Origin of the sequence: Streptomyces griseus (genome assembly GCF_001715295.1) — a bacterium.
GTDB lineage: Bacteria > Actinomycetota > Actinomycetes > Streptomycetales > Streptomycetaceae > Streptomyces > Streptomyces griseus_G.
This window is the reverse complement of the sequence record NZ_MDKB01000004.1, coordinates 570,749-682,438: the sequence shown is the minus strand read 5'-3', so window position 1 is coordinate 682,438 and position 111,690 is coordinate 570,749. Positions and strand designations below refer to the sequence as shown.

Annotated in this window: 111 protein-coding genes and 8 pseudogenes (1 of these 119 running past the window's edge); 49 read left to right on the top strand and 70 right to left on the bottom strand. The window is 70.2% G+C overall.

From position 1 onward, the window contains the following. From BA175_RS24740 to BA175_RS24730, 3 genes are all read right to left on the bottom strand, one after another. Positions 1–1,123: the 5' portion of an MFS transporter gene (locus tag BA175_RS24740; protein ID WP_069173678.1), read on the bottom strand. The gene continues 458 nt to the left of window position 1, outside the view; the window shows 1,123 of its 1,581 coding nt (coding positions 1–1,123); the start codon lies at positions 1,121–1,123; its stop codon lies off the left edge, out of view. Positions 1,124–1,390: 267 nt separating this feature from the next. Further along, complete coding sequence (locus BA175_RS24735) at positions 1,391–2,041, bottom strand: DNA glycosylase AlkZ-like family protein (protein ID WP_069173677.1); 651 nt, start codon at positions 2,039–2,041, stop codon at positions 1,391–1,393. 26 nt (positions 2,042–2,067) lie between these two features. Next, complete coding sequence (locus BA175_RS24730; protein WP_069173676.1) at positions 2,068–2,802, bottom strand: alpha/beta fold hydrolase; 735 nt, start codon at positions 2,800–2,802, stop codon at positions 2,068–2,070. A gap of 80 nt (positions 2,803–2,882) precedes the next feature. Here BA175_RS24730 and BA175_RS32240 point away from each other — a divergent pair, with 80 nt between their 5' ends. Further along, entirely contained in the window at positions 2,883–3,107 is a 225-nt protein-coding gene (locus BA175_RS32240) for a hypothetical protein (RefSeq protein WP_069173675.1), read from the top strand. Here the strand turns inward: BA175_RS32240 and BA175_RS30150 are convergent. Next, a complete protein-coding gene (locus BA175_RS30150) occupies positions 3,065–3,448 on the bottom strand; it encodes a hypothetical protein (protein ID WP_079159770.1) in 384 nt (127 codons plus the stop codon). The genes BA175_RS32240 and BA175_RS30150 overlap by 43 nt on opposite strands. Positions 3,449–3,618: 170 nt before the next feature. After that, positions 3,619–4,635, bottom strand: coding sequence for an ArsR/SmtB family transcription factor (locus BA175_RS24720; RefSeq protein WP_069173674.1), 1,017 nt, complete (start codon positions 4,633–4,635; stop codon positions 3,619–3,621). Positions 4,636–4,887: 252 nt separating this feature from the next. Here BA175_RS24720 and BA175_RS24715 point away from each other — a divergent pair, with 252 nt between their 5' ends. Continuing rightward, on the top strand, positions 4,888–5,067 hold the full coding sequence (locus BA175_RS24715; RefSeq protein WP_069173673.1) for a hypothetical protein: 180 nt from the start codon (positions 4,888–4,890) through the stop codon (positions 5,065–5,067). Between the two features lie 589 nt (positions 5,068–5,656). On the opposite strand, the gene BA175_RS24710 is transcribed toward BA175_RS24715, so the two are convergent. Together BA175_RS24710 and BA175_RS24705 are read right to left on the bottom strand one after the other, a co-directional pair. Further along, on the bottom strand, positions 5,657–6,697 hold the full coding sequence (locus BA175_RS24710; RefSeq protein WP_079159769.1) for a ParB/RepB/Spo0J family partition protein: 1,041 nt from the start codon (positions 6,695–6,697) through the stop codon (positions 5,657–5,659). Continuing rightward, entirely contained in the window at positions 6,694–7,932 is a 1,239-nt protein-coding gene (locus tag BA175_RS24705) for a ParA family protein (protein ID WP_069173672.1), read from the bottom strand. The genes BA175_RS24710 and BA175_RS24705 overlap by 4 nt, the downstream gene beginning before the upstream one ends. A 1,371-nt stretch (positions 7,933–9,303) precedes the next feature. On the opposite strand from BA175_RS24705, the gene BA175_RS24700 reads away from it, so the two are divergent. Further along, the gene (locus tag BA175_RS24700; RefSeq protein ID WP_069173671.1) at positions 9,304–9,735 is read left to right on the top strand and encodes a DUF6003 family protein; all 432 of its coding nucleotides are present in this window, start codon (positions 9,304–9,306) and stop codon (positions 9,733–9,735) included. Between the two features lie 272 nt (positions 9,736–10,007). Here the strand turns inward: BA175_RS24700 and BA175_RS24695 are convergent, their stop codons facing one another. The 3 genes and pseudogenes from BA175_RS24695 to BA175_RS30735 all read right to left on the bottom strand — a co-directional run. Beyond that, on the bottom strand, positions 10,008–10,382 hold the full coding sequence (locus tag BA175_RS24695; protein ID WP_069173670.1) for an STAS domain-containing protein: 375 nt from the start codon (positions 10,380–10,382) through the stop codon (positions 10,008–10,010). After that, positions 10,379–11,659 (bottom strand): PP2C family protein-serine/threonine phosphatase, encoded by a 1,281-nt coding sequence (locus tag BA175_RS24690; protein WP_069173669.1) that lies wholly within the window; start codon positions 11,657–11,659, stop codon positions 10,379–10,381. The genes BA175_RS24695 and BA175_RS24690 overlap by 4 nt, the downstream gene beginning before the upstream one ends. After that, positions 11,659–11,775: pseudogene (locus BA175_RS30735) on the bottom strand (alpha/beta fold hydrolase); the annotation flags it as partial. The pseudogene BA175_RS30735 and the gene BA175_RS24690, both read right to left, overlap by 1 nt. 204 nt (positions 11,776–11,979) lie before the next feature. Here BA175_RS30735 and BA175_RS30950 point away from each other — a divergent pair. Beyond that, positions 11,980–12,489: an ATP-binding protein gene (locus tag BA175_RS30950; protein ID WP_139131413.1), complete on the top strand. Its 510-nt coding sequence runs from the start codon at positions 11,980–11,982 to the stop codon at positions 12,487–12,489. On the opposite strand, the gene BA175_RS24680 is transcribed toward BA175_RS30950, so the two are convergent. Next, a complete protein-coding gene (locus tag BA175_RS24680; protein WP_069173667.1) occupies positions 12,455–12,979 on the bottom strand; it encodes a hypothetical protein in 525 nt (174 codons plus the stop codon). The two genes, BA175_RS30950 and BA175_RS24680, sit on opposite strands and share 35 nt — an antisense overlap. 648 nt (positions 12,980–13,627) lie before the next feature. Here BA175_RS24680 and BA175_RS24675 point away from each other — a divergent pair. The 3 genes from BA175_RS24675 (at position 13,628) to BA175_RS24665 (ending at position 16,065) form a co-directional block, all read left to right on the top strand. After that, positions 13,628–13,963, top strand: a complete 336-nt coding sequence (locus BA175_RS24675; RefSeq protein ID WP_069173666.1) for a PadR family transcriptional regulator — start codon at positions 13,628–13,630, stop codon at positions 13,961–13,963. 65 nt (positions 13,964–14,028) lie between these two features. After that, a complete protein-coding gene (locus tag BA175_RS24670) occupies positions 14,029–14,847 on the top strand; it encodes a hypothetical protein (RefSeq protein WP_069173665.1) in 819 nt (272 codons plus the stop codon). Positions 14,848–15,120: 273 nt separating this feature from the next. Continuing rightward, positions 15,121–16,065: a DUF4184 family protein gene (locus BA175_RS24665; RefSeq protein WP_217493234.1), complete on the top strand. Its 945-nt coding sequence runs from the start codon at positions 15,121–15,123 to the stop codon at positions 16,063–16,065. A 484-nt stretch (positions 16,066–16,549) separates the two neighbouring features. Here the strand turns inward: BA175_RS24665 and BA175_RS24655 are convergent, their stop codons facing one another. Next, entirely contained in the window at positions 16,550–17,455 is a 906-nt protein-coding gene (locus tag BA175_RS24655) for an NADP-dependent oxidoreductase (protein WP_069173663.1), read from the bottom strand. 262 nt (positions 17,456–17,717) lie between these two features. On the opposite strand from BA175_RS24655, the gene BA175_RS24650 reads away from it, so the two are divergent. After that, the gene (locus tag BA175_RS24650) at positions 17,718–18,095 is read left to right on the top strand and encodes a winged helix-turn-helix transcriptional regulator (protein WP_069173662.1); all 378 of its coding nucleotides are present in this window, start codon (positions 17,718–17,720) and stop codon (positions 18,093–18,095) included. A gap of 325 nt (positions 18,096–18,420) precedes the next feature. Here BA175_RS24650 and BA175_RS24645 read toward each other — a convergent pair whose 3' ends face one another. Both BA175_RS24645 and BA175_RS24640 read right to left on the bottom strand, forming a co-directional pair. Continuing rightward, the gene (locus tag BA175_RS24645) at positions 18,421–19,239 is read right to left on the bottom strand and encodes a helix-turn-helix domain-containing protein (RefSeq protein ID WP_069173661.1); all 819 of its coding nucleotides are present in this window, start codon (positions 19,237–19,239) and stop codon (positions 18,421–18,423) included. Continuing rightward, positions 19,236–20,120, bottom strand: coding sequence for a helix-turn-helix domain-containing protein (locus tag BA175_RS24640; RefSeq protein WP_069173660.1), 885 nt, complete (start codon positions 20,118–20,120; stop codon positions 19,236–19,238). The genes BA175_RS24645 and BA175_RS24640 overlap by 4 nt, the downstream gene beginning before the upstream one ends. A 331-nt stretch (positions 20,121–20,451) precedes the next feature. Here BA175_RS24640 and BA175_RS24635 point away from each other — a divergent pair, with 331 nt between their 5' ends. The 4 genes from BA175_RS24635 to BA175_RS24620 all read left to right on the top strand — a co-directional run bounded on the left by BA175_RS24635 (position 20,452) and on the right by BA175_RS24620 (position 24,386). Beyond that, positions 20,452–20,799: a hypothetical protein gene (locus tag BA175_RS24635; RefSeq protein ID WP_069173659.1), complete on the top strand. Its 348-nt coding sequence runs from the start codon at positions 20,452–20,454 to the stop codon at positions 20,797–20,799. A gap of 20 nt (positions 20,800–20,819) precedes the next feature. Further along, positions 20,820–21,257 (top strand): hypothetical protein, encoded by a 438-nt coding sequence (locus BA175_RS24630; protein WP_069173658.1) that lies wholly within the window; start codon positions 20,820–20,822, stop codon positions 21,255–21,257. Positions 21,258–21,984: 727 nt separating this feature from the next. After that, a complete protein-coding gene (locus tag BA175_RS24625; RefSeq protein WP_069173657.1) occupies positions 21,985–23,133 on the top strand; it encodes a PLP-dependent cysteine synthase family protein in 1,149 nt (382 codons plus the stop codon). After that, positions 23,130–24,386: an MFS transporter gene (locus BA175_RS24620; protein WP_069173656.1), complete on the top strand. Its 1,257-nt coding sequence runs from the start codon at positions 23,130–23,132 to the stop codon at positions 24,384–24,386. Before BA175_RS24625 ends, BA175_RS24620 begins: the two co-directional genes overlap by 4 nt. Before the next feature lie 203 nt (positions 24,387–24,589). Here BA175_RS24620 and BA175_RS24615 read toward each other — a convergent pair. Beyond that, positions 24,590–24,807: pseudogene (locus BA175_RS24615) on the bottom strand (monooxygenase); the annotation flags it as partial. A 139-nt stretch (positions 24,808–24,946) separates the two neighbouring features. After that, complete coding sequence (locus BA175_RS24610; RefSeq protein ID WP_069173654.1) at positions 24,947–25,690, bottom strand: SDR family oxidoreductase; 744 nt, start codon at positions 25,688–25,690, stop codon at positions 24,947–24,949. 96 nt (positions 25,691–25,786) lie between these two features. On the opposite strand from BA175_RS24610, the gene BA175_RS24605 reads away from it, so the two are divergent. Then, entirely contained in the window at positions 25,787–26,347 is a 561-nt protein-coding gene (locus BA175_RS24605) for a TetR/AcrR family transcriptional regulator (RefSeq protein ID WP_069173653.1), read from the top strand. Positions 26,348–26,660: 313 nt separating this feature from the next. Here BA175_RS24605 and BA175_RS24600 read toward each other — a convergent pair whose 3' ends face one another. Both BA175_RS24600 and BA175_RS24595 read right to left on the bottom strand, forming a co-directional pair. Further along, on the bottom strand, positions 26,661–27,029 hold the full coding sequence (locus tag BA175_RS24600) for a VOC family protein (RefSeq protein ID WP_069173652.1): 369 nt from the start codon (positions 27,027–27,029) through the stop codon (positions 26,661–26,663). 32 nt (positions 27,030–27,061) lie between these two features. Next, a complete protein-coding gene (locus BA175_RS24595; RefSeq protein WP_069173651.1) occupies positions 27,062–27,835 on the bottom strand; it encodes an SDR family oxidoreductase in 774 nt (257 codons plus the stop codon). Between the two features lie 81 nt (positions 27,836–27,916). On the opposite strand from BA175_RS24595, the gene BA175_RS24590 reads away from it, so the two are divergent. Continuing rightward, positions 27,917–28,495 carry a TetR/AcrR family transcriptional regulator gene (locus BA175_RS24590; protein ID WP_069173650.1) on the top strand — a complete coding sequence of 193 codons (579 nt, stop codon included), beginning with the start codon at positions 27,917–27,919 and terminating at the stop codon, positions 28,493–28,495. A 46-nt stretch (positions 28,496–28,541) separates the two neighbouring features. Here the strand turns inward: BA175_RS24590 and BA175_RS30725 are convergent, their stop codons facing one another. Next, a complete protein-coding gene (locus tag BA175_RS30725; protein WP_107407632.1) occupies positions 28,542–28,751 on the bottom strand; it encodes a hypothetical protein in 210 nt (69 codons plus the stop codon). 247 nt (positions 28,752–28,998) lie between these two features. Here BA175_RS30725 and BA175_RS24580 point away from each other — a divergent pair, with 247 nt between their 5' ends. Then, positions 28,999–29,235: a hypothetical protein gene (locus BA175_RS24580; RefSeq protein WP_254667965.1), complete on the top strand. Its 237-nt coding sequence runs from the start codon at positions 28,999–29,001 to the stop codon at positions 29,233–29,235. Between the two features lie 639 nt (positions 29,236–29,874). On the opposite strand, the gene BA175_RS24575 is transcribed toward BA175_RS24580, so the two are convergent. The 3 genes from BA175_RS24575 to BA175_RS24565 form a co-directional block, all read right to left on the bottom strand. Next, positions 29,875–30,177: a hypothetical protein gene (locus tag BA175_RS24575; RefSeq protein WP_069173648.1), complete on the bottom strand. Its 303-nt coding sequence runs from the start codon at positions 30,175–30,177 to the stop codon at positions 29,875–29,877. A gap of 405 nt (positions 30,178–30,582) precedes the next feature. After that, a complete protein-coding gene (locus tag BA175_RS24570) occupies positions 30,583–31,296 on the bottom strand; it encodes a class I SAM-dependent methyltransferase (RefSeq protein WP_069173647.1) in 714 nt (237 codons plus the stop codon). 472 nt (positions 31,297–31,768) lie between these two features. Beyond that, positions 31,769–32,689, bottom strand: a complete 921-nt coding sequence (locus BA175_RS24565) for an SDR family NAD(P)-dependent oxidoreductase (protein ID WP_069173646.1) — start codon at positions 32,687–32,689, stop codon at positions 31,769–31,771. 51 nt (positions 32,690–32,740) lie between these two features. On the opposite strand from BA175_RS24565, the gene BA175_RS24560 reads away from it, so the two are divergent. Further along, positions 32,741–33,388 (top strand): TetR/AcrR family transcriptional regulator, encoded by a 648-nt coding sequence (locus BA175_RS24560; protein ID WP_069173756.1) that lies wholly within the window; start codon positions 32,741–32,743, stop codon positions 33,386–33,388. A gap of 645 nt (positions 33,389–34,033) precedes the next feature. Here BA175_RS24560 and BA175_RS24555 read toward each other — a convergent pair. Beyond that, positions 34,034–34,714 carry a hypothetical protein gene (locus BA175_RS24555; protein WP_069173645.1) on the bottom strand — a complete coding sequence of 227 codons (681 nt, stop codon included), beginning with the start codon at positions 34,712–34,714 and terminating at the stop codon, positions 34,034–34,036. Between the two features lie 173 nt (positions 34,715–34,887). On the opposite strand from BA175_RS24555, the gene BA175_RS24550 reads away from it, so the two are divergent. After that, on the top strand, positions 34,888–35,637 hold the full coding sequence (locus BA175_RS24550) for a transposase family protein (RefSeq protein WP_069173644.1): 750 nt from the start codon (positions 34,888–34,890) through the stop codon (positions 35,635–35,637). A gap of 6 nt (positions 35,638–35,643) precedes the next feature. On the opposite strand, the gene BA175_RS24545 is transcribed toward BA175_RS24550, so the two are convergent. Next, positions 35,644–36,360: an SDR family oxidoreductase gene (locus BA175_RS24545; protein WP_069173755.1), complete on the bottom strand. Its 717-nt coding sequence runs from the start codon at positions 36,358–36,360 to the stop codon at positions 35,644–35,646. A gap of 116 nt (positions 36,361–36,476) precedes the next feature. On the opposite strand from BA175_RS24545, the gene BA175_RS24540 reads away from it, so the two are divergent. Together BA175_RS24540 and BA175_RS24535 are read left to right on the top strand one after the other, a co-directional pair. Beyond that, complete coding sequence (locus tag BA175_RS24540) at positions 36,477–36,875, top strand: MerR family transcriptional regulator (protein WP_069173643.1); 399 nt, start codon at positions 36,477–36,479, stop codon at positions 36,873–36,875. A 150-nt stretch (positions 36,876–37,025) separates the two neighbouring features. Continuing rightward, a complete protein-coding gene (locus tag BA175_RS24535; RefSeq protein WP_069173642.1) occupies positions 37,026–37,430 on the top strand; it encodes a DUF6086 family protein in 405 nt (134 codons plus the stop codon). 169 nt (positions 37,431–37,599) lie between these two features. On the opposite strand, the gene BA175_RS24530 is transcribed toward BA175_RS24535, so the two are convergent. Continuing rightward, positions 37,600–38,022 carry a VOC family protein gene (locus tag BA175_RS24530; RefSeq protein WP_069173641.1) on the bottom strand — a complete coding sequence of 141 codons (423 nt, stop codon included), beginning with the start codon at positions 38,020–38,022 and terminating at the stop codon, positions 37,600–37,602. Between the two features lie 150 nt (positions 38,023–38,172). Between BA175_RS24530 and BA175_RS24525 the strand changes: the two genes are divergently transcribed. Continuing rightward, on the top strand, positions 38,173–39,174 hold the full coding sequence (locus BA175_RS24525; protein WP_069173640.1) for a helix-turn-helix transcriptional regulator: 1,002 nt from the start codon (positions 38,173–38,175) through the stop codon (positions 39,172–39,174). Positions 39,175–39,460: 286 nt separating this feature from the next. On the opposite strand, the gene BA175_RS24520 is transcribed toward BA175_RS24525, so the two are convergent. Continuing rightward, positions 39,461–40,429 carry a GlxA family transcriptional regulator gene (locus tag BA175_RS24520; RefSeq protein ID WP_069173754.1) on the bottom strand — a complete coding sequence of 323 codons (969 nt, stop codon included), beginning with the start codon at positions 40,427–40,429 and terminating at the stop codon, positions 39,461–39,463. Positions 40,430–40,528: 99 nt separating this feature from the next. On the opposite strand from BA175_RS24520, the gene BA175_RS24515 reads away from it, so the two are divergent. Continuing rightward, a complete protein-coding gene (locus BA175_RS24515) occupies positions 40,529–41,218 on the top strand; it encodes a DJ-1/PfpI family protein (protein WP_069173639.1) in 690 nt (229 codons plus the stop codon). A 165-nt stretch (positions 41,219–41,383) separates the two neighbouring features. Here BA175_RS24515 and BA175_RS24510 read toward each other — a convergent pair whose 3' ends face one another. From BA175_RS24510 to BA175_RS24495, 4 genes are all read right to left on the bottom strand, one after another. After that, complete coding sequence (locus tag BA175_RS24510; RefSeq protein ID WP_139131412.1) at positions 41,384–41,692, bottom strand: hypothetical protein; 309 nt, start codon at positions 41,690–41,692, stop codon at positions 41,384–41,386. A 126-nt stretch (positions 41,693–41,818) separates the two neighbouring features. Next, positions 41,819–42,742, bottom strand: coding sequence for a phosphatase PAP2 family protein (locus BA175_RS24505; protein WP_069173637.1), 924 nt, complete (start codon positions 42,740–42,742; stop codon positions 41,819–41,821). Positions 42,743–42,835: 93 nt separating this feature from the next. Next, positions 42,836–43,792: a hypothetical protein gene (locus BA175_RS24500; RefSeq protein WP_069173636.1), complete on the bottom strand. Its 957-nt coding sequence runs from the start codon at positions 43,790–43,792 to the stop codon at positions 42,836–42,838. Then, positions 43,789–44,130: a PadR family transcriptional regulator gene (locus BA175_RS24495; RefSeq protein WP_069173635.1), complete on the bottom strand. Its 342-nt coding sequence runs from the start codon at positions 44,128–44,130 to the stop codon at positions 43,789–43,791. The genes BA175_RS24500 and BA175_RS24495 overlap by 4 nt, the downstream gene beginning before the upstream one ends. 548 nt (positions 44,131–44,678) lie before the next feature. Here BA175_RS24495 and BA175_RS24490 point away from each other — a divergent pair. The 3 genes from BA175_RS24490 to BA175_RS24480 all read left to right on the top strand — a co-directional run bounded on the left by BA175_RS24490 (position 44,679) and on the right by BA175_RS24480 (position 48,027). After that, complete coding sequence (locus BA175_RS24490) at positions 44,679–45,860, top strand: sensor histidine kinase (RefSeq protein ID WP_069173634.1); 1,182 nt, start codon at positions 44,679–44,681, stop codon at positions 45,858–45,860. Then, positions 45,847–46,518, top strand: a complete 672-nt coding sequence (locus BA175_RS24485; protein ID WP_069173633.1) for a response regulator transcription factor — start codon at positions 45,847–45,849, stop codon at positions 46,516–46,518. Before BA175_RS24490 ends, BA175_RS24485 begins: the two co-directional genes overlap by 14 nt. Before the next feature lie 270 nt (positions 46,519–46,788). Beyond that, complete coding sequence (locus tag BA175_RS24480) at positions 46,789–48,027, top strand: serine hydrolase domain-containing protein (protein WP_069173632.1); 1,239 nt, start codon at positions 46,789–46,791, stop codon at positions 48,025–48,027. A gap of 371 nt (positions 48,028–48,398) precedes the next feature. Here the strand turns inward: BA175_RS24480 and BA175_RS24475 are convergent, their stop codons facing one another. From BA175_RS24475 to BA175_RS24465, 3 genes are all read right to left on the bottom strand, one after another. Next, positions 48,399–48,974, bottom strand: a complete 576-nt coding sequence (locus BA175_RS24475; RefSeq protein ID WP_069173631.1) for a TetR/AcrR family transcriptional regulator — start codon at positions 48,972–48,974, stop codon at positions 48,399–48,401. Positions 48,975–49,237: 263 nt separating this feature from the next. Continuing rightward, positions 49,238–50,629 (bottom strand): amidase, encoded by a 1,392-nt coding sequence (locus BA175_RS24470; protein ID WP_069173630.1) that lies wholly within the window; start codon positions 50,627–50,629, stop codon positions 49,238–49,240. After that, positions 50,616–50,825 carry a hypothetical protein gene (locus BA175_RS24465; protein WP_069173629.1) on the bottom strand — a complete coding sequence of 70 codons (210 nt, stop codon included), beginning with the start codon at positions 50,823–50,825 and terminating at the stop codon, positions 50,616–50,618. The genes BA175_RS24470 and BA175_RS24465 overlap by 14 nt, the downstream gene beginning before the upstream one ends. A gap of 125 nt (positions 50,826–50,950) precedes the next feature. Here BA175_RS24465 and BA175_RS24460 point away from each other — a divergent pair, with 125 nt between their 5' ends. The 4 genes from BA175_RS24460 to BA175_RS24445 all read left to right on the top strand — a co-directional run bounded on the left by BA175_RS24460 (position 50,951) and on the right by BA175_RS24445 (position 55,413). Then, positions 50,951–52,222 carry an MFS transporter gene (locus tag BA175_RS24460; protein ID WP_069173628.1) on the top strand — a complete coding sequence of 424 codons (1,272 nt, stop codon included), beginning with the start codon at positions 50,951–50,953 and terminating at the stop codon, positions 52,220–52,222. A gap of 22 nt (positions 52,223–52,244) precedes the next feature. Then, complete coding sequence (locus BA175_RS24455) at positions 52,245–53,144, top strand: MBL fold metallo-hydrolase (RefSeq protein ID WP_069173627.1); 900 nt, start codon at positions 52,245–52,247, stop codon at positions 53,142–53,144. 590 nt (positions 53,145–53,734) lie between these two features. Beyond that, positions 53,735–54,328: an RNA polymerase sigma factor gene (locus BA175_RS24450; RefSeq protein WP_069173626.1), complete on the top strand. Its 594-nt coding sequence runs from the start codon at positions 53,735–53,737 to the stop codon at positions 54,326–54,328. Then, complete coding sequence (locus tag BA175_RS24445) at positions 54,325–55,413, top strand: CU044_5270 family protein (RefSeq protein WP_069173625.1); 1,089 nt, start codon at positions 54,325–54,327, stop codon at positions 55,411–55,413. The genes BA175_RS24450 and BA175_RS24445 overlap by 4 nt, the downstream gene beginning before the upstream one ends. Positions 55,414–55,462: 49 nt before the next feature. On the opposite strand, the pseudogene BA175_RS24440 reads toward BA175_RS24445, so the two are convergent. Further along, positions 55,463–55,606, bottom strand: a pseudogene (locus tag BA175_RS24440) (IS5/IS1182 family transposase); the annotation flags it as partial. Positions 55,607–56,143: 537 nt separating this feature from the next. On the opposite strand from BA175_RS24440, the gene ureA reads away from it, so the two are divergent. From ureA to BA175_RS24410, 6 genes are all read left to right on the top strand, one after another. Beyond that, the gene (gene ureA / locus BA175_RS24435; protein ID WP_069173753.1) at positions 56,144–56,530 is read left to right on the top strand and encodes an urease subunit gamma; all 387 of its coding nucleotides are present in this window, start codon (positions 56,144–56,146) and stop codon (positions 56,528–56,530) included. Positions 56,531–56,735: 205 nt separating this feature from the next. Continuing rightward, positions 56,736–57,140 (top strand): urease subunit beta, encoded by a 405-nt coding sequence (locus BA175_RS24430; RefSeq protein WP_069173623.1) that lies wholly within the window; start codon positions 56,736–56,738, stop codon positions 57,138–57,140. Positions 57,141–57,173: 33 nt separating this feature from the next. Beyond that, a complete protein-coding gene (gene ureC, locus BA175_RS24425; RefSeq protein WP_069173622.1) occupies positions 57,174–59,048 on the top strand; it encodes an urease subunit alpha in 1,875 nt (624 codons plus the stop codon). A 7-nt stretch (positions 59,049–59,055) separates the two neighbouring features. Beyond that, complete coding sequence (locus BA175_RS24420; protein ID WP_069173621.1) at positions 59,056–59,709, top strand: urease accessory protein UreF; 654 nt, start codon at positions 59,056–59,058, stop codon at positions 59,707–59,709. Positions 59,710–59,734: 25 nt separating this feature from the next. Beyond that, positions 59,735–60,460, top strand: coding sequence for an urease accessory protein UreG (gene ureG / locus BA175_RS24415; RefSeq protein WP_217493240.1), 726 nt, complete (start codon positions 59,735–59,737; stop codon positions 60,458–60,460). After that, positions 60,457–61,305 carry an urease accessory protein UreD gene (locus BA175_RS24410; RefSeq protein ID WP_254667961.1) on the top strand — a complete coding sequence of 283 codons (849 nt, stop codon included), beginning with the start codon at positions 60,457–60,459 and terminating at the stop codon, positions 61,303–61,305. Before ureG ends, BA175_RS24410 begins: the two co-directional genes overlap by 4 nt. A gap of 90 nt (positions 61,306–61,395) precedes the next feature. On the opposite strand, the gene BA175_RS24405 is transcribed toward BA175_RS24410, so the two are convergent. Both BA175_RS24405 and BA175_RS24400 read right to left on the bottom strand, forming a co-directional pair. After that, on the bottom strand, positions 61,396–62,181 hold the full coding sequence (locus BA175_RS24405; RefSeq protein ID WP_079159765.1) for an SDR family oxidoreductase: 786 nt from the start codon (positions 62,179–62,181) through the stop codon (positions 61,396–61,398). A 36-nt stretch (positions 62,182–62,217) separates the two neighbouring features. Continuing rightward, positions 62,218–62,580, bottom strand: coding sequence for a nuclear transport factor 2 family protein (locus BA175_RS24400; protein WP_069173618.1), 363 nt, complete (start codon positions 62,578–62,580; stop codon positions 62,218–62,220). A 78-nt stretch (positions 62,581–62,658) separates the two neighbouring features. On the opposite strand from BA175_RS24400, the gene BA175_RS24395 reads away from it, so the two are divergent. The 3 genes and pseudogenes from BA175_RS24395 (at position 62,659) to BA175_RS24385 (ending at position 65,196) form a co-directional block, all read left to right on the top strand. Continuing rightward, positions 62,659–63,453: a MerR family transcriptional regulator gene (locus BA175_RS24395; protein ID WP_069173617.1), complete on the top strand. Its 795-nt coding sequence runs from the start codon at positions 62,659–62,661 to the stop codon at positions 63,451–63,453. A gap of 129 nt (positions 63,454–63,582) precedes the next feature. Then, positions 63,583–64,144 (top strand): annotated as a pseudogene (locus tag BA175_RS24390) (transposase); the annotation flags it as partial. A 305-nt stretch (positions 64,145–64,449) separates the two neighbouring features. Further along, positions 64,450–65,196 (top strand): hypothetical protein, encoded by a 747-nt coding sequence (locus BA175_RS24385; protein WP_069173616.1) that lies wholly within the window; start codon positions 64,450–64,452, stop codon positions 65,194–65,196. A 37-nt stretch (positions 65,197–65,233) separates the two neighbouring features. On the opposite strand, the gene BA175_RS31455 is transcribed toward BA175_RS24385, so the two are convergent. From BA175_RS31455 to BA175_RS30120, 4 genes are all read right to left on the bottom strand, one after another. Further along, a complete protein-coding gene (locus tag BA175_RS31455; protein WP_217493233.1) occupies positions 65,234–66,697 on the bottom strand; it encodes a hypothetical protein in 1,464 nt (487 codons plus the stop codon). Between the two features lie 1,046 nt (positions 66,698–67,743). After that, a complete protein-coding gene (locus BA175_RS24370; RefSeq protein WP_069173613.1) occupies positions 67,744–68,445 on the bottom strand; it encodes a hypothetical protein in 702 nt (233 codons plus the stop codon). 1,109 nt (positions 68,446–69,554) lie between these two features. Further along, positions 69,555–70,049: a GNAT family N-acetyltransferase gene (locus BA175_RS24365; RefSeq protein ID WP_069173612.1), complete on the bottom strand. Its 495-nt coding sequence runs from the start codon at positions 70,047–70,049 to the stop codon at positions 69,555–69,557. Positions 70,050–70,146: 97 nt separating this feature from the next. Continuing rightward, a protein-coding gene (locus tag BA175_RS30120) for an IS5 family transposase (RefSeq protein ID WP_438947378.1) occupies positions 70,147–70,937 on the bottom strand; the annotation gives its coding sequence in 2 pieces (ribosomal slippage) (positions 70,147–70,620 and positions 70,623–70,937; 789 coding nt in all). Between the two features lie 290 nt (positions 70,938–71,227). Here BA175_RS30120 and BA175_RS30945 point away from each other — a divergent pair. Together BA175_RS30945 and BA175_RS30940 are read left to right on the top strand one after the other, a co-directional pair. Continuing rightward, positions 71,228–72,079, top strand: a complete 852-nt coding sequence (locus tag BA175_RS30945; protein ID WP_139131411.1) for a hypothetical protein — start codon at positions 71,228–71,230, stop codon at positions 72,077–72,079. A gap of 276 nt (positions 72,080–72,355) precedes the next feature. Continuing rightward, complete coding sequence (locus tag BA175_RS30940; protein ID WP_139131410.1) at positions 72,356–72,940, top strand: hypothetical protein; 585 nt, start codon at positions 72,356–72,358, stop codon at positions 72,938–72,940. Positions 72,941–73,182: 242 nt separating this feature from the next. On the opposite strand, the gene BA175_RS24350 is transcribed toward BA175_RS30940, so the two are convergent. The 7 genes and pseudogenes from BA175_RS24350 to BA175_RS31960 form a co-directional block, all read right to left on the bottom strand. Next, positions 73,183–74,424: a low temperature requirement protein A gene (locus BA175_RS24350; RefSeq protein ID WP_069173610.1), complete on the bottom strand. Its 1,242-nt coding sequence runs from the start codon at positions 74,422–74,424 to the stop codon at positions 73,183–73,185. Continuing rightward, positions 74,421–74,714, bottom strand: a complete 294-nt coding sequence (locus BA175_RS24345) for a hypothetical protein (RefSeq protein ID WP_217493232.1) — start codon at positions 74,712–74,714, stop codon at positions 74,421–74,423. The genes BA175_RS24350 and BA175_RS24345 overlap by 4 nt, the downstream gene beginning before the upstream one ends. Before the next feature lie 210 nt (positions 74,715–74,924). Beyond that, positions 74,925–75,128: a hypothetical protein gene (locus tag BA175_RS30705; RefSeq protein ID WP_069173609.1), complete on the bottom strand. Its 204-nt coding sequence runs from the start codon at positions 75,126–75,128 to the stop codon at positions 74,925–74,927. A gap of 180 nt (positions 75,129–75,308) precedes the next feature. After that, the gene (locus BA175_RS24335) at positions 75,309–76,766 is read right to left on the bottom strand and encodes an aldehyde dehydrogenase family protein (protein ID WP_175420910.1); all 1,458 of its coding nucleotides are present in this window, start codon (positions 76,764–76,766) and stop codon (positions 75,309–75,311) included. Positions 76,767–77,351: 585 nt separating this feature from the next. Beyond that, a pseudogene (locus BA175_RS30110) lies at positions 77,352–77,465 on the bottom strand (DNA-binding response regulator); the annotation flags it as partial. Between the two features lie 103 nt (positions 77,466–77,568). Further along, positions 77,569–78,324, bottom strand: a complete 756-nt coding sequence (locus BA175_RS31965; protein WP_069173606.1) for a hypothetical protein — start codon at positions 78,322–78,324, stop codon at positions 77,569–77,571. Further along, positions 78,249–78,875: a histidine kinase gene (locus tag BA175_RS31960; protein ID WP_069173605.1), complete on the bottom strand. Its 627-nt coding sequence runs from the start codon at positions 78,873–78,875 to the stop codon at positions 78,249–78,251. Before BA175_RS31960 ends, BA175_RS31965 begins: the two co-directional genes overlap by 76 nt. A gap of 110 nt (positions 78,876–78,985) precedes the next feature. Between BA175_RS31960 and BA175_RS24315 the strand changes: the two genes are divergently transcribed. Then, a complete protein-coding gene (locus BA175_RS24315) occupies positions 78,986–79,690 on the top strand; it encodes a hypothetical protein (protein WP_079159763.1) in 705 nt (234 codons plus the stop codon). Between the two features lie 262 nt (positions 79,691–79,952). Here BA175_RS24315 and BA175_RS24310 read toward each other — a convergent pair whose 3' ends face one another. From BA175_RS24310 to BA175_RS24275, 9 genes are all read right to left on the bottom strand, one after another. Continuing rightward, on the bottom strand, positions 79,953–80,516 hold the full coding sequence (locus BA175_RS24310; protein ID WP_069173604.1) for a hypothetical protein: 564 nt from the start codon (positions 80,514–80,516) through the stop codon (positions 79,953–79,955). Positions 80,517–80,753: 237 nt separating this feature from the next. After that, positions 80,754–80,912 carry an amidase family protein gene (locus tag BA175_RS31955; protein ID WP_438947377.1) on the bottom strand — a complete coding sequence of 53 codons (159 nt, stop codon included), beginning with the start codon at positions 80,910–80,912 and terminating at the stop codon, positions 80,754–80,756. A 121-nt stretch (positions 80,913–81,033) separates the two neighbouring features. Further along, positions 81,034–81,501, bottom strand: a complete 468-nt coding sequence (locus tag BA175_RS24305; protein ID WP_069173603.1) for a cupin domain-containing protein — start codon at positions 81,499–81,501, stop codon at positions 81,034–81,036. A 517-nt stretch (positions 81,502–82,018) separates the two neighbouring features. Next, positions 82,019–82,549 (bottom strand): SRPBCC family protein, encoded by a 531-nt coding sequence (locus BA175_RS24300; protein ID WP_069173602.1) that lies wholly within the window; start codon positions 82,547–82,549, stop codon positions 82,019–82,021. Between the two features lie 3 nt (positions 82,550–82,552). After that, a complete protein-coding gene (locus tag BA175_RS24295) occupies positions 82,553–83,617 on the bottom strand; it encodes an alkene reductase (protein WP_069173601.1) in 1,065 nt (354 codons plus the stop codon). Positions 83,618–83,859: 242 nt separating this feature from the next. Next, entirely contained in the window at positions 83,860–84,834 is a 975-nt protein-coding gene (locus BA175_RS24290) for an alpha/beta hydrolase (RefSeq protein WP_254667960.1), read from the bottom strand. Between the two features lie 264 nt (positions 84,835–85,098). Then, entirely contained in the window at positions 85,099–86,040 is a 942-nt protein-coding gene (locus tag BA175_RS24285) for an NADP-dependent oxidoreductase (RefSeq protein WP_069173599.1), read from the bottom strand. 276 nt (positions 86,041–86,316) lie between these two features. Further along, a complete protein-coding gene (locus BA175_RS24280) occupies positions 86,317–87,138 on the bottom strand; it encodes a helix-turn-helix transcriptional regulator (protein WP_069173598.1) in 822 nt (273 codons plus the stop codon). Positions 87,139–87,366: 228 nt separating this feature from the next. Beyond that, positions 87,367–88,527 (bottom strand): pentapeptide repeat-containing protein, encoded by a 1,161-nt coding sequence (locus BA175_RS24275; protein WP_254667959.1) that lies wholly within the window; start codon positions 88,525–88,527, stop codon positions 87,367–87,369. A 251-nt stretch (positions 88,528–88,778) separates the two neighbouring features. Here BA175_RS24275 and BA175_RS24270 point away from each other — a divergent pair, with 251 nt between their 5' ends. Then, on the top strand, positions 88,779–90,029 hold the full coding sequence (locus BA175_RS24270; protein WP_069173597.1) for a PP2C family protein-serine/threonine phosphatase: 1,251 nt from the start codon (positions 88,779–88,781) through the stop codon (positions 90,027–90,029). Positions 90,030–90,375: 346 nt separating this feature from the next. Here BA175_RS24270 and BA175_RS24265 read toward each other — a convergent pair whose 3' ends face one another. Continuing rightward, positions 90,376–90,996, bottom strand: coding sequence for a TetR/AcrR family transcriptional regulator (locus tag BA175_RS24265; RefSeq protein ID WP_069173596.1), 621 nt, complete (start codon positions 90,994–90,996; stop codon positions 90,376–90,378). 117 nt (positions 90,997–91,113) lie between these two features. Between BA175_RS24265 and BA175_RS24260 the strand changes: the two are divergent. Then, positions 91,114–92,512 (top strand): annotated as a pseudogene (locus BA175_RS24260) (amidase). A gap of 186 nt (positions 92,513–92,698) precedes the next feature. On the opposite strand, the gene BA175_RS24255 reads toward BA175_RS24260, so the two are convergent. Next, positions 92,699–93,571 (bottom strand): class I SAM-dependent methyltransferase, encoded by an 873-nt coding sequence (locus BA175_RS24255; protein WP_069173595.1) that lies wholly within the window; start codon positions 93,569–93,571, stop codon positions 92,699–92,701. 122 nt (positions 93,572–93,693) lie between these two features. Then, the gene (locus BA175_RS24250; RefSeq protein ID WP_069173594.1) at positions 93,694–94,290 is read right to left on the bottom strand and encodes a helix-turn-helix domain-containing protein; all 597 of its coding nucleotides are present in this window, start codon (positions 94,288–94,290) and stop codon (positions 93,694–93,696) included. 151 nt (positions 94,291–94,441) lie between these two features. Between BA175_RS24250 and BA175_RS24245 the strand changes: the two genes are divergently transcribed. Both BA175_RS24245 and BA175_RS24240 read left to right on the top strand, forming a co-directional pair. After that, positions 94,442–94,930: a MarR family winged helix-turn-helix transcriptional regulator gene (locus BA175_RS24245; protein ID WP_069173593.1), complete on the top strand. Its 489-nt coding sequence runs from the start codon at positions 94,442–94,444 to the stop codon at positions 94,928–94,930. After that, complete coding sequence (locus tag BA175_RS24240) at positions 94,927–96,228, top strand: MFS transporter (protein ID WP_069173592.1); 1,302 nt, start codon at positions 94,927–94,929, stop codon at positions 96,226–96,228. The genes BA175_RS24245 and BA175_RS24240 overlap by 4 nt, the downstream gene beginning before the upstream one ends. 189 nt (positions 96,229–96,417) lie before the next feature. On the opposite strand, the gene BA175_RS31950 is transcribed toward BA175_RS24240, so the two are convergent. The 3 genes from BA175_RS31950 to BA175_RS24225 all read right to left on the bottom strand — a co-directional run bounded on the left by BA175_RS31950 (position 96,418) and on the right by BA175_RS24225 (position 97,604). Next, positions 96,418–96,672: a response regulator transcription factor gene (locus BA175_RS31950; protein ID WP_438947371.1), complete on the bottom strand. Its 255-nt coding sequence runs from the start codon at positions 96,670–96,672 to the stop codon at positions 96,418–96,420. A 297-nt stretch (positions 96,673–96,969) separates the two neighbouring features. Then, on the bottom strand, positions 96,970–97,338 hold the full coding sequence (locus tag BA175_RS24230; RefSeq protein ID WP_069173746.1) for a hypothetical protein: 369 nt from the start codon (positions 97,336–97,338) through the stop codon (positions 96,970–96,972). A gap of 8 nt (positions 97,339–97,346) precedes the next feature. Further along, positions 97,347–97,604 carry a hypothetical protein gene (locus BA175_RS24225; protein WP_069173747.1) on the bottom strand — a complete coding sequence of 86 codons (258 nt, stop codon included), beginning with the start codon at positions 97,602–97,604 and terminating at the stop codon, positions 97,347–97,349. A 1,293-nt stretch (positions 97,605–98,897) separates the two neighbouring features. Here BA175_RS24225 and BA175_RS24220 point away from each other — a divergent pair. Continuing rightward, positions 98,898–101,666 carry a cation-translocating P-type ATPase gene (locus BA175_RS24220; protein ID WP_217493230.1) on the top strand — a complete coding sequence of 923 codons (2,769 nt, stop codon included), beginning with the start codon at positions 98,898–98,900 and terminating at the stop codon, positions 101,664–101,666. 266 nt (positions 101,667–101,932) lie between these two features. Here the strand turns inward: BA175_RS24220 and BA175_RS24215 are convergent, their stop codons facing one another. Then, the gene (locus tag BA175_RS24215) at positions 101,933–102,988 is read right to left on the bottom strand and encodes a lysylphosphatidylglycerol synthase transmembrane domain-containing protein (protein ID WP_079159761.1); all 1,056 of its coding nucleotides are present in this window, start codon (positions 102,986–102,988) and stop codon (positions 101,933–101,935) included. Positions 102,989–103,646: 658 nt separating this feature from the next. Next, entirely contained in the window at positions 103,647–104,489 is an 843-nt protein-coding gene (locus tag BA175_RS24205; protein ID WP_069173589.1) for a helix-turn-helix transcriptional regulator, read from the bottom strand. A gap of 197 nt (positions 104,490–104,686) precedes the next feature. Here BA175_RS24205 and BA175_RS24200 point away from each other — a divergent pair, with 197 nt between their 5' ends. Next, the gene (locus BA175_RS24200; protein ID WP_069173743.1) at positions 104,687–104,929 is read left to right on the top strand and encodes an Atu4866 domain-containing protein; all 243 of its coding nucleotides are present in this window, start codon (positions 104,687–104,689) and stop codon (positions 104,927–104,929) included. A gap of 521 nt (positions 104,930–105,450) precedes the next feature. Here BA175_RS24200 and BA175_RS24195 read toward each other — a convergent pair. Further along, complete coding sequence (locus BA175_RS24195) at positions 105,451–106,365, bottom strand: alpha/beta hydrolase (protein ID WP_069173588.1); 915 nt, start codon at positions 106,363–106,365, stop codon at positions 105,451–105,453. A 106-nt stretch (positions 106,366–106,471) separates the two neighbouring features. Here BA175_RS24195 and BA175_RS24190 point away from each other — a divergent pair, with 106 nt between their 5' ends. Further along, positions 106,472–106,906 carry a MarR family winged helix-turn-helix transcriptional regulator gene (locus tag BA175_RS24190; RefSeq protein ID WP_069173587.1) on the top strand — a complete coding sequence of 145 codons (435 nt, stop codon included), beginning with the start codon at positions 106,472–106,474 and terminating at the stop codon, positions 106,904–106,906. A 75-nt stretch (positions 106,907–106,981) separates the two neighbouring features. Here the strand turns inward: BA175_RS24190 and BA175_RS24185 are convergent. Continuing rightward, a pseudogene (locus BA175_RS24185) lies at positions 106,982–107,898 on the bottom strand (helix-turn-helix domain-containing protein); the annotation flags it as partial. A gap of 83 nt (positions 107,899–107,981) precedes the next feature. Then, positions 107,982–108,458, bottom strand: coding sequence for a MarR family winged helix-turn-helix transcriptional regulator (locus BA175_RS24180; RefSeq protein ID WP_069173742.1), 477 nt, complete (start codon positions 108,456–108,458; stop codon positions 107,982–107,984). 87 nt (positions 108,459–108,545) lie between these two features. Here BA175_RS24180 and BA175_RS24175 point away from each other — a divergent pair, with 87 nt between their 5' ends. Then, on the top strand, positions 108,546–109,436 hold the full coding sequence (locus BA175_RS24175; protein WP_069173586.1) for an alpha/beta fold hydrolase: 891 nt from the start codon (positions 108,546–108,548) through the stop codon (positions 109,434–109,436). A gap of 224 nt (positions 109,437–109,660) precedes the next feature. Beyond that, positions 109,661–109,822 (top strand): annotated as a pseudogene (locus tag BA175_RS32325) (IS701 family transposase); the annotation flags it as partial. Positions 109,823–110,107: 285 nt separating this feature from the next. On the opposite strand, the gene BA175_RS24170 reads toward BA175_RS32325, so the two are convergent. The 3 genes from BA175_RS24170 to tnpA form a co-directional block, all read right to left on the bottom strand. Next, complete coding sequence (locus tag BA175_RS24170) at positions 110,108–110,533, bottom strand: hypothetical protein (protein WP_069173585.1); 426 nt, start codon at positions 110,531–110,533, stop codon at positions 110,108–110,110. Between the two features lie 42 nt (positions 110,534–110,575). Then, complete coding sequence (locus tag BA175_RS24165) at positions 110,576–110,818, bottom strand: hypothetical protein (protein WP_069173584.1); 243 nt, start codon at positions 110,816–110,818, stop codon at positions 110,576–110,578. A gap of 367 nt (positions 110,819–111,185) precedes the next feature. Then, the gene (gene tnpA / locus BA175_RS24160; protein ID WP_079159760.1) at positions 111,186–111,614 is read right to left on the bottom strand and encodes an IS200/IS605 family transposase; all 429 of its coding nucleotides are present in this window, start codon (positions 111,612–111,614) and stop codon (positions 111,186–111,188) included. Between the last annotated feature and the right edge of the window lie 76 nt (positions 111,615–111,690).

Genomic DNA, 111,690 nt, shown 5'->3' with positions numbered 1-111,690 from the left:
GACCGAGCCCGATGACGATGAGTGCGACAGCGAGGTACTCCGTCGAACTGCGCGTACCGAGAGAACCGAGCAGAGTCAGGCCGGCGCTGGCCACGACGAGTCCCACCACCGCGGGAAGCCGTCCGCCCCGCCGGATCGCGAGCCTGCCGCCGAGCGGAATGAAGAGGAAGACCCCGACGGTGGCGGGCAGCATCAGCACCCCGGCCTCCACCGCGCTGTAGCCGCGTGCGTTCTCCAGCCAGAGCACGAGGAGGAAGCTCATCCCGGCGAAGGTGAAGTTCATCGTGAGGTTGGCCGCGAGCGCGCCGTTGTAGGCCCGGATCTTGAACAGCTTCAGGTCCACGAGCGGCTGGCTCACATGGCGTTCGACGAACCACCACACGACCAACAGCACCAAGGTTGCCACGAACAGCGCCACGATCAGCGGGCTGCCCCATCCCAGGCTCGGCCCTTCGGTGAGCGCGTACAACAGTGCGAAGACCGCAAGGACGATGGATGCCAGCCCCAGCCAATCAATCGTGTGACCGGCCTTCTCATCGCGGGACTCCGGGGTCGTGACCCGGACGACCACGAGAGTGATCGCAGCGAGCGGCAGGTTGATCCAGAACAGCCAGCGCCAGCCGAGGCCGTCCGTGATGACCCCGCTGAGCGCGGGCCCGACGGACAGCCCGCCCCAGGCCACCGCCTGCCAGATGCTGAACGCGGTGGTTTCCGCCTTTCCGGAGAACTCGGGCGGGATGAGCGCGAGCGAGGCCGGCAGAATCAGCGCAGCGCCGATGCCCATGAGACCACGGCTGAGGACCAGCCATCCGATGTCGGGCGCGAGCGCGGCAGGCACGGAGAAGGCAGCAAGCAGCGCCGTGCCCACCTGAAGCATCCGGCGGCGGCCGAAGAGATCGCCGAACTTGCCGGCGGTGATCACGAGGGCACCGGTGACGAGGCTGAAGGCGTTGTTCGCCCACTGCAAGCTCGACAGGTTGCCGTTGAACTCGTCGGCGATCTGCGGAATCGCCACACCGAGGTCGCCGAACGCAAGCCAGACCATCCCTGCGGCCGTGCAGATCGCGAACAGTGAGACCCACCGGTGCGCGACGGCGAGGCTGCTGGAAAGGGGTTCGTTCATGGCGATGCTCCGGCTCCGTGCCCTCTCCGCTGACTGTCCGTGTTTCCCGGCATGCGCACGGAGAGTAACAACCCCGTCGGGTGACAGAGCGCCTGACGCGCCGCCCGGCGAACTCCAGGCGCTGCGCGAGTTCGGCACCCTGGAGCAGACCGGGCCCCGCGATGGCGACGAAGCCGCCCGGGACGAACTCACGCGGCGAGCCGGCGGGGACGTCCAGGCCGGCGTCGACGCCTGGCTCGCGCACGCCCTGGCCGCCCACCGCGGGCACTACCGCGCCCCCGCCGCCCGCGCGGCCAGGTACCGGCGGGCCAGCTCGGTGAGAGCAGAGTCGCCCTCCCACCGGAAGCGCCCGGTGGAGGGCAGCCAGTCGTCGAGCAGCACATACGTGGCCTCACCGGCACGCTGCGGACCATGGCAGAGGATGCCGGTGAGTGCCGCGCGGCGGATCAGGTGGAACGGCGCCTGCCCGTCCGGCGGAAGACCGAGGGTGGTAAGGCGCTCGGTCAGTTCGGCCCGGGTGAGCGGGCCGTGCGCGGCAAGAGCGCGCCGGATGAGATGGTCGGCGCGGGCGCAGATCATCGCCCAGGCCCAGCTGCTGGGGTAGCGGCGGCTGGTTGCGGCAAGAATCCGCGGGGACAGTAACTGCAACACCCAGCAGGCATCGTCGCTGGGGATGGTGTGCAGGGTGCCGCGCATGTACCAGTTGCGGACGATAGTCCGCTCCTTCTCGTATGCCGTGCGAATGCCCTGGGCGGTGATGTCCCGGCCGCGTACCCGGATGCGCAGGTCGACGGCCGTGGCGTCCTGGGCCTGGATGGCGAAGACCCGGACGACCGCCTCGGCAGAGGCCTCGCACGCTCCGCCGGCCAGGGCCTTCGCACAGGCCCACAGCCTGCGGATGCTCTCGCGGTCAGGCATCGGGCTGTGCCTCTCGGCCGATGCGGTCAGGAGGCGGCCTTGTCGAGGGTGTCGGCGAGTTCGGCGGGCGCGGACAGCATCGGCCAGTGCCCGGTGGGCAGGTCGAAGCGCCGCCACGGCGGCTGGTTCAGGTAGGCCAGCATCGGCACCCCGGCTTCGAGCAGCCCCGTGAAGTCGCGGCACGCGATCAGGACACGGTCCACACCGCGACCGGGCTCGGCCGGGCCGGCGAGACGCTGGGTGAAAGTGCCGAACGGCTGAGGGGTGGCACGCGTGCGCAGAACGCTCCGCTGTTCCTCATCGAGCCCGTCGAGGCTGCTGGACAGGCCGAGGACCTCGAACGGCGGCATCGGTAGCCGCCACCCGTCCCCGGGAGCGTCGACCTGCTGGCGCAACTGGTCCACTGCCTGCGGTGGCATGAGGTCGAGCATGCACATGCCTGCGGCGAACGGCGCACTGTCCACGTAGATCACGCGCTCCAGCCGGTCGCCGAGACGTCCGGCTGCCCCGGTCACCGGGGCAGCCGCGTAGCTGTGGGCGACCAGCGTGACGTCACGCAGATCGTGCTTTTCGGCGAATCCCGTGATGTCCGCGATGTGCGTGGCCAGATCCGTCTGAGGGCCGCCCTGGTCTGCGTGCTCGGCCAGGCCGGTCAGTGTCAGCGGCAGCGCCGTGTGGCCGCGCTCCTGCAAAGCTCGGGCGGTGTCTTCCCAGGCCCATGCCCCGAGCCAGGCCCCGGGAACGAGTACGAAGGTGGCCATGTGATCTCCCTGAAGTGAGGTGCTGCGGGGAGCGTAAAGTCGATACAGGACAGAATCTGCCCTGAAATGCCGAGTGATCCATGGCGCGTCCCCTGACCCGTGTGCTGACCCTGCTGGAACTCCCCCGGTCCGACGCCCGGCTCACCGGGACGGAACTGGCCGACCGGCTGGACACCGACGTGCGCACGGAGCGCCGGTACACCGCGCACCTGCGGGGCCGCCTCCCCGTCGGGAGAGGCGGCCCGTTCCCGGCAGCGCTGCGTCAGCACTGGCGCAGATTCCCCCACGGGTCGGAGGGAGTGTGAACGTCCACAGCCGGGACGTTGCCCCACTGGCCGTTGTCGAGCAGCGTCCAGTACCAGATGTTGTTCCCACCGGCATGGGCGTCGCCGGGTCCCCAGCAGACGAACCAACTGAAGCCCGAGGTCAGCGAGCCCCTGACCCCGGACGTGTACGAGCGGTGCACAAAGCCCTTGGCACCGATGCGGTTGCCGCACCACAGTTTGCCGTCGGTGCGGACACCGCACTCGGCGGCGGTGCTCTGTCCGGAGGCAGGCGCGGCGGTGGCAGGGCCGGCCCCGGTGGCCAGACCTGTGGTCAGGGCGACGGCGGCGAGAGCTAAGGCCGTCTTCGTGCGTACAGACACGTTTCCTCCTGGTGTGCTCCGGACGGAGCCGGATACGGGATGGACGAACCGGTGGAGCAGGGTTCGTCTCACCACCGACGGCACGCGCGACCCCCCGCTCGCACGTGCCGTCCGGATGATGCGACGGGGACAACGTTCCTCGCAGCAGGCAGGAGGCAGCAATCCTTTCGTCAGGGCCCGAAACCACGGGTGATGGAAGCCAACAGCGCGGTGCCCAGGTGCGTGGTCGTGTGCAGGACTGCCTTGCCGGCGCGGCGGGTGGTGATCAGGGCGGCCTTGCGCAGCACGGTCGCGTGCTGGCTGGCCGTCGCGGGCGAGATGCCGAGACGGCGTGCCAGTTCGGTCGTGCTGCAGCCGTCGGCCGCGGCCGCAAGCACGGCGGCCCTGGTCCGCCCCATCAGGTCGTCGAGCGAGCGCTCGGCGGCTTCCTCGGTGAGCCAGTGTGCAGAGCCGTCCCTTTCCTCGTCGGCCGTGGGCAGGGCCAGGACAGGAGGCTGCTCCTGCTCCACGAGGTTCTGCAACACCTCCGCCTGCTTCGACGAGAACACCGTCGGCGCGATGATGAGCCCGCGCCCTCGCAGGTGGATGTCCGCGTCGCGGGGATGGCGTACTTCGAGCACGGGAGGCCGCCAGCGCACCAGAGGGCACAGTGTCTCCAGCAGCCGTTCGACTCCGCCCTCGGCCATCGTGCACACATAGCCCTCCCGGGCCGTGGCGAGGTCCAACCGCATCTGCTGCCAGTACGGGGCGATGGCTGCCCGGTGGCAGGCCCGCAGTGCCCCGGCCAACTGGAGACGGGCCTCACGGTCGCCGTCGGCCAGGGTCCGGGCCCACGCACGATGGGCCGGACGGACCTCGAGGTACTCCACTTCGAGGCGTGTCAGTGCACGTGGAGCGGCCAACAGGTTGTCCACCGCCTCGTCGATGCAGGTGGTGTCCCCCGCGAGGCTCGCCACATCGATCTGAGGTCCGTGCGCGGGCATCAACGCGAGTAGGGGGCCCGCCTGTTCGCGCAGGCGTCCGCCCAGTTCCCTGCCCACCGAGGCGCGCCAGCGGTGGAAGGCCGGGGTACCGCCGTCCTCCCGCAGCCGTTTGATGCCGTCCAGAGTCTCGGCGGCCACACCGAGGGTGGTGGTCACCCTGATCCGTGCGAGATCGTCCGCCGTGAAATGAATGCGCTTGGTCATCGATCGCCCCGCTTTCCGCCGTTCCCGGTCCCGCGCCTCAGTGTCCCAGCCCACGGAGCGGAGGTGACGCCGTTCGCCTCCTCTCCTGGCTGCACTTCGCGGCTGAGGCCACCGGTCATGACGCGTACGCCGACCGGATCGCGGTGGCCGGTCCCGGCATGCCGTGGCGGACGGTGTGGGCGTGGAGGGGGCCGGCCCGTTGGTTCCCGGTCCACCCGAGCCTGAACGGCGACTACTTCCGGGTGCGCCGGTGTGTGGACGGCGGGCCGGGAGCTCGTCGAGGTGGCCGACCAGCGTGGTCCTGTCTGGCTTGACGCGGCGACCGGTCACCGGGTGACCGGTGTGGACGGGGCGATGTTGACCGACGCGCCGGCCGGGATCGGGGCCGCCGGGGGACCCGCGCTGTACGACCTGGACCTGTTCCTCCCGTAGGAGTGGGAGGGCGCCGTGGCCTTCGCGACGGACGGGGGCCGGACCCGGCATCTCGTCGTGAGCGTGGGTGTAGCGGTCGTGGAAACGGACGCCGATGCGCCTGCCGGTTCATTACGCCGTAATGAAGGCGGGCGCTCCCGCCAAGCAGTGCGGCACCACCCGCCGGATTATTACGTCGTAATGAACCAGCGGGCCCTCCGCCAAGCAGTGCGGCCACCACCCGCCCCACCGAGATCGGCCAGCCCCGCACTCGCTGGTCCATCCGCAAGCTGCTGGTCTACCTGAGGAAATTCCGTAGGCGGGTTGTCCGCATCGGCCGCGCAACGTGGTGCCGATGAGCGGACCCGCCGGCCGCGACGGCGGGGGCCTGCCCCCGCCGTCCCCCCTCCGCCGACGTGGGGTCGAGGCCCGCCCCGCGCGGCCAGTCCCCCAGCTGGTGGCCGCACTGCTTGGTGGGAGCCCGCTGGTTCATTACGGCGTAATAATCGCCGCCGAGCTCGCAGGCTCGCCGTCCTTGCCTGGGACATGCAGCGGCCCCGCTGCTGCCGGTGAGAGAACAGCGGGGCCGTTGCGTGGTGCGTCAGTGGTGTCAGGGAGTTGATTCCCCTTCACCCTTCATCCGCAGCGACTCTTTGATCTTGTAGTCCACCAGTAGTTCGGTGAGCCGTCGTCTCGTCGGAACGTCGAGCTCGGCAATGATCACTTCGTACAGGGTCTCGGGGTCGTGCGACGGAAGGTGCGATCGGTCGGCGTCGGGACTCTTTGAGGGGGGCTGGCCTGGTGCCTGAGGTGTGGTGGGCGACGGCTGCTCCATCGTCCGCCGGCTGGTTGCCGCGCTGGCGCGAGGCCGGGTTACGGGCGCCTTGTGCTGGAAGTCACCGCTGGAGCGCTGCTCAGCCAGTTGGTCTGCGTCTGCTGCCTGTCGGGTGGCGTTCTCCTTCAGCCGCTTGAGGTGCTCCTCTTGTTCCTCCGGTTTCTTCTTTCCCACCCGGCGCAGGAGGGCGGCTGATTCTTCACCTGCTCGCAGCTTCTGCTTCAGCTCCGGGGTGAGAGTGAGGAGGGCGAGTCGCTGGGAGACCCATCCCTGGGAGCGGTGCAGCCGTTGTGCGAGAGCTTCCTGTGTGCCGTGTGCCTTGAGGAGTTGCTCAAGGGCTTTCGCCTCGTCGAGGGGGTCGAGGTCTTGACGGTGGATGTTGGCGACGAGGGCCGACTCCAGTATTCCGTCGGGGTCACTGCCGAGTTCGTCGTCGAGCATGACCTTGATCTCGGTGAGCCCGACCTCTCGAGCGGCGGCCAGGCGAGAGTTCCCGTCAACGACGACGTACTTGGTTCCTGGCTCCAGGTCCTCTTCCCGACCGGGGTTGCCTTCGATGTAGGCGAAGCGGCCCATGATGCTGATCGCGGTCTTCTGGCCGTGGTCCCGCAGACTGGCTCCGAGGTCCGTCAAATCACCCAGCACAGTACGCGGGTTATCAGGGTTCAGGCTGACGAGGTCGACCGACAACTTGACGGGCGGGGGAGCCCCTTCCGTAGGCGCTGCAGCGACTGCGTTGATCGCCGCGCGGCGTGCGCTGATGGTCTGTGTCTGGCCGAACGATGTACCAGCTCCCAGCTTGGCTGCCTTGCTCATGAGATCTCCCGAGCGAGTGCCCGCATTCCGACGGCTTGGTCGCAGCGCGGGGAGTAGGCCAGCAAGGGCTGCTTCACCCGGACCGCTTCCTTCTGTTCCTTGAGGTCGCCGATCACGCCGACCACTCGGGGGTCCTTTATGTCCATCCACGATTCGAGGGAGGAGGTGGCGATGTAGCCGCGCCGTGCGTCGTAGTGGTTCACCACGATTCCCAGGTAGTCGAGTTCGAGGTGCATGTCGTTTCGCAGGTCCTCGATCTGGGACGTAAGCAGCCCGTAGGCGTCGGCGGAGCTGTCTTCGGCCTGGACGACAACCAGGATGCCTGAGTTGCCCGGGGCTTCTGCTGAGCGACGGCGACCGTAGTAGGCCGCGGCGTCCATGCTCAGGCCGAGGCTGGGAGGACAGTCGATCAGGATGGCGTCATAGTCGTCTTCGATCGGGGCCAGGGCTCTTTCCAGGGCGGCCTCGCGTGCGCGTACGCCCGACAGCTTGACGTCCAGGAGGAAGGCGTCGGTGCAGGCAGGCAGCAGGTGCAGACGGTCCCCGAAGCGCGGATCTGCTACCGGCACGATCAAGTCGCGGAGGTCGCCCTTGGCCTCGCCGGCCATGTGTTTGGTGAGGCTGTCACCGTCCAGCGGCAGGGGCTCTTGACCGAGCTGCTTGGTGAGGTGGTTTTGCGGGTCGAAGTCCACCAGCAGGACGCGCAGGCCGATACCGGGTAGGTCTTCGTACTGGAGGGGGGAACCGTCCGGTTCGGAGAGCGCGGCCGCGAAGTGCTTGGAGATCCGCACAGGGTGGAGCTGGTTGGCGTCCTCAGCGAGTGCTTCGCCGGTACCGGCTGTGATTGCGGTCTTTCCGACACCGCCTTTCTGGTTGCAGACGACGATCCGTCGCGGGTGCTCAGGACGCACGACGGTGGGGGCGGGGTTGGTCTCGAGCCACATCTGGATGGACTGTGCCAGTCCTTGGATGAGGGATACACCGCGGGAAGAGCAGTCAGCGCGGAAGCCGTCCCACTGGCCTTCCGGGAGGAAGGTGGAAAAGGACTTGGCGCCGGAGGTATCGATGGGGGAGAGGTTGGAACCGAGGCCACGCCATGCCTCGATACCGGCCTCGACTGCGTGCTGGATGTCGATCCCGTGCTGGGCGGTCCTGATCTTGAGGTCCAGCTGCAGCGACGCAGGGATCTTGGAGACGACCTTCTCGCGGTCGCCGCCGGGGGAGGGAGAAGTCATGGTGGATACCTTACTAACACTCAAGGTCAGATTCAGGATTGACGCGCTAGTAAAGGAGAGTATTACGCCGTAATGACGCCCTGCCTGTTGAAGCCGGACCAGTTGCTGTCCGCGTGTCTCACCGGTCTTGCGTCTCGGACGTCTCGGCTCGTCACACGGTCCGCCTCGCCCCTGTGCGCCGCTGACATGCCTGGTCCCCTACGGTCGTTGCACTTGATCAGCGCTCTGCAGTGGGGGCTGTGCGCTTCGCCATGTGGTTCCGGCGCATCATCGGCGTCAGCGCGCATGCCCACAGCATCGACGCCGACACCGCGACCCGAGATGGCATGGTCGCGGCACAGAAGGCGCCGCACGCCGAGGTGTTGACGACTGACCAGCGACTGTTGCGTGTTCTGCTCGATGACCACCACGCCGCGTTGGACGAACGTCTCATGGCGCACCGCGAGACGGTTGGCACAGTTGGCACCGACCCCGCAGTCCGGAGTCTGCTGCTGGGTTGGCGGGAGCCGCCACGCTGGGCGCCCTTGCAGTCTCGCGCACGGGTGACAGTTGGGGGCATCCGGGTTCGGCTCTCGCCGGCGAGTGTGCCGCAACAGCGGATGGCCGACCTCCCCGTCAGCAGTCACTCGAGAGCCGATGGGCCGGTTTGGTCGCTCGGCCACCGGAGCCGATCCCAGCCTCTCGGTCGCCTTCCCCCTCCCGAGGGAAGCAAGAAACGACTGTATGCCCGTCTGTCAGCCTCTCAGGCGCGCAAAGGTCCCGCCATACCGAGCAGGTCGAGTCCGGCCCTCCTGGGCATCATTCTGCACGTCGCTTTTGTGACAGACAGAGATTTTTTTCCTTTTTGAGTGACTGCACGTCAAGCTTTGCACCACGCTTCCGATGCGCCCAACTCGGTAGGTCGCGGACCGCAGCGGGTCCGTGCGGCCCTCTGCGGGCGTGACGCAGGTGGTGCTCAGTGGCGGTTACGCGTCCACTGCCACACACCCACGACCACGATCAGCGCGACAACGAAGCTCGTGACCGACACCGCCACGCTCGGACCCGCTCGTAAGGAAAACGAAAGCATGGAGAACCTGTGCCCCCACGCCCTACAGGAACACCCGGTTGGTGACGTGGGCGACCGGACCGCACGCAGCCGGGGCTTGCGCATCTGACGGACTGCGGCCAGCAAGGGGTTCGGGGGAGCGGGCACCCGTCTCCGTCTCTTGCGGCAGACGCCGCTGGTCCGCAACGGCGCCGGGCAAAGGCGAGGTCCGTCGCACACGACCCGAACAGTGGATCGCTGCACACCGGAATCGGTACAGCGAGGTGGGAACGGGTAGGTGGCGGCACAACGATGCCACGACAGACCTTGGAAAGTGATTCACCATGACCGACGACGCCTACCTCTACCTCGCCGACGACGCCCCCGGCTCAGGCTGGCAGGGCGCTCCCGTCTCCGTCGCCGGAGAGCTGGAGTGCCTGCAGACACCGGCCGTACGGGCCTGGCTCGATGCCCACCGGACCGACGCCACCTCTCCGGCGCTGCGCGTCGTGCCGCCCGAACAGACCGGAATGATCCCCGGTGAGGCCGAACGACTGCCCGTGCCCCTGACCGAGGAGGAGCTGGACCGGGTACGCCGGGCCGGCGCCACCGACCAGGTGGCGGCCGTCGAACAGGAACTGCTCTCCTACCGTGACAGCGAGGAGGGACGCGACGCCCTGCTGCACAAGGCCCTGGCCGCCGGCGTACCAGCGCACCGCATCGTGGAACTGGCCGGAGTGCACCCCTCAGCCCTGCCCACCACATCTCACACCTGACAGACAGATCCCCCACACCACCACCGCGCGACCCGGGGCGCCCTGGAGCCGCCTCACGGCCCTCGGGGCGGAACAGCGACGGCGGCTCAGCGAGCTGGGCGTCCGCCCCCGGGTCGGCCGCCCGCGCGTTGATGACTGGGCCACGGCCGTACCGCCTGCCGACACCGGAAGCCAAAGCCCTCACGGCACCCTGAGTTACTTGTCACTGCGCGGCAGCTCCGGGAGAACAGGGCCGATGACACGGGTTTGTCGGACGCGCCGCCTGCCTGTCGTCAGACGATCTTCTTACGCCGGCTCGGATCGGAGGAACCGGCGGCGGTGACTGCCGCGACGTCGTCATGGATGGGGAAGACCCGGTCCAGGCCGACGATGCCGAGGATGCGGGCGGTGTTGGCGGGGACAGCGGCCAGGGCTATGCCGGCGCCTTGTTCGGTCGCCAGGTTGCGGGCGGAGATCAGCGCGCTGATGCCGCTGGAGTCGCAGAAGTCCAGACGAGCCAGGTCCAGGACCAGCAGTTGCCCCGCGGCAAGGGTGAGGCTCTCCACGGCCGTGCGCAGTTCAGGTGCCGTGTAGTGATCGAGGTCACCGGTGATCTCCAGTACGGGACCGATGGCGACGTATCGGGTGGTGATCGTCAGTGGGCTCATGTCATGTCTTCGTTCGCAGTGAGGATCGGGGCGGGCACGCCGAGAGCGAGCAGCGCGGTGTCGTCGTCCAGGCCCTCGCCGAAGGAGGCCAGCAGCCCGCTCAGGGCGGTGATCAGTGCCTGCGGGCCGGCCGGCGGCTGCCCGGCGGTGAAGGCGCGCAGGGCGTCCTCGCCGTACAGTGCGCGCTCTGGCCCGATGCGGGCCTCGGTCAGGCCGTCGGTGTACAGGAGCAGGGTGTCGCCCGGCAGCAGATCGGTGCGGTTGGCGACGAACGGGGCTTGAGGCAGGACGCCGACAAGAAGGCCGCCGGGCGTGGGGAGGAAGTCGGCGCTGCCGTCCGCGCGCTGAATCAGCGCGGAGGGGTGTCCGCCGGAGGCCAGGTGCACGCCGACGCGTCCGTCCTGGGGTTCGAGGACGCCGAATATGGTGGTGCAGTAGCGGCCTTCGCCGCTTTGGTATCGCTCGTACAGCACCGTGTTCAACGTGGTCAGTACGGTGACGGGGTCGGCGTCGTGCAGGGCCGCGGCGCGCAGGGTGTAGCGGGTCAGGGAGGTGACTGCGGCGGCCTGTGGGCCCTTGCCGCACACGTCCCCGAGGAAGAACGCCCAACGGCCGCCGTCCACGGGGAACAGGTCGTAGAAGTCTCCGCCCAGCAGGTCCGGGGAGGCCGTGTGGTAGTAGGAACCGGCTTCCAGGCCCGGCACCACCGGCAGCTCGGCGGGCAGCAGGCTCTGCTGGAGAACGGCGAGCGCTTCCTGGAGCCGGGCACGGTCGGCCTCGGACCGTCTGCGTGCTTCCTCGGCGGCCTGGCGGCCGCGCAGCAGCTCCGTCTCGTAGGCCCGGCGGTCGCGGGCGTCGAAGACGGTGGTGCGGATCAGTAGCGGCTCGCCGTCCTGGGTGGTCTTCACCTTCGAAGTGACCAGCACCGGCATCCGCCGGCCGCCGGCCGTCTTGATGTCCATGGCGATGCCGCTGACCTCGCCCTGCATCTGCAACAGCGGCGCGAAGTGCGTCTCGTGGTAAAGCTTGCCGCCCACGCTGAGCAGGTCGGCGAACCGCATCCGCCCCACAACCCGGGAGCGGTCCAGGCCCAGCCAGTCCAGCAGCGTGGTGTTGATCTTCGCGATGGTGCCGTCCATCAGCGTCGACAGGTACCCGCAGGGAGCCTGTTCGTACAGCTCCTCCGCGCTGTCCTCCAGCAGCGATGTGAACACCGCGTCCGTGACGTCCGCGTCGTGCTTGTCACCCGGCTCGGGCTCCTGGGCGGTGCGGCACATCATGAGGCCGTTCCGAGGAAGTCGGCGATCGCCCGCGCGGTGGCCTGCGGGACGCTCAGCTGCGGGCAGTGCCCGGTCGCCTCCGGAGTCACCGGTCGGCTGCCGGGGATGACGGCGACGTTGTTCCTCCGACGGACATCCATACCCGCCAGTTTCCCATCCCCCCGCCCCAGCCCAGGCAGGGGCCTGCGCATGCCTACTCGGTGAGGCATCGACCTGCGGATTTCCTACGGCAAGTCCAAGATCATCGGCTTGGCGTCCATCGCTGTACTGGTGGGCCAACCGCAGCCCATCGCATCCGACGCGACTCCCGACGGTTCGTGAATCGTCGTGGAGCACGCGAGCGCGTCGCCGTCTGGGCGCTGCCGAACGAGCCGGCCGCCGCCGTGGAGAGCCGGCAACACGCCACCGGGCAACTCGCCGCCTGGGCACTGGGGGAGGACCTCACCGACACCGTCGCGCTCGTCGTCAGCGAACTGGTCACCCGCGCGGTCCGCTACGGCCGGCCACCCCTGAAACCGCGCCTGACCCCCCAGGACGAGCTGACCCGCGAAGTCAGCGACGCCAGTGCCACCTCTCCCCGTCTGCGGCACGCCCGCACCACCGGCGAGGGAGGCCGAGGGCTGCTCGTCCTCGCCCCACCGGCTCAGGCACGGGGCGTGCGCCACTCGCCGACCGGCAAGACCACCTGGCCCCGGCAGCAGATCCCACCCCGACGACCGGACCGGCACCCCACCGGGTGGACGCAGGCCCTCGGTGACGACCTCGCGCCGGGGGCGGCCACGCCAGGGGAGCTCAGTGGCCCAGCGCGACTTTGGCGGCCACGATGACCAGGGCCAGCAGCAGGTTGGCGATGCCCTCACCGATCACCATCCGACGGGGGGCGCCGGCACGGATCGCGCCGAGGGCCGCCCAGACGACCTGCTGGGCGATGGCGGTGCTCAGCGCGAGCCAGACCGTGCCCGCCAGATCCAGACCGAGGACCGGGCTGATCGCCACTGCGGCCGCAGGCAGTACCGCCGCCTCGACGATCGACCACTCTCGCCGGGCCACGCGCCCGGCCTGCCGGCGGTCGATCGGCCGGGCGGAGATCCTTTCCCCGGCCAGGTGCGCGTAGACGTGCGCCGCCCAGAAGACCATGCCGGTGACCAGGAGCAGCACGATCAGCTGGACACGGGAGAAGTCGCCGGCCGCGCCGGCGGTGGCCACGACGGAGGCGGCCAGCAGGGATCCGTAGACCGCGCCCGCGTAGTCCGCCCGTCCAGGGCTGGGAGCCTGCCCGGTCTCGGTATGGTCCCGTGGGGTCGGCGCAGTGGTCACCGGCTCACCATAGGCGTTGCCGACCCCACGCCGCGGTGAGCGACGCCGCCCTTCGCGATCACGGGGGACCGGCCCCACCGGTGCGGTGACCGCCGCGCAAGGCGGCTCCGGTTCGTGGGGCACCGGACTGACCCGACGGGACCGGCGTAGCGCGTGCTCACCCCGCAGGAACGCGCCAGGTTCGGGCGGACCACTTCCGCCGGTATCGCCGGACGAACCCGAACCCGAACCCGACCGCCGTCAGGGCAGACCACCACTCTGCGCCGTGGTGGCCGGTTGGGGTGCCTCCGACGAGCGGCGAAGGAGGCGACAAGCAACCCGTCAGGGGGTTTCGGGTCGAAGGTCGGCCGCCGGCAGTCGACAGGGCGCGGGTGCCGACTGGTGGGCGCCGGCGTGCAGACCGCGGCTGACTCAGGGTCGGTGGGGGTGGGGACCGCGCACTGGAGGCTGCTGCCCACGGGCGCGCAAACCCGGGAACCGCTCCGGCACGGTGGTCGGGCCTGTCAGGAGGCGCCCGGACGGGGCCGTCGCGTCCGGGTGCCTGGAGCATACGGCCCGGGTCAGTGCCTCGGCGGCGGCAGGCCGGGCATCTGCGGGTGCCGCAGGTGCTGTCCGCCGAAGGTCCGTCGGGCGGAATACTCTGTCGGTATGAGCGAACGAGGAATGCAGGAGCTGGCCTTGCTGCTGTTGACGGCGCTGGCGAATGCCCCTCGGCACGGGTATGCCATCGCCCAGGAGGTCAAGACCATCACCGACGGCCGAGTGGCGCCGCGTACCGGGGCGCTCTACGGGGCGCTGGACAGGCTGCTGTCGGAGGGCTTGATCCAGGTGGAACGTGAGGAGGTGGTGGGCGGCCGGGCTCGTCGTATCTTCGCTCTTGCTCCCGCCGGGCGGGAACGGCTGCAGGCGGAGGCGGAGCGGCTGGCCGCGACCGCCCGGGAGGTCAGGCGGCGTCTGGCCGACGGCGCGGCGGCGTCGGCGTGAGCGATCGCCTTGTCCGTCTGTATCCGGCTGCATACCGGGCTGCTCACGGGCAGGAAATCATCGACGTGCACCGGGAGATGGCGGCGGACATGCCGCGTCCGGCCCGGCTGCGGGCGGACGCCGATCTGGTCGCGCACGCCCTGCGGGTTCGGCTGGGGCTCGACTCGGCGTCACCTGCGGGGCGTTTCTTCGCCCTGGCTGCCCCGTTCGCCCTGGCGGCTGGTGCGGTGGACAGCGGGCTGCATCTGACGCGCTGGTACGCCGGGCTTGTCCTCTCGCCGGCCCCGGTATGGGTACAGCTCTCCACCGTGGATGGTGCGTGGAGCCTGTACATGCTGCTCTCACTGCTGGTGTGCGTCGGCGCGGTCATCGCCTTGGCCGGCCGGTGGGGCCCGGGTGCGGGGATGGCGGTGTGCGGGCTGCTGGGGACGGCCGTGCAGTGGGCCGCCGGCGCTCGCGTGTACGACGATGGGGCCGTTGCTCCGGCCGCGGCGTTGCTGACCGTCGCCGTCGTCCTCGCCTGCCCTCCGGATCGCCGCGGTGACAGGCGGCTGTCGGCGGCGGCCGGAGCCATGGCTGCCGCGGGGTGGTTTCCCGTCGTCGTCGTGAATGCAGGGACCTATACAGGGGCTTTCGGTGTGACCACGGACTACGGCGCCTGGCCGATGCTGGTCCTCGCCTTCACGGGGGCCGTCCTCGCCGTGCGCGCGCGTTCCTCGGGTCTGCGTGAGATGGGCGCGATGGCCGCGGCCTCTCCGCCGCTGGTCGCCTACTCCTACGCGACTGCCTGGAGCAGTCCCTGGCCCGTCCTCGGCACCCTTCTCCTGCTGTCGGTCGTGGCCGCGCTCACCGCGTTCCTCCAGGCAGTGCGCCGCAGACACTGACCCCGACTTCACTTTCCGGCCGGCCGCCCGCCGACGGGCGGCCGGCTTTGCCGTGCCGACCACGCGTCTTCTCTGACGGCTCCTACGCCGGCAGCATCCCGTGCCCCGAGCACGTTGCCATAGTCCGTTGAGATGAATACTCTGTCTGAGGTTCTATCCGGGAGTGTTGTCCGGGCCGGCCGTGCGATCTCGGGCGCCCCGGCGAAAGGGCGCCCGCAGCGTGACGTGCAGTGACCCCCGCCCGGTCCCTTCCGAGCAGAGAAGAGCATCGAGTTGCCGTTCACCTTGTCCCACGCCGCAGCAGTGCTGCCGCTGATGCGTCGGCCCTTCGTTCCGGCGGCTCTGGTCGCGGGTGCCACGGCACCCGACGTCCCGTACTTCCTGGACGCCCTCGGCGTGTCCGAAACCGGCCCCCAGGACTGGTACGGGCCGCTCCTCAACGCCACGCAGACCCACTCGCTCGGTGTGGGTCCGATGGTCGGTCTGCCGCTTGCCATCGGCCTGGTCGCCGCCTACCGGATGCTGCGTGCGCCGATCACAGCACTGCTCCCATCCGGCCTCCGCCTTCCGGAACCCGAGCGGACGACCGGCCTGCCGGCCAAGGCCCGCTACACCCTGTGGCTACTGGTCTCCGCCCTGATCGGTATCGCCTCCCACCTCGCGTGGGACTCCTTCACCCACGGCGACGGCTTCCTGGTCACCCATGTGCAGTCGCTGCGCGCCTCCGCGCCGGGAGGCCTGACGGCCGCCCGGCTGCTGCAGTACGCGAGCACCGCCTTCGGCCTGGCGGCCGTCGGCCGGCATCTTTGGCGGCGTCGGGACCGTCTGCGCACCCACGTCGACACCGACACCGTCGCCCGCCTGGGTCCCGTCATGCGGTGGAGCGTGGTGACTCTGCTGGTTGCGGCACCCGTGCTGGGCGGCGCCGTCAACAGCCGTGACGACTTCAACGCCTACCGCTATGTGACCGAAGTGGACTACAGCCGACCGACCACCGTCGACCTGGGCGACGGCGCGAGCGAGACCACCTATCCCTCCAAGACGGTCCAAGCTCCGTGGGGGAGCCTCGCCGAAGGCGTGTTGACCGGAGCCGCCAAGAGAGCGGGCGCTTCGTTCACGGTCGCACTGCTGCTGTACTCCGCCACCTGGCAGATCGGCGCCATCTCGCGCCGGCCAGCGACGGTGTCCCCCCGGGGCGCTCCGGCGTCCTCGAGGTAGCCACCGTCGTCGCCTCCCTGCTCTTCCTCTTATGCCTGGCCCTGGATGGGACCTGCTCGGGTACCGTCATCGCGCCCTGACCCACCTCGGCGAGCAGGGCGCCTCCCCGCTGATGCTGATGGCGAAGTCGAGGCACAAGAAGCCGGTCCGCGCCCGAGCCGTCCGCATCCGGGCGGCCAACGCATGGAGTTCCCCGGTGCGAGCGGCGGGCGCGGCCGGACGCGCCTGCCGCGTCTCGCTACTCGTCGACAGCGCCCGGGGCACGGAGGGGCCGCTTTCCGCCGGTCAGGGCCGGGAGGTGAGAGGAGTACCGGCCCAGCACGGTGATGTGGTGGCGCACGAACGGGGAAAGCCGGGCCACGTCCTCGTCGCGGGCCTCGAAGCCGTCCGCGCGCAGCCGGTTCCCGGCGGCGTGAGATCGTGCAGATCGCTCTCGCCCTGCCGGCCTGGACACCGATGCTCGCGCTGACCGGCAAGGCCCGCTTCAGAGGGAGATCACGATCTTTCCGCGGGTGCGTCCGCGCTCGGCCTGCGCGTGGGCGTCGGCGATCCGCTCCAGGGGGTACGTCCGGTCGATACGGGGTGTGTAGCGGCCTTGCCGGCCCAGTTCCGCGGCCTCGGACAGGAGGGTCGAGTCGTTCTCCGCGTTGACCACATGCGTGCCCAGGCGCTGCCCGCCTGCGTGGTCGGCGACCGTCGCGACGCGGGTCGGGTCGCCGGTGATCGCGACGAGGTCCTCCAGGGATCCGGAGGCCGCGGTGTCGAGCGCGATGTCGACGCCGTGCGGAGCGAGAGGGGAGAGGCGCTGCGCGAGGCCGGGGCCGTAGGTGGTGGGGACGGCACCGAGAGAGGTGAGGAACTCGTGGTTGCGTTCGCTGGCTGTCCCGATCACGGTGGCACCTTGTGCCACAGCGATCTCGACTGCCGCGCTGCCCACGCCTCCGGACGCTCCCTCGACGAGAAGGGTGCGTCCCGCGAGGGAGCCGAGCGCGTTCAGGCCACGCATCGCGGTCACGGACGCGAGGCCGGCGCCCGCGGCCTGCTCGTCGTTCCACGTGTCGGGGGCGTGGGCCCAGGCGGAGAGGACGACCAGTTCCGCGGTCGCGCCGGTGACACCGCCCAGCCCGAAGACGCGGTCGCCGATGCTCACCCCCTGCACTCCGTCACCGATTTCGTCGACCACGCCGGCGGCGTCGCGCCCGGGGATGGCGGGTAGCTCCAGGGGAATCAGCTGGTGCAGGGTGCCGGCGCGCAGCTTCCAGTCGATGGGATTGACGCTGGCCGCCGCGACGCGGGCTCGGATCTCACCGGGTCCGGGGTGGGGGTCGGGGGCCTGCTCGATCACCAGGCTCTCCGCTCCGCCGTATTCATGGAAGCGAGCTGCACGCATAATGCCCTGCCTTACCTATACAGGTCGAAATGATGGTGTTCATTCGACGCCTATTACCGCATATCCGACGTCGTATCGAGGTGCGGCAAGCCGACCGCCTTCCGGCCGGGGGAGGACGATGAGGCTCGGCGTGGCAGCCGCCCGCCCCGACCACCACGGTCCCGCCCATCGGCGGAATACCTCCCGTGGAGTCGACGCTCCGGAAGATATCCAGAAGGTCGGTAACCGTCTGGATACCAAGACCTGAGACGGGAGACCCTCGATGACCCCACGGCCACCGCTGCCGGCCGACTTGTTCGACGAGCTGTGCCCGTCCTCGCTGCTGCCCTTCCGCTTCGGTGACAAGTGGGCATCCATGGTCCTCCGTTGCCTGGACGACGGCCCGCGCAGATACTCCGAGCTCCGCGTCCCACTGAGTCGCGTCACCCCGAAGGCGCTCACCCAGTCCCTGCGCGGCTTGGAGCGGAACGGGTTCGTCTCACGCACCGTTCACGCCGACCCGAAACTGCGGGTGGAGTACGCGCTGACACCGCTGGGCCGCAGCCTGCTGGAGCCGATGGCCGCCGCGTGCCGATGGGCGGCCGAGCACTGGGACGAGCTGCTCGACGCCCGCGACGGCGGCATCTCCTCCAGCGGCTGACGGCTGACTCGAACCTGCGTCGACGCGTGCCGCACCGGACGAGCCGCGCCCTTGTGCCGGCTCGGAAGAATCGCCGACAGCGGTGTCCGCAGCACCGGGGAACTGCTGTCCACCGTGACGTTCACGGTGCAGACCCTCGCCGCGGGGGAGCTCCGGCGTGAGGTGACTGACGACGGGCTGAGGGCGGCGAGGCCAAGGGCAACAAGGGTGGCCGCAGACCGTTCCGGATCAGCGGCCGTGTGCGCGGGCAGGAGGTCAGCGACGGCGGTTCGGATGGCGCCGCGACGACCTCTGTGGCGGGTCCGGCGCACCCGGGTCGCCCCCCTCAGGGGCGGTAGCACTCGCGGGCCGCGCCGCCGGCGGGCAGAAAGCAGAGCCGCAGACCGGCCCGGTGGTCTCCGCCGAGCATCGGGGTGAAGCGGTACGCCCTCGTGTCGGCCGTGGTCCGGATGACGACACGGCGCGGCGGTGCGCCGGGCACCGAGACCTCGACGGTGTCCCCGACCCTCGTGTGCCAGACCCGCCCCCACGCCGCGGCGCACACCGGGCTGTACCGGAGCTCCATCTGTGCGCCGGTACGGGTGCGGTGGAGCGGCCCGAGCACGTCGGCACGGCCGGGCAGCCCGCAGAACATCCGCGCCGGGTCCTCGCCGTCGCATGCGCTGCCCCGGCAGCCGGGGGCCGGATCCAGTGCCGCGGAGCCCGGCGTCCCCGGATCGCCGACGATGTGGGTCGGCAGCCACAGGGCTGCCGTCATCGCGGCGGCCGCCACAGCGGCTCCGGCGCCCAGGGCCGGCAGGCGCCGCCGCAGGGCCGGCCGGGTGGGGGCGGTCGTCCGCCCGGCGTCCGGCGCAGCCGGCCCCGGGGAGGCCGGTGGCCGGGCGGTGGAGCGGGCGCGTCCGCTCCACTCGGCGTCGGCCAGCTCCCAGAGCGCGAGCAGCCGCCCGGGATGCTCACCCGCCAGGACGCAGAGCGTCTCGACGGCCTGCCTGGGAACGGGCAGCTTGCCGTTGAGGTAGCGCTCCCAGGAGGACTTGCTGTACGGCGTGCGCCCGGCCAGGGCCGCCAGGCTCAGGCCCGTGCGGGCCCGTACCGCGCGCAGCCCCTCGGCCAGGGCCGCGCATTCGGGTGCGGGGGTGGTCATTCGCGCAGCACCTGCCAGGTGTGGGGGCCCACGATGCCGTCGGCCGGCAGCCCCGCCCTCTTCTGCAGCCGCACGACCGCCGCGATGGTCTGCTGGCCGTACACCCCGTCGACGAGGCCCGGGTCCGTCCTGTGGTGCCTCAGCAGGCACTGGGCCTCCACCACGTCCCAGCCCGGTCCGGCGAGGACTGCGGTGCGGGTGGTGCTGTAACCGGCGACCAGGGCGCCCTTGTCCGGGCCGCCTGACCGGTGCACCGCGCAGGGATAGGACGTGCCCGGTACGTACACGTAAGCCGCCGGCCGGTGCGTGACGGGCGCGGCCCGGGCGGAGGAACCGGACGGTACGGGCGGTGCGCCGGACGCCGTACCCGCTCTGCCGGCGTCGCGGTCGTCGGGCGGCGTTCCGCTCGCCAGCAGCCCGGCCCCCAGCCCGAGCACCGCGGCGACGGTGACGGTGACGGCGAAGACGGGCCAGGAGACTCCCGGTCGGCGCCCGCCGCGCGCCGAGGCAGGCTCCTCGTGAGGCGGCACCGCCGGGACGGCGGCGCCCTGCCGCTCCTCGTCCTCCTCGCCCTTCTCGCTTTTCACGGCGGCCGACTGCGACGGCACGGCCCGCTGCTGCCACGCCTGTTCGGCCACCGCGTGCAGGACCAGCAGCCGGGTCGGTTCCGTCTCCGTGATCCGTGCCAGTTCCTCCACCGCGTGACGTGGGGGCAGCGCCTTTCCGTTCAGGCAACGCTCCCACGACGACCGGCTGTACCCCGTCCTGGCCGCGAGCGAGGTGAGGCTCAGCCCGCTGCGGTCCTTCATTCTCCTCAGCTGGACGACCAGCTGACGGACGCTCCGGTCCAGCGGATCCGGCAGTTCCTTCCAACGCGGCATGGCTCGCTCCGTCAAGCATCAGGGCTCCAGAGCCCTCACCTTCTCCATGTTCCGACCGTGGTCAACCCCGGCGCGGGCTCCTGGTCACTGGCCCCGCCCCCCGCCCGCACCTTGTCGGCCACCCCGCCGAGCGGTCCGGCGTCCCGGCGACCCGGCATCCCGTCCCACGTCTTCGCAGGTCGGCACGGGGGACGTCCCACGGTGTCCCAACCGCCCCGACACCCCTGGCCCCCTTCGAGATTGGCCAGCAATCTCGGTAGGGCCACGCCGGACGGTGCGGCCCGTTCCACCGCTCGCACCGTCCGCCGGTCACGACGGAGAAGGAGAAGTCATGCACAGGATCACATCGGCCCTCGCCACGTCAGCCGCGGCGGCCGCCCTCACCCTGGGCCTCGTCGGCGGAGCCACGGCCGACGGCCGGGCCGACACCGGACACGACCGCAGGGCCGGGCAGATCACCGCCGCCGGCACCGCGCCCGCCTGCATCGAACGCACGAGTGTCACGAACAACCCCGACGGGGGAGTCCGGGTCCACCTCCGCAACTTCTGCGGCAAGACCATGCGCGTCAAGGTGATCGTGAAGAACTGGTCGGACAGCGGGTGCAGGTCCATGCCCAACGGGTCCGGCTGGCTCTTCCGGACGGTCGGCGGCCGGTACGACCGGACCGTGGTCTGCTGAGCGGGAAGGGGAGAGAAGCCATGAACATCGTCACCAGGACGCTCCTCGTCGCCACGGCGGCCCTGACGGTACTGGCGGGCGCGGCGCTGCCGGCCGCGTCGTCCACCACCGGCCCGCCCACCGCAGCCCGGAAGTCGTGTCCGGTCAAGGCCTGGGGCTACCGGGGCCACTACAGGTGCGGCACGGACCTGAAGGCCGGTTACATCGACTGGAACCGGGACGGACGGACCGACGAGGTCTTCGTGATCGCGCCGAACCGCCACATCTGGCACACCTGGAAGAACGCCGGGGGCTGGAAGGAGATGCCGGGCAACGGCCGTGCCGACGACATGGTGGGGGACAACGGCACCGGCTCACCTCGTCGTTGCGTCATCGTCTACGTGATCAAGAAGGGCTACCGCTACTACCAGAACTGCCACTACAACGGCACCTGGCACAACTGGACCACCAGCGGCTGATGCGCCTGCCTCCACCCTGCCCCGGGCAGGGCCGGGCCTCCGGGGACGTCCTGACGGACGCGCGGGGGCCCGGTGGCGTGTGGCCGGGCGACCGGGGCCCGCCTCCGGCCCGGCCGGAGGGGATGCCCCTTGACAAGAACTTTACGTAGCCGTTCGGCTACTTTGAGCGAGTGATGATCGCTGCGGTACCTCACCGACGGGCTCCGGCCTGGTCGTGGTGGGTGGTGCTCGCGGTGGTGGTTCATCTGGTGGGCTGCGCTCATGGCCCGTTGTCCTCGGACACGGGGCGCGTCGACGCGCTGGCGGTCCTGGGGGCCGGTGCGTCGCCGCCCTCCGCGGGCGCGGCTCACGTGGCCACGGGGGACGGATCGTGCGAGCAGCATCACGGTGGAATGCAGGCGTGCGTGGGGGTGGACGAGCCCGCCGTGACCCAGGCGGAGCCGGGCACGGTACCGCTGCCGCCACCGGCCGCGCAGGGGGGTGGGGCGGACGAACGACCGGGGGCGGTGCGCGGCCCGCCGTCCGCGGCGGCAGGGGTACCCGGCCCGGGCCGGGTACGGGCGGCGCTGCAGGTGTGGCGGAACTGACGGGGTGGCCGCTCGGCCCGCGCGGAGGCTTTCCGTGCGGGCGGGGCCGCTCGGCGCGTGTTCCCGCTGTCACTCGATCCTGTACACCGTCCTGCCGCGCCGGCGCATGCCGTGGCGCGGAGGGTGGTGGGAGAGCCGTCATGACTCATCTGTCTTCTGCCGTTTCTGCTGTCTCCTCTCCTGCTCAGCTGCTGGCCGCCGGTGCGCGGTCGGCGCCGTCGCCCGCCGCGCTGGTGGGGGACACACCGGTGCTGTGGGTGGGGGAGCCGTTCACCGCCGCAGGCCGGGGCTTCTGGGCCAAGCTGGAGGGCCACAACCCGGGCGGGATCAAGGACCGCACCGCGCTGTACATGGTGCGCGCGGCCCGCGAGCGCGGGCAGTTGCTGCCGGGCGCGCGGATCGTGGAGTCCACCTCCGGCACCCTCGGGCTCGGACTGGCGCTGGCCGGTGTGGTGTTCGGGCATCCCGTGTCGGTGGTCACCGATCCGGGGATGGAGCCTCAGGTCGCCGGGCTGCTGCGGGCTTACGGCGCCGAGGTCCACCTCGTGGGCGAGCCGCACCCGGAAGGGGGCTGGCAGCAGGCCCGGCGCGAGCGGGTGGCGGAGCTGCTGGCCGAACACCCGGCCGCGTGGTGCCCGGACCAGTACCACAACCCCGACAACGTGGTCGCCTACGCCCCGTTGGCCCATGAGCTGGTCGCGCAGCTGGGCCGGATCGACACGCTGGTGGTGTCGGTGGGCACCGGCGGGCACTCCGCCGGCATCGGCCGGGTGCTGCGCTCGTTCTTCCCCGGCCTGCGCGTGGTGGGAGTGGACACCTGCGCGTCCACGATCTTCGGGCAACCCGCCGGGACCCGGCTGATGCGGGGGCTGGGATCGAGTATCTACCCCGGCAACGTCGCCTACGACCTGTTCGACGAGGTGCACTGGGTGGCCGCGCCGGAGGCCGTGTGGGCGGCGCGTGCGCTGGCGCGGACCCGGTACGCCACCGGTGGGTGGAGTGTCGGCGCGGTCGCGCTCGTGGCGCGGTGGGTGGCGCGTACCTCGCCGGCCGAGGAGCGGATCGCGGCCGTCTTCCCCGACGGCCCGCACCGCTACGTCCAGACCGTCTTCGATGACGACTGGTGCCGTCGGCACCGGCTGCTGGGGCATGTGCCGGCCGACGACCCGGGGGAGATCGGACGGGCGTCCGAGGCGGTCGTCACCTGCTGGACCCGCTGCCGGAGCGTGGAGCGGCCCGCGGCTGCGGGCGAGAGCCTGGCCGGGCAGATGGCGGGGGCCGGCCGATGAAGCTCCTTGCCCAGACCCGCTCCTTCCCGGCGCCGGCACGGCTTCTGATGGTCAACCAGTTCGCCATCAACCTGGCGTTCTACATGCTCATGCCCTACCTGGCCGCGCACCTGTCGGATGACCTGGGGCTGGCCGCGTGGACGGTCGGGCTGGTGCTGGGGGTGCGTAACCTCTCTCAGCAGGGGATGTTCCTGATCGGCGGCACGATCGCCGACCGGTTCGGTTACAAGGCGCCCATCCTGGCCGGTTGCGTGGTGCGGACGCTGGGGTTCGCGCTGCTGGGCTGGGTGGACTCGCTGCCCGCGCTCATCGCGGCGTCGGCGGCGACCGGTTTCGCCGGTGCCTTGTTCAACCCGTCCGTACGCGCCTACCTCGCGACCGAGGCCGGTGAGCGGCGGGTGGACGCGTTCGCCACGTTCAACGTCTACTACCAGGCCGGAATGCTGCTGGGCCCCCTGGTCGGGCTGGCACTGCTGGCCGCCGACTTCCGCCTGGTGTGCACGGTCGCGGCGGCCGTCTTCGCCGTACTCAGTGTGCTGCAGGCACGCACCCTTCCGCAGCGGCGCGGCGCCGGTACCGGAGCGAGTGCCGGGGAGACGGCAGGCGTGTGGGCCCTGTGGCGGACGGTTGCCGCGAACCGGCCGTTCCTGCTGTTCTCGGCAGCGATGATCGGTTCGTACGTGCTGACCTTCCAGGTCTACCTCGCCCTGCCGCTGGCCGCTGACGCGGCGCTGGGCGCCGACGGCCCGAAGGTGACCAGCGCGCTGTTCGTCGTCTCCGCCGCCGTGGCGGTGGCCGGGCAATTGCGGCTCACCGGCTGGGCCAAGCAGCGCTTCTCTCCCCATCAGGCCTTGGTCGTCGGGCTGGGTGCCATGGGTACGGCCTTTCTCCCCCTCACCCTGGCCCCCGCCTCGTCCGTGCCGGCGGTGCTGGGGGCGCTGGTGGTGACGGTCGCGGTCCTGGCCGCTGCCGGGGCGGTGGTCTACCCGTTCGAGATGGACACCGTCGTCGCCCTGTCCGGCAACAAGCTGGTCGCCACCCACTACGGCCTCTACCACACCGTCTCCGGCCTGGGGATCACCCTGGGCAACCTGGTGTGCGGGGCCCTGTGGGACTACGCCCATGCGCGCGGGGCGAACTGGCTGGTGTGGGTCACCCTGGCGGCGACCGGCGCCGGATGCGCCGCCGCGGTCGGGGCCCTGGCCCGCACCGGACGCCTCGCCCGTCCCGCCCCGCAGCCAACGGCCGCCTGACGCTCCGGCGCTGACGGACGTGGTGGCGGAGCGGGACGCACCGCCTTCGCCACCACGGCAGCACCGTGAAGAGCGACCCACCACGAAGGCGAAGCGGCTGCCCGGGGCCCCTGATACGGGCACCGGCAGCGGTCACGTGCGGACCGTGCCGGGGTCGCCGGCGGCCGCCGCCTCCTCCATCGCCGCTACGCGCGCGAGGCCGAGGTGGGGCGCTTGCACGCGTACCGGTACCAGGGGGTGAGCTTCTCCGCTGTGTCCGCCTCGGTGACGATCCGCTCGACGCGGGCGCGGATCTCGTTCATCTTGGCGGCGTCCGCGAGCTCGTAGGCCGCTTCGAGGGCTGTCGGTCCGCCGGGCGGCGGAAGCTCGGCAGGAGCTTCTCCAGCAGGCCGGCCGATGCGGTCCGCCACGAGGTCGCGACGCGCGCCCCGCGGGCCCACGGAGGTGACCGGGACCGCGGACCCTTCGCTCCGTCACCGCAGGACGGTGACTGCCGGGCATCACCGGGTGCGCGCGCGTCCGCTTCGCTTCCGCTCCCACATGACCGGTGACAGCAGATGTCATGCCTGAACGGTGGGCCGGACGTTGATCTCGCCGATCTCGACGTCGCCGGGCTGCTCGACGGCGAAGACCACCGCGCGGGCGACCGCCTCGGGAGGGATCCCCACCGCGTCCATGGTCGTGCGTGTCCGCTCGCGGATGCGCGGGTCGGTCATGGAGTCGGCGAGATCGGTGCGGATGTATCCCGGCGAGACGGCCGTCGTGCGTACCACCCCGTCGGTGGACTCCGTGCGCAGCCCCTCGTGGACGGTGCGCACCGCGTTCTTGGTCGCGGCGTAGACGGCCATCGAGGGGGACGTGCCGTGCAGGCCGGCCACGGAGATGATGCTGACCAGGTGGCCCGCCCCCTGGTCGCGGAAGACGGGGAGCACGGCGGCGATGCCGTTGAGCGTGCCGCGGAGGTTGACATCGATCATGGCCGACCAGCTCTCGGTGTCCAGGTCGGCCAGGGGGCTGATCGGGGCGACCCCGGCGTTGTTCACCAGGACGTCGAGACGGCCGTACCGGTCGATGGTGGTGGAGACCAGGCGCTGCAGGTCCTCGGCCCGCGTCACGTCGACGACGCACGTGGCGGCACGACCCCCCTCCTCCCGGATGTCCCGCGCTATGGCGTCGATGCGCTCACCGCGGCGCGCCGCGAGGACGACCGCAGCACCGCGCCGGGCGAGCAGACGGGCCGTGGCCTCGCCGATTCCGCCACTGGCTCCGGTGATGGCGACGATCTTGTCGTGGAGAGAGAGCACTGCGGCCTCCAAGTAAAGTGGACACGTGTCCGCTGGATGACCCACCCTACCGGACACGTGTCCGTTTGTGGTGGGTGGAACGTCAGGAGAGGCCCTATGGGTGCACCAGCACGCCGTCCCGATGCGACGCAGAACCGGACCCGCATCCTGGAGGCCGCCCGCGCGGCCCTCGCCGAGTCCAGCCACGTCCACCTCAACGAGATCGCCAAGCGCGCGGGCGTGGGACAGGGAACGCTCTACCGGAACTTCCCCAACCGCGAAGCGCTCCTCGCCGAGGTCTACCGGCGCGACGTCGAAGAACTCGTGGCCGCCGCCTCCGCCCTGCTGGCGGAGCACGAGCCCGTCGAGGCCTTGCGGCACTGGCTCGACCGAGTGATCGACTACGCCGAGATCAAGCGCGGCGTCCTGGCAGCGCTCGAGGCGGCCGCATGGCAGGACCTCGTCGCCCACAGCCACAACCCCATCGAGAACGCCCTCGGTCACCTGCTGGACGCCGGGAAAGCGGCAGGCTCCATCCGCGCGGACGCGGACGCCCACGGGGTCCTCCTGCTCATCGCCTACCTCAGCCGACTGGACCAGGACGAGTGGGACTCGAGGGCCCGGCCTCTGATGAACGTCATCCTCGACGGTCTTGCCCGACCAGGCGCGGACCGGTGAGAGCGGAGGCCCGGCCGCGCCCGGCGGTGCGGTCCTGCGGTACGAGGCTGCGGCTCCGGCCCTGATGACGGCTCACGTGAGGGTGCTCGTCGTGAACACCGGGGAGGAGGCCCCCCGACGGGGTCGCTCCCGCTCGCTGCAGCCGACGCGGCGCCCTGACACGCCGACAGCGTCGGCTGCTCCACCGCAGCCGACACCGTCCCAGGGGCCTGACCTCCGAGCCCTCCTACAACCCGTCGTAGACACCCACGTGGTCCTCGCTCCGTCCGCGTTCAGCAGCAGCGTGAGTGCGGCTCGGGGGGCGGTGAACGGCTCAGTTCGAGCGCAGGCAGAAGGGGTGCCCGGCCGGGCTGGCGTAGACGCGGCTGCCGGTGCGGGTTTCCGGATCGACCTCGTCGGTGGGCCGCAGGCGGGTGGCGCCGGCGTCGGTGGCCGTGCGGTCGGCGGTTGCGAGGTCGTCGACACCGAAGTCGAGATGCATCTGCTGGGAGGTGCCGTCCGGCCAGTTCGGGGCGGGGTGTCCGGGGGCGGACTGGACGACGATCACCGGGAGACCGGGCGCCTGAACGAAGTGGTGGGTCGGTGTGGGCGTGAGGGAGCCGCCGAGCAGCCGATGCCAGAAGGAGCTCTCCTTCTCGATGTCGGCGGCGTCGATGATCACAGAGGTCAGGGTGAGGGGCATGGGGGTGTCCTGTTCGTGGTGTCGGTGGTCGCTCAGACGGTCGGGATGATGCCGCCGTCGACGCGGAACTGCGCTCCGGTGAGCCACTTCGCCCGGCCGGAGGCGAGGAAGGCGATCATCTCGGCGACGTCCTCGGGATCTCCGGGGCGGCCCAGGGGGACCTTCAGGTGGTCCACGATCTGCTGCGTGACCTCCTCGCTGGTGATGCCCTGCTTCTCGGCCAGGTGTTTCAGGTGGGCGGTGGCACCGTCGGTGACGACGAAGCCGGGCAGTACGCAGACCACGCGCACCCCGTGCTCGCCGACCTCGGTGGCCAGTTCGCGGCTGTAGGTGTTGAGTGCGGCCTTGGCGGCGGCGTAGGACGCCTCGGTGCGCTGAGGCAGTTGGCTGGCGATCGAGGAGACGTGCACGACGACGCCGGAGCCTCGCTCGACCATTCCCGGCACCAAGGCCCGGTCCAGGCGCACGGCACTGAGGAGGTTCATCTCCAGGTCCGCCAGCCAGGATTCGTCCGACCGGCTCAGGGTCGGCGCCGGGGCGCTCGCTGCACCCGCGTTGTTCACGAGCACGTCCACGCCGCCTACCTGCTCGACGACACGGCGTCCGAGCTCGGCCACGCCCTGCTGAGTGGAGAGGTCCGCCGCGAGAAATGTGGCACCGCCGCCCCCCTCTGGCCGGCTGCGGGAGGCCGTCAGCACGGTCGCGCCCGCGGTGACGAATCGGCGCACGGTCGCCGCGCCCAGGCCCCGGCTGCCGCCGGTAACCAGTACCCGCAGGCCGTCGAGGCTGTTGTCCGTGATGGGCATGGGGTCTCTCCTCCGTAATATGAACCTGACTCCGGAAACGGTACACGTAAACGGAACCAGACTCACCTTATGGGGGCTCCCTTGCCGGCTTCACGCCCGCTGCGCGCCGACGCGCGACGCAACCGCGAGGCACTGCTGTCCGCGGCCCGCCAGGCGTTCCTCGGCGGCGACACCGACGCGCACGTCGAGGACATCGCCCGCAGCGCCGGCGTCGCGGTCGGAACGCTCTACCGCCACTTCGAGACCCGCGAAGCGCTGATCGAGGAGGTCTACCGCAAAGAGGTCGACGACCTGTGCGCCGCGCCCGGCGTCCTGCTGGACCAACACACCCCGGAGGAGGCGCTGCGGCGCTTCCTGCTGCTGCTCGTGGACCACGCGGCGGTGGGCAAGGGGATGTCCAGTGTTCTGGAAAGCATCATGGCCACGGACTCACCGGTCTTCGATGACGCACGTACCCGTATGTCCAGCGCCCTCTCCCAGCTGCTCCAAGCCGGCAGCGCGGCCGGCACCGTCCGCGACGACGTCACAGGCTCCACCCTGTTGCGCGCCCTGGGCGGCATCTGCGGAATGCGCGCCACGGAGGGCTGGTTGGTCGAGGCCCGGCAGATCACCGCCCTCCTCTTCGACGGCCTGCGACACGGCGCTCTGCAGTCATCCTGAGTCGGTGGCCGGGCACCTGCGCCGCTCTGCTCCCAGGTCCTGCCGGTCACTCCTGGCCGCCCCCGGCGTCGTCCTCGTCCAGCTCCACCGAGTCGGGATCGTGCGGCGGGCGCAGGGCGCCGGCGGCCGGGAGACCGGCGGTGAGGTCGTCGCGGCGCAGCACACTGAGGTCGGCGTGCTTGAGCGGGGAGTGGTGGGCGACTGATCTACTCCCCGAGGGCGCCCGGGCCGACAGCGGTGTGACGGTCGACGACATGCGCGACTGTCAACGCCACCAAGAATGGGAGCTCGTCTGCGACCTCCTGATGGAGATCGCAGACGAGCAGCCGGTTTCCTTGCGATTCCGGTCGCTACTCGCGGATGCCGCCCGGGGTGCGGGTCAATCCGGCCTGGTCGCGTAGCGACCGCAGATGGGAAGATGGCCGGCATGACGATCAACAGAGAGGCCCACGCCGCGTAGGCGGCCTGGGCGCGTCCGGGCCGAGTTGGCGCGCCGGCGCCGGATGCATGACGACATCACGGCCATCCGTGGCCTCTCCTCGGCCGCACTCGCCGAGGTGCGGCGGATCGAACGTCAGAAGAAGTACCTGTGGCCGGGTTCGATCGCGTCGGCGATGGTGCGCTGGCGGAGCTTTGTCCCCCAGCCGGATCGACGGTTGTGGGAGTACGAGAGCGGTGGCTGCGCGGAGTGGCCTGTTGCGGTGATCCGTGGCAGGCTCGCGAGTTCCTCGAAGCGGTGATGCCGGCGATGTCCCGTCGCCGGTCGCGCGAACTCCGCAGCGTCGTTGAGGCTGTGGACCGACGGTACTGATGCGAGGCGGCCCCGCTGTCACTGCTCGGCATCAAGACATCCGGCACTGCTGCGGAAGTCGGCCATGCCCAGGTGGAGGGTGGTGTGCCGGGCCGAGAGGTCGCGCATGGCGGCGAGTTCCCGCTCGGCGGCGGCGAGGCCGGCCTCGATCGCGGCGACCCTGCCGAGTCACCTCTGTTTCTTGGTCTCCTGGAGCCGGTCGAGCAGGTTCGCGCGGATTTCCTCCAAGCGGGGCCTCTGCTCGGGAGTCGGGCCGCAGGAAGGGGCGGCGGATGCAAGCTTCTCTGAACCAAGGGCTGTCCCGCAATTCCCGGTGGATCAGTGAGCGGCGTCAGATGCGGTGCATCGCACGGCGGAGGGGCGTCCGCATACTGGATGTATGTGGGCGTTCCGAGATCGCGACGAGGTGCCGTAGCTGCCGTCTCGCGCCCGCCGGGATTGCGGGACAGTCCTCAGGTGGATGGTGGGTCGGCTAATGATCTGGGCAAGTCTGCCCTCTCCCGGAGAGGCCCGATATCCGGGAAGCGATAAGCCCTCGTCCCCGACGAGGGCTTATGCGAGATCGGACCTACCGGGCGCTCCAGACCACGTTGCCCTGGCTGTCGATGGTGACTTGCATGTTGGAGCTGCAGGGCCCCAGGTCCGAGACCGCCTCCTCGTCCCTGCCGCCATATATTTTGTTGTTGCGTTCCTGATAGCGGTAGATCGCCTTCTTGGTGTCGATGTAGAGGAACCCCCTGTTCTCCCAGGGAAGAACGTTGTGGGAGCTGCTGGCGGAGAGTGATCCGACTGGGAAGCCCTTCTCGTTCTCGCTATTGGCGACCAGGACCGTGCGATCGGACTTGTTGGTCCAGATTCCGATGTCCGTCATGACGTTCCCCTTTCTGCGTATCGCCCGTCGCAAAGCCTGTGGCGCGCGATAGTTCGGAACAACTGCACAGCTTCATATTGACATCCGACAGGAAATTCAGCACCCGCAGAAGCCCGATGGTCCGCTAAAGGGTTTCCGGAATAACGGGGTTGGGCCGACAACCAGCGGGGCTCTCCGTGCTGCCGTGAAGCGGAGCGGAAAAATCCGGGGTCGGCGCCTGACCTCACTGTTTTCTGGTCCGGCGTCAACTCGCACGGCGTCCCGACTCGATATGAGCAGGCGCTTCCTTCTGAAGTCGGCCGCCCCAGGCGCCCCCGTGCCCCGCCGAAGTGACAGCGGACGCCGCCGACCGATCGACCGAGGAGAGACGGTGAAGGGCTTCCAGCCGTACTAGGCCCGCGCCGGTCACCACGCGCGGAAGTCCTCGAAGGACGGCTCGAACGAGGGGTCAGGCAGGCGAAAGGCCTTGCATCGAGGCCTTTGACCGCCCTGCGGTCCGACGCCGATCGCCTTGTCGGGGAAGGCGTCGGGGAAAGCGTCCGGGATCACTGTCCATCCCAGGTTCCGCTCGTAATAACACGCGGCTGTGTGTACTGACGGCCACCAGTCGTCGTCGACGACGATCAGCCCCCCGGGCCGGACGATCTTGCGCAGGAAGTAGAGATCGACGAAGACCTCGTGGAACCGGTGACTGCCGTCCACGAACGCCGCGTCGGCGACAAACCCCTCGGTGAGGAGCCGGGGGAGTGCGACAGACGAGGGATCGAGCATCAGAGTGGCGATCTCGTCCAGCCCCGCTGAGCACATCAGGTCCCAGCCGGCGTCGGCGTACTCCCGGCCCTGGTACGGATCGATGACGATGTGCCGAGGCAGCGGACGGTTCACGATCGCGAGTGCCTCGCCGATGGCCAGCGCGGAACTCGCGTACGCGAGACCGACCTCGACGACCTTCTCGGCCCTCTCCGCCACCATCAGGTCGCGCAGTTCGTCGCAGTGGCGTTCGGGCACCGTGACGGTCTCGAAGTCCCCCTCACGGTCTCGTGCCCGTGGCGGCCCTTCCTGCGCGAGTCGGCGTCGGACCTCCTGAATGCGCGTCAGGCGTTCATCCGTGTCTGTCATACCTGCAGCTCCTCTGCAGCGGTGTGCGGCGTCGTCCTGCCGGCAGAACGGCGGGCCGGATGCTCTCCGAGCACGGACCCGCGTGCAGGGGGCGCTCCGTCGACGCCCGCGTCGCCCTCATGCACGTCCTGCGGGCGGAGTACGCCACCGATCCGGTGCAGGCCAGGGCCGTCCTGCGGCGTGTATCGGAAGGTACAGCCCAGGAACGCTTCCGGCGGCAGATCACGTAAACGGACGCGCGCACTGGCTCACCGGACTGGCGCGCGCCGTCCACCACCAGGCCGTCGGCGGCCTCGGCCTCGCCCACGAAGGTCTGGAGGCGGCCGCCGAACCCGGTCTCACCCCTGATCGTCCACGCTGCCGGGCCCAGCTCGTCCGGCCACGGTGCGATGCTCGTGCAGCGAAACCGCGGCTGGACGCCGGGGGAGTCCTCGACCCGGGCAGGAGGGCACGTTGCCCGTTGGCGGTGAGCTCACCGGTGGCCGCACCCCAGGGGGCGGAGGCGTTCGCGGAGTCCGCGTCGGCCAACGGCTCCCTTCGGGTAGTGACGGCGCAGGTTGGCGGCGAGGACGCGGTCGAGCGTGCGGTCGGACAGCATCGGGCCCAGGCGCATGATCAGGGCGGCATCCCGGCCGGCGGTGTAGCGGGTGCGCGGTCTACGCGTCGTCACGGCCCTCGCGATGACCCGGGCGGCGGCGTCGGCGGTCAGACCTGACGCGGTGCCCGAGGCCATCAACGTATTGTTCGCCCGGACCAGGCTGCCGTAACGCTCGTCCTGCTCCGGCGTCATCCGGGCAGCCAGGCGGTTCGCCTTCTCGACCCCGCGAGCAGCCATCGCCGTGCGGACGCCTCCGGGCTCGACCACGACGACCTGTACGCCCAGCGGAGCGACCTCGCGGCGGAGCGAGTCGCTGACCGCCTCCAGGGCGAACTTCGCGCCGGCGTACGCGCCGTAGGTGGCCATGGCGAACTTGCCACCGACCGAGCTGATGTTGATCACACGACCCTTGCTGCGCAGCAGCGCGGGCAGGAGCGCCTGAGTGACGGCGATGTGGCCGAAGAGGTTGACTTCGAACACCTGCCGCCACTCCGTCATCGGCAGGGCTTCGACCGGGGCGTTCACCTGGACGCCGGCGTTGTTGACGAGCGCGTGCAGCGCGCGCGGGTCGTCGGCGACCCGCGCGGCGAGTGCTTCCACCTGCTCGGACTTGGTGATGTCGAGGATGACCGGCTCGACGCCGGTCGATCGGATGGCGTCGGCGTCACGGTCGCGTCGCACGCCGGCCAGGACGTGAAATCCCTGGCGAGCCAGTTCGCGGGCAGCTGACGCGCCCATGCCCGTGGAGGCTCCGGTCACGACGATCAGTTTCTGGACTTCAGATGACGTTGTCACCTCGGTTACGGTACCGCCTCAGATGACAATGTCAACTGTATGATGGGCGCCATGACCACCCGTGCCGAGTCCGCCGCCGCCACCCGCCGCGCTCTGCTCGACGCGGCCGCAGAGCTCCTCGACGTCGGCGGCCCCGAGGCGGTCACCTTGCGCGAGGTGGGCGCGCGGGCAGGTGTGACCCGGGGGGCGCCGTACCGGCACTTCACGGGCAAGGACAGCCTGCTGACCGCCGTCGCGGCCGAAAGCTGGGAACGGATCGGCGACCAGGTACACGCTCTTCGGACCGACGCGGCCCTGACTGCCCCCGAGAAGCTGTGCGGCGCTCTACGCGCCCTCATCGACGTCGGCCGGAACCAGCCGCACCTGTACCAGGTGCTGTTCAGGCGGCGCGCAAATCTTCCTGGGCAGCTCGGTGAGGGGATGGATCGCATCCGGCGTCAGCTGTGCGGGCCGGAAGGCGACCCGACTGTGGCCGACCGCGCGGCCGAGCGCTTTCAGGACGAGTTCCTGGCCCTCGTCGCCGCGCTCGCGGGAGAGCGGAACGCACGGCATTACGGCGCCCTGCTGCTGACCAGCGCCCACGGCATCGCGGGCATGGAGCTCAGCGGCCACCTCGACATGGACAAGTGGCACACCACCGCCGACGAACTCGTCGACACCCTCGTCCGCGTGGTCACGGACGCCGGCGCAATGACATAGCGGCGTCCACGCCGCCTCGACGGCAGAGGCCCGTGCGAGGACGGCGAGGACCCGATGAGTTGGTCCTCCTCCTTCGTCTGGCTCAACCCGTACCTCCTGGGTGCCTTCGCCGTGCCGGTCGCGGAAGCGATCCGCACCATCGGCCGGGTCTCCTGAGCACGTGCCGGTTCGTCAAGAGCCTTCGTCTGCTGCGGTCGCCCCGCCGGGGCGACCGGACCTGGCGGAGTTCTTCCGCGAGCTCCTCGTCTTCGGCACCCACGAGGGCGTGGCGACCGCCCGTGCCCGCGGCCGGGTCGTCGGGCGCCCCGGCGTCGCCACCGAGGAAGTCATCCGCGCCGCCCGCGACCCGCTGCCCGACGCGGGCCGCTTCGTCACCTCGATCACCGAGCTCCTCGGCGTCTCCCCGGGCACGCTGCCCAATCACATCCCCGACCTCCGCGAAGACGTCCGCGAACTGCGCGCTGGGGCAGTCCCCCGTCAGCTCGAAGCTCTCACGAGGTGGGCGAACCCCCAGCAAGATCGGTCGCCTCCGGGATTTCCTGTACCTCGACTTCTCGCACCCGGAGTCGACAGGCGGCAGGCGGCAGGCGGCCACCTGCAGGCGCCGTCCGGCCGGACTCCCCGCCCGTCACCGGCAGTCGAAGCTCAGATCGCGTGCCGGACCGGCTGCGGATAGCCGATCTCGGCGATGTCCTCAGCCAGCTCCGTGAGGGCCACCTCCGAGTTCAGCGACGACACGAGTTCCTGGCTCAGCGGCCGCAGGTCGTACACGTCGCGGACCGCTTCCAGGTCCACGGGCACCTCGTAGTAGTCCTCGGCGAAGCGCTGGAACACTTCCGGTGAACCGTCGACCAGGAGCGCGAACAGGCGCGTTGCCCCGTCGGGGTCGGCACGACCGGTGGGGAAGTCGATCACGCCGTGCTGCCACCGATCGTCCGTCAACCCCCGCCACAGGCAGACCGTCACGACGGGAACCCCGTCCTCGTCGGTGAACGCCGGCTCCACGACGAAGCGCCTGAAGACCTCCGACACCTCGTCGATCACTCCCGGCCAGGGCTCGCCGTCGTTGCCGTACGGGCTCATCGGTGATTCGTGGTCGAAGCCGCGGACATACGCCCCGGCCGCCGTGAAGACGATGGAGTACTCGTCCCCCGACCCGTTGCGCATCGAGGCCACCTCCTCGCCATCGGACCAGCCGGCGCCGAAGGAGTGGTACCGGCCTTCCCAGTCCGGGCTCAGGATCGCATCGAGCATTGCCAGCGAGCGGCACAGGTTCCGCAGGTCCGCGAGGGAGGGCAGTCTGCGAGCTACGTCATGGACAGTCACGTGCTCATCCAACCGGGTTCTGGCTCACTTCCGTCAAGGACTGACTGAGCCTTTTCAGTGTGGCCACCGATCGGGTGACTGGGCTGCTGGCGGACGCAGGGTCGAAACGGACGAGGCTCCCGTACCGTTGGGGAAGATGTTCGAAGTCTCAACCCATCGGCGCAGGAGCCTCGTTGGTTCCCTATCCTGCCGCACTGGATCTGCCTCACGCCCTGGTCGAGTGGGTCACGATGCTCATCGTCACCCGCGAAGGCGACCGCCGCTGCAAGCTCCCGCCGCACCAGCGTGCGCTCGTCGCGCTCGTGTACCTGCATCGTCACGACACCCTCGCCCACATCGCCGCCGGCTTCGGGATATCCGTCGGCACCGCCGACGCCTACGTCACCTCGGTCGCAGGTATGCTCGCCGACCGCGCTCCTGGCCTACTGAAAACACTGCGCGAGGAAGACCCTGAATTTGTACTCCTGGACGGGACCCTCGCCGAATGCGACCGCGTCGGTGACAGTCGCGCCGACTACTCGGCCAAGCACCGCCGCCACGGGGTGAACGTCCAAGTCGTCACCGACCCCAGTGGCAGGCTCCTGTGGATCTCACCCGCCCTGCCGGGGCGGACCCACGACCTGACCGCGGCCCGCACCCACCGCATTATCCGGATCTGCGAGCGACAAGGTGTCCCCGTCCTGGCCGACCGCGCCTACCAAGGCGCCGGCCCCTGGGTCACCACCGGGATCAGGCGACCGCCCGGCGGGGAACTCACCCCTACCCAGCGCACCGTCAACCGCGCCCTCGCCCAAGCCCGAGCTCCAGTCGAACGCGGCATGGCACGCCTGAAGACCTGGCAGATCTTCCGACGATCCCGCATCAGCCCCAACCGCATGACCGTCATCACCAGAGCCGTACTCACGCTGGAGAGGCAACGCTGAGAAGGCTCACTTGGCGGGCGCAGGGCCGTACAGCTGTGCCGGGTCGCCGGCCAGGGCCGCCTTGACAAAGCGGCTGGGGTCGTCGACCAGCACTTCGAGGGAGTCGCTCTGCACACCGTCAAGGCTGGCGCGTGCGACGTCGACGGGATCGATCTTGGGGGCGTCGGTGCCCGCCATCATGTCGGTGTCCGCTGCCCCCAGGTGAACACCCTGGACAAGGGTCTTCTGTCCGGCGAGCTCGACGCGTACGCCGTTGGTCATGTTCCACTCGGCGGCTTTGGCCACGGAGTAGGAGCCCGAACCCTGGGGGGTGGCAACCCATGACAGTACGGAGAGGACGTTCACGATCGCTCCGCCGCCGTGGGTGGCCAGAACCGGAGCGAAGGCGCGGATGACGCGGAGGGTGCCGAAGAGGTGCGTCTCCAGTTCTCGCCGGACGTCGTCCAGGTCGTCGGTCAGCAGGTTGGCTCCTGTGGCGATGCCAGCGTTGTTGACCAGCAGTGTCACGTCCTGTGCGACGGCGGCCGCATCCGTGATCGACTTCTCGTCGAGGAGGTCCAGGTACAGCGGGCTGACGCGGGGGTCGGATGCGGTGATCGTCTCCGGGCTGCGGGTCGCCGCGTAGACCCTCTCGGCTCCGCGGGCCAGCAATTCGTCAACGAAGCGCCGGCCAATGCCCCGGTTGGCTCCGGTCACGAGCGCGGTGGAACCAGCAATGTCCATGATCATCCTTTCATCGGGCGGAGGACGGCGATTGCTCCCGCCCTTCGCGCCTACGCTAGAACTTGACGTCAACGTCAAAGGCAAATCGGACACCGCAGAGCGAGGGGCGAGTCACAGTGCGTATCGGAGAGCTGGCCGACCGGGCCTGCGTCAGTACGCGCGCTTTGCGCTACTACGAGGAGCAGGGCTTGCTGCGTTCCTCGCGCACGGCAGGAGGACAGCGGGTCTACCCGCAGTCGGCCGAAGACCGTGTACGGCTGATCCGCGAGCTCTACACAGCCGGGCTCACCAGCCGCGTGATCGCCTCACTCCTGCCGGCTATCGATGCACGCCACGTCGGTCCCGAGTTGCTGGCGCGCTTGCTTGACGAACGTGCCCGCACGACGGCGAAGATCGCCGAGTTGCAGGCGGCGGGCCAACGCCTCGACGCCCTGATCGCCCTCGCCACACACCCGGACTCCGACTCGTGTCCGGCCACACTCGACCAGGCAGCCGCAAGTAGTTCCGCCCCGTAGACGTCCTTCTCCTGCCAGGAAGCCATGTGGTGGACGGCGCGGGAGCCTCGTGCGTGACGAGAACCGATCCCGTCACCCGATCAGTGGCCACGCTGAAAACGCTCACTGACCGTAATGTCGACCCCTTAGGACCAGCAGTGAGAGGCTGACGTGAGCCAGTACTACATAGTGGGCGACCAAACCCTGTGGAACCCGTCCAACGGGGCATCCCGGCTGTTCATGAGCCAGGTCGGCGTCTATCGAGCCGAAGTGGGTCTGCCATCCGGCTTCGGCCTCATGGAAGCTGACGAGTGTCAGATCGACCCCAGCGCGTTCGCAGCGTTCGTCGACGCCCTGCTCGCCTGGCATGGCCGGACCAGGCACGCCGTCATGGCCACCATGGCCGAAGGGTTCGTCGCCACAGTGCTGGCTCTGGCTGAAAAAGCGAACATCGAGGTGAACTGGCAGGCGGCCGAGAGCGCCTATCTCAAGACGGCTTCGGATCCCGATGCAAAGGAATGGACAGCCGCGCTGCGGCAGAAGTCACGCGAGCTCACCCGACGCATGGCGCCATGATCCTCATCTGTCAGCACCCGCGACAGGCTCGCAAGCGCTGCCCTATGTATAGAGGAGGACACGCGTTCCTCCCGCTGCCGTACGTGTGGCGCGCCCGCGCCGTCCCGGCCGCCCGTGTGGCTGTGGCGGCCCGGACGGCGCGGGCATGGTCAGGTGCAGGTCAGCTGGTTCAGCCGTTGTACGGAGCGGTGACGTCCAGGACCCAGGTGACGCCGAAGCGGTCGGTGAGCATGCCGTACAGCGGCGCCCACTGCGCGGGTGCCAGCGGACTCACGACGGTCGACCCCTCCGCGAGCTTGTCCCACAGGGCGCTGATCTCCTCGGCGTCGTCTCCCCGCACCGAGACGAAGAACGCGTTCTCGCCCTGGTTCCAGGGCAGCTGCGAGGGCACGTCGTAGGCCATGACGTGGAAGCCGTCGGCGCCGGCCACCTCGCCCCACATGACCCAGTCCGCCTCGCTCTCGTTCCGCACGGCGCCCGCGTCCTTGTAGGTGACCGCGACGGTACGCCCGCCGAAGACGGACCGGTAGAAGTCGAGCGCCTCCCGTGCGGTGCCCCGAAAGTTCAGGTGGGTGGTGGTCGTGACGGACATGACCTGCTCCTTGCCTCGATGGGTGACACATGTGCGCCGTCGGCCGCCGAGCGGCGGCCGTGACCGGGGGCATGTCTCCCGGACGGCTCGTACGCACAATGGCAGGGGTGGAGGACAGGGTGTGTCCGGTACTTCAGGGACCATGGAGGCATGCACAGGACGTCCGCTCGGCTGCTCGCGCTGCTCTCGCTCCTTCAGACGACCCGTCACTGGTCCGGCGACGATCTCGCCGGGCGTCTCGGCGTCACCTCACGCACCGTCCGTCGTGACATCGACCGCCTGCGCGAACTCGACTACCCGATCACGACCGTCAAAGGGCCGGCCGGTGGCTACCGTCTGGAGGCGGGCGCTCACCTGCCGCCCCTGCTGTTCGACGACGGACAGGCCGTCGCCCTGGCCGTCGCGCTGCGGACCGCGGCCGTCGGTACCACCGTCGCCGAAGACGCCTCCCGCGCGCTGGCCACCCTCCGCCAGGTCATGCCGCCCCGCCTGCGCCACCGCATCGACCTGATGCACGTCACCGCCGTCCACCCGCCCGCCTCGGCCGGCGACACCCCGCAGGTCGACGCTCAGGTCCTGATGGACCTGAGCCGCGCCGTCCACGCCCGCGAGGAACTGCGCTTCGACTACGTGCAGGGCCCGGGCGCCCCGGCCGGCGAGGCCCGTCGTGTGCAGCCCCACCACCTGGTCGTCCGGCGGCATCGCTGGTACCTGGTGGCCTGGGACCTCCACCGCAAGGACTGGCGCACCTTCCGCGCCGACCGCCTCCGCCCTCGCGTACCCACCGGTCCCCGCTTCGCTCCGCGCGACCTCCCCGGCGGCGACGTCTCCGCGTTCATCACCAGCCGGTTCCGCGGCAACGACGGCACCGGCACCGACTGGCCCTGCCGAGGCGAGGTCGTCCTCCACCTCCCGGCCGCCGACGTCGCGCCCTTCGCCCAGGACGGCATCGTCGTGGAGCTCGGTCCCCACCGCTGCCGACTCGTCCTCGGCTCCTGGTCATGGACCGGACTCGCCGCCGCCATCGGTCGCTTCGACACCGACATCGAGGTCATCGGCCCGCCTCAACTGGCCACCGCGTTCGGGGCTCTCGCCGCCCGCTACGCTCGGGCAGCCATCACCACGGAACCGGAGACCGTCCCGGCGCCGTGAGAACGGAACCCACGACGCTGCAGGAAAGTACCCTCCGGTCGGACACTCCGGCCACGAACCCTGTGCGGCACGTCGCCATCGAGATGTGCGCCCAGGGGCAGCGCGTCGCCGGCGGCATCCGACCAGAGGCGGATGGACTTCGACGGCGTCCACCGGGTCGATGGCTGATGATGGAGTCGGGTATCGGAACCGTCCGAATGCCTGGGGCTGGACGTGGGCGGGGTGAAAACGCTGGCCTGGCCTCTGATCGGTGGTGGTCCCAGGTGGGCGGAGCACGGCGGTGCCTTCAGGTAGCTGGTGTGCTTTGCGTTGCCCGGTAGCGCGAGGGCGATGTCCCGTAGCGGCTGACGAATGCCTGGCGGAGCGTTTCAGCGGTGTTGTAACCGCAGCGTGCAGCCACGCTCGCCACGGGTAGTGAGGTCGACGTCAGGAGGTGAGCGGCGGCTGCGGTGCGTGCGTCGCGGACGAATCGGCCTGGTGCTTTTCCGAGGTGGTCGAGGAACAGGCGGGTCAGGTGGCGTTCGCTCACCCCCGCCTCGGCTGCCAGTGCGGTTGCGGTCAGGTCGCCGGCCAGGTGGCTGACGATGTGGTCGACGGCTCGCTTGACCAGGGTGTTCGTGGGTGCTGGGGTGGCTGTGAACATGCTCATCTGCGCCTGGTTGCCCGGCCGTTGCAGATAGGTGACCAGCCCGCGGGCCACTGCGCGCGCCAGTTCCGCGCCATGGTCCTCGTCGATGAAGGCCAGGGTGAGGTCGAGGGCGCTGGTGACGCCCGCCGCGGTGGACACACTTCCGTCGCGGATGTAGATCGGAGCGGGATCCACGGTGATCTCCGGGTAGGTGCGGGCCAACTGCTCGGCATTCAGCCAGTGAGTCGTGGCGCGTTTGCCGTCGAGCAGACCAGCGGCAGCCAGGACGGTCGCCCCCGTGCAGACCGAGGCCACCCTGCGGCTCTCCCTGGCCAGACGGCGGACATGGCCGATGATCCTCGGATTGTCCGCCGCGGCATCGTGGCCGAGGCCTCCCGAGACGATCAGCGTGTCCAGCGGTCCCCTCAGCCGCTCCAGGGACCGCCGGCCCTGCAGCGTGAGCCCCGGGTCGCACGTGATCGCACGGCCTCCCGGGGTGGCCACGCTCACGGCATAGGCAGGGCTGGCTCCGAGCCGGTTGGCGGTGATCAAGCTTGTCGTCACGCAAGCGATGTCCAGCAACTCGGCCTCGTCGTATCCGACGACGACCACCACTCGTTCCTCCATGACCAGGACCCTATGTCGGAAAGACGTGTATCCCAAGAATTCCGACCTGGTCACTGTCTTCCCTTGGCGCTCCCACGGCCTGGGGCCGAAGGTGACGGCATGACCAAGACACTCGCCTTCGTGCTCTATCCCGGCATCACCCCGCTCGACCTGGTCGGGCCGCTCCAGGTGCTGTCGGCGCTCGCCCAGATCGACCCGTCCTTCGAGGTGGCCGTCGTCGGCCAGGACCTCACCCCCCTGGACACCGACACTCCGCTGAAGCTGACGCCGAGCCACACCTTCGACCAGGTCACCGAACCCTTCGCGCTGATCGTGCCCGGCGGGACCGAGCCCACCATCGCCGCCCTGGCCAACGAGCCCCTGCTGGACTGGATCCGGCAGGCCGCGCGGACGGCCGAGGTCGTCGGCTCGGTGTGCACCGGCTCCCTGATCCTGGGCGCCGCCGGCCTGCTCGACGGTCGGCAGGCCACCACTCACTGGGGCGTCCGCGACCTACTGGCCAAGTTCGGAGCGACGCCCGTCGTCGAACGCTGGGTCGAGGCCGGCCCCGTGATCACCGCCGCCGGAGTGTCAGCGGGTATCGACATGGCCCTCCACCTGGTTGAACGCCTCGCGGGCGAGCAGACCGCCCGCACGGTCCAGCTCCTCATCGAGTACGACCCGCAGCCACCCCTGGGCGGCATCGACTGGCGGACCGTCGACCTCGACTTCTTCACGCCCCAATTCCAGGCCATGGTGGAATCGGTCCTGGCAGACCATCCCGCCCTCCTGGCTCGCCTGACCACCTGAGCACCACCGCGGCCGGGAGGCCCCCAGCACGGTGCCGCACCACGTCGAACCCGAAGCACGGCCATCGGGCGCGGACGGTCGCCCGGCCACCCCGACGCAGGTCGAGCGTGGCGTCAGCCCAGGGCTCGTGAACTCCTTCCCTCGTAGATGCCATGGAGCGGGTCGTCACATGTCGGGATGCACTTCGCGATCAGTGCTGCCGGCCCGTCGGCTGACGTCCGCCCGACCGTTGAGCGCGGCCGCGAGACCGTCGAGGCACAGCGCGTGGAGACCGACCCACCAGGGGCGCCACCGGCCGTACATGTCCCCGCTCGGGATCTCCTGCGCCATCTCTGCGATGACCGCACGCCACGGGCCCGTCGGTGGTGCTGGGTATCCCGCGGGCAGGTCACGTTCCACGGCGTCCACGATGTCACCGACCTTGAAGCTGATGCCGGTGTCCACTGACTGCGGCGGTTTACCGGTGCTTCTCACGCTTCTTCCCCTGCTTCCGTCCGGGGCACGTGCACGCCGTAGAGCCGGAGGGAACGGGACGACCTTGTCGCCGAGTCCGACCGGTGGCGTCTCGGCACCGGTTCCCGCCCGGAGCCGGCCGGGTGGTCAGTCCCGTGCGGGGCGTGTGCGGCGTGCGGTGGGTGCGGGCCGCCCGACTGCGGCGTACCAGACCAGGACCGCACATACGAAGCCCGTCGCCGCGGAGACCAGTGACCTGGTGAGGGTGTCGCTCCGCGCGCCGGAAACGAGGGCGACGGCCAGGGCCAACGTCAGGGTGATGGCGGGCAGCGCACGGGGACTCCGCGTGGCGCCCGGCACGGCGGCCGGCGGCAGCAGCCAGGTGGCGAGGCCGTAACAGGCACAGGCCAACAGCGCGGCTCCCAGTACTTCGCTGGGCCGGTGGCCGCCCATGGTCGCGCTGGCGGCGGCGATGCAGGCGAGCCACAGCACACCGGCCGTGGCGACGTAGGGGCGGATACGGGGGCAGACCACGAGGACGGCGGCGAGGGTCAGCGCGGCGGGTATGGCCGTGTGCCCGCTGGGGAAACCCTGGTCAAGGAGATTCTCCGGCGCTCCCACCAGATCGGGGCGGGGCAGGATGGTCGATTTGAGCACCTCCTTGCCGCCGGTCGTGAGAACGACGACCCCGAGCGCCGCGCACCCCTGCCACCAGCACCGCCGCACCAGGGTGAGGACCACGATGACGGCCAGGCCCACCATCAGGGTGGGCTTGGCGCTCAATTCCATCGGCGGCAGGGGCGTCGAGCCGTAGGTCGCTCCGGACAGGGGGTAGATCCATGCGCTCTCGCTCCCCTGTTCACCGAGACCGAACAGGGCGTTCTCCGCTCGTTGCCCCCACGGGGTGCAGACGGCGAGCAGATAGACCGTCAGGAACCCCAGGGTGTACAGCAGAGCCGGCATCCACGGCCGTGTCGTACGCGTCGGGCCGGTGCCGTCGGGGGTCCCGGGGGCCTGCGTCGATGCCCCCGGCCGGTGCGCGGGCAGGGGCTGGGAATCGTGCTGAGTCATCGCTCTGTTTCTTCCGTAGGGGGAGTTCGGTCGCGCAGGTCTTCCGGCACGACGTGGGCCGCCGGGCTCGGCCGGCCCACCGGGGGCCCGCTCCTATTCGGCGAGTGCCTGCCCCTGTCGGCGCTGGGCGGCGATCACCAGGGCGGGGAGGGGTGCGATCAGCAGGATGAGGACGACCAGGTCCGGAAAGGACTGCATGAACGCGTCCGGCCGGACGACGATCGCCTGCATGCGGACGATCGCGAACGCCGCGACGGGGATCAGCCACCGGTGGTCGCCGGTGGCGGCCGTCGCCGTCCACGCGGCGAGCAGCGCGGCGACTTCGAGGGCGAACAGGCCGCGTTGGAAGGCCGGACTGACGGAGATGACGTGCAGGCTCCCGGCCACGGCCATGGCGAGTACGACGGGGACCAGCCAGCGGTACGAGCGGCGTCGCAGACGGCTGGGGCGGCAGAGCGCCAGCACGGCGCACGCGGCGCACAGTGTCCCCGACAGCACCAGGTCACGGGCCGTTATCGGGGCGCCGAGACCGTAGTAGCCCAGGCCCGCCTTGCCCTCGTCGCCGAAGAGGGTGCGGCCGTGGGACGTGGCGCCGGCCCAGATCATCGCTGCGGCGGCCGGCAGCGCGATCCACGGTCTGCCGCGCAGCAGGGCGATCAGGCAGACCAGCGGGAGCAGCCCGTAGGGCAGGAGCCGTGTGCGTGTGGGCCCGTCGGCCCACGGGTACCAGCCGGAGAAGTGGAAGGCGATGGCGTGCTGTCCGGGGTCGATGTGCAGCGCCCAGTGCCACACATCCTGCAGATACGGAACCAGCGCCAGCGCGGCGAGGGCCAGGGCGGCCAGATGGATGCCGTCCAGCCACCACGGGCGGGCGGTGTCGTCGACGACGGCACGGACGCGGGCCTGCACCCCGGCACGGGCCAGGGCGACGACTTCCCGCGGCGGGGGCCAGGAGCGGCCGGGATACGCCTCGGCCAGGCAGGCCAGCACCTCCTCTCCCTGCCGGGAACGGTAGGGCTCGGGATAGGCCGCAAGCAGCAGACGATTCATGCCAGGGCCGTTCCCGTATCCCGCGAGCGTCCGATGACGACGGCCGCCGCCTGCTGCATCCGCAGCGCCTCCCGGCCGAGCGTCTCGGTGCCGTCCTCGGTGAGCCGGTAGTAGCGCCGCGCCCGGCCGTCCACGATTTCCTCATGGCCGGCGGCCACCAGCCCGGCCCGCTCCATCCGCTCCAGCGCGCCGTAGAGAGTGCCGACAGCGATCCGGAGCCGCCCGTCGGTGGCCTGCTCGGCAGCCTTGATGATGCCGTAACCGTGCAACGGGCCATCCATGAGTGCAGCGAGGATGAAGTACTGCGGTTCCGTCAAGGGCGGATGCTGTCTGGTCATGCATCGAGCATATATCGAGCTACGAGATATATCTGCCACCTCTGATGGTCACAGCAGCACCTTCACGCGCGCGGCGAGCATCACCTGAGGGTTGTCCCGCGCCTCCCGGTGGAGCAGCGTGCGGCGTCGGATGCGGGGCACGGCAATGCGGAGGGACGTCCGCATACGGGACGTATGGGGACGTCCCGACGACGCGGCGAGATGCCGTCGCTGTCGTCGCGCGCCCGCCGTGAAGTGCCGGACAACCCTCAGTCCTGCCATCACCGTCGCCGCCCCCTCCATCCGTCACGCTCACCCGCCGCCACGAACCCCCGGTGGGTGTGTACGGGGTGCGATGCAACTCCCTTACTGGAAGGCACAGTTGCGGGTACGACGGGCACCGTGGGTGACCGACTGGCCGCCGAGGTGGTAGAAGATCATGCGGCCGGTGGGGCGGACGCGGCGATGGTCGAGGAGAGGCCGCTCATGGTCCGCTCGGAGCTGCCCCCACAGCCTCCCGCCCCCACTGAGCTCACGAAAGGATCAGTAGGGTCGGACGGATGAGAGTGATGGACGGCAGGTGGCACGGGTGGGGCACCGATGCCGGATTGGTCGTGCTGACATGTGTGCCGGCGCTTCTGTCGCAGCCGTACGTGGATGCCTCTGGACCGGCTTGGGCATCGCTCGCGGTGTACGAGGCCGTCGGCGTGACGGTCTTGCTGCTGCGGCGGCGGCTGCCGGCCACCGCCTTCGTCGTGGGTTTCGGGGCTCTTCTGGTGGCACTGGTGGGGAGTGCGGGCGCGGGGGCCAAACTGTCACCGCTGGTCTTCCTGCCGCCGGCGGTGCTGCTGTACAACCTGGGCCATCACTGTGCGAGCTGGAGGCGGACGGTGTCGGCGATGCTGGGCGCCGCCGTGCTGGGCGTGGCGGGCCTGTGGCTGAACCGGATGACGACTGATTCCAGTGACTTCCGGGGTGGTCTGGACGTCCTCGCCGCGCTGGCCCCGATGCCGCTGGCCTGGGTGATGGGGTTCGCCGCACGGACGCGGCAGGCGCTGCTGGCCGCGGCGGAGCAGCGGGCCACCGACGCACGCCGGGCGCAGGCTCTGGAGGCGGCACAGGCCGCACAGCGGGAGCGGACGCGGATCGCCGGTGAGATGCACGATGTGGTCGCGCACTCGCTGACCCTGCTCGTCGTGCACGCGGAGACGTTGCGGGCCCGCGGTGGCGAGTTGCCCGACTGGGCCCGTGCCCAGGTCGACGGGCTGGCGACGGCGGGTCGGCAGAGCGGCTCCGAGCTGCAAAATCTGCTGCGGATGCTGCGCGATCCTGCGGACGCGGTCCCGCTCCGGCCGGCGCCGGACCTTGCTGAACTGGACGCGTTGCTGGACAGCCATCGTGCCATGGGAGGAACGGTCGAGCTGACGAATGATCTCGCGCCGGAGGCTGTGCCAGGAGCCGTGCAGCTGGCGGGCTATCGTGTCGTGCAGGAGGCACTGGTCAACGCGCGTCGGCACGCTCCCGGGGCGCCGGTCCGGGTGACTGTCGAGTCGGGTGCGGGGCGGTTGCGGTGCGTGGTGGTGAACGGTCCCGCCGCGCGACGTGGCGCGGCCGACGCCGGCGTCGGACTCGGTCTGGTGAGCATGGAGGAACGCGTGGGTGCGCTGGGCGGCGACCTCACGGCAGGCCCGACCGGCGACGGCGGCTTTCGCGTGGCGGCCACGATGCCCTTGGAGTGTGCGGGTGACTGAGCAGATCAGCGTGCTCGTCGTGGACGACGAGCCGGTCATCCGCGCCGGGCTGAGCGCGATATTGGACAGCCAGGCGGACATCACCGTGGCGGGCACCGCGGACGACGGCGAGGGTGCCGTCGAGACCTGCGCACGGCTGCGGCCGGATGTGCTGCTGATGGACATCCGTATGCCGCGCCGCGACGGCCTGTGGGCACTGGCCGAGCTCCGGCGCCGTGGACTGACCGGGGCGGGGCGTTGCCGGGTGCTCATGCTGACCACGTTCGCCCTGGACGAGTACGTCGACGACGCGCTCGCCGCCGGGGCATCCGGCTTTCTCCTGAAGAACAGTTCGTACGAGGAGCTGACCGGGGCCGTACGCGCCGCGGCCGCCGGGCACAGCACACTGAGTCCCGCGGTGACCCAGCGGATCATCGAGGGCCATCTCAGCGGCCGGCGCCAGCCCAGCGACCAGGAGCTGGCCCGGTTGAGGGACCTCACCGAGCGGGAGGCCGACGTGCTGCGTCTGATCCGCGACGGCCTGAGCAACGCCGAGATCGCCGACCGGCTCGTGGTGAGCCTGCACACGGTGAAGACCCACGTCAGCCGCGTGCTCACGAAGACCGGCTGCCAGAGCAGGGCGCAGGCTGCGGTGCTGGCCAGGAACACCTTGTCCTGACCGTCTCCGGGGGGCGGGGCGGCGAGGCGCCCTCTGCCGTGGCGTCACTCCTTGGAGTGATGCCGTGCCGGAGGGAAGCCCTCCACCGAGCGATGTGCCGGGGGCGCGCCGCTGGCTGAATGGTCGCTGTGCGCGGAGCCTTCGAACGCCTTCACCAGGGTGGATGCCGGATCCCTCCACGCACGGAACAACTGCCACGCGCCGAAGGGAACTGCCATGTCCGCACACACGTCGTCTCGCCGTCACCGGGTTCTACGAGGGGCGCTGACCGTGGCGTTGGCCACGTGCATGGGCGCGGTGCTCGTCGGTTGCTCGGACGACGGGCAGGTCGGGGCCGATTCCGCGGCCGGGCGGGGTACGGCTCACACGGCTGCCGCCGAACGCCTGAGCGTCCTGGCGCAGAAGGCGGCCGACACCGGCTCCCTGGGCGTCATCGTCCGGATCGACCGCGGCGACGGGAAGCCCGTCGAGATCGCCCGCCAGGCCGCCTGGACGAAGGACGAGCACCGCCTCGCCGTCGACGACCGGTTCCGCGTCGGGTCCAACACCAAGACGCTCACCGCGACGCTCGTCCTGCAACAGGTCGCCGAGAAGAGGATCGGTCTCGACGACACGGTCGAGAAGTGGCTGCCCGGACTGGTCGAGGGCGGCGGGCACATCACCGTACGGATGCTGCTCAACCACACCAGCGGCCTGGAGGACTTTCTGCTGACGCCCACGTTCCTCCCCTCGCTCACCGGTCAGGAGCAGCGCGCATGGAGGCCGGAGGAACTTCTCGCCACCACTCCCGAGCAGGACCCCCCGACCGGGCCCGGCGAAAAATACTCCTACAGCAACGCCAACTACGAGGCCCTCGGGCTGATCCTGGAGAAGGCCACCGGAAGCAGTCTGGCAGAGCTGATCGAGCAGAAGATCACCAAGCCGCTCGGCATGAAGGACTCGTTCCTGGCCACGGACGCCGCCTGGCACGCCGGGAAACGCCACGCGACCGGCTACGAACCGGACGCCGAGCGCCTGAAGGCCCTTCTTTCCGGGACCGTGGACCTGCCCGAGGGCGTCGGATTCGCCGGGCCCGGACGCCCAGGGGACAACATCGATACCACCGCCATCGACCCGAGCTGGGCGTGGGCGGCAGGCGGGATGGTCTCCACCGCGCAGGACTGGCAGCGCTTCCTCACCGCACTCACGTCCGGCCGGTTGCTGCCCGAGGCCCAGATGAAGCAGATGCGCACCACCGTGGACGCCCCCGAGGAAGGCGGAGGTTACGGTCTGGGCCTGATGAGGGTGGACACGCCCTGCGGCACAGTCTGGGGCCACACCGGCGGCCTGCCCGGCTACTCCAGCGAGATCTACACCGACGCCACCGGCACCCGCAGCGTCGCGGTCTTCACCGTCACGAACTTCGGCATCAAGGAGAAGAAGGCCGCGACCGCGAACAAGGCCCTCGTCGACGCAGCCACCTGTCGGATGCTGGGCAACCCGCGCCCCTCGAACACGACGACCGCATGAGGGGCGCCGCACCCGGCCCGGGAACGGGCGGTGCGGCGCTGCGGGAAGCGTCAACGCGGTCGCACGTCCCCAGCAGTACCCGATGCCTACGCCCCGGCGACCCGCCGGGACTCGCTGCGTATCCGGCACGTGCACCGTGTCGAGCGGTGTGCCTCAGCCGAGGCGGCGCGGTGACCCTCAGCCCTGCGTGGGGCGGGCTGACCGCCGGCAGCTGACCGGACCGACGCCCACGAACCGGATGACCGCGGGCGCCTCCTGCCGGACCCTGGAACCCTCGTGCCCGTCCGGCAGGGCGACGGGTGAGGTCGCCGGAGCGCCCGTCGGGACGTGAGGCGCGCGCGCTTTCGCAGGCGCCGGAGACGGCCGCCCGGTCACCGGTCACCTTTCCGGCGTATGCCGAAGAGCTCGGACACAAGCTGGCGGGCGTACGCGGCGTCGAGCCCGGCCGGGCGGAAGAGGATGCGATACATCATGGGGGCGACGATGCGGTCCATGGCCGTCTCGACGTCGGGAGTGTTCTCCTCGCGGTCGGTCGCCCGAGCGAGAATGACGTCGATCTGTTCGGCCGCGTAGGCCGAGCACTGGCCGGCGTTGCTGCCGTCCGGGTCGCCGAGCAGGGCGTCGCGGATATACGCGCGGCCCGAGGCGGACGTCATTTCGTCGAGGAACTGTTCGGCCCATGCCGTGAGGTCGGACCGCAGGTCGCCGTGGTCCTCCGGTTCGGTGTCGGGCCGCAGCCTCTCCACCGCGACGTCCGACAGCAGTTCCTGCAGGTTGCCCCAGCGGCGGTAGATGGTCGACGGGGTGACTCCGGCGCGCTGGGCGACCAGGGGGACGGTCAGTGCCTCGCGGCCCCTTTCCGTCATGAGTTCCCGTACGGCGGTGTGCACCGACGCCTGGACGCGTGCACTGCGCCCGCCCGGGCGAGCCCTTTGCTTGCTGCTCATCGCACCAGCTTAAAGCACAGTCCTTGCGTTTAGCGGACCGATACCCGAGCCCACCGAAGCCGGGCATCCGCTCTGGTGGCCATGCGCTCCGGCACCCGCGGGTGACGCCCGCACCGCCGCTGCACCAAGGACGTGCGCCCGCTCGACGGCTGCGCCGGAGTACTCGCCGATCTCGTCGTCGCGGGCATCTGGTCCCTGATCCCGACGGGGCCGAGCGGCGTGTGGGGCCGGGCCGGCTTTCCGGCCCGGCCCGCACGCCGCTCTCAAGGGAGGGGGGCGAGCGATCGGGCGGATTGCGTCCGCTCGTATGCGTGGCCCACCCGCAGCAGCGTCCGCTCGGCGAAGGGCCGCCCGAGCAACTGCATGCCGATGGGCATGCCGGCCGCATCGTGGCCGACCGGGACGGAGAGTGCGGGCACTCCTGTGATGTTGGCCGGGGACGAGAGGCGCACATAGGCGTCGGAGACGCTCTCGACCGTGCCGTCGGGCCAGGTGACGGTCTCCTGGCCCGACGGGACCGCGGCCATCGGGACCGCAGGGGCGGCGATCACGTCGACTTCCTCCAGGACACGGGACCACTCCTCGCGCATCAGCGTCCGGGCGCGCTGCGCCCGCAGATAGTCGCCAGCGCCCATCAGCTCGCCGGCCTCCAGGAGGATCCGGACATCCGCCTGATACAGCTCGGGGACGGTACGCAGGGTGCTTTCGTGGTACGCGGTGGCTTCCGGCACCATCAGGCCCCACTGGACGGCCTGGATGTAGCGGGTCATCGGTATGTCGATCTCGATGAGCCGGGCGCCGAGTGCCTCCAGCCGCGCGACGGCGCGGCGGACGGCGGCCTCGACGTCGGCGTCGACGTGCGCGAAGTAGTAGTTGCGGGGCACGCCGACGCGCACTCCCGTCAGGTCCGGGTCGGAGTGCGGCCGGTAGTCGACGCCGGGGACGGCCACCGAAGCGGGGTCACGGGGGTCGTGCCCCACGAGGGCGGCCAGGACCAGGGCCGTGTCGTCGACGGTGCGGGTGATCGGGCCGACGTGGTCGAGCGACCAGGACAGCGACGTGACGCCGTGGCGGGGCACGAGTCCATACGTCGGCTTGAGTCCGACCACCCCGTTCAGGGTGGCGGGCACCCGGATCGATCCGCCGGTGTCGGTACCGAGGGCGAATGTCGCCGCACCGGAGGCCACGGCGACGGCGGAACCCCCGCTGGAGCCACCGGCGACCCTGCCTCGATCCCAGGCGTTGTTGGTCTGCGGGGTGGTCAGCCCGTAGGCGAACTCGTGGGTGTGCGTCTTGCCCATCAGAATCGCTCCGGCCGCCCGCAGACGTGCGGCGACCGTGCTGTCGGAGGCTGCCCGGTGACCGGCCCGGGTCCTGGAGCTCGCTGTGGTGGACACGCCGACGACATCGATCATGTCCTTGAGCCCTACCGGAATCCCGTGCAGAGGGCCCCGGAAGGAGCCCTGTGCGGCCTCGCGCTCGGCCTCACGGGCGGTCCGGCGGGCCTGATCGGCGAAAACCGCGACGTAGGCCGCAACGTGCGGCTCCACCCGCTCGATGCGATTGAGGACCGAGTCGACCAGCTCGACGGGGGACAGCCGTCGCACCCGGATCTCCTGCGCGGCGGCGGCGAGGGACAACTCATACGGCTGCATCGTGCTTCTCCTTTTCCGCACGGAAGGCACTGGCGGGCGGGGTCTCACCGAAGTTCAGCTCGCGCAGGACCGCGACGACGGAGTGGATGTGGTCGGCGGTGGCCGCAATCGCGGAGTGGCGGTCATCGGGCAGCGGAAGCCCCGCACGGGCGGCCCAGCGGGCGGCCTCGGGCGGCGTGATGTCGGCGGAGGACATGGGTTCTCCCCTGGTCGGGCCTGGAGCGACGAGGCACCCCACGCCAAAGGCTATTCATTTGCTTTAGCTCGACTGTAGGACCTATCGTGGCTTAACGCAAACACGTTGCTTTAAGGGAGGGTTTCATGTCCGACGTCGCGCCCGGCCCCCTCGCGCACTGCCCCGTCGGGGACGGTCGCCCTCAGGGGAAGAACCGTGCCGCCACTTTCGCTCTGGACACGTCCGTACTCGTGACCCTCCTGGCGGCATCCAGTGCCCCGACACCGCTGTACGCCCTCTATCAGGACCAGTGGGGCCTTTCGGCGCTCGCCGTCACAGTGGTCTTCAGCGCATACCCCCTGGCGCTGTTGTCGGCCCTTCTCACCGCCGGATCGCTCTCCGACCACCTGGGACGGCGTCCCGTCCTGGCAGGAGCCCTCGGCACGCAGGCCGTCGCCATGGCTCTCCTCGCCTCAGCGGACGGTGCGGGTTCCCTGACAGCGGCCCGCCTCCTGCAAGGAGTGGCCACCGGCGTGGCCACCAGCGCCGCAGGCGCGGCTCTCCTCGACCTGGAGAACCCGCGGCATCCCGGTCGGTCCGCCCTGACCAACACCATCGCCCCGGTCGCCGGCATGGCCGCGGGCGTCCTCGTCTCCACCCTCCTCGTCCGCTTCGCCCCGGCCCCCACGGTCACCGTCCACGCCCTGATGGCAGCACTCTTCGCAGCCCAGGCGATCGCCGTCACCTTCACCACGGAGACGGCCAACCGCCGCGCAGACGCGCTCCGATCGCTGCGCCCGCAGCTCGTCGTACCGCCCGCGGTACGCCCCACCCTGCTGACCACCGGCACCGCGATCGTCGCCATCTGGTCACTGGGCGGCTTCTACTCCTCCCTCGGGCCGGCCCTCGTGCGCCTGGTGGCCCCCAACGCCCCGCAGGCTGCCCTCGGCATGGTCTTCTTCACGCTCAGCGCCGCAGCCGCACTCACCATGTGGGCTCTGCGCCGCACCGATCCCCGCACCTCCGCGATGGGTGGATGCGTCTCCGTCCTGCCCGCCGCGGTCCTGACCCTGAGCGGTCTGCACGGCGTCGGGCTGCCGGCCGTCCACGGCGGCGCGGCCCTGGCCGGAGTAGCCTTCGGCGCCGTCTCCCAAGGGGTACTTCGCATGCTCCTCGCCTCGCTCGACGAGCAGTACCGCGCCGCGACGCTGGCCGCCTACTACGTTCTGAGCTACCTCTCCATGAGCTTGCCCGCCGTCGTCGCCGGGGCCGCCACCCAGTGGTACGGGCTCAGGACCACCTCGTACGCCTACGCCGTCCTCGCCGCGCTCCTCGCCGCAGCGGCCCTCACAGCGCTCGCCGTGTCACGAACCCGAACAAGGCCCGACAGCAGTCCGCACAACCGGCTACTCCGCTGAAGATCGAAGGAAGAGACAGATCATGCACAGCCCCTCGGACACCCCCATCCCCTCCTGGGCCGTGGGCGACATCACCGTCCACCGCATCGACGAAACACTGCTGCCGCCCGCGACCGGACCCTGGCTGCTGCCCGACGCCACTCCGCAGGTGGTAGCCGAACAGGACTGGCTGCGCCCCCACTTCGCCGGCGACGACGGCATCCTCCACATCGACAGCCACAGTTTCGCGTTCACCGTGGACGGGCTGCGCGTGCTCATCGACACCGGCATCGGCAACGGCAAGGAACGGGCCAACCCGGCCTGGCACAACCTGCGCACCGACTTCCCCGAGCGCCTGACCGCCGCCGGCTTCCCGCCCGGCTCCGTCGACCTGGTGGTCCTCACCCACCTGCACGCCGACCACGTCGGCTGGAACACCCGGAAGACGGACGGCGAGTGGGTCCCCACGTTCCCCGAGGCGCGCTACCTCACCGCACGCGCAGAAAGGGAGTTCTGGGCCGCGTACGACATGGAGGAGGCGCGCCGCCAGATGTTCCGCGACTCGGTGATCCCGGTCGAGCAGGCCGGTCTGCTCGACCTGGTCGACGTCCCGGCCGAGGGCGTGCGGATCACCCCGGGCCTGCGTCTGGTCCCCACCCCCGGCCACACCCCCGGCCATGTCGCGGTCGAACTGAGAAGTCAGGGTGAAACGGCGCTGATCACCGGTGACTGCATTCACCACCCGGTCCAACTCGCCCATCCCGCCATCGGCGCCTGCGTGGACGTCGACCCCCGGCAGGCCGAGACCACCCGCGGGGCACTGCTCGCTTCCCTCGCCGACACGGACACCCTCCTCCTCGGCACCCACTTCGCCCCACCCACAGCCGGCCGTGTCGTCGCACACGGAGGCGCCTACCGGCTGCGGCCCGTCCCTGCGACCTGACCTGCAAGCCGGCCGGGGTGCCGGGACCCGAGAGGCGCGGCGGCGCCACAGGCCGACATCCTCGGCAGCGTCATCAGCCTCGACCCGTGGGCTGTGCGGGCCGGACTGCCGCAGGCGGCGCCGGCCGAGCGGTGTCGGGTGACCCGGCCCACCGTCACCCGCGCGATCCACGAGGTCCGTCCGCTGCCGGCCCGGCGTGGCTTCGCCGTCCCGCAGCGGCCCGGTGTGCGGCTGCGTACCCTGGCCGACGTCCTCGCCTCCGCCGAGGCCGCGGGGGTGGGGCCTACGCGTCGACGGCACCGAGGTACAGGTGCGCCGTCCCCGGGCCGGACGAGCGGGCCGCAAGGCGTTCGTGTCCGGCAAGAAGAAGCAGAACACCGCCTCAGGTGCACTGCGGTCCGGTCACCCTGGCGAGTGGTCACAGGACATCGCTCCGGGGGTGTGCCCGTTTGCGCGGGCGCAGGAGAGATCCCCCTGAGGAGTGGTGCCGGCTCGGAAGGGGTGTGACGCAGGCCACGGGAACCCCGGCGGGGCTGCGGAGAGTACATGGTGTGAGAGACACAGATCGAGATGATGAGCTACGTGCGCGCATGAGAGCCGGGGACCGCGATGCGTTCGGCACCCTGTACGACGCACACGCGCGTGCGGTGTACAACCATGGGCTGCGGCTGACCGGGGACTGGTCACTGGCGGAGGACATCATGTCCGAGACGTTCCTCGCCGCGTGGCGGACCCGAGCCTCCCTGAACCCCGAGGGCGGGTCGCTCAGACCGTGGCTCCTGGGGATCGCCACGCATAAGGCGCACAATGCCACACGCCGCCTGCGCCGACAGCGCCAGTTCCTCTCACGCCAACCGGCTCCACCTACGGTGACGGACTTCGCCGAGGAGAGCGCTGGCCGGATCGACGACGCCCGCAGGCTGGCCGTGGTCCACAGCGCCCTGAGCGGACTGCGCAGCCAGGACCGTGAAGTTCTCGTCCTGTGCGTGTGGTCCGGCCTCACCTACCAGGAGTGCGCCGAGGCACTGGACATTCCCCTGGGCACCGTGCGCTCCCGGCTCGCGCGCGCCCGCCGACGGCTCGATCGGCTCAGTGCAAAGAACATGGAACCGCACGGCCCCCGCGGAGAGGTAAAGAGGCAGGCCGCATTCGCGGCCTCGTGCTCACAGGAGGAAAACCGATGACTGCTTCACACCGCCATGACGGTTCCCGCGACGACGCCGCACATCTGCGCGGGCTGTTGCCGGACGCACCCGAATGGGACCTCCCGCCCGCCCGCCACCTCCACCACCGGAACGTGCTGCTGCGCGAGATCGACCAGGAGCAGACGGCCGCCCCCACCCCGGCGACGCCTGCGCTTCAGTGGCGGTGGCTGCGTCCGGTCTTCCTGCTGCCCGCCACGGCCATGGCCCTCGCCGGCGCCCTGACCCTCACGCTTCCCGGCACGGAGCAGGAACCGGGCGCCAAGGCAGAGGCGACCGACGCGCACCACGCCGCGGCGAACGGCGTGGTGCTCACGCTCGACCGCATCGCCGCCGCGTCCATGGAAGTCGACGTCAATCCGATCCGCGACGACCAATTCGTCTACGTCCGAAGCCTGGTCCGCAGCAACGAAGGCGCCTTCGACGGACCGGTGAAGCTCGGCGCTCCACACCGCCGCGAAATCTGGGTGTCGCAGGACTCCGCACCGATTACTCGCACCGGGGTGATCCGTGAGTCCGGAAAGGGTGTTTCCATGTCCGGGCAGCGGATTCCCATCGAGACGGCCGCCCCTGACGGCAGTGCGGAACATGGAATCCCTGCCGGAATCGACCGGCCCACCTACCAGTGGCTGGCCAAGCTGCCCACCGACACCGACGCTCTGCGCACACTGCTCTACGCCCGGACTCGAACCCTCGAAAACGAATCGAAGGACCAGGCCGTCTTCAGGAAGATCGGCGATCTCCTGAACGAAACTGTCATGCCGCCGGCCAATGCCGCGGCCCTGTACAAGACCGTCGCCACGATCCCAGGCGTGAGCGTGACTCCCGACGCCACCGACGCTGCCGGGCGCCACGGGATCGGAATCACCCGCGAGGAGACCGGCACCGCAACTCGGGACGAGTGGATCTTCGACCGGAACAGTTTCACGCTTCTCGGCTCGTGCTCCTACCTCACGCACACAGCCGGGGCCAAGCCCTCCACCCTCTACAACAGCACCGCCGTCATGGAAACCGGCGTCGTGGACCGGGACGACCGCGAACCCACGGACAAGCAAAGGACGGCCTGAACAACGGGACAGTGCGCACGCTCGCCCCGACAGTGAGCCTTTTCCCACCTCATCCTGGCGCGTGGTGAAGGACGAGGACGGCCTTCACGATGTTGGTGATGCGGTTGGTGCTGCAGCGGAGTTTCCGCAGGAGGCGCCAGCCCTTGAGGGTGGCCCTGGCCTGCTCGCCAAGGCAACGGATCTTGGCGTGGGTGGTGTGGTGCCGGTACTTCCCCTGTTTGAGGCCGCGGCCCGAAACGGGACCCGGACGGCCTGCCGGCTCCCACCCGTCCATCAGGAGCTTCGTCGTTGTGCAGGGTTGTCCAACTCGTGGTCAGCATCGCCAGCTTGGAGTGGCTCAGTACGGCGTGAGAGTCCGATGCGGGTTCGGATGACGTATTCGGTCAAATGATCTCTTTGGTGTCCGTTCGGGGGCGACTGCGCGGTTGTGCGGCACCCTGCTGGTCTGTGGCGTGATGATCGTCTGTAGCGCGGGAAGGTTCGGCTGGGGAACCGGTGGAGCCGTATCGCGCTGCCGATTTATGTTCATGCCTGGATCAGGGAAACCGCAGGAGTTCACGCGCAGATGCACCTGCTCGTCCAGGTGGCCACCGCCGGGGACGCGGCGGTGCTCAGCCCCGCAAGGCGCTTGTCGAGGGGGTTGCGCCTGTACGCGGGCGTGGTTCGGGGACGCATGGTGCCGCTGTCTCTCTTGGGGCCAGGGCACTCTCACGACCGCAGAGGAGCACGAATGCACCTGATTCCCTCAGAGCAGGAGAAATTGCTGCTGAGTGTGGCCGGGATGCTGGCCAGCTACCGCAAGGAGCGTGGCCTCAGGCTGAACTACCCCGAGGCGGTGGCGTACATCAGTTGCTGGGTCATCGAGGAGGCGCGGGCGGGCAATTACACCGTCGACCAGATGATGAGCGATGCCGACGTTCCCCTGGAGCAGCGGAAGGGGGACACGCCGGGCCGGGGCGAGAGCGTCCTGACGACCGACGACGTCATGGAGGGCGTGCCCGAGATGCTCGACATCCTCCAGGTCGAGGCGACCTTTCCCGACGGGCGCAAGCTCGTCACCCTCTACGACCCGATCCGCGCGCCGAAGGCCGCCCCGCTGTCCGCTCCCATCTGCTGAGGTCGAGTCCATGCCTTACTTCCAGCCGCTGGCCCCGAAGCCTCCGGTGACCGCGTCGGTCACGTGTCCGAGTACGTGCCCCTGCTACTCGGCCCATCACCGTCCGGAGCAGGTAACCGTACCGCCCTCGTCCCTGGACCCGGGCCAGTCCCATGGCTTCTCCCGGTACAAGGTGGGAGGAGTGTGGGTCAGGGACCCGTCCGCAGTGCATGTGCTCAACTCACCAACCGACACGGCCGTCGTCTATGTGGTCAACGTCGGTGACCGCGATATCCAGATCGGCTCGCACTTCCATCTGGCCGAAGTCAATGAGGACCTGCTGTTCTTCACCGACCTGGACTCCGCTACCGAAGCCGAGGCCGTTCTGACCGACCCTCAGCGCCTGAGAAAGGATCAGATCGCCGCAGCCCGTGAGCTGGCGTACGACCGGTCGAAGACGCCTGGGGAAGCACCTTGGGGATGCCGCCTGGACATCGCTCCGGGGGACTCCATGCGGTTCAGCCCCGAGAACGCACCCAGCGAGGCGATCGACGTCGTGCCCATCGGCGGGAGGCGGCAAGTGCCGGGCCTGCGGAAGGACAAGCCGGCTGACGACATCGCCCTCGACTGACACGGCCCTCGTACACCCAGCTGGAGGCACACGATGGTGAACATCACCCGCGAGCAATACGCGAAATCCTACGGCCCCACCGTGGGCGACCAGGTCCGCCTGGGCGACACCAACCTCTGGATCGAGGTCACCGAGGACCTCACGTTCGGTGGTGACGAGGCGATCTTCGGCGGCGGCAAGACCATCCGCGAGTCGATGCTGCAAGGGATGACCACCAGTGCGCAGGGGGCTCCCGACACCGTGATCACCAACGTCGTCATTCTGGACATCGCCCCCGCTCTGGAGCGGGGCAACGGCAATTCCATCGTACGAGCCGACGTCGGGATCAAGGGCGGAAAGATCGTCGCGATCGGCAAGGCCGGCAACAGCGACGTCATGGACGAGGTCACCCCCGGCCTGGAGATCGGCACTTCCACGGACGTGATCTCCGGCGAGGGCAAGATCCTCACCGCCGGTGCCATCGACACTCACGTGCACTACATCTCCCCCTCGGCTGTCATGGAAGCGCTGTCCACCGGGACCACCACGCTGATCGGCGGCGGCGTGGGCCCCTCCGAGGGATCCAAGGCGACCACCGTGACGCCCGGCCCGCAGCACCTGGTGAACCTGCACCGCAGCTTCGACGACCTGCCGGTCAACGTGATGCTGCTGGGCAAGGGCAACACCGTCAGCCAGGACGGCCTGGACGAACAGGCACTCGCAGGCGCCGGCGGCTACAAGATCCACGAGGACTGGGGAGCCACTCCGGCAGCGCTGGACACCGCGCTGTGGGCCGGGGAGGAGTGGGGCTTGCAGGTCACTCTCCACGCCGACTCCCTCAACGAGTCCGGCTTCGTCGAGACCACCCTCGGCGCCATCGGTGATCGCGGCATCCACGTCTTCCACGCCGAGGGCGCCGGCGGCGGACACGCCCCCGACATCCTGAAGGTGGCCGCCGCGCCAAACGTCCTGCCCGCCTCCACGAACCCGACGCTGCCGTACACCGCGAACACGGTGGCCGAGCACATCGACATGCTGGCCTCCGCCCACCACCTCGATCTCAGGAACAAGAACGACCAGGCTTTCGCCGACTCCCGGATCCGTTCCACCACCATGTTCGCCGAGGACGTGCTGCACGACATGGGCGCGATCTCCATCACCTCCTCCGACGCCCAGGCCATGGGCCGCATCGGCGAGGTCGTGACCCGCACCTGGCAGGTCGCCCACGTCATGAAGGAGTGGAGCCACACGACCTTCAAGGACGCGAACTTCTTCTACGGTCCCGGTCAGGGGCGGGGCGACAACGCCCGTGCGCTGCGCTACGTGGCCAAGTACACCATCAACCCCGCTGTCGCCCACGGCATCGACGAGTACGTCGGTTCCGTGAAGGAGGGCAAACTCGCAGACCTCGTGCTGTGGGACCCGCGCTTCTTCGCCGTACGGCCCGAACTGGTCATCAAGGCCGGTGCCATGGTGATCGGCAACCTGGGCGACCCCAACGGTGCGGTGTCGACCCCGCAGCCGACCTTCCTGCGGCCCGCGATGGCTGCCGCGATCGCCTGCCGACTGTCCTACTCGTTCGTCTCCGAGAAGGCGCTCAACCCGCCCCCCGGCACCGACCCGTACAGCACGGTGAGGGGCAAGGGCGTGTTCAAGGACTCGCTGAAGGACACGCTTGGCCTGCGGCGTGAGCTGAAGGGCGCCAAGCCCGTCCACGATGTCAAGAAGGCGGACATGGTCTTCAACGACGGGCTCTTCGGCATCGACATCGATCCGGCCACATTCAAGATCGCGGTGGAAATCCCGGGAGTCGACCCGTCAGAAGGACACAGCCTCACCAGGCACAAGAGCCGAAACGGTTTCTGGTACCTCGACCAGCCGAGACCACCGAAGAGCCTGCCACTCACCCAGCGATACCTGCTGTTCTGAGGCCCCGGTGAGCGCCTCTCCGCTCCTGCTCGCCCTGCTCGGCGACGCCAGGCTCCCGTCCGGGGGACATACACAGTCCGCCGGTCTCGAGCCGGCGTTGCGGGCCGGTATCGCACCCGCCGAGGTTCCCGCGTACCTGCGCTCGCGCCTTCGCACCGTCACCATGGTGGAGGCGGGCACCGCCGTCGTCGCCCTCGCGGTCGCGGCGAACGACGGTGATCTCACGGAGGTTGAGGCCGCCTGGGCCGCCCGGACCCCCAGCCCGGCACTGCGGGCGAACGGGCGACGGCTGGGCCGCGGGTACCTACGGGTCCTGCAAAGGCTCTGGCCCGGTCCTGTCGATGCTCACGCACGCACCTGGTCACGCCCCGTCGTTCTCGGCCTGCTCGCGCACCGCGCCGGAATGGACCCGGCCGACGTGGCCCGTCTCGTCGGGTACGACGACGCCCAGACCGTGGCCGCGGCCCTGCTCAAGCTCGAACCGCAGGACCCGCTGACCATCGCGGCATGGGTGAGCGAACTCCTCCCGAACGTCGAAAAGATGGCCGGCAAGGTCGCCCCCCTGCGCCTCCCGGAACAGATTCCCGCCCCCGGCGCTCCCCTGATCGAACGCTGGGCCGAGACCCACGACACCATCACAGAAAGGCTCTTCAGTGCCTGAGAACACCACCGCCCCCGCCCGTGCCATGCGCCTAGGCGTAGCCGGCCCCGTCGGCACCGGGAAGAGTTCACTCATCGCAACGCTGTGCCGGGCGCTGTCCGGCGAACTGCGCCTGGGCGTCATCACGAACGACATCTACACCGACGAGGACGCGCGCTTCCTCAGGAGCGCCGGTGTGCTGGACCCCGAACGAATCCGCCCGGTGGAGACAGGCGCATGCCCCCACACCGCCATCCGTGACGACGTGACGGCCAACCTGCTGGCGGCCGAGGACCTGGAGGCTGACTTCGGCCCACTGGATCTCGTCATCATCGAATCCGGCGGAGACAACCTCACCGCCACCTTCTCGCCCGCTCTGGTGGACGCCCAGGTATTCGTCCTGGACGTCGCCGGCGGCGGTGACGTAGTACGTAAGGGCGGTCCCGGCATCGCCCGCGCCGACCTGCTCGTCATCAACAAGACCGACCTGGGCGTGCACGTGGGTGTGGACGTCGAGCGCATGACGCGCGAAGGGCGCAGCGTACGGCAGGGTGCTCCGGTGGTCGCGCTGTCCCGGCACGACGAGGCGTCCGTCCGGACGCTGACCGGCTGGGTCCGCGACACCCTCGCCCACTACCGCACCGGCGAGCACACCCCGGTCGACCCGGGCCCCATGGCCCCGCACTTCCATACCGGTCAGGACAGCGAGGAACCCCACCTGCACACCCACGCGCACGACCAGGATCCGGCGCATGCAGGGCACAGCGCGTGACCGGACCGACCCGCCTGAGCGTCGTCCGCACGGGAAACCGCAGCCGCGTCCACGGGACAACGGGGCATCTGACGGCGCGGATCATGGAGCAGGACACCCACGACGCCCGAGTGGGCCTGCTCGCCACCCAGGCGCTACTGCTGGCCGGCGACGACGTCCGCATCGAAGTTGACGTCGCTCCCGGCGCCTGGCTCGACATCGTGGAGACGACCGGCACGGTCGCCTACGAGGGCGAGGCACCGTCATCGTGGGTCATTGACGCCACCGTGGGCGACGAAGCGGTCCTTACCTGGGCGGGCAAGCCCTTCGTGGTCTCGGCCGGGGTCGCCACCCACCGCGATACCCGGATCCGCCTGCACGGCACCGGCAGGATCCTGATGCAGGAAAAGATCGTCCTGGGCCGCGCCGGACAGACCGGCGGGGATCTCACCACATCCCTGAACGCGACGGACGACACCGGGCCGGTGCAGGTGGAGCACCTCGATCTGACCCGGCAGACCCGTGGCATGCCAGGCATCCTCGGGAACCTTCGCTCCATGGACACCGTCACCGCCCTGGGATGGTCGCCCGATCCGCCCGGCGAGCCGGAAGCGGGAACCACCGGGCCTGGCGAGACGTACTTCCGTCTTGACCGGGCCGGGGCCGTACTGCGCTGGATCGGAATCGGCCGGTTCCGTGACCGGCTGTGCGACGTCGCCTTCGACGCTTGGTGCGAGAAGGCCACACGCGGCTACCGGTCCCGGGGCCACCTTGCTGCACAACGCCCGAGCCACGCCGAAACAGTCGGGCGAAAGGGGGCGCCGACGGCGGTCGGCTTCCCCTCACCGTCCCCAGCCGGCCCGTAGGAATGCCGGCGGCCAACGGCGGTAACGGGGACTCCCGCAGCACCTTCTCGATCCTGACGGAGAACCCCGTCCGGCTCGGACCGGCCAGGCTCAGACGGTTGGCACAGTGCCGCCGTCGATGACGTACTCCGCGCCCACAATGGATGAGGCTCGGTCCGACACGAGGAAGCCGACCAGGTCCGCGACCTCTTCCGTCGTTGCGAACCTTCCGATCGGAACCCCTCCGAGGGAATCCATCAGGCTCTGCTCCGCCTCTTCGCGGGTCAGTCCGTTGCCCTTGGCGAGCTGGTCGACGAAGCCCGCGTACGCTCCGGTCCGAATCCCCCCGGGGCTGACGGCGTTTACTCGCACGCCTCGTGGGGCGAGTCCGTTTGCGAGACCCTTGCTGTACGTACGCAGGGCCCCCTTCGCTGACGCGTACGGCAGCGTCGCGTCGTGCAGCGGCATCTGACGCTGAATCGACGTGACGTGGACAACTACTCCTGATCCCGCCTCCACCATTGCCGGCAGCAGCGCTCGATCCAGTCGGACAGCTCCCAAGAAGTTCAGGTTGAGTTCCGCCAGCCAGTGCTCCTCAGTCGCTGCAGCGAATCCGCCAGGCGGGGTCGACGACCCTCCGACAACGTGCACCAGGATATCCAGCGCACCTCCCTCACAAATCTTGGACGCTACAACCTCTACACCGCCCACCGTGGAAGTGTCCGCTTCGATGAACCGGTCCGGGCGCTCGTAGCCGCCGGGCATAGTGCGTGCCGTGGTCCACACGTCGGCACCCATCTCTCGCAGTCTCTCTACGACGGCCTTGCCCGAGCCCTTTGAACCGCCCGTGACCAGCGCCCGGCGACCGTTGAGACGATCACGATCTGAACTAGACATTTTTCTCCACTGACGATTGAGGTGGTGTGGGATCGGTCAGGCCGGGTGGTTGGCGATGACGAGTTCGGCGATGAGGTCGTCCCGCAGCGCGAACCGGTAGTCGAGCTCGGCGACGCCTCCCGGGAAGGTGCCTTCGAGCCGCACGGTTACCACCCAGTGGGTGTCATCGACGCGGTGAGCTCCGATCTGCTCGGTCGTGTATTCGAACTCGGCCCCGGCGTCCCGCAGGAATGCGTAGGTCTCCTCCCGGCCGCGGAAGGTCTCGTCCTGGTCGACGATCACCGCGTCCTCGGCGAGGAACGACGAGGCGGTGTCGGCGTCGCGGACGATGTGGGCGCCCAAGAACTGGCGCACGGCGGTCGGGAGTAGATCGGACGGAAGATCGGTGTGCTGTGTCATGAGCCCACCGTGTGATCTCGCGGCGCGGGAGGGTCAAGCCGTGGACTCTCCCCTGGGGGGAACGTTCAGAATGAGGGGATGCTGACCATTGGCGAGTTCTCGCGGCTGACCCACCTGAGCGTGCGGACCCTGCGCCGGTATCACGGGGCGGCCCTGCTGGAACCTGCCGTGGTGGATGAGACCACCGGTTACCGCTACTACGGCGTCGATCAAATCCCGACCGCGCAGGTCATCCACCGGCTCCGCGAGCTCGACGTCCCCCTGAGCGATGTGCAGCGAATCCTGCGGACCCCTGACCCCGGTGTCCGGGCGGCGCTGGTCGCGGAGCACCTGCAACGCCTCGAGGATGCGCTCGACCGCACCCGGGCCGCAGTCGTGTCGCTGCGCCGCCTGCTGCGGCCCGATCCCGCGCCCATCGACGTCGAGCTGCGTGCGGAGCCCGCACGGACGGTCGCGGCGGTGGAGGCCGTAGTCGGGCATCGCGACATCGAGACCTGGTACGCAGGCGCGATGGCTGAATTGGAGGCGGCCGTCGTCGGCGACGTGACCGGTCCGCCGGGCGGCAGCTACGACAACGCCCTCTTCGAGCAGGAGCGCGGTCACGCGCTCGTCTATCTGCCGTCCGCTGCGCCACCTCGCACCGGACGCGTGCACCCCGTGAGTCTGCCGGCCGCGGAACTTGCGGTCACCACCCATGTCGGCGAGCACGACGGCATCGAGGTCACATACGGCGAACTCGGGACGTGGGTGGTGGAGAACGCGATGTCGGTGGCCGGGCCGGTGCGGGAGGTCTACGTCGTCGGCCCCCGTGACACGAGCGATCCCGCTGCGTGGCGCACCGAGATCGGCTGGCCGGTCTTCCGTGTCACCTGAGGCGGTCAGTGCGGTGCGGAGTCTTGGAACGACAGGGCGCACACGTTGAGCTTCGCGCTCTCACGAGTTGGAGCACCGATGCTTGATCAAATAGGCAGAGAAGGCTCCTGAACTGCAACGACTAGGGGGCTGGGGGTCGCGCACTCGGACAAGGAGGACGCCGCACCCACCTGGAAGCGAACTTACGGCCACCACCCGCTGATGGGGTTCGTCGACCAGGGGCCGGGCGGCACCGGTGAGCCGGTCGCGGCTCTGCTCAGACCGGGAAACGCGGGCTCGAACACGGCGGACGACCCCGTCACCACCACCCAACCGGCCTTGGCTCAGCTGCCGAAGGAGTACCGGCGCGGCCGCCGGACCCTGATCCGCACCGACTCCGCCGGCGGCACCCACGCCTTCGTCGCCTGGCTCGCCCAGCGGGGACAGCCCTTACTCCGTCGGCATGATCGTCAACGAGCAGATCCACAGCCACGTGGTGAAGGTTCCGGCATCCGCCTGGAGGCCGACGGTCGAGATCGGCGGCGGGATCCGCGACGGCGCCTGGGTCACCGAACCCACTGGCGACGTCCCGACCGGCTGGCCGAAGGGGATGCGGCTGATCGTCCGCAAGGAACGACCGCACCCCGGGGCCCAGTTGCGGATCAGCGATGCGGACGGCCTGCGGCTGACGTGCTTTGCCACCGACACCACCGTCCTCGCCCTCGTCGATACGCGCTGATGCCCTCGGGTGATGCCCTCGACGAGGGTGAGGAACAGGGACCTCGAGCCGGCCCCCGGCATTCTCCGGCCGGCGGGGTCACGGAACAGCCGTGCGGCAGGCATGGACGGGAGTGACGTGTTCCACCACCGGAAAACGTGTCTCGTTTCCGCATGCCCGAATGCGTACGGATTACGGCCGCTCCGGCTCACCGGCCTGCATCCGAGAACTCCACATGCGGGTGACGCGCTTTCGTGCTGTTCTCGAAAAAGGTGAAATCGATCCGACAGGAGAGAGCGATGGACAGGTGGAAGTGCATCAGGCAGGGGAGCGAATACCACGACCGGATCGTCGAGGTCACCGTTTCGGGAGATCCCGCCCATCTGAAAGTGGAACTGACGGAGAACGTCGCGCCTCCCACGAGGGGGATGAAAGCCACTCTCGACGCCGGATACGACGACGGCGCATTGGTCATCAAAACGATCACGGCACAGCCCGAGGGGGAGCGCCTGGGAACTCTACTCGTCCACCTGGGCGCACAGATCGCAGTGACATCCCGGAATGTCACACAGATACGGGTCGACCTGGCAGCCATGGAACCGGGCGCGGTGGGCCTGTACCGGAGGATCGGACTGCGGCCGGACTCTGTCGAGCTCAATCGAATCACGGAATTGCCTCCCTGGAAGGACAAGGGAATCGATGAGAGGTTTTCGCAGGCGGTGTGGCAGGAGAAGCTCATGGACAGTCTTCTCTGGGATCTCGGGGACGGAAGGACGGCACTACCGAGGGCGCTTGCCGATGGTTGCGCTTCGGACGGTGGTCCGAGTGCTCGGGAACAGGAGGCCGTGGCGAACATCCGGAATGCCACGCAGATACCGGGTCTCCAGGAATGGGTCGATCCGAGTAATTCGACGGCGTTCACCGTGGAACGGTTCGCATGGGCGTACAAGGCGGCCATCATGACCGCCCCCTTGGCAGGGAGCATCGGCGAGGCCCTGGAACGCTCGCGGCAGGCAGTTGCATCCGCGTGGGAGAAGGTGGGCTGATACCGATGCCGACCGGCGACGTCTCGCGGCACGGGGTTCATCCGCGGATCGCGGAGGGCCGGGCCGGACGGGCGGAAATCCGCCGCGCGGTGGGAGCGGGACCCCTGGGCCCGGGCCCGGTTCCCTTGCGCAGGGCGCGCTGCCGCGCGGCTGCCCTGTCCTGGATGATCTCGGTACAGATCTCGCAGTCCTCGCCGGTCCGCCACAGGTACCCGGCCTCGCAGTCGTAGTGGCCGCAGCCCCAGCGCGGCAGGGCCACCCCGAGCAGCCACCGGCCCGGGTCGCGGATGTCGCAGAGCATCACTCGGGCCAGCCTGGTGGTCAGCCTGTGCTGCAGCCGCTCGGGAGAGGTGCCCGCGCGCAGCTGGCGGCCCACTTCGCGAGCGATCTCCCGCACGGTGAAGTCGTTGTCCACCCGCTCCAGAAGTACGTGCACCGGCCGGAGTACGGCGTGGATCTGCGCGCTCATCGCCAGGGGCGGACCCGTGTACGGGGGCTTGGGCCCCTGCCCGCCGCGGTGCCCCGCCCGGGGGCGGGTGGGCCGGGCGTCCCCACCGGTGCCGTGGGCGCCACCGCCGTCACCTTCCGGTCGTGGCGGCTCGGAGGCTGCCGGCTTTTCCACAGGTCCAGGGCCCTTGACCACGGGTACCTCGCCTACGGCGGGTGAGACAGGTGCGCGCGCGTCATCGGGTGAGTCAGTTCTAGGTGATTCCCTTTTCGCGAGGGATCCCTCGTCAACCGGGGAACCCGATCCCTCACCTGCTTGGGGTCCGGACGCCCCCACAGAAGCACTGTCCACAGCCGTCTCCACGGCGGCGCCCCACGGTCCGGGGTCCGCCGGGCGGGCCTCCGGGGCGATGTCGTGAACGACGTACCGGTGGCGTCCCCGCTCCCCGGCCCGCCGCTGCACCGTCACCCACCGAGCCGACTCCACCTCGTCCACCACGCGCGAGGCCGCCGTCACCGACAGCGCCCGGCCCGCCTTCCTCCCCGAGTGGTGCCGTAGCCCGGACGCCAGTTCCGCCGTCGTCGGCGCGATGCCCCGAGCCTGCGCGTACGCGAGCAGCGCGTACGCTCGCAGCTGCCGGGGGGTGAGATCCTCCGCGGTCGCCACCGGCAACCACACGAACGCCTCGTCACGGGACATCGAGCGCACCGACCGCACCGCGGACCGGCCCCGCCCGCCCGGCAGCGTACGGCGCCGGGAGCGCAGCTCCACCACACCGTCCGGTCCCGGCCGGCTCAGCTGCGTCATCGCCCGTTCCACCGACGCCCTCGACAGACCCAGGTACGAGGCGATCGTCTCCGTCCTGGCCTGGCATCCCTCCGGCCGCAGCCCCAACGCCTTCACCTTCACGTACACAGCCAGCACCACGTCCTGGTAGTGCGCCGACGCCACCAGGCGCATGGGCACCCGCACCCGCTGCCGCCGGAGCGGCGCAGTCGTGACGGGCTTCCCGTCCGTCCGCGAGGCGGTGGTCGCCACCGCTGCCGCGCTCATCGGAGGCCGTCGACGGCCGGGAGAAGGGCGGCGTGGTCCCCTGTGGGGCAGGTGCTGAGGAAGGGGGTCCAGTTCGGTCTGCCGCCCCGGGGGCCTTCCGCGGCCGGTGCCGTCGACGACATCGGCGGGCCCCCGGGATCCCCTCTCCGGGGACCCTGAAGGCCCTTGAACCAGCTCGGAACGGATGGGGTCGAGCGGTCCGCAAGAGTCGATCTTGTTCACCGGGGCGGGACACCTGCTTCCGTGGATCGTCTCCAGCCGCGTGAGAGGGCCGGAGTCCGGGCCCGGCTCCGGTCGAGCGGTCCGGGGTGGGAGAAGGTTCAGCGGAGTCACCCCCAGGTACCGGCGGCGTCATCGCTGGAGAGGTACGGGCCCGGGGAGCCCGGACAGGAGGAGCGGGGGCGGCAGAACCGGCCGGGTGGTGGACGGCGACGGCAACGCCGTGTCGCGTCACCTCGGTCGGTGAGTCCCGTCGGTGGGCCTGATCCACGGGCGCCGCAGCGTGACGGGCCTGCGGGGGCGCGGTCCTCGGGCTCCGCAGGCGGCCGGGCGACGCGGCCGGCGGCGGGCCGCCCGCACCGGTGCGGACAGGCGGGCATGCGGCATACGGACATGCGGACGGGGATCCCTCACGATCCACGCTGAGTCGTCCGCCCGCGTCGGCTGCCGTTTTTTGACAGGGCACGGCGGTCCTGAGCGGACGGGAAGCGATCGATGCGGCGCGCGGAGGGGGATGTCCGGCTGTCGATCAGCGGGCCACCCTCCCTCCGTGCTGCCATCGAGAGGCTCGTGGACAGCACCCGATGGGCCACCTCGCCAGGGGCCGCGAGATTCCGCGGTGCCGTGATCCGGTCGGAGGGCCCGTGCGCCGGTGCGGATGGCGGAGTGCCCGACCGGCGACTGCCAGCTGGGTCAGGAGCTGCGTCACGAGCGGCGTCACGTCCGGGGGACGACGCACAGGACTGTGTGGTGGCTTCCTGGCAGGAGGCCACCACACGAATCCGGCGAGAAAGTCGTTCATGGGCGCCGGCCGACGTCGTCGGTCATCAGCCGGGCTGGCTGGCAACCCGCAGAGGGGCGAGTGACGACTGCTGGACGGCGGGGTGGAACCTGTTGAAGATCTTGGTCGCCTCGTCGAGTGCCGCGCCCAGTTCCAGGTCGCTGAGCTTCATGGACTCGAGTTGGTGGGCGTAGAGGTTGAGGAACGTGTTGAACTTGACCGCATTGAGATCCACGGTCGACTTGACTGCCACAAAGGCGCTGACCTTCTCCATCAGCGTCTGGACACCCTTGGCCTCCACATTGAGCTGCCAGGCAAGGATGTCGAGGCGGACGATGGACATGCCCTCGGACAGCACGTAGTACTTCTTCATGCTGACGTCAGAAGCGCCGGCATTTCCCAGGAAGACCGACAGGCTGTCATTGACAAGGCCTGCAACCCCGGACAGGATGTTTTCCTTGCTGCCGCTGCAGAAGCTCTTGAGGGCTTTTCCGACGGCGTCGCCGATCGCAGTATTCGCCTTGCTGCTGTAGGCGTGCGTTTCCGTCGTCCAGTCGATGACCGCCTCGACCGGGAGGGTCTGGTTCTCCGGACTTCCCGCAGTGCGCAGGGCGTCCTTGATCTGCGTCTCGAAGAAATCCGCCTTCGCGGAGGCGAGCTGAGCGAGGGCGTTGACCAAGTGCTTCTGGTCGTCCTTGTCGGCGGTTTCGGGTCCGAGATTCTTGACGACTTCTCGTACTGCACCCATGAGGGTTCCTTCCTTCAGGCATGCGTGAGCATGCGGAGGTGACGATCGAGATCTGGTTCCCCCTCCTCCAGAAACTCGGTATCGCCACCGTAGGAGGCACCCACTTCACTGACAAATCGAGACGACGGGGCTGCATAAAATATCCGGGCCGGGCATCCAGCATTCCACCGCGCAGCAAATTGCTATTATTGAGCCCTGCTTCGTCGAGGCGCCTCCTCTTCCGTTGACGCGTCCGCTTCCTCGAAAAAGAATCGGTGTAAATAACTGCAGACGACGGGGCAGGGGAGAACGTGCTCGGCTGCGCGCCGCGGGTGGGTGAAAACAGGATCCGGCAGGGAGCGCTCGCCCCTCAAGGACGACGGGTCACGGGCGGGCCGCCGCCGAACTTCCGGGCCGCCCGCCGGCGGGGGAGCGAACAGACGGGGGAGCCAACGGGGCGGGCGGCTCGGTGGGGTGCGGGTCAGGATGTGATCAGGGTGCGAGCCCGACGGTCCTGCCGGGCAGCCCTCCGGCTCCGGCGTCCTCCTGTTCGGCGGCCGGCTCGGTCACCGGGCCGTGGCGGTGACGCCCACCCCGAGCGTGCCGGTATCCACCTGGGCGACCAGCTCGGGCGGCCGGGCGTCGTCGCTGCGGACACCCCCCGCAACTCCCGCTGTGCACGCCCGGGCAGGCCCCTCCGGAATCGGCCCGGCTGTGCCGAGGCGATCCCGCCGACGCCGACGTAGTCCGTCAGCTGTGCGATGTCGTCCGGGGAGAGGCACACAGGGTTCACCACGACGTGGAACGGCCCCGCCCATGGCGGTCGGCCCGCGCGGAGGCCGAAGGGGCCGACGCCCCCGGTCAGCGCTGTAGCTCTGCAGGCGGTCGGCGTGCTGCGGCGCGTCCACTCCACCGCGGTCACGTGGGCCACCGCACCGTCGGCGCGTTCCTCTGCGAGGCTGCCACCGGGCCTCCGCCCCGTGGACCAGGACGGCCTGACCGGGCTTCAGTCCGCCGAATTCGTGGACCGGCCTGCCGGGCCGTCAGGCCGGAGCAGCGCCGAGCCGGCCGTGGCGGACACCCCGGACGGTCTGCGGTGGCCGCAGCCGGCCGGCGTGCGGGACCACGCTCTACGGCTGGAGGTCGCGCTGGTACCACGTGCCCGGCTTGCCGCCGAGATCGGCCGGGGCGGCAGGGCCGACCGGGACGAACCCGGCCTTGTCCAGGACTCTCCGGGAGGCGGCGTTGTCGTGGGAGGCGGCCGCCCGCAGAGTGCGCAGACCGTACGTCGCTGTCGCCGTCCGGCACAGCTCCCGGACGGTCGCGGTCGCCACCCCGCAGCCGGCGACCCGCTCCGCGACCCGGTAGCCGAGTCCGGCGGTGCCGTCCTCCATGTCGTACAGGTTGAACCTGCCGAGCACCGAGCCGTCCTCGGCGACGAGCACGTGGAAGGCGCAGACGCCGGCCTCCTGCTCGGCCAGCAAGGCGTCGTACCGGTCGGTGAACTGCTCGAAGAAGCCGTCGCCGCGGTCGGAGATCGAGGCAGCGAAGTAGGTGCGGTTCGCCAGCTCGAAGGCCAGGACCGCCGGGGCGAGGTCGGCATGCAGCAGCTTCAGCTCGGGCATTGCCCGACTCTACTCGGACCGTGTACCGAGGTCACCTGGGTTTCCACCGATGTCGGACCGCCCGGGGAGCCGGGGCACATAAGAGCTCGTAACACGATCATGTTCGGGTCTTCTTGAGGCGTCGGTAGCAGATGAGGCTGCAGGCGAGGGAGATGAAGGCGTCGTGGAGTTCGGTGCGGCGTTCCCAGCGGACGACGAGTCGTTTGAAGTGGTGGAGCAGGGCGAAGGTCTGCTCGACGACGTATCGCAGCTTGCCGATGCCCTTGATGTTCGGCGATCCCTTGCGGGAGATGACGGGCAGGATTCGTCGGCGACGGAGCTCGTCGCGGTGAGCGTTGGAGTCGTAGCCTTTGTCGCCGAGCAGGGCCTCTGGTCGTCGGCGGGGTCGGCCGGGTCGGCCTGCGACGGGTGGGATGCCGTCGACCAGGGCGAGGGTTTGGGTGACGTCGTTGACGTTGGCAGCGGTGGTGATGACCTTGAGCGGGGTGCCGCGTCCGTCGCAGATCAGGTGGTGTTTGCTGCCCGTTTTCCGCCGGTCGACCGGCGACGGACCGGTGTCGGCGCCCCCTTTTTCGCGCGGATGTGAGAACCGTCCACACACGCACGTGACCAGTCGAGTTCACCAGCCGCATTCAGCTCGGCGAGCAAGACCCGATGCAACTGGTCGAAGACCCCTGCCCTCTGCCACCGGTCCAGCCGGCGCCAGCACGTTTGCCCCGAGCCGAACCCCAGCTCCAACGGCAAGAGTTGCCAGGCTATGTCGTTGTAGAGGACGAACAGGATGCCCTGGAGGCAGAGCCGGTCCGACACCGGCCTCGGCCCCGGCGAGCGCTCCGGCCACGGCGGCAGTAACGGCTCGATCAGAGCCCACAACTCATCGTCCACAATCCACGGTCGAGTACCCACACCCTCACGAACGGCCGAATCGTCACACCGGTAACGCCCCACCAGCCAACATCAACAAGATCGTGTTACGAGCTCTAAGAGGGGTTCGCGTTACCACAATTGGCCCTTGAGTTTTCACAGATAACAGCAGTCACCCGGAAAGCACACTTTCAGGCACGAACTCCGATGACCACGGATGACAAAGTCCGAAAACCGTGAACAGGCTACTGTTATTCTGACACGAGATCCGGGTGAACTTCCGGGCGTAGTACCGGAAAATCCATACTGGGGCCATGAACGCCCCTTCAGGTGACGCACGTACCGTCGTGGACAATTTTCTCGGAACCCTCACCGGTGGGAGCACGCAAGCACAGCGGCGAACCTACCTTTACGAGTATCTCGATTTCCTCGAATCCGCGATGCCGCGAGAAAATGGAACTCCTGTCGACGCTCTCCTCGACCAGGGGAACATCAGGGCCTGGCTGGCTGCTGCCTACCGGGGCGACACCCGTCGGCGAGGCAGCAGCTCGAACGCCCCCCACGCCATGGCCGCGGCCAACTCCATGGCCGCCCGGGTCTCGACCATCAATACGTTCTCCGCCTTCTGCGGAATGCCCCTGCAGTTACCGCGCCCCAAATCCGAACCGGCCGACCGGCTCAGCCCCGTGGAAGCGCATCGGGTGGTCCGTCTGCTCGCCGCCCATCCGCCGCCTCGTATGGCGGCCGCCACGTGGGAACGCTCGGTGGCCGTCGTCGCCCTTGCCGTGTGTACCCATCACGGCCTGGCGGACCTGCACGCGATGCGATTGGGCGACGTCGAGTTGGCGTACCCGCTCTCGCGCGCCTGTGTCTCCGGTGAGTGGTATCCCCTGGACGCCTTCTCCAGCAACGTCATCACCAGGTGGCTGGTCACCCGCCGGAGGCTGACCTCGGACGGGCACGGTGATTCCCCGGTGAACAGCCTCTGGGTCACGATCAGTGTCGGCCTTCGTCGGGGCCACCGACAGGTGACCGAGAGCGGGCTGCCCGCGACGTTGCGTACGCTCGCAGCGGCCCACCGAAATCTGACGCAGAACGTCCTCGGCCATCCTGTCCGGCTGGAGCAATTCTGCTCCGGGCGCGTGATCGGCGCAGGTACGTCATAACCGGGTAATGAATGGTGACAGCCGTTCACCGTTCGGGGCCGACAGCTCGGCCCCGATGCAGTGATTCGCCCGCACTGAGGGTGATCTCGGAGGTTCGACGAAGAAGGACCACAGTGCAGCAGTTGCCCGGATTGTTTTCGCCGAGGTGCATTCCTCTAGGGTTCAAGCGTCACGCACAGAAATAACAGTTGTGCTGCCCACCCTCGCAGCGGAACTTTACGCACCGGCGCGTGCGTCGTGTTGTCACGAACAGGGGACTGCGTATTCCCTGTCTCCATGCACGAAATCGAGAAGGACACTGCGAAGAAGAATTTCCCCGAAGAGTTCCGTTTCGGGCGGCATCGCTTGCACCGGTCTTCTGTGGGGGCCCTTTCCGTCGCGGGGCTCAGCCTCCTGGTGGCGAGCTTCTCCCTGTGGCAGTCGGCGGCTGCCAGGGACGATGCCGCGGAGACCAGGCTGTGTGCCAACGTGGCAGCGAAGCTCGACGCCCTCAGCGGTACACGGGGGGCTGCGGAGCGCGGCCTGAACGAGGTCCCCTCGAGAGAGGAAGCCTTGAAACTCAGGGCGGAGCTTTCCGTGGCGAAGGCCGAACTGTCGGCACAGACGCGGGTGAAGAACTGTCTGGGAAAGCAGGAGCAGCACCGGACCGAGGCCACCATCGACATCGTCAACGACGCTCTGCGAGCGCTGGGCAGTCTGGCGACATCCGCACCGGTGGCAAGCCCACCCAGCCCCTCTTCGGCACCCGGCCCCTCCGCGGCCCCGAGCCCTTCCTCGGCACCCGCCCCCAGTCCTCCTGCGGCGGCACCCGGCCCGTCTCCGGCACCTGATCTACCGGCGTCACCGGGCCGGAGAAGCTGACGAACCGCCGGCGGACAACAGCGGACGCGCCGCCCTCACGCACTCGGCCCGCCGGGAGTCGATCACCGCTCGGGAGCACCGGCCCGGTGTCCGACGGCCGGCGGGTTCGCGGTGCCGAGCGGGTGCGTCCCCGTCGTCGGCGTGAACAACGCGTCGCCGTCGTCGAGCAGGCGCACCGGGCGCACGGCACGGGCGTCGTCGTACGTCGTGCCGGCCAGGTTCCCGCAGCAGCGGAAGCTCCCTCACAGAACGGGCGCCGCGACGCCTTCCTCGCCCCTCCCGCGCTCCGGGCTCGCCCCGAGAGCCGTCAGCGTCACCCCGGCTGCCACCGCCAGCGCCGCCACCAGCCCCGCCGCGAGTACCGCCCAGTGACCCAGGAACGTACAGAGGACCACCAGCAGCGCCGCGGCAGGCAGCACCGACTGCTGGGCGATCCCCACCTTGTAGAAACGGGAGTGCAGGGCCCAGACCGTGAGCAGGAACAGCGCTGCCGGCAGCGTCACCGCCGCCGACGCGCACAGCGCCGAGAGGTGCGCCGTGCCCACCGCGTGCTCCACCGCCACCTCCAGGCCGGCCCCGATCGCGGCTCCCGAGACGAAGATCAGGTAATGGCCGTAGCCCCAGAGGAAGGACTGCCGGTTGGAGCGGAGGTGCCCGTGGATGGGGACCGCGAAGTACACCCACCAGGCGGCGAAGATGATCAGCAGTCCGCCGGCGGCTATGGGCAGCAACTCACCCAGGGCCTCGTGCTCGTCGATGCCCGATTTCACGGCGACGGTCGCCGCCGCGATGGTCTCGCCGAGCACGATGAGCGTGAGCAGCCCGTACCGTTCGGCGATGTGGTGGGGGTGCCAGGGCGTGGGGTGGGCGCGCTCCGCATACAGCGGTACGGCCATCTCCAGCAGCGCCATCACCAGGAAGACCCACGGGCGGCCGGCCTCCGGCAGGACCAGTAGCCCCAGCCAGCCGATCTGGCACAGCCCGACGGCGTACCGCAGCGCCATCGTCCGCTCGGGGCCCTGGCTCGACCGCGCCACGCGTAGCCACTGCGCCGTCATGGCGAGTCGCATGATCACATAGCCCAGGACGACGACCAGGTACGCGTGCTCCTCGAACGCCTGGGAGACGCCTGCCGTCAGGACGAGCACGCCCGCCATCTGGATCAGCGTGACGATCCGGTACAGCACGTCGTCGTTGTCGTAAGCCGAGGCGAACCACGTGAAGTTCATCCACGCCCACCAGAGGGCGAAGAAGATCATCAAGTAGTTGAGGACCCCCTCGCCCGTGTGTCCCCCGACCACGGCGTGCACCAACTGGGCGCCTGCCTGGGCTATGGCCACGATGAAGCACAGGTCGAAGAAGAGCTCCAGTGAGGAGACGCCGCGGTGGGTCTCGTCGCGGCCTCGCGCCGTGAGTCTGCGCAGAGGTCTGCGGTGGGCGGGCGCCGCGGAGCGCACCGGCGGCGGAGGCGGGCTGCTTGTCATCTGCTGAGCCAAGCTCCGAAATGCCGCTGCAGTCGGGGATTGATCTGCCAGACCATCGCCGCTGCCGCTGCCGGGACGAGTACAGCGAGTCGCACCGGCAGGTACAGATCCTCCAGAACAGGGTTCGTGGCCAGGCCCAGCAGGACGATGGTGGGGTAGATACCGCACACGGTGAGGAGCCACAGCTTCCAACGCCGGACGGCGGCCGGAACGGTGGGGCCGGGCCGGGGTTCGGCGTTCGGGGACGCGTTCCGGCTCTGCTCCCGGAGCGTGTGCCGGATGTCTGTCACTGCCGGTGGGCTCGGCAGTCCAGGATCGTCGGCACCGTAGGCATGGGAAACACTTCTCTCGTTCATGGACCACTCCACTTCGAAATGCTGCGTCGTTCTGATTCCCTCGGTTCCTGCGCGACCGAGGCGATGTTGGCGCTGCGTGATGGGCTGCCCACGCGCAACAGCGGCAGCAGTTGCCGGGGGTGAGCAGCACAGGGCTCAGATGGTTCACCGCCGGCCGCTGCTGGTATCCCGTCTGCTGACGTGCTCGGGATGGTGTCGTTCCAGGTGAAGCACCCCACCCGCGTTGTCGACCAGCACGTCGAGGCGATCGTGCCGTGCCGCCACTTCGGCCGCGAGTCGCAGGGTCTCAGCCGGAGCGGACAGGTCGGCGATGTATTGCTCGGCCCCGAAACGCTGTGCGATCGGCACCGGTCGCTGCGGGGCACGACCGTGCGGGAGCACCTGGTGCCGGCTTCCGCAGGCTCCTCAGCCAGAGCGGGACGAAGACCGTTCGCCGCTCCGATGAGCTGAATCGACGCCTGGTGCAACCATCCCGTGCAGGGGGACGGCCCGGTGCCCAGGTGGGCGCCGGGCCAGGTCGTCATCCGCTCAGTGAGCGGCCAGGGTGTGGTCCTGCTCCACGTACACCTTGAGGGCCTGGAACTCCTCGATCGCCCGCGGCCCGCACAGGTAGCCGTAGCCGCTGCCCTTGACGCCACCCTCCTCGAAGTCCTCGCTGATCGCTCCCCAGGTGTTGATCCACACCGTGCCGGTGCGGATGCGCCGGGCGATCCGGCGGGCCTTCATCGAGTCCGAGCTGAACACCGAGGCGGCGAGTCCGTAGATGGTGGCGTTCGCCTTGGTCACGGCGTCGTCCTCGTCGTCGAAGATCTCGAACGTCTGAACCGGACCGAAGACTTCCTCCTGCACGATCCGGACATCGGTGCGGTCCACCTCGATCAGACTCGGCCGGTAGAACGCGCCGGCGGCCAACGGGCCGTCGGTGACCACTCCGCCGCGCAGCAGTACCGTGCCGTACGAAGTGGCTTCCTCGACGATCGCGTCCACCCGCCGGGCGGACGCCCGGTCGATCACCGGGCCGAGCTGGGCCTTCTCGTCGTCGCCCGACCCGAGCCGTACCTGTGCGAGCGCGGCGGTGAGCCGAGTGCGCACCTGGTCGGCGATGTCCCGGTGAACCAGTACGCGGGAGCCGGTGCAGCAGAACTGCCCGTTCATCAGCAGCAGCGCCTGCACCACGGTCGGGATCACCATGTCCAGATCGGCGTCCGGGAGGATCACCATGGGAGCCTTGCCGCCCAGTTCCAGGCCGAGCCGCTTGAGCGTAGGGGCGGCCGCGGCCGCGATCCTGCGCCCGACCGGCGTACTGCCGGTGTAGTTGATCACGTCGACCTTGTCCGAGGAGACCAGGAACGGGGCCCCGGTGTTGCCGGACTCGGTGAAGACGTTGACCACGCCCGCCGGTATCTCCGGGACCGAGGCCAGAACCTGCGCGAAGAGCTCGTTGGTCAGCGCCGTCTGCGCCGGAAGTTTGACCACGACGGTGCAGCCGGCGGCCAGCGCCGGGCCCAGTGCCCGCACGGTCAGCATGACGGGGGAGTTCCAGGGGGAGATGATCCCGGCGACACCAAGGGGCTCGGGCACCGAGTGGGTGTACTGGCCGGGTGCCGTCTCGGCGGCACGCCCGGCGCTCTGGGTGCGCGCAGACGCTGCCGCGTACCGCAGCCAGCCGACCGCGCCGCTGACCTCCCACGTGGTCTCACCGAGCAGCTTGCCGTTCTCCCGGGACAACATGGCCGCAACCTCGGGTACCCGGGCCTCGAGTGCGTCGGCCAGCCGGCCGAGTGCGGTCGCCCGGAGCGAGGGGGTGCGCGCCCACGCGGTGGTCGCGAACGCGGCGTCGGCGGCGTCCACGGCTGCCGACGCCTCTTCTTCGCCACCGTCGTGGAACGAGCCGACGACGGTGCCGTCGGCCGGGTTGATCGATTCCAGAACCGCGCCGGAGCCGGTCCACTCTCCGTTGATCCAGTGCTGCGCGATGGTGTTCATGGTCCGCTCCTCGTGGTCCCGCCCGGGTACCGGGCGGATTCGATGTCTCCACGAGAATGGCTCGGCCACCGTACCGAGAGCCTCCGTCAGCTGACTGACATCCGGCCGACGGCACGCATACGTCAGTACCGGGGCAGTGCTGAGAAGCCGTGTCTCGACCGATGACGGAACGTGCGAGTCGAACGTCGATCGGGTTTCCCGCCGGAGCGAACTTCCGGCGGTAGGCACATGAAGGGAGGGCCCCTTGGTGGCTCGGAGGTACGAACCGAACCGAGCAGTTCCAGGAGGCCCTGGTGTCGCAGTTCACGTGTTCGCCCTCATCGTTCAACTCGACTGCCCGGTCGCGTGATTGCCTCGCGCACGTGTACGGGAACGCGGATGGTCACCCGGACCGGGTGCGCCGATACCCGTCAGACATGAGAGGTCGGAGTCTGCAAGCGGGACAGTTCAGGACGGCTGAGCGCCGAGGCCGGATGCACACTGATCCAAGGGTGTCCCGCGCTTCACCGTCCTGTTCTCCCGAAGCTGCCGCGAAGTGACACGTAGCTCTCTGCAGCGGATCTGGGGTGCGATGGTCGGCGGCTCCTCGCGGCCGTCCCCGGCCTCGGCGATCACGTCGATGTCGTCGGCCGAGGTGAGGATCATGCTGATGCCGACCCTGAGGAGCGGCTCGTCGTCGGCGACGAGGAGCCGGATCACACAGCCTCCTGCGCGGTGTCGACCACCACGTGTAAAGGAAAACGGACGGAGTGGCCCCGCCATCATGTCCTGCAGCGGCCGACCCGCCGCACGGAAGCCGGCATCACTTCGCCTTGTACGTCTCCTTGGAGACCAACTTCCCGTCCTGGAAGCAGAACCGGAAGACGGTGAGGGCGTCGGCCCCCTGGTCGTCGTTGGAGGTGAAGTGCCGGCACGTCGCTCCCTCGGGCAGCTCGGGCCCCTGGTCCGCCAGGTGCGAGGCGAGCCACGAGTCCTCCTTGGGGAGCCTGGCCTGGATGTCCGCCTCGGCGTCCCCGACCTTCGCCTCCTCGTAGACGCTCGGCGAGATTTCCCCCTTCTTCACCTTTTCCGTCATGACGCCCACCCCCCAGACGCCCAGGCCGATGACGCCCGCGACGAGGACGACGGCGGTGACGGCGCAGCCGATGGCGACGTTCTTCCTGGTACTCATAGTGGTGGTGAACTCCCTCTGTGGATCGGCCCCGTTGATGACCGTTCCACCGTCGCCCACCGCCCCGGGACGCCGCTGCCCCCGAAAGTCGCAAGCCGGTACGACGGAGGTCGCGTCGTACGGCCCCGCGCCGCCCGGGCACCGTTCCCCGCCCCGTGTCCCCCGAGGTTCCCCGCCCCGGTCCTCCGCGCCGCTTCCCGCCTTGCTCTCCTCCCCGTACGGCAGCATCCCCGCGATCCGGAAGCCGCCGTCCTCGGTGAGCCCGGTGTGCACCATGCCGCCGACCCGGCCGAACCGCTCGCGCAGCCCCTTCAGCCCCTGGCCGCCGCTGATCTCCGGCGGCACCTCGGGCGCTCCGCCCGGCACGGGCCCGCTGGTGACGTCCACTGGTGCCCCTGGTGCTCCGGGCAGGAGAGCTCCCCCTGATTCTCCTGGTGAGACCGATGCCCCTGGTACGGCTGCTCGTTCTGATGCCCCCGATACTCCGCCTCGTCGTGGAGCACCCCCACCGCCGCCCGCGGCTCAGCCATCGCGCTGACGGAGGCACCCCGGAGGGTCCGTACGGCATCCCGCTGGTTTCCGGTCAGCTCCGGGTCGACCTGGAGGGCGCCCGCGTGCACGGAGATCAGGGCGAGCTGGTGGCGGAGGCTGTCGTGCCTGGCGTGGGCGATGCGGTTGCGTTCCGGCGGCCGTGCCTCACGGGCCACCATTGCCTGCTCACTTCTGAGTTGCCCGTCGTTCTGCCACAACGCGTCGAGCAGCCGCCGCCGTTGGTCCCGGTAGCGGCCGCCGAGGGCCCGCACCCCGGCAAGGGTGAGGAATGTCGCGACGTTCCACCCGAGGGTGACGAGCAGCCCAGGCGCGACCCCCGAGGTGCTGTCCTGGTACAGGCTCGGGACGGTGTGGAGCACACACCCGGCCCCGAACGCGGCGGCCACCCGAGAGTTGACACCTTCGTCGCCCGGGATCGCGACTTCCGGAGACTGCGCCGGACCGGTCGTGCGGCCGACGATGGGCGGACCGGAACAGGGACAGCGGGAGATGTCACATGGACAGCACGGGCACGGAGTCGAGTACAGGAACGGGCGCGGAGAAGGACAAAGCCACCGTCGGCCTCACCAAGGCCGCCCCCGCCCCAGCCCCGGCCCCCACCCCCGCGGAAGCACCGGACATCCAGTCCCACGACACCTTCGTCATCAAGAAGACACTGAGCCTCACGGCCAGCGAGTACGTGGTGAGCGTGGCCCGGCCGGACGGCTCCGAGGGCGAGCCTGTCGCGTACGCACGCGAGAAGCTGCTGTCACTCAGGGGGCAGGTGACCGTCTATACGGACGCGTCCAGGAAGTCCGTTCTCGCCGCCTTCAAGGGCCGCGACCACGAGGTGGGCTACATGTACGACGTGCGGGACGCTTCGGGCCAGTCCTTCGGGTCGTTCTACGAGGACGCGGGCGCGTCCTTCCTCCGCAGGACATGGCAGGTGCAGCAGCCGGGGACGATCAAGCTGACCGGCCGCGAGCGCAGCCGGGTGGTGGCCTTCGTCCGGTTCATCTGGGAGTTCGTGCCGTATCTCGAATACGTGCCGTTCATCTGGCCGTACCGATTCAAGTACACCGAGAGCGGCAAGCCGCTGATGACCGTCGCCAAGAAGCTGGGGCTGCGCACCCGGTACGTACTCGAGATCCTCGCGCCCGACATCGACCGCCGCCTCGCCATCGCCCACACGCTGGCCCTGGACGTCCTGGAGGTGGACTGACACGTACGTGCGAGGCGAGCAGGGTCCGCAAGCGGCCACCGGGCGGGACGTTCCGACAACGCGGCGAGGTGCCGTAGCTGTCGTCGCGCGCCCGCCGGGAACTGCGGAACATCCCTTAGCTGGGGGCGGCAGGTGTGTGAACCAGGCACGCGCTGGGCGTCGGCACCGGCCGGTCCGATGGGCGGCGGCGTGAGCACCACCGTCGACCGCCAGGACCAGTCACCCGTCGGCGGCTCGCGGCATCGGCGGGTGAAGAACAAGCTCACCGGACGGGCGCGCACAGGTAGTCGAGGGCCGCGCGGGCGAAGCCCGGTGCGGTCCGCGGGCACTGCCAGCGGACGAGAATCTCGGGACCGGAGAGGTGGGCGGGTTCGGCTTCCTCGTCCTCGAGTCCGTCCAGGTGGTCCTCCGGAAGCAGATCCTCGGCAAGCAGGTCGTCGAGGGCCTGGTCCACCGGGGAACTCAGCACCTCCATGCCGACGGGCAGGTAGTCCAGCACCTCGTCCACGTCGAGCTCGTACGGATGCCAGCCGTGCCCGCAGACCGTGCCGTCGTCATCGCGCGCGACGCGGCTCAGTACGGCGACGACCTCGTCCTCGACTCCCGGACCGGGGGTGCCGAAGGCCACGTAGGGGGCGAGCGTCAGCAGGCCCAGTGTCCAGAACAGTACGGGCTCACCCTCCGGCCCGGACACCGCCGTGTCGAGCCGGCGGGCGCAACCGCGCACCGTTCCGTCCTTGTCCCCGGCGTGGTAACCGTGCCGGAGCTCCTCCCAACCGCTGCACAGCGGGCGCCAGTTGTCGGGGAGAGGTATGACCGTCGACATGCCTTCGTTCTCCTTCGGCGAGGTCCTGGCTCTGCGGCCATTGGATCACACGGGCGTGCGCCGTTCGCCGAGGAAGGGCACCAGCGTCCGAACTCCACGGCGGAGTCGTCCTCGGCCCGCCGCAGTGGTGGTGCAGGTCCGGATCCGGGGCGCCGGGAGTACCGGAGGACACCCACATTGCGGTGGTCCCGCTTGCTCGGTGCGTGATCCTCCGACTCCCTGCTCCAGGAGCACTCCTCAGTGGCCCAGTGCACGACCAGGCCGTTGAAGAGCTCGTCGACATGGGGGCCACGGAGACCCGGAGCCGCGCGTGGGTAGTGGTCCGAACAGGCCGTTGTGCGAGCCGGGGATGCGGATCGAGCCGCCGGCGTCGGTCGCGTGCGCGAGCGGGACCACGCCGGCCGCGCCCGCGCCCCCGCTGGATCCGCCCGCGCTGCGGACGACGAGGCCGCGTGGGGAGGGGCGGTCGACGATGGCCCTCGGCTGTCCCGGCACGGGTGCGCGGTCCGTGAGCGGTTCAGCGCGGCGGTCCGAGGATGACGCCGCCGTAGAGTTCGGATGCCTCCGCCAGGAGGGACCTGGGGATCTCGAAGCCGTCGGGGCGCGGGGTGGTGAGGTCGCGGCCGGCGTGGCGGAACATGCCCTCGATGCCGGCGGGCGTGGCGATCATCAGAAGGTCGGCGCGGTCGGAGGTGATGCGGTAGCCGTGCGGGACGTTGCGGGGCAGATAGACGATCCCGCCTTCGCTCAGTTCGTGTTCCTTCTCCCCGGACCACACCAGAGCCGTGCCCTTGATCAGCATGAACACCTCGTCCTCGCGGGTGTGCAGGTGGAACGGCGGGGCTTCGCCCTTGGCGACGTCGAAGCGGCCCACGGTCAGTTTGCCCTCGGTGGCTTCCTTGTCGAGCAGCACGGAGAACGTTCCCCCGTCGAGCCATTCCAGCTTCTGCTGCTGTTCGGGCTGCGCGAGATAGGCCATGGTCATCGGGGATCTCCAAGGAAACTCCGGCTTTCGCCGGGAACGGAATCGGACTCCTGCAAAGCGGGGAAGGGCCGGGATTCCCTCCGGAGCGCATGGTGCTCCGACGCGCAGGCCTGAACGTGACGGGTGGTGCTGTGCGTGCGTACAGCCGCACACCGTGTGAAGCGGGCGTTCATCTCCGGTGACGGAGGGACGCGGAGGAGCACGGGGAAACGGTGTGGGCCGCACACGGCGTATCCGCGTATCAGTGGATGCGGACCGGTCTGGAGACGGTCGGCGGCTGTGCGGGGCCGGCCGCGTGGGAGCGGGTCGGCCGACGATGGGGACGAGCTGTCATCGGCCGGGGCCGGCACCGCCGGCCCGGCGCTCCGGGCCCTGCCGTGGGTCTCGTGCAGTGGATGCCGGGGCCGGTCCGAGCTGATCGTCCGTCGAGGCCGGAGCTCCTGGGGGCACGGGTTTTCACGCGTTCGGCTCGATCGGAACGACCGGGTCAGAACTCCGGTGCCGCTGCTTCGGGCCGTCACCCGGTCCTGAGCTGTGCCTGCGCGCTGCCGTCCTTCGTTTCGATGACGTGGACGCACCGGTCGAGGGCCGCCACCATGTAGCGGCGCCAGAGCGGGGCGAAGGGGCCGGCGAGGATCCAGCGGCGGCCGGGCAGCGGCTTGAACTCGTAGGTCCAGCGGATGAGTGCGCCGTCACCGTCGGGGTTGACGTTGAACTCGCCCCGGATACCGGCCGCGAGGCGGGAGAGGATGTTGGTGAAGCCGGTCAGCTGGTAGGCGAAGCTGGAGCCCGGTACGTACTCGGTGAGTTCTTCGTCGGCCTGGGAGCCGTCGTCGAACTGCGGGTTCCTTCGCGGGCCCGCATGATCCCAGGCCTCGGTCTGGTTCTTCACGCTGCTGATGCCGGGGAACGGGGCCACCGGGCGGAAGACGGTGGGGAGGTCGATGGGCACCAGGACGTGGAAGGCGTTCCGGGGTGCCGTGCGAGTCCGCTGCTGGACGGTGATGGAGACGGTCTTGTCGGCCGGGCCGATGAGGAGTGTGGTCATGGTTCAGCTCCGCGTGGTGGGGAGGGCGGGGTAGTCGGTGTAGCCGCGGTGGTCCCCGCCGTAGAAGGTGGCCGGGTCGGGCTCGTTGAGCGGTGCGCCCGTGCGGACGCGGTGGGGCAGATCGGGGTTGGCCAGTGCCGTGGCGCCGACCGAGACGGCGTCGGCCAGACCGGAGTCGATGTCGGCGAAGCGGGTGTCGAGCGGGGTGCCGCCCCGGTTGACGATCAGTGCCGTGGACCACTGGCGGCGTATCCGATGCAGAAGTTCCTCGTCGGGGCCCTGGATGAGGTGCAGGTAGGCAAGGCCGAGTGGGTCCACGGCGTCGAGCAGCGCCGGGTAGACGTCGTGCAGGTCGTGCTCGGTGATGTCGTTGTAGTGGTTGCCGGGAGAGATGCGCAGGCCGGTGCGGTCGGCGCCGATCTCGGCGGCCACCGCGGACGTCACCTCGACGGCGAAGCGGGTGCGGTGGGCGACGGAGCCGCCGTACCGGTCGGTGCGCTCGTTGGCGTGGGAGGAGAGGAACTGGTGGACGAGGTAGCCGTTGCCGCCGTGGATCTCCACGCCGTCGAACCCGGCTGCGACGGCCGCCGCCGCCGCGCGGCGGAACTCGTCGACCACACCGGCGATCTCGCCCGTGGTGAGGGCCCGGGGGACGGGCATCTCCTGGAGGCCGGTGGCGGTGAACATGACGCCCTTGGGCTGTACGGCCGAAGGGGCGACGGGCGTGCGGTGGTGCGGGGTGTTGTCCGGGTGGGAGATACGGCCGGCGTGCATCAGCTGGGCCACGATGCGCCCGCCCTCGGCGTGGACGGCGTCGGTGACCTTGCGCCAGCCGGTGATGTGCGCGTCGGTGTGGATTCCCGGCGTCAGCAGGTAGCCCTGACCGTCTTCGGACGGCTGCGTGCCCTCCGTGATGATCAGGGCCATGGAGGCCCGCTGCCGGTAGTACTCGACACCGAGCTCGCCGGGAAGGCCGTCCGGTAGGGAGCGGTTACGGCTCATGGGCGCCATGACGAGCCGGTGCGGCAGTCTCATGGCACCGACGGTGAGAGGGGTCCAGACAGTCATGGGTGAGCGCTTTCTGCTGGAGGGGAGGCGAGGGGCCGGGGTGTGTCGTGAAAGGAGCGTCGTCTGCCCGGAGGGCAGCCCGGCGGCGTCCGGTGCGTGGATCGCAAGGCGAAGGGGTCGCCCCGATATCGGCTGTATCGGCTCGACCCCGACACGGCGGCTGGAGGTGCCCCTCCGGAAAGGTGCGTGCCGGACGCCGCCGGGCTGACGGGACGTCCGGAACACGGTCTGCGGGACAGCCCTCAGAGGGAGGCGAGGACGCGGACGCGGTCGGCGACGGCGCGGCGCGCGACGTCGGTGGTGAAGGCGATGGAGTCGAACTCGTGCGGGACGCCGGGGTGCAGGTGGAACTCCACGGGGACGCCGGCCCGGCTGAGCTTGGCCGCGTAGGCGAGGTCCTCGTCGCGGAAGACGTCGAGCTGGCCGACCTCGATGTAGGCCGGGGGCAGGCCGGTCGCGTCCTCGAGGCGGGCGGGAGCCGCCGTGGCGGGCACGTCCGGCCCACCCGCCGCGTCGCCGAGCAGCGCCGGCCACGCGGTGCGGCTGTCGTCGTAGGACCACAGCAGGTAGGGCTCGATGTGCGGGTCGGGGGTGGTGGTGCGGTCGTCGAGCATCGGCATGAGCAGTATCTGCCGGGCGATCGCCGGGCCGCCGCGCTCCCGGGTGAGGATGGACAGAGCTGCGGCCAGTCCGCCCCCGGCGCTGTCGCCCATCACGGCGATCCGGCCCCGGTCGACGCCGAGTTCGTCGGCGTGTTCGTGCAGCCAGCGCAGGGCGGCGTACGCGTCCTCGACCGGCGTCGGGAACGGATGCTCGGGGGCCCGGCGGTATTCCACCGACAGCATCGGCACCCCGCTGGCGGAGACGTAGCGCGAGACCGGTCCGTCGAACAGGTCGATGTGGCCGAAGATGTAGCCGCCGCCGTGGAAGAACAGCACCGCCGGCCCCGCTGCGGCGCCTGTCCTGGCGTACCAGCGCAGGGCGATCTGTGTGCCGTCGTCGGCGGTCGCGTGGTACTCGGCGGTCGTGACGTCGGGCGGAATCGGCTGGGCCGCCGAGGCGGCACCGATGATCGGCTCCCACAGGGCACGCCGTGCCGGCACGTCGCCGACCGCAGGGGGTGTGGCGTGCGCCATGGCCTCCGCCATGGGGGCGAAAACCTGGGCGAACTCGGGGTCGAGACCGAGTGACATGGCTGTCCTATCTTTTCGAGTCATGCGATTCATGGTCCGAGCTGGTGTGATGCGGAGGGGCGGTGGAGCCTCCGGCCGGGTTTCGGCTGTGGCCGACAGGAAGGCGCCGGGGCCGCGCTGCGCCGGACCGGCGGAGCGCAGCACACCGCGAGGGCTCCACCGCTGGTGGGGCGAGGCGACGCGATCGCCGCGCCGAAGAAGGCCGTACGGGGATGTATGGGCCGTTCCGCCAGCGCGGTGAGGTGCCGCAACAGCCGTCGCGCCCTCTCCGGGGCCGGGGGGCAGCCCTCAGGTGAGAGAGGCGGCGGGGGGAAGGACGAGAACCTTGCCGGAGAGCGCGCCTTCCGCGGCCTCCGCGTGCAGCGCCGGCAGCTCGGCCAGCGGCACCCGCCGAGCGATGTCGACGCGCAGCGCTCCGGAGTCGACCAGCGTCACCAGCCTCGCCAGCTGCCCGGCGTCGCTGTTCACGAAGAGGTTGACGCCGCGCACGCCGCGTTCCTCGTCGGAGGGCGCGGGCATCCACACCGTCGTGTTCACCACGATGCCGCCGTCCCGGACCACGGAGGTCAGCGCGGCCAACTGCATCGGATCGACCGGCGCGAGGTTCAGCACGACGTCGACCAGCGCGGACAGTTCGGGGACTCCGTGGCCGAACACCTCGTCGGCACCCGCCGCCCTGACGCGTTCACTGCTGTGCGGCCCGGCCGTGGCGATCACGTGTGCGCCGGCGTGCTTGGCCAGCTGGACGGCGTAGCCGCCGACCGCGCCGCCCGCACCGTTGATCAGAACCCGCTGGCCGGCCGTCAGCTCGGCGTGGTCGAAGAGGGCCTGCCAGGCGGTGAGTCCGACCAGCGGCAGCCCTCCCGCGTCGGCCAGCGGGATGCTCGCGGGCGCCGCCGTCAGCAGGCCGGCCGGGGCGAGCACGTACTCCGCCGCCGCACCGGCGCCGGTCATCGGCAGGAAGCCGACGACCTGGTCACCCACCCTGACCCTGTCCGCGCCCTCGCCCAGCGCGTCGACCGTGCCCGCGACGTCGAGGCCGGGGGTGTGCGGCAGGCTCACCGGGATGGGGCCCTGCATGAAGCCCGCGCGGATGTTGCCGTCGACCGGGTTGAACGACGTCGCGGCCACCCGGATCCGGACCTCCCCGGCCGCGGGGACCGGCTGTTCCACGTCCTCGTACCGCAAGACCTCCGGAGAGCCGTACTCATGGAAACGCACTGCTTTCATGACAAAAGCCACCTTTCATGGCAAGAGAAGATGCTACGGATCTGAAGCATCGTGAGATCGGGCATGCCTCGGCTTCGAGACGGTGCCTTCGGGTGTGTGAGGGGACGACAGCCGCTGCGTGCTGTCCCGCGCTTCCCGGTCGATCGGCGCGCGGCTCGGATGCGGTGCACCGCACGGCGGAGGGACGTCCGCGTAGTGGATGTGTACGGAGGCCGGACAACGCGGCGAGGTCCCGTGGCTGTCGTCGCGCGCCCGCCGGGAGTGGCGGGACAGCCCTCAGACGCCGGTCAGGAGCTGAAGCCTGTCGTGGCTCGGGGAACCGGCCTCGGCGGTGAACACCAGCAGCGTCTGGCACTGCTCGGGATCCACCAGCATCTCGGCGTACAGCTCCAGTTCCCCCAGCTCGGGGTGCAGGTAGCGTTTGAGGTCGTGATGATGGGTCACGCCCACCTCGTGCAACCGCCAGATGTTCGCGAACTCGGAACTGACCTCCAGCAGCGCCGCGACGATCTCACCGGCCCGGCCCGTGGGATCCGCCGTGTACGCGTCCCGGATCTCGGCGGCGAAGACCCGGCCCCGTATCGGATGGTCCTCGACGGGGTACAGGCCACGGACCCGTGGATCACCGGTGAACCAGCGGTAGACCAGGTAACGGGACATGCCCGTGTACCGGGTGTAGTCACCGAGCAGGGCGACCGCCGGGCGCGTCTGCAGCAGCGCCTCGCCGAGCCGGGACAGCACGATGGCCGGTACGTCCGAGAGACCGGCGACGATGCGCCTCATCGTGGGACCGATGTAATCGTCCCGCAGGATCCGCTGCGGCGCCGGAACCCCGCCCAGGATGAAGAGGTGGTCGTGCTCGCTCTGGTTGAGACGCAGCGCCCGGGCGAGCGCGACGAGTATCCGCTCCGACGGCGCCGGACCTCGCTGCTGCTCGATTCGGCTGTAGTAGTCGACCGACATCCCGGCCAGCGCCGCCACCTCCTCGCGCCGCAGCCCGCCGGTGCGGCGCCGCTGCCCGCGGGGGAGCCCGACGTCCTCCGGTTGCAGCGCCTCACGACGCGCTCGGAGAAAATCCGCCAGCAACGCCCGGTCCATCGTCCGACCTCCTCTGTTCGACAGGACAATCTTGACGCGAACCGGAGACCGGATGAAGGGCGGTTCCAACCGCGGACAAGTTGTCCCTGGCTGACGGCCTCGGAAGCGGTACCGGCGCCCGGATCTGCCTGGGTCCCGGGGCTCTGCGCGGTCAGGACGCCACTGCGGGGGAGTGACGCCGGTCAGGCGCGGATCGCGGTCGCCGCAGCGCTGACCGGCGCGTCCTGGTCACTGAGTGGACCTCAGCGGGGGTGCCTGCCACGTCATCCCGGGCGGCTGGAGAAGGGGCGAGGGCTCCGGTCCGGGGTCATCGGTGTCGACGACTCCGGCGGCCGTGTGGTCGAAGTCGGCGGGCCAGCGGGTGTGCTCACTGGCCAGGGCGCCGGCCAGGCGGGCTTCGAGAAGGTCGGCGGTGCTCAGGTCGGTGCCGCGCAGGTCGGCCATGCGGAGGTCGGCGCGGTGGAGGACGGCGCCGCGGGCGTCGGCCTTACGCAGGTTCGCCTCGCGCAGGTCGGTCTCGGTGAAGTCGGCGTCCCGCACGTCGGTTTCGACCAGCGTCGCGGCCCGTAGGTCGCCCAGAGTGCAGCGAGCCCGGCGGAGAATCGCAGTCGTGAGGTCGGCGTGCCGCAGGTTGATCGAGACCAGGGACGCCTGGGTCAGATTGGCGTGGTACAGGCCCGCCGCCTCCATGCACGCCCGGTCGAAGTTGACCTCGGGGAACCACAGTCCGTCGCAGTCGGCCCGGCGCAGGTCGGTGAGGCTGAGATTGACCCAGGACTGCTCCCGGTGCCGGCACAGCACGCCGAGCGCGGTCAGCGCCACCTGGGCGTCGGCGGCGCGGGTCTCCAGGGGTGCGATGTCGTTGATGGGCGCGTCTGCCGCCGGTGACCGGGGCTCGGCGGGTGGCCAGGGAAGGTGGGTACGCAGATAGGCGGCCTGGATGGAGATGATGGCCTCCCGGTCGCGGGCGGACTGCTCCGCGATCCGCCACAGCGCGTGCAACCCGCCGATGCGCACATCCAGCTTGTCGCTGCCGAGCTGGTCGACGGCCCGGCTGAACCGGTCGGTGACGTAGCCCTCCTGGGTGGCGCGTAAACCGTCCTGACTCACCCGCAGTTGCCGCCAGGTGGCGGACGCACCGAAGAGCACGACCAGGCCGCCGATCACCTGCAGAAGGGTCGTACGGACGTCGTTCACCGCCTTCAGCCGATCCTGCGCGGCAACGCTCGCCCCGGCGAGATCGTGGTCGACCACCACCCCCGGCAGGACGACGAACACGGTGCCCAGAATGACCAGCCCCGCCCCGGCCAGCAGACCTGCGGCTGCACGACGCCTGACGAGCCTGTCCTGCCATACCCGCCGCCCGCGGCCCGGTTCCCCCGTCTCCATGGGCATGGGAGCCTAGGCTCCGCCCGGAAGGCGATCAAGAGCGCTGCACCACCGGTCCGTGGGACGGGCGCTCCCGGTTCATGACGGCATGGAGGGGACGCGCTCGGCACCGGTGCCGCGGTGCCCCGCGGCCGCGCGCGCACGCGGCGCGTGCCCCCAGGAGAGTGATGCGCGGGCGGGAGGACCCGGTGGGTGGAACCTTGGGTGGAAAGGCCAGGGGCACGAACGGCAGCGGTACGAGGAGCGGCGGAATGACAGCGCAGGTTGATCACGCGGCTCTGTTCGCTGCGACGCCCAGCCCGTATCTGGTGCTGGGCCCGGATCTGGTGATCGTGGACGTCAACCGCGCCTACCTGGAGGCGACCGGACGTACGCATGGGGATCTGGTGGGCCGGCACGTCTTCCAGGCGTTTCCTGACAACCCCGATGATCCGGCTGCGGACGGTATGCGGAACCTGAACACCTCGCTGCACCGGGTGCTGGCCACGCGCAAGCCGGACACGATGGCGCTGCAGAAGTACGACATCCCCGTTCCCCACCGGCCCGGGGCGTTCGAGGAACGCTGGTGGTCCCCGGTGAACACGCCGGTTCTCGGGCCGGACGGACGGGTGGCGTGGATCATCCACCGGGTGGAGGACGTGTCCGCGTTCGTCAGGGCTCACCTGGCCGCCCAGCCCAAGGGCGTCCGCATCGGCCGGCGCCTGGAGGTGGCCGAGTCGTTGGAGGCGGAGCTGTACGCCTGGGCGCGGGAGCTGCAGCGGCTGAACGAGGAACTGCGTCAGGCCAACACCCGGGAACGCGAGGTCGCCGTCACGCTGCAGGAGGCCATGCTGCACACCCCGGATCTGGCCCACCACCGCGATGTCGCGGTGCGCTACCTGCCGGCGGTCGACTCGCTGAACGTGTGCGGCGACTGGTACGACGTCGTCGACCTCCCTCCGGACCGGCTGGCGCTGGCCGTAGGCGATGTCATCGGCCACGGCCTCGAGGCCGCGGCGGTCATGGGCATGCTGCGCAGTGCTCTGTCGGCGGCCGTCCGGGCCCTGGAACGCCCGGCGCAGGCCCTGGAAGTCCTCGGCCTGTACGCCCGCTCGATCGAGGGCGCGCTGGGCAGCACCGCGGTCAAGGCGGTCGTGGACCGGCGGAGCCGGATGATCGTCTACAGCAGTGCAGGGCACCCACCCCCCGTGCTGGTGCACGCCGACGGCCGGTGTGAGCTGCTGGACCAGGCGACCGATCCGCCGCTTGCCGCTCGTCTCGAGCACGTCCCCCCGCCGCAGGCCGGCGTGCGCTACAGGCCGGGCGACACCCTCGTGCTGTACACCGACGGGCTGATCGAGCGCCGCGAGGAGGACATCTACACCGGCCTGGGCCGTCTGATGAGCGCCCTCGGCGCGTGCAGCAGGCTGGCGCCCGAGCAGATCGCCGACACGCTGCTGGCCCGCCTCGGGATCGCCAGCGGTGGCCGCGACGATGTCGCCCTGGTCGTCGCCCGGCTCTGAAACGCCTTCCTCACCGAGCTCGGCGCGGTGTCGACGCATCCCGGCCCCCGTCGGCCGACAGCCCGCCCGCGTCTCCCCGACCCGACCGGTGGCGGATACCTGACTCGTCGGCTTCGGCGACCGTCTGTCCTGCGTGACGGCCCGGCCCGTGTCGCGGTGGGCCGCGCGCGTGGAGCTTCCCCATGACCGGTGATTCCCCGAGCAGGGGCAGGGCGGGGTGGGCCGTCGTGTGAGCGGTGTCCGGCCGACGTCCCCTCTTCGCCTGGCCTCCTCGTCCGCAGGCCCGGGCCGGCTCTCCCGGCAGTACCCAACGCCGCCGTCACCTCCTCGCGCGGTCAGCGGCCCTTCAGGGGCGGGTGCCGAGGCGTTCCAGGAGGCCGGCCAGATGCGCGTGCAGGACTTCCCCGGCCTCCTCCGCGGTCACGTGGCCCACGAGTACGTGGGTGGTGAGGCCGTCGGCGAGCGCGAGCAGGGTACGGGCCTCGTGCCGCGGGTCGGGCGGGGCAGCGCCTCCGTCGGCCGGGCCGCTCGCGGCGGCCTCCGTGACGAGGCGGACCAGGAGGTTCTGGAGGGCCGCGTAGCTGGTTCTCAGCGGGCCGGCGAGTGGCTCGCTGACAGCGGCCTGGGCGACGAACGCGAGCCAGATCCGTGCTTCGGCGCGGTGTTCCTCGCGGAGCAGGGCGATCTCGTCGGTCGCGTGGCCCAGGGCGGTGGCGGCCGAGCGGGCCGGGTTCGCGGCCAGGCGGGCCCTCACACGTTCGGTGATGCGTTCGCCGACATGGTCGACGGCGAAGCGCAGCATCTCCTCCTTGGTGCGGAAGCAGCGCTGAACGGCGCCCAGTGAGACCTGCGCGCGGGCGGCGACGTCGCGCATGCTCACTCCCTCCGGTCCGTGTTCGTCGGCGAGGAGGCAGACGGCCTCGGCGATCCGGCGGCGTCGGCTTTCGTAGTCCACCTGTTTGGGCATGCTCGGTCGGCCTCCTTAATCCGATACGATCGTATCGTTTCCGGGCTAGGGTGCGGACCCAACCACGTCGGCATCGGGACAGGAAAGACGATGATCAGGCAGAACGCCCTGTGGGCCATGACGGCCGCCGCCCAGGCGGAGGCGGTCCGAGGCGGAGATATCGGCGGTCGACCTGGTCGACAGCCACCTGGAGCGCATCGCGGAGGTCAATCCGCAGGTCAACGCGGTCACGCAGGTGGTGGCCGAGCGAGCCCGCGAGGCTGCGGCGCACACGGACCGGCGCCGGGCAGCGGGGGAAGAGCTCGGGCCGCTGGCCGGCGTGCCCTTCACGGTGAAGGAGTCCACCGCTGTCGAAGGGGTGCCCACCACCCTCGGATCGCCGCGCTTCCGCGACCTGGTGGCTTCGGCGGACGCACCGCCCGTGGCCCGGCTCCGCGCGGCGGGAGCCGTACCGATCGGGCACAGCAACATGCCCACCCTGGTCCTGGCCGGGATGCACACCCGCAGCGAGTTGTTCGGCGACACCGTCAACCCGTGGGACGGGAGCCGGACCCCGGGCGGCAGCAGCGGCGGTGACGGAGTGGCCGTCGCCACCGGCATGGCCGCGCTCGGACTCGGCAACGATGCCGGCGGATCGGTGCGGATCCCCGCCTCCTTCTGCGGAGTGACCGGGCTGAAGCCGACCCCCGGGCGGTTCCCCGCCGACCACCGCGTCCTCGGCCCGGACGACCCGGGGCCGGCCTCGCAGATACTGGTCACCGACGGGCCCCTGGCCCGTACGGTCGCCGACCTGCGTCTCGCCTACGAGGTGCTGGCCGGGACCGACCCGCGCGACCCGCGGGCCGTGCCGGTGCCCCTCCACGGCGAACCGCCGGCGGGCCCGGTCAAGGTCGCGCTCGTCGCCGACCCCGGTGGCCACGGGGTCCACCCGACGGTCCGCGGGGCTCTCGCAGCGGCAGCGGACGCGTTGCGCGACGCGGGGTACGACGTACGGGAGACGGCGGACGTTCCGCGGCTCGACGAGGCACTCGAGGCGTACGGCCGGATCACCATGACCGAATTCGCGCCGGCCTGGCCCGCGGTGCGGAAACTGCTCGGCGACGGCGGAGACCGCTACATCCGGATGGCCATGGAGAAGACTCCGCCTGCGAACGCCGCAGAGCTCGTGAAGCTGATGGGAACCTGGCTGGGCATCCGCCGCTCCTGGGCGGAGTTCCTCGACGAGTACCCCCTGCTGCTCGGACCGGTGTTCACCGAGCCGCCGGTCGAGCCGGGGCTGGAGTCACGCGACGAAGCGGGACGGGAGCGGGTCGCCGCGGGCATGCGCCTGTGCACGGTGACCAGCTTCGTCGGTGTGCCTGCCGTCGCCGTACCGACCGGACTCGCCGCCGGACTGCCGTCAGGCGTGCAGGTCATCGGGCGGGCCTTCCGGGAAGACCTGTGCCTGTCCGCCGCCCAGGAGATCGAGGACCGCCTCGGTGTGCTCGCGCCGATCGACCCCCGTCCCCGGCTGTAGCCCTCGCGTACCGGCGCTGTGCGCGCAGCTTCCCTCGGCACGGTCTCGGTGACGGGACATGCGCGCGGGCGCCTTCGCCGCGAGGTGCTGCTGACCGGCGGGACGGAGATCGTGTCGTCGCCGGCCGGTGTGCGCCCGCCCTCAGGCAGGAGGCGGCCCGCCCCCCGGGGTGGAACCACCCGTGATTCAGAGGCGGCGGGCGGCCCAGGCGGTGCGCTCGGTGCGTAGCGCCAGGTCGTCGCGGCGCAGGATGCCGTGCGGGCTGCCGGTGTCCAGGAGCCGGTCGAGCGCGGTGAGGTCCTCGGGGGAGAGGCTGTCCGCGACGACGCCGCGGATGCGCTGCAGGACGCCGGTGGCGTAGCGGCCGATCGCTTCGCTGCGCGAGCCTTCGAGGTGGACGGCGACGGTGCGTTCCCCCTCGACGGCGAAGCCGGCGGCGCTCAGCATCGGGCCCCAGTCGGCGCCGCGGTGGGGCATGTGTGCGGCTCGGCGGCGGTCGGCCGCCGTGTGGACGCGCTCTTCCAGGCCGGGCCTGTCCTCGGGAGCGTCTTCGGGCAGGAAGCGGGGGTGGCCGGCCAGTTCGACGACGGCGAACAGGCCGCCGGGCGCGAGCGCGTCGCGGACGTTGCGCAGTGCGTGGCCGGGGTCGGCCATGTGGTGCATCGAGGCGGATGCCCAGACCAGGTCCGGTGCGCCGAGGTCGGGCCAGGCGTCCTCGTCGAGGTCGGCCTGCACGGTGCGTACGCGATCCCCCACCTCCCGGGTGCAGGCCTTGGCGCGCAGGCGCTGCAGGTGTTCGGCGGAGGTGTCGACGGCGGTGACATGCGCGTCGGGGAAGCGGTCCAGGAGGGCGAAGGTGCCCGCTCCGGTGCCGCAGCCCAGGTCCACCATGTGGCGCGGCGCGGTCCGCAGCGGCAGCCATGCGATGAGGGAGGCGGTGTGTTCGGCGAGGACCTCGGCGTCCAGGTCGAGGATCTCCGCCTGGTCGTCCGGTGCGTGGCCGTGGCGATGATCGGGCGAAGCGCCGTGGCGGGGGTTGTGGCCGGGTGCGTGGTTCATGCTCGTCACCCTACGAAGGGCATGCTCCTGCGGCATACGTCCTTCCTGTATACGCAAGATGATGGCCCGCAGTGCTGCCCGACGCGCAAGATGCCGTCGCCGCGGGTTGCCGTCGCGCGGCCTCACGGTGCCTCCGGGCCGCCTCGGGAGTCGTCGTCGCTGGCGTCCTGGTGGCCGCGGCGGGCGTCGCGGTCGAAGATGCCGAGGATCTCGCAGGGCCCGCCGTCGGCGCCGATCGCGTGCGGCATCATCGTGGGGAACTCGGCGGCCTGATGGGTCTCGAGGCGGAAACGGCGGTGGCCGAGCACGAGGATCGCGGTACCGGACAGGACGACGAGCCATTCGCGCCCCGGGTGGGCGCGCATGCGCGCCGGGTTCTCGGGAGGCGGTTCGGTCATGCGCTGGCGCACCACGCTCATCCCGGGGTCGGCCTTGACGGCCCAGCGCATCCGGCCGTGGGCGCTGTCGATGGTCGGGCTGGTGACGACGTCCTCGGTGGCGGTCTCCACGAGCCGGTCGAGCGTGGTGTCCAGGGCGCGGGCGAGGGTGACCAGCTGATCCAGTGCGAGCCGGCGCCGGCCGTTCTCGATGCGGCTCAGCGTGGACTGACTGAGATGGGCGCGGGAGGCCAGTTCCTCCAGGGACCAGCCCTGCGCCACCCGCAGAGCGCGGATGCGTGTGCGTACGAGGCTGTCCAGATCGCCGTCTTCTTGCGTCATGCGCGACAGCGTATGCCTTGAACGCATAACCGCGTGGCGTGCCCGGATGGGCGCGCAACGGGCCGGACCTCCCGTGCACGAGGTGAGGCCGGGGAGCGGCTCCTGGGCCCGATCACGGTCTCATTTGTACCAGCGCTGTTATATTAGCGCTGTGACATCTTCTGATCCCACCGCGCTACCCGATCCCTGGCACTCCCTGCACGAGCTTCTGGCAGGCATGGACGCCGAGATCGAGCAGGTCTACGTCGAGCGTGGCATCGAGGGGGTGCGGCCGCGGTTCGCCTATCCGCTGATCCGGCTCGCCCACACCGGGCCCCTGACCATTCGCGAGCTCGCGAAGTCCTTGGACCGCTCGCACTCCGCGATCAGCCAGACCGTCGCCGCCATGCGGAAGGAGGGCCTGGTCACCTCCGAGCCGGGGCCCGACGCCCGCACCCGGCGGATCGACCTGACCGAGCGGGGCCGGTCACTCGTGCCGTTCCTGGAGGCGGAGTGGCGCGCCACCCATGAGACGGTCGCCGAGCTGGACAGCGAGGTCCCGTACGCGATGACCAGGGTCGTCGAGGAGGTACGGCGGGCACTGGAACACCGTTCGATGCGGCAGCGGATCCTCCACCACCTCGCCGAGCCACCGCGATGAGGGGGCGGGTCCGGGCGCATTTCCTCGACACCCGTCCCCTGCGCAGCAGCCGGCCGTTCCGCGACCTGTGGATCGGCACCTCGGTCTCCCAACTCGGCGGGCAGACAACCACCGTGGCGGTGCTGGCCCAGGTCTGGGACCTGACCGGCAGTCCGGTGGGCACCGGTGCCATCGGGCTCGCCACCGGCCTGCCGATGGTGCTGTTCGGGCTGCTCGGCGGCACGTTGGCCGACACCGTCGACCGCCGTACGGTGGTACGGGCCACCACCGCAGGCCAGCTGCTGGCCGCCGCAGCGCTGTGGTACCAGGCCCAGGCGGACAACCGAGACGTGCTGCTGCTGCTCGCCCTGGTCGCCGTGGCGACGAGCTGCGGCGCTCTCGGCGCTCCTGCCCGGCGCACCCTCCCGGCCCGGCTGCTGCCGGGCGACCAGGTCGCGGCCGGTCTCGCGTTGACCAACGTCTCGTTCCAGGCAGCGATGCTGGCAGGTCCCGCAGTGGCCGGGCTGATCATCGCCCGCTGGGGTTTCCCTGCCGCGTACGCGACCCAGGCCGTGGCCGTGGCCGTCTCGATGCTCGCGGTGGTCCGCCTGCCTGCCGTGCGGCCCGAGGGCGCCGACGCCGCAGGCGGCAGGCGCCGTCCTGAGCGTGGCGGCCGGCGGATCGTCCTGCGCCGTCCGGCGCTGTGGGGCTCGATGGCCACCGACCTGTCCGCAACTCTGCTCGCCATGCCCGTCGCGCTCTTTCCGCTGGTCAACCAGAGCCGCTTCGGGGGAGATCCGCAGACCCTCGGCCTGTTCCTCTCGGCCGTCGCGGTCGGGGGGATCACGGCCGGCCTGCTCTCCGGTACGGTGACGCGCCGGCGCCGTAGTGGCCTGGTCCAGCTGTCCGCAGCCGGTGTCTGGGGCCTGGCGCTGGCCTGTTTCGGTCTGGCGGGACCGCTGTGGGCAGCACTCGGATGCCTGGCCGTAGCGGGCGCCGCCGACACCGTGTCCGTCGTCACCCGCAGTGCCCTGGTCCAGCTGGAGACCCCGGACGCGTATCGGGGACGGGTCTCGTCGGTGGAAAACGTCATCGGTGTCGCGGGCCCCGAACTCGGCAACTTCCGTGGTGGCCTGCTGGCGTCGGCGACCTCCGCCTCCTTCTCCCTGGTCTTCGGCGGACTGTCCGCCGTGCTGGCGATCGCCACCGTGGCCGCGGCCAACGCGCCCCTCCGCGCCTACCGCACACCGCCGGCTGCCGCGAAGCGGGCCGCCCCCGGGGTCACCGACACGGCGACGGCCGCTGGTCCGGTGCCCTGACCCCTGACCCCGATCGACGCCTCCGGCCGCGCCCCGTACGGCGCGACTCCGTCCGCCGTGAACTGCGGCGGGCAGTCTCTCCTGACCACGAGATGTCCGGCGTCAGGTCCTCAGGATCCGGTCTCCCGTGGGTCCGGCATCGGGCCTCGGGGGTCAAGGCCCTCAGGGCCCACGTACCGGCGGGCTTGTTCAGCCCGGGCCGGTCGCCCGCGGGGATCCGGCCAGGCCCGACTCGTAGGCCGCGATCACGGCCTGGGCCCGGTCACGCACGTCGAGTTTCTCGAAGATGCTGGTGATGTAGTTCTTCACCGTGGAGACGCTGATCTCCATGGCCCGCGCGATCTCCTTGTTGTCCGACCCGGTGGCCAGCAGATGCCAGACCTCCACCTCCCGCGGGGTGAGGCCGAAGGTGTTCTCGCCGGGCTGCCGACGGCCCGGAGGCACGACCCGGTCCTCATCCACCTGCACCAGGTCCGGGAGGCCGACCACCTGAAGCCCTGACGACCCCGCCCCACCGCACTCGGGCAAGCTGAGAGGTGAGACGCGGGAGCGCTCATCGCCCCGGCGGACGGCATGATCCGCCGGCCGTGACCACCGGCGGCGGGACGGCCGTCGGTGCCATCCGGCTTCACTCGCGGTCACCCACGTTCGCCCAGGGCGCTTCACGGCCCGGCCGACCAGGACGGTCCCGGCGGCGGTGACGCGGTCCTCGCAACGGGGCCGTGCTTTTCCGGCGCCTGCTCAGGACGTGAGATCCAGGACCCGGACCGGCTCGCCGGCCCACCGGCCCGGTGCAGTCGTCGCGATGACCGCTCCGTCCGGGCGGTCGGGTGTCGGCTGCGCCGCGTACTGGCTGTGGGCAGCCGCCCAGGTCTCCTGCCGCGCCACGGCCAGCGCCGCGGAGAGGTCCAGATCCAGGACGATGATGCCGGGCAGGGAAGCCAGGTGCTCCGCCGTACCGGGCCGCGCGCGGTCGGCTTCGACCAGCGCGCACGCCGGGACGTACAGGAACCAGCCCGGTTCCGCGTGAGCACGGTGGATGAGCCGGGAGGCGAGGACATTCCCCTGCCCGGCCGCGGCCATCGCCGTCTCGTCCAGGACGATGTGCATGGAGTCGCTCACCGGTCGGCCGCCTGCGCCAGGCGACGGTCCAGCTCAAGATCCAGGTCGTCCTGTTCCGCAGGAGTCGGGGCGTAGCCGCTCCACTCCTTCAAGGCCGCCAGAGCCTTCTCCGCTCGCTCGGCGCGCTCAGCCGGTGTCAGCAGCGTCTCCGCCAGCCGGGCCAGATAGGCGCGCAGCGACAGACCCTCCGCAGCCGCGATCGCGGCGAGGCGGTCCTTGGCCTCTTCGGGGATACGGACATTGGCATCAGACATCATCGGGCTCCTTCCCATTCCGTAAGGATACGGGTACGTACCCGTACCCCTCCCGGACGTGGCGGAGACGCTCGGTCTGATCCAGGGAAACGAGGCGCGGTGCTCCCGGTAAATGCGACGTACTCCCGTCCGGCCGATGGCTGATCTGCTCACAGAGGGTGTGACCGCCCAGGTGAGACGGGACTCCACCCGTGCCCTCTCGCCATCGGCTGCCAGATGCTGCTTCGCGCTACGGCGGCCCAGAGATCCATAGCGGTACCACCGCTGTGTCCCGTCGGGGGTGGTGACCGACACGAGGCGGTTCTCCGTGTCCCATGCGTAGCGCCGGACATCGGGCTTCCGGGGAAAGGCAGGTCCTCTGCCACAGGACCGGTGGGGGTACGACTGGGGGCTGTGTGGCCCTTGGTGGGATGCACGCCGCCGTGCGGACATGGGGTGGGTCCGGCCGAGAGGAGGTGAGCGTCATCGGGTGGGCGTTCGAATCATGGAGGGTCTGCTCCGTGCGGTCGCGCGAAAGGCCGAAGCGGGCTCGTGCCGGGTGTCCGCGGCGGCCGTCGGACCGGCCGGAGCTGTGGCCGGCGCGGCTGATCTGGATCTTCGCCGCGGTCGCCGTACCGATTACCGCTGCGTCAGCGGAGGGCGCTGCTCAGGGTCATTACGCCGGTGTGCGCAGTGCCCGGCGGGCCTCCCGCCACGGGGTCGCGGCGTGGTCGGCCGAGGGCGACGGCCGTGGCGGCGGGCGTTCGGCTGGTGTGAGGGTGCCGCTGGAGTGGCACGACGCCGGCGGGTACCGGAGGGCGTCGTGCAGGGGACCGCGGAGCTGCGGGGAGGGCGGGCAGGGTGCAGCTCCGGCTCGATGGCCGAGGCCGTGTCCGCTCGCCTCCCGTCCGCCCGGAGATCCCTCCCGCGGCCGGGACGGCCCGGTGCGCAGGTGCTGCTGGTACGGCTGCGGCGGCCTTCGCGGCCCGGAACCTCGTCCGCTCTTCCCGGCCGGCACCGGCTCGACGCGTGCGGACGCGAAGGGAGCGGGTGGGGCCTGACCGGACCGGCCGTGCGGCGTGGACCGTCTCACACGCTGTGACGACGTGCCCCATTTCGGCCACGGGGCGCGGACAGCCGGGTTGCGCCCTGTTCCGGCCCGGAGATGACCGGCGTGACTGGCCCCGTGCAGGGACCGCGCTCACGCCGGAAGTGGCTGATCCGCAGAGCAAGGTGGTGACGGAGATGCACTTCGGTACATCGACCCGGCGGGACTCATGTCAGGGCCCCGCCCTCATGACGGGGTGAGGGGCCGTGCCTGCAGAGTTCCGGGGAGAGGCAGAAGAACCGGTCCTGGACCGGCCGGATCCCGAGGAGCGGGCGGAGTTGCTGCTGCGTGATCTGCGCAGTACGCGGGAGGGGCTGGCCGCGCGGGAGGCGGCGCGGCGGCTGGTTCACTACGGGCCCAACACGCTGCAGCGGCGCGGTGGCCGGCGCTGGCCCGGGGAGTTGGCGCGGCAGTTCACGCATCCGCTGGCCCTGCTGCTGTGCGCTGCGGCGCTGCTGGCGTGGTGGGCGGGGATCGTCGCGGTGGCGCTGGCCATCGTCGTGGTGATCCTGGTCAATGCCGCGTTCGCGTTCGTGCAGGAGATGCAGGCGGAGCGGGCGGTGGAGGCGCTGGCGGCCTATCTGCCGGAGCGGGCCAAGGTGCTGCGGGACGGTCAGGAGCAGGTGGTCGAGGCGGTCGCGCTGGTTCCTGGTGACGTCCTGCTGCTGGAGGAGGGGGACCGGATCTCGGCGGACGCGCGGCTGATCTCGGGAGGGGTGGAGGTCGATCTGTCGTCGTTGACCGGCGAGTCGATGCCCGCTTACCGGTCGGCGGACCTGACGGATGCGCGCGTGCCGTTGCTGCAGGCCCGCGATCTGGTGTTCAGCGGGACCACGTGCACGGAAGGAGAGGGGCGGGCACTGGTCTTCGCCACCGGCATGCACACCGAGCTGGGCCGGATCGCCGCCCTGTCCGAGCGGGTCGAACGCGAGGTCGGCCCGCTGGAGAGCCAGGTGCGGCGGGTGGCGTGGCTGATCGCGCTGATCGCGGTGGTGATGGGCCTGGCGTTCCTCCCGCTGGCGGTGTTCGGGGCGAACCTGTCGTTCCACGACGCGGTGGTGTTCGCAGTCGGCCTGCTGGTGGGCAACGTTCCCGAGGGCCTGCTGCCGGTGATCACCCTGGCGCTGGCGCTGGGCGTGCGCGAGCTGGTGAGGCAGGGTGCCGTCGTCAAACGGCTCAGCGCCGTGGAGACGCTGGGGTCGGCGGACGTGATCTGCACCGACAAGACGGGGACCCTGACGGAGAACCGCATGCACGTCACCCAGGTCTGGACCGCCGCCGGGGGCCGGCCGATCCCCGACACCGCCGTCCCACACGACGCCGAGCTCGGCGATCGGGCACTGGGCGCACTCGCGGCGGTCATGACCCGGTGCAACAACGCGCAGCCCGAAACAGCCGACGGGCCCCTCGGCGACCCCACCGAGCTCGCCCTCCTGGAAGCCGCCACCGCTCTGGGGCACGGTCTGAGCGCCGCGGACCGGAAGCACGGCCGCCGCCGGCAGTTCCACTTCGACCCGGTGCTCAAGCTGATGTCCACCGTGGACGAGCGCGACCATTCGGTGTGGGCCGACACCAAAGGCGCGCCCGAGGCAGTGGTACCCCGGTGCACGCGCGTCCTGCACGCCGACGGCAGCACCCAGCCACTCGACGACGAGACCCGCCACCAGGTGGAAGAACAAGTGGACGCCCTTGCCCGCCAGGGCCTGCGGGTCCTGGCCCTGGCCGAACGCCGCCTGGACCCCTCCGCCCTGCCCGACAGCCGCGCCGCCACCGAAGCGAACCTGACCCTGATCGGGCTGGCTGCCATGGCCGACCCACCACGCCCCGAGGTGGCCGAGGCTGTCGCACACTGCCACGACGCCGGCATACGCGTCATCGTCGTGACCGGCGACCACGCCCTGACCGCCGCCGCGATCGCCCACCAGGTCGGCATCGGCGGCGAACACCCGACCGTGGTTGCCGCTCAAGAACTCGACCAGATGCGCGAGGCCGACCTGGACGAGCTGCTACGCCACGGCGACGAGCTGATCTTCGCCCGCAGCTCACCGGAGGCCAAACTGCGCATCGCCGACGCGCTGCGGGCCGAGGGCCACGTCGTCGCCATGACCGGTGACGGGGTCAACGACGCCCCCGCCCTGCGACGCGCCGACATCGGCGTGGCGATGGGACGCTCAGGCACCGACGTGGCGCGCGAAGCGGCCACCATGGTCCTCACCGACGACAACTTCGCCACCATCGTCACGGCCGTACGGGCCGGAAGACGGATCTACGACAACATCCGCAAGTTCATCTGCTACATCTTCGCCCACACCACCCCCGAGGTCACACCGTTCCTGGTGTTCGCCTTGGCCGGCGGCGCCATCCCGCTCCCTCTGACCGTGATGCAGCTGCTGGCCTTCGACGTCGGCACCGAAACCCTGCCCGCCCTCGCCCTGGGCCGGGAACGGGCTGAACCCGGCCTCATGGGCCGTCCGCCCCGCCCCCGCTCCGAAAGCGTCATCCGCGGCCCCATGCTGCTGCGCGCCTGGCTCTTCCTCGGCGTCATCTGCGCCGCCCTGCAGATGGCGGGATTCTTCGCCGTCCTCATCCACGCCGGCTGGCACCCCGGCGACCCCACCGGTCCCGGCGGCCCGCTCCACCACGCCTACCAGCAAGCGACCACCATGACCTTCCTCGGCATGATCGCCGGGCAGGTCGGCACAGCCTTCGCCGCCCGAACCGACCGCGCCTCCCTACGCTCCATCGGCGTCTTCACCAACCCTCTCCTGCTGTGGGGGATCGCCTTCGAGATCGCCCTGGCCGCCCTGTTCATCTACGCCCCACCCTTCCAGGACATCCTGGGCACCGCCGCTCTCACTCCCGGCATGATCGCGTTTGTCCTTCCGTTCCCCTTCCTGGTATGGGGAGCCGACGAACTACGCCGCTGGCTCATCCGACGGCGCACAACGGCATCGACCACCGGACCTCACGGCTGATAGAGGCCGGGCAGCCCCGGGCGCAGGCCGGCGCCGGGTCGATCTGTGCTGAGAACACGACAGGGCAGGTCGCCGGCGCGGCGCCCGGAGTCCGGGGCGCCGGAGGACGTCACCGCCGGCGTAAGGGCCGCGGCGCGGGAGGCCGGCCCGCCCGGGGCGGTGGCCCCGACGTCCTGGACGACGATCCGGCGAGGATGCCACGGTCTCCCTGCGAGCCCCAGGCTTACGTCCTCCGAAGTACCCGGGCGGCCGTGCGCCCTGCTGCACTACCGATGCCTGCCGTGGAGGGACATGACGGCGTAGCAGCACCAGCCGATCGGCTGGACGGCCCAGTAACTGACGACCCGGTACAGCAGCGCGGCGGCGAGCGCCTGGCTCGGCGGCACGCCGTAAGCGGACAGCAGCGCGGCCAGGCCCGCTTCGACCACACCGATGTTGCCGGGTGTCAGCCGCAGGGTCGCCGGAATCTGGGTGAGCACGTACGCGCCGAGCACTCCGGGCCAGGGGACGGCAATGTGCAGAGCGCGCATGCACAGGACCAGGCATGCCAGATCGAGGACCCAGTTGAGGAGGGCCTGGACGGCAGGCGAGATCCAGGGGCGCAGTCCCGGCTTGAGGTGCCATGCCTGCTCGGCGACCCTGCCCGCCGCGGCACCGAGGTCGCGCGCCCAGGTGGAATGCCGGGATGCCTTGGCCCAGAGTTTGTGCAGATACCTTCGTACGGTCTTCGACCGCCGGACCAGGACGGCACCGGCGCCTGCCGCCGCCAGCGCTGCCAGCACGACGGACATCGTCCAGACGCCCACGGTCCGGGCGGACGGCCCCGAGACGACGAGTGCCACGGTCATGAGGGTGCCGAGGCCCAGGGCGGACAGGGCACCGGCGACGGCAAGAACGGCCGCCGCGAGCTCGGGGCCGATCGCACGGCGGCACAACTGGCGGTAGGCCCAGGCGGTGGCCAGTACCGCCCCGCCGGGCAGGGCTCCGGCGACCGCGTTCGCGCCCAGGGTCAGCGCCGCCGCACGGCGCAAGGCCCAACCGCCTCCGCCGGCGTTCACGAGCCACTGCCACACCCCGGCGAAGAACAGGAGCGACGCCCCCTCGCACACGGCACTGGCGGCCAGCATCAGTGGATCGACATCGGCGACCAGCCGTACCGCGCCGGCGACCTCACTCCTGCGCACCACCGCCGCTGCGGCCAGGGCGACCAGGACAGCGCCGGAGAAGATCCACCAAGCGCGACGCGACCATCGGTGTGAGTCGTCGACTCGGCCCGGCGGGACGGACCCGGCGAGCCGGTGTCTCTTTCTGCGACCAACCACGGTGTCGAAACACTCCCTGAAACTCCCCGTCGGCGACGGGACCTCCCACGCCCTGCCCCGGAGTGCCGGTCAGCGGCTGTGTCCTGCCCGGCCGTCCGGTGGGGCCATTGCGGCGGGCTCGACCGCCGGTCGCGGGGCACGGACGAGGTCCGCACCGGTGACCATGCCGACGACGTGATGATGGTCAACGACCGGGAGGGGCCCTGCGGGAGACAGGGCGGCGCGCTCCAGGACTTCGGTGATCACCTCATCCGGATGGGCCAGTACACGGCGCTCCAACGGCGCAGCGACCTCCCGGACCGGAAGGGCAGGTACTCCGACGCGACCAGAAGGACAACCGGAGCCGCGACGCCGTCAGAGGCCCCGCTTCGGCCCTGGGCGGCTTTGCGGCGACGGTCGGTAGGAGCGGCTGTCCCGGGGCACGGCACGCGGAGCGTCGGGGGCCATCCCCGCGGGCACGGGAAGCACGCCGCGCCGGACGCGGACACGGTGCTGGCGCTGGGACCATCCTCGCAGGCGCGGGGAGCACTCTTCTGAACTGCGAGCTCGTCACTCGGAACAGCCGTCGTCGGACCGTCGCCGCCACCTCCCCGCACGCGCGGTGCGGCCGTCGCCCTCTACCGCTGCACCATGAGTAACCGCTGCTCCGGCACCAGGGTCACTCCTCCGAGGCGCGCTCCCGGTGGTGCGTGGCGTGGAGACTGCCGAGCAGCGAGAGCGCCTGGGCGCTGGAGCTTCCCGGTGCGGCGTGGTAGACCACCAGCTGCTGGCCCGGCGCACCGCGGACGTCGAAGGTCTGGTAGGTCAGTTCGAGGTGTCCGACGTCCGGATGGAGAAGATCCTTCCTGTCACGTGACTTCTCGTGGACGGTGTGCGAGGACCACAGGGCGGCGAACTCCTCGCTCTCCTCGGTCAGAGATGCGACGAGGTCATGCAGGCGTGCATAGTGCGGGTCGAGACCCGTGGCGTGGCGCAGCCCGGCGACGACCGCCTTCGCCGCCCGCTCCCACTGGGCGAAGAAGCTTCGGGCGGCGGGGTCGAGAAAGGTCATGCGGGCCATGTTGTCCATGGTCTCGAACGGGGAGAACAGCGCGTCGGCCAGCGCGTTCGAGGCCAGGAAGTCGTTGGCCGGGTTCAGGACGAACGCCGCAGCGTGCGGATGACCGTCCAGCAGCTGCCGCAACGCGGTGCTCACCACCTCTCTCGGCCGGGGCCGCGAACCTTCCGGTGCGGTGCCTGCCAGGCGGAACATGTGCTCGCGTGCTGCGGCGTCCATCAGCAGCGCGTTGCTGATCGCTTCGAGGATCTGCGGGGACGGGCTGCGCTCACGTCCCTGTTCGAGGCGGGCGTAGTAGTCACTGTTCATGCCCGCCAGGACGGCGACCTCCTCCCGTCGCAGCCCCGCCACCCGCCGGGTGCCGTACGAGGCGAGCCCGACGTCGTCGGGGCGCAGGCGGGCACGGTGGGCACGCAGGAAATCTCCGAGATCGTTGCTGGTCACCCTTGCAGGCTACGCCGCGCCCGGGCCCGCTTCCTGGGTGCGCCGTACCCCGGCACGACTCGTCCTGGCTCCCTTCTCCCGGGCCGAACAGGCTGGTGGCCACACCCTTGATCGAGAAGGAGCGCATCGTGAGGAACCAGTCAGGCCCGCCGCAGGGAGCTGTCGGGCGAAGGCCCGGTGACGTGGACGTGGTCGGGATGTGGGTGACCGCGGACGGGCACATCCGCCAGGAACTGCGTGCCGACGGCCGGTACGACGAAGCGCGCGGCACCCGCTCCAGCGCCTACACCGGCCGCTACACGGTCACCGGCAACCACCTCGACTACGTCGACGACACCGGTTTCACCGCCACCGGCGACATCCGCGACGGTGTGCTCTTCCACGAGCACCTCGTCCTGTACAAGGAGGACCTCCCCCGAGAGGGGAAAACGGGTGGGTAGACGCCCACCCGGTACGGAACCGCAGGTGAGATCGGTGCCAGGACAGCAGAGAGCCCTCATGCGGTGCTCGCCTCCGGGCGGGACGGCCGTGGTGGGGCCCCGTCCGGTTCGGCAGCCGTTCTGCGTTCCTACCGCATGACCCTGACAGCTCTCAGCGCGCAACGCCTGACACTCTCGCCGCAGTCGGCATCTGCGTGCTGGGCGAGCCCCGGGCCGCGTGTTGTCCGCGGACAACGTGCCCCTGGCCATCTCGCAAGGACCTGGACAAGACCACCAGGACGGTCCGAACGCAGGGAGCGCGCCCGCATCCGCAACGGGAAAGGGACCCGCGGGGGCAGAGGCCCCCTCGCCGCCGCGGTCTGCACGATCCAACGAAGCCACGCGGTCACAGCACTGGACAGGCCGCCGACCAGGACAGGAGAAACGTGGCCCGTTGCCGGAAGGGTCTGTGCCGGCGGCCGACCACGACCCTCGGCTGACCGTTAGTGCTGTGACCGCATAGGTTCACCGGTTCGTATGCCTTACAGGTTGTTCGCATAGAAGCTGACGAGTCGTTCGACGGCAGCGTCGACGTATTCGGGTTCGTCGTACATCTCGTAGTGGCCGGCGCCGTCGATCACCATGAGGTCGACGGGGTTGGGGGCCAGCTTCCACAGCTGCATGCCGGTGTCGTAGGAGCCGGTGTTGCCGATGCGTCCGGCGAGGATGACCTGGAGTGGCTGGGTCATGAGCTGATCGGCCAGGTGGAACGCGTCGTAGCCCAGCAGGTGGGAGTCGCTGCGCAGGAGGCGCCGGTTCGTGGAGTGTTCGTTACCGCCGCGCTCGGTGCGGTAGTAGGTGACGGCCTGAGTGGTGTCGATGTCGGTCAGGCCCGCTGCCGCGGCGTCCTCGAGGGTGTCGGGCAGCCAGTTCACGCGGGTCATCTCGCCGGAGCGGGCCTCTTCGGTACGTGCGTCCGCGAGGGCGTCGAGTGCTGCGGCCGGACCGTCGGGGGAGAAGCTGCGGAACGCGACGCCGATGTTGACGGGGACGACCGTACCGACCGCCTTGATGCGGTGGTCCGTGCGGGCGGTGTGAACGGCGTAGCCGCCACCGGCGCAGATGCCGAGGACGCCGATGCGCTGCGGGTCGATGCCGGAGGTCGTGGTGAGCGCGTCGATGGCGTAGGAGATGTCCTCGCCTCGGCGGTAGGGGTCTTCGAGGTCGCGGGGCTCGCCCTCGCTCTGGCCCTGATGGGCGGGGTCGAGGACGAGCGCCGCGATGCCGCGGGCGGCGAGACGGGAGGCGTAGTTGGCGCCGATCTGCTCCTTCACGCTGCTGCCCGGGGTGGCGAGCACCACGGCGCGCAGCGGTGCGCTGCTGTCGGCATTGTCGGGCAGGTGGAGGTCCGCGGCGAGGTTGACGGGACCGCGCGGGATCGTGAGGTGCTGAAGCATGCCTGGCTTCCTTCGTGAGAGTGTTGTTCCATAGGAGTCCAGTACAAAACAACATCTTGTACGATACAAAACTAATACGAAACTGTATCACCTGGGTGGAGGGTCGATGTCAGTCGACGGGGCGCAGCTGTGGACGCTGAACCAGCGGCTGCTGGGTGTGGTGATGGATGCCTGCACGGGGGAGCTGGCCGAGCTCGGGTTGGAGACGAAGGAGTTTTTCGTCCTGGCCGAGGTGAAGGCATCGCCGTACCCGGCTGAGATCGCGACTGCGCTGCTGCTGCCCAAGGCGAGCGTGACGGTCTACGTCCGCAACCTCGTCGCCAAGGGCTTTGTCCGTCGCGAGATCGACGAGGCGGACTTGCGGCGTCATCGGCTCGTGCTGACCGCTGAGGGCATGCAAGCACGCGATCGAGCACTTGCAGCTCTCGCGGCGGAGTACGACCGCAGGTTGGCGCGGGTCACCCCCCAGGACCGCGTTGAGCTGCAACGCATCCTTGAAGCGATGCTCGCCTCACCCGCGTCAGGCCGTATGCGCGAGTGATTCGTCTGTCCGGTGCTCTGCTGCACGTTCGGGCCGCGACCGCATGGATTCGTCAGATCCTTCAGGTTGCGACAGCAAGGGACGTCCGCCCCAGCGGATGCCCTTCTCGCTTCGGAAGCGGGCACGTTCGCGACGCTGCGCCGCGAGGATGTCGGGGTGGCGGGTGGTGGTGTTTCGCCAGCGCAGGCAGGCGCGCAGGGCCCGGGTTTGCACGCTGTGGTTGCGGTGGTTGGAGTTGGCGATCGTGAACTGCCGCAGTGGCCATCGGGGCACCGTCCGGGCGCGAGGCCCGGATCGACCTCAGTGCGGCCAGGGTGTTCACCGCACCCTTCTTACGGCGGTTGACGCCCCACAGCCGGTCGTCGCCGACGGAATGGCAGCCGTGGAAGTACCGCACCCCGTGGGTGCGGTGGTAGGTCGCGGGATGGCGCTCGGGGTGACCGGCGGGAGCCCAGCCGACCCCGGCGGTGGGGCGGATGCCGAGCGGCCCGAACTCCTCGGACGCGAACACGCGGTCCGTGAAGCGTTCCAGCACCTCCTCGATGCGGTCCAGCTTGGCGTCACACTCGGGATCGGGCGACTCCTTCCAGGTTTTGGTGCGCTGGAAGGTGATGCCGCGGCGGGCGAGCAGGCACCGTAATGCCTCGCGGCCGATCCGGACAGGGCCGGCCGAACTTGGTCGGGCGGGTGGCGGCCGTCTGGACGACGAAATCCTCGTCGTCAGGACTGAGCAGGCGGGGACGGCCTCCCGCCCAGCGAGGGTCCAGGCAGGCCAGGCCGATCGCGTTGAACCGGTGAATCCCGTCGCGGACGGTGTCCTCGTCAGCCTGAACCAGCTTCGCGATCACCGGGACCCGGTTTCCGCCGGCCGAGGCCAACAGCATCATCGCGCACCGGTATCGCACCGAGCGGGTGCTGCCCCGGCGCACGATCTGCTGCAGCTTCTGCCCCTCCTGGTCGGTCAACCTGCACACACGGACAGGCTGAGCCACCACACCCCCAACGGTTGGGTCGGACGTCTCCGGACATCCAACCGCTGGAACCGCCGACCCGGCGAACCTTCCCGGTCAGAGCACTAACGCAGTTCCTGTCCCGCCGCCCAGCCCGGAGCGTCGAGGTTGATGGGCGAGTCGCCGACGAATTGGGCGAGCTGCGTTTCCAGCTCGGCAAGTTCGGCGGCGCCCAGACGCACTTCCCAGCGGGCCCGCACCTCGTCGAAGATCGCCGTGCTCTCGGTGATCAGCCCGATCCCGTGATCGGTGATCCAGATGTTCTTGCGGCGGATGTCGGCGGGGTCGGTCTCGGTGGTGACGTACCCGCGTTCGACGAGCGCGGCGATCGTCTTCGCCGCGGCCTGCTTGGTGATGGCGAGTCTGCGGGCCAAGTCCGAGGCACTCTCGGCGCCGGCTCGGATGGCCCGGATCGCGTACTCGTGCGACGGCCGGGCGTCGGGGTATCCCCGGGTCGCCAGCTCCCGGACCACTTCGTCCACCAGATTGCGATAGCTGCCCAGGAGCAGCAGGGCGAGATCGGCGCCGGATCGTGAGGACATGACCACAGTCTAGATCTCTCCTTGACTTGGACAACCAGGTTGACCAACACTGCAGTCAACCTGGTTGTCTATTTTGGGAGTCATCGCATGACCAGCTCTTTCGTGACCGCCTCACCGGCCGTGGCGGGCGTCACGCACCACACCGCCGAGGTCAACGGCACCACGTTGCATTACGTCTCGGCGGGCGACACCGGCTCCCCGATCCTGTTGGTGCACGGGTGGCCGGAGTCCTGGTGGGCCTTCCGCGACGTCATCCCGCTGCTCGCCGCCACCCACCGGGTGTTCGCCGTCGACCTGCGCGGCTTCGGCGACTCCGGCACCGCCGACGGCGACCACGACGTGGCCACCATGGCGGAGGACCTGCACCTGCTGGTCGCCCACCTCGGCGTCGGACCCGTGCACGTGACCTGTCAGGACATCAGCGGCGGGCCGGTCTTCGCGTTCGCGGCCACGCACCCCGGCGACGTCCTCAGCTTCACCGGCGTCGAGACCACTCTTCCGGGGTACGGCTGGGAGATGCTGGCCGACGTGAGGAACGGCGGCTCCTGGCACGTGGGATTCCTGGCCGCCCCGGGAATTCCGGAGCTGATCCTGGCCGGACGCGAGCGAGTGATGCTCGACTGGGCCGTCTCGGTGATGACGATGGTGCCGGGCGGGGTCACCGAGGCCGACCTCGACGAGTTCGCCCGCACCTACGCGCGGCCGGGCGGCTGGCGCGGCACCGAGGGGCTCTACCGTTCCTCTCTGACCGGCGGCGACCGAATGCGGGCACTGGCCGAGTCGCGGCCGCTGACCGTTCCCGTGCTCGCCGTCGACGGCATCAACGCCCCCTTCACCGAGCGGACGATGCGCCAGGTCGCCGGCGACGTCACCGCGGTCACGATCCCGGACGTCGGGCATTTCGTCGCACAGGAGGCGCCCGCCGCCTTCGCCACCGCGGTCGGCGACTTCGTCGACCGCGCCGACCGGAGCCGCTGAACGGCCGAGTCCCTGCACTGCCACCCTCCAGCCCCCTCCGGCCTGCCGCTGACGCGTCCTCGAGCCGGGGCAGCGCCGTTGCCTCCCGAATTCGTGCTGCCGAGGCGGTTTTTCCAGGGATCGTCGCCACACGTGGCCGGTTCGATCAGGCCGCGATCAGTTCATGCAGGCGCTCGGCTGAGGTTTCCCAGCCGAGCGTTGTGCGTGGGCGGCTGTCGAGCTGCATCGCACACGACTACCGCGAGATGAAACAGGCCCTGGACTAGCCCACTTCGAAGGCCGCACCTTCACCGGCTGGCACCAGCGCGTCACCCTCGACTCCGGCCGCCCACACCTTGCACCCTGCAACGACTGGCCCGTCACCAAGAGACGCGGCGCCGGCCTGAGCCTCTACCAAGCCGTCCGCGAGCTCCAGACACTCCTCGCCACCTGGACCGGCGCCTGCCCCACCTGTCCCACCTGCCACCGCGACATACCCACACCCCCTACAAACCCGACGAAGCCCTACCAAGGGCTGTCCCGCAATTCCCGGCGGGCGCACGACGACAGCTGCGGCACCTCGCCGCGTTGTCGGAACGTGCCCCTCCATCCCGTATGCGGACGTCCCTCCGCCGTGCGATGCCCCGCATCCGACGCCGCACGCCGATCCACCGGGAAGTGCGGGACAGCCCTCAGAGCTGGCCGCGAACCCATTCCGGGTCGGGATTGACATGGGGTCGGCCTGCGACCATGACCGTGGGCACGGTCTCGTCGCCGTCGTTGGCCGCCCGCACCACCGCCGCTCCTGTGGGGTCGCGCCAGATGTCGACCCAGTGAAGCCGGCGGGCATCACGGCCCAGCCGGAGGCGCAGCCGCAGGCAGTACGTGCAGCCCGATCGCCAGAAGACGATCGGACGGCCGTCGGCGGCGCTGCGGCGCTCTGCCTCCTGTGCGTCGACCGGCTTCGGGAAGACCAGGGGCGACAGTATCCCCGCCAACAGGAGGAACAGCGGGAGGGATATCAGGGCTTCGCCGGGTTCCCCCCTGAGGAACTGCCCCGCCGCGACGACCGCCCCACACAGCACCAGCAGTATCGGCAGCTTCCACGCGCGCGTCATGACGACGCAGGATACGGGATACCGATGGGTCGATCGACGACGTCACCGGTCGGGCGTATTCCGGCTGCCCCATGGCGTTCTGGACCTGCGGGCCGCCAAGGCCGCCCGGAGGACGCCGTCCCGTTCGGCACGGCGGGCGACGGCCGCGGCGACGCCGGCCGAGGAGATCCGCAGGCTCTCCACCTGCGGCAGCATCGAGGCGTCGGGTCCGGAGAGCTCCGCCAGGTCGTCCACCGCCTCGGCTGGGGCCGGCATCGCCAGGCCGTGCCTGTTGTCCGCGGACAACAGAATTCCGCCTCCCCGGCTGAAACCTCGATCACAGCGGCATGATCCCGACGGAGGGACAGGACATCACGGCTTCGAGGGAGCGGCCGTTCGTCCCCAGCCGTCGAGTCGGCCGATCCGGCCACCCGCGCACCCGCGTGAGCAGCCGGTCTTCTGGTGGCCCCTCCTCACCGCGGTCTGGCCGTGCCGGAGCGCGCTTCGAGCGCGGTCATCCCGTCGAGCGCTGAGAAACAGGCAGCAGCCCGTACGACCGCAATCGATCTACCTCTGATCTTGGCCAGTGCTCTGTCCTTCAGGGCGGGGGTGAAGGCCGTCCTTGGTCCGGAGGCGCGGAGCGCCGGAGTGTTCTGCGTTTCCGGGGTGACGGTCAGAGGGGACGTTGCTGGTTTTCGATGTACTGCTTGACGACGGTCAGGGGTGCCCCGCCGCATGATCCTGCGAAGTAGGAGCCGGACCAGAAGTGTCCGCCCCACAGGTACTGGCGGACGTGGCTGTCGTACTCCTGGCGGAGTCTGCGGGAGCTGACGCCTTTGAGGGAGTTGACCAGCTTGGAGAGCTGGACCTTGGGCGGGTAGTGCACGAGCAGGTGGACGTGGTCCTGTTCGCCGTTGAACTGTTTCAGCTCGGCCTCGAAGTCGTCGCAGACGTCCCGCATGATCTCTTCGGTGCGGGTCAGCATGGCGTCGGTGAACGCCTTCCGCCGGTACTTCGTAACAAAAACCAAGTGAACGTGCAGGTTGTAGACCACATGGCGACCGGTTCTGACGTCAGGATTCGGGTTCCAGCGCGGTGACATAAACCAATGCCAGCCTCCCGGTTGTGAGTCAAGACCACCTGGTGAGACGGCAGTTCGGGCACCGTGCCCGCCTTGC

Bases quoted from the DNA above. Each gene is read 5' to 3' on its own strand.
- BA175_RS24470 (WP_069173630.1), bottom strand. From the start codon at position 50,629: ATGCAGCCGTATGAGTTGTCCCTCGCCGCCGCCGCGCAGGAGATCCGG.
- BA175_RS30945 (WP_139131411.1), top strand. From the start codon at position 71,228: ATGAACGCCCCTTCAGGTGACGCACGTACCGTCGTGGACAATTTTCTC.
- BA175_RS24460 (WP_069173628.1), top strand. From the start codon at position 50,951: ATGTCCGACGTCGCGCCCGGCCCCCTCGCGCACTGCCCCGTCGGGGAC.
- BA175_RS24490 (WP_069173634.1), top strand. From the start codon at position 44,679: ATGGACGGCAGGTGGCACGGGTGGGGCACCGATGCCGGATTGGTCGTG.
- BA175_RS24620 (WP_069173656.1), top strand. From the start codon at position 23,130: ATGAAGCTCCTTGCCCAGACCCGCTCCTTCCCGGCGCCGGCACGGCTT.
- BA175_RS24190 (WP_069173587.1), top strand. From the start codon at position 106,472: ATGTCAGTCGACGGGGCGCAGCTGTGGACGCTGAACCAGCGGCTGCTG.
- BA175_RS24625 (WP_069173657.1), top strand. From the start codon at position 21,985: ATGACTCATCTGTCTTCTGCCGTTTCTGCTGTCTCCTCTCCTGCTCAG.
- BA175_RS24675 (WP_069173666.1), top strand. From the start codon at position 13,628: ATGAGCGAACGAGGAATGCAGGAGCTGGCCTTGCTGCTGTTGACGGCG.
- BA175_RS24350 (WP_069173610.1), bottom strand. From the start codon at position 74,424: ATGACAAGCAGCCCGCCTCCGCCGCCGGTGCGCTCCGCGGCGCCCGCC.
- BA175_RS24730 (WP_069173676.1), bottom strand. From the start codon at position 2,802: ATGGCCACCTTCGTACTCGTTCCCGGGGCCTGGCTCGGGGCATGGGCC.
- BA175_RS24255 (WP_069173595.1), bottom strand. From the start codon at position 93,571: ATGAACCACGCACCCGGCCACAACCCCCGCCACGGCGCTTCGCCCGAT.
- BA175_RS24305 (WP_069173603.1), bottom strand. From the start codon at position 81,501: ATGACCATGGCCTATCTCGCGCAGCCCGAACAGCAGCAGAAGCTGGAA.
- BA175_RS24370 (WP_069173613.1), bottom strand. From the start codon at position 68,445: ATGGGTGCAGTACGAGAAGTCGTCAAGAATCTCGGACCCGAAACCGCC.
- BA175_RS24705 (WP_069173672.1), bottom strand. From the start codon at position 7,932: ATGACTTCTCCCTCCCCCGGCGGCGACCGCGAGAAGGTCGTCTCCAAG.
- BA175_RS24645 (WP_069173661.1), bottom strand. From the start codon at position 19,239: ATGACCACCCCCGCACCCGAATGCGCGGCCCTGGCCGAGGGGCTGCGC.
- BA175_RS24445 (WP_069173625.1), top strand. From the start codon at position 54,325: ATGACTGCTTCACACCGCCATGACGGTTCCCGCGACGACGCCGCACAT.
- BA175_RS24240 (WP_069173592.1), top strand. From the start codon at position 94,927: ATGAGGGGGCGGGTCCGGGCGCATTTCCTCGACACCCGTCCCCTGCGC.
- BA175_RS24710 (WP_079159769.1), bottom strand. From the start codon at position 6,697: ATGAGCAAGGCAGCCAAGCTGGGAGCTGGTACATCGTTCGGCCAGACA.
- BA175_RS24180 (WP_069173742.1), bottom strand. From the start codon at position 108,458: ATGTCCTCACGATCCGGCGCCGATCTCGCCCTGCTGCTCCTGGGCAGC.
- tnpA (WP_079159760.1), bottom strand. From the start codon at position 111,614: ATGTCACCGCGCTGGAACCCGAATCCTGACGTCAGAACCGGTCGCCAT.
- BA175_RS24315 (WP_079159763.1), top strand. From the start codon at position 78,986: ATGGACAGCACGGGCACGGAGTCGAGTACAGGAACGGGCGCGGAGAAG.
- ureG (WP_217493240.1), top strand. From the start codon at position 59,735: ATGCGCCTAGGCGTAGCCGGCCCCGTCGGCACCGGGAAGAGTTCACTC.
- BA175_RS24695 (WP_069173670.1), bottom strand. From the start codon at position 10,382: ATGAGCCCACTGACGATCACCACCCGATACGTCGCCATCGGTCCCGTA.
- BA175_RS24265 (WP_069173596.1), bottom strand. From the start codon at position 90,996: ATGCCCAAACAGGTGGACTACGAAAGCCGACGCCGCCGGATCGCCGAG.
- BA175_RS24465 (WP_069173629.1), bottom strand. From the start codon at position 50,825: ATGTCCTCCGCCGACATCACGCCGCCCGAGGCCGCCCGCTGGGCCGCC.
- BA175_RS24570 (WP_069173647.1), bottom strand. From the start codon at position 31,296: ATGACAGACACGGATGAACGCCTGACGCGCATTCAGGAGGTCCGACGC.
- BA175_RS24720 (WP_069173674.1), bottom strand. From the start codon at position 4,635: ATGACCAAGCGCATTCATTTCACGGCGGACGATCTCGCACGGATCAGG.
- BA175_RS31455 (WP_217493233.1), bottom strand. From the start codon at position 66,697: ATGAGCGCGGCAGCGGTGGCGACCACCGCCTCGCGGACGGACGGGAAG.
- ureA (WP_069173753.1), top strand. From the start codon at position 56,144: ATGCACCTGATTCCCTCAGAGCAGGAGAAATTGCTGCTGAGTGTGGCC.
- BA175_RS24290 (WP_254667960.1), bottom strand. From the start codon at position 84,834: ATGACTCGAAAAGATAGGACAGCCATGTCACTCGGTCTCGACCCCGAG.
- BA175_RS24395 (WP_069173617.1), top strand. From the start codon at position 62,659: ATGCTGACCATTGGCGAGTTCTCGCGGCTGACCCACCTGAGCGTGCGG.
- BA175_RS24455 (WP_069173627.1), top strand. From the start codon at position 52,245: ATGCACAGCCCCTCGGACACCCCCATCCCCTCCTGGGCCGTGGGCGAC.
- BA175_RS24515 (WP_069173639.1), top strand. From the start codon at position 40,529: ATGACCAAGACACTCGCCTTCGTGCTCTATCCCGGCATCACCCCGCTC.
- BA175_RS24575 (WP_069173648.1), bottom strand. From the start codon at position 30,177: ATGACGGACATCGGAATCTGGACCAACAAGTCCGATCGCACGGTCCTG.
- BA175_RS24170 (WP_069173585.1), bottom strand. From the start codon at position 110,533: ATGACGCGCGCGTGGAAGCTGCCGATACTGCTGGTGCTGTGTGGGGCG.
- BA175_RS24285 (WP_069173599.1), bottom strand. From the start codon at position 86,040: ATGAAAGCAGTGCGTTTCCATGAGTACGGCTCTCCGGAGGTCTTGCGG.
- BA175_RS24520 (WP_069173754.1), bottom strand. From the start codon at position 40,429: ATGGAGGAACGAGTGGTGGTCGTCGTCGGATACGACGAGGCCGAGTTG.
- BA175_RS24310 (WP_069173604.1), bottom strand. From the start codon at position 80,516: ATGTCGACGGTCATACCTCTCCCCGACAACTGGCGCCCGCTGTGCAGC.
- BA175_RS24365 (WP_069173612.1), bottom strand. From the start codon at position 70,049: ATGCCCGAGCTGAAGCTGCTGCATGCCGACCTCGCCCCGGCGGTCCTG.
- BA175_RS24545 (WP_069173755.1), bottom strand. From the start codon at position 36,360: ATGGACATTGCTGGTTCCACCGCGCTCGTGACCGGAGCCAACCGGGGC.
- BA175_RS24525 (WP_069173640.1), top strand. From the start codon at position 38,173: ATGCACAGGACGTCCGCTCGGCTGCTCGCGCTGCTCTCGCTCCTTCAG.
- BA175_RS24230 (WP_069173746.1), bottom strand. From the start codon at position 97,338: ATGCACATCGTCCTGGACGAGACGGCGATGGCCGCGGCCGGGCAGGGG.
- BA175_RS24175 (WP_069173586.1), top strand. From the start codon at position 108,546: ATGACCAGCTCTTTCGTGACCGCCTCACCGGCCGTGGCGGGCGTCACG.
- BA175_RS24195 (WP_069173588.1), bottom strand. From the start codon at position 106,365: ATGCTTCAGCACCTCACGATCCCGCGCGGTCCCGTCAACCTCGCCGCG.
- BA175_RS24295 (WP_069173601.1), bottom strand. From the start codon at position 83,617: ATGACTGTCTGGACCCCTCTCACCGTCGGTGCCATGAGACTGCCGCAC.
- BA175_RS24640 (WP_069173660.1), bottom strand. From the start codon at position 20,120: ATGCCGCGTTGGAAGGAACTGCCGGATCCGCTGGACCGGAGCGTCCGT.
- BA175_RS24200 (WP_069173743.1), top strand. From the start codon at position 104,687: ATGTGGGTGACCGCGGACGGGCACATCCGCCAGGAACTGCGTGCCGAC.
- BA175_RS24630 (WP_069173658.1), top strand. From the start codon at position 20,820: ATGAACATCGTCACCAGGACGCTCCTCGTCGCCACGGCGGCCCTGACG.
- BA175_RS24400 (WP_069173618.1), bottom strand. From the start codon at position 62,580: ATGACACAGCACACCGATCTTCCGTCCGATCTACTCCCGACCGCCGTG.
- BA175_RS24600 (WP_069173652.1), bottom strand. From the start codon at position 27,029: ATGCCCCTCACCCTGACCTCTGTGATCATCGACGCCGCCGACATCGAG.
- BA175_RS24560 (WP_069173756.1), top strand. From the start codon at position 32,741: ATGACCACCCGTGCCGAGTCCGCCGCCGCCACCCGCCGCGCTCTGCTC.
- BA175_RS24335 (WP_175420910.1), bottom strand. From the start codon at position 76,766: ATGAACACCATCGCGCAGCACTGGATCAACGGAGAGTGGACCGGCTCC.
- BA175_RS24530 (WP_069173641.1), bottom strand. From the start codon at position 38,022: ATGTCCGTCACGACCACCACCCACCTGAACTTTCGGGGCACCGCACGG.
- BA175_RS24475 (WP_069173631.1), bottom strand. From the start codon at position 48,974: ATGAGCAGCAAGCAAAGGGCTCGCCCGGGCGGGCGCAGTGCACGCGTC.
- BA175_RS24450 (WP_069173626.1), top strand. From the start codon at position 53,735: ATGAGAGCCGGGGACCGCGATGCGTTCGGCACCCTGTACGACGCACAC.
- BA175_RS24385 (WP_069173616.1), top strand. From the start codon at position 64,450: ATGGACAGGTGGAAGTGCATCAGGCAGGGGAGCGAATACCACGACCGG.
- BA175_RS24735 (WP_069173677.1), bottom strand. From the start codon at position 2,041: ATGCCTGACCGCGAGAGCATCCGCAGGCTGTGGGCCTGTGCGAAGGCC.
- BA175_RS24270 (WP_069173597.1), top strand. From the start codon at position 88,779: ATGACAGCGCAGGTTGATCACGCGGCTCTGTTCGCTGCGACGCCCAGC.
- BA175_RS30940 (WP_139131410.1), top strand. From the start codon at position 72,356: ATGCACGAAATCGAGAAGGACACTGCGAAGAAGAATTTCCCCGAAGAG.
- BA175_RS24595 (WP_069173651.1), bottom strand. From the start codon at position 27,835: ATGCCCATCACGGACAACAGCCTCGACGGCCTGCGGGTACTGGTTACC.
- BA175_RS24650 (WP_069173662.1), top strand. From the start codon at position 17,718: ATGACCCCACGGCCACCGCTGCCGGCCGACTTGTTCGACGAGCTGTGC.
- BA175_RS24700 (WP_069173671.1), top strand. From the start codon at position 9,304: ATGACCGACGACGCCTACCTCTACCTCGCCGACGACGCCCCCGGCTCA.
- BA175_RS32240 (WP_069173675.1), top strand. From the start codon at position 2,883: ATGGCGCGTCCCCTGACCCGTGTGCTGACCCTGCTGGAACTCCCCCGG.
- BA175_RS24635 (WP_069173659.1), top strand. From the start codon at position 20,452: ATGCACAGGATCACATCGGCCCTCGCCACGTCAGCCGCGGCGGCCGCC.
- BA175_RS24405 (WP_079159765.1), bottom strand. From the start codon at position 62,181: ATGTCTAGTTCAGATCGTGATCGTCTCAACGGTCGCCGGGCGCTGGTC.
- BA175_RS24505 (WP_069173637.1), bottom strand. From the start codon at position 42,742: ATGACTCAGCACGATTCCCAGCCCCTGCCCGCGCACCGGCCGGGGGCA.
- BA175_RS24250 (WP_069173594.1), bottom strand. From the start codon at position 94,290: ATGACGCAAGAAGACGGCGATCTGGACAGCCTCGTACGCACACGCATC.
- BA175_RS24495 (WP_069173635.1), bottom strand. From the start codon at position 44,130: ATGACCAGACAGCATCCGCCCTTGACGGAACCGCAGTACTTCATCCTC.
- BA175_RS24690 (WP_069173669.1), bottom strand. From the start codon at position 11,659: ATGTGCCGCACCGCCCAGGAGCCCGAGCCGGGTGACAAGCACGACGCG.
- BA175_RS24500 (WP_069173636.1), bottom strand. From the start codon at position 43,792: ATGAATCGTCTGCTGCTTGCGGCCTATCCCGAGCCCTACCGTTCCCGG.
- BA175_RS24300 (WP_069173602.1), bottom strand. From the start codon at position 82,549: ATGACCACACTCCTCATCGGCCCGGCCGACAAGACCGTCTCCATCACC.
- BA175_RS24605 (WP_069173653.1), top strand. From the start codon at position 25,787: ATGGGTGCACCAGCACGCCGTCCCGATGCGACGCAGAACCGGACCCGC.
- BA175_RS30725 (WP_107407632.1), bottom strand. From the start codon at position 28,751: ATGTCGTCGACCGTCACACCGCTGTCGGCCCGGGCGCCCTCGGGGAGT.
- BA175_RS24275 (WP_254667959.1), bottom strand. From the start codon at position 88,527: ATGGAGACGGGGGAACCGGGCCGCGGGCGGCGGGTATGGCAGGACAGG.
- BA175_RS24225 (WP_069173747.1), bottom strand. From the start codon at position 97,604: ATGTCTGATGCCAATGTCCGTATCCCCGAAGAGGCCAAGGACCGCCTC.
- BA175_RS24580 (WP_254667965.1), top strand. From the start codon at position 28,999: ATGCATGACGACATCACGGCCATCCGTGGCCTCTCCTCGGCCGCACTC.
- ureC (WP_069173622.1), top strand. From the start codon at position 57,174: ATGGTGAACATCACCCGCGAGCAATACGCGAAATCCTACGGCCCCACC.
- BA175_RS24280 (WP_069173598.1), bottom strand. From the start codon at position 87,138: ATGGACCGGGCGTTGCTGGCGGATTTTCTCCGAGCGCGTCGTGAGGCG.
- BA175_RS24655 (WP_069173663.1), bottom strand. From the start codon at position 17,455: ATGCGTGCAGCTCGCTTCCATGAATACGGCGGAGCGGAGAGCCTGGTG.